This is a genomic window from Virgibacillus ainsalahensis, from assembly GCF_055380755.1.
On record NZ_AP043943.1, the window covers coordinates 1,153,426 to 1,268,768 of the forward strand.

A 115,343-nucleotide genomic window follows, 5' to 3' on the forward strand; every position below is an offset into this window, starting at 1 on the left:
CCTCAATTGCTCTTGTATTATTGTTTACAGGCGGGTTGGATGCGTTGCAAACCGCTTCATTAACAGCGGCCTTGCCATTTACGATTATTCTGCTTATTATGATTGTAGCAATCATGAAATCATTAAAAGTGGAGAAAAAGCAAAATAAATAATAATAAAAGCAGTTAAAAGTTCTTTCTTTTAGCTGCTTTTTTATGTAAACCGGTGGAGGATGGTTGAAGTCGTGAAACCAATTATTCCAACCATTATGCATGAATAAATGAACGTTACCTCTGGGATAAAGAACCAACCAGCTAACAGGATAATGGAATCAATCATAAAAATATAAATTCCAGCATTAATAGCCGTTCTTTTAGCTAATATTAATGCGAGAAGATCTGTCCCGCCTGTACTGGTTTCTGAAACAAGCATGATACCTATTCCTGTACCAATAAAAACACCTCCTGTTAAAGAGCTGAATAATAAAGACGAGGGATTCCATATGGTAAATGTGGAAAAAACATCAATGAAAAAAGAAGAGACTAGAAGTCCATGCACACCATTGTAAAAGTATCTTCTATTATAAAAAAACGCAATGCTATATAAAGGGATACTCAATAAGATAATCGTTAACCCCGGCTTTACGCCAAAAGCATAGTTTGCAATTAAACCAATGCCAATGATGCCCCCGTCCAGTAAATGGTGTGGTATCACAAAATAATTTACTCCTAAAGCTATAAACAAACTTCCTGTTAGTATGGCCAAACTCTTTTTCAGCAACAAAACCCCACCTTGTCCCAAGTCTCTTATTTACAACATATGAAATCACAGCAGGCTTCATGAATTTAATTAGACCATGGAGGTATGTTTACACCACAGGGATATCGGATAAACACTACTAAGCGGAAGATATAACTTACCCAAAGGAGTGTTGATATAACGATGGATTTGAATAGCGAAATTCAAAAAATGAAACGGATAAGAAAAGATGATGGAAATAAAATATTCACCATGTACTTAAACACCGATCCTTCCGACCCGGATCAGCAAGGTGGCGAATGGAAAATACATTATAAAAACGGCATGCGAAATTTTGAACAATATTTAAAAGAAGACAGGGACAAAGAAGAACTGAAAAATTTCCAGCTAGTTAAAGATAAAGTAAATAAATTCGTTAAAGGGAACGAACAGAATTACCTAAAAGGCATGGTTATTTTTGCTACGGCAGACGAAGAAGTATGGTTTGCTCAACGTGTCCAGATGCCAGTGAAAACGGAATTTTTCTGGCAGGAAACCGCAGAATTAGGACAAATTGAAAGATTGAGTGAGGAATTTCCAAAGTCAGGAATTGTTCTTGTTCAGCAAGATGAAATAAAGGTTATCGAAGCCTATTTAAATCAAATAGAAGAGACATTTTCTTACGAACTGGATTTAAACACAGAAGACTGGAAGGAAAAACTTGGTCCGCGTAAAGGACTTGGGACAACTGGAAAGGGTTCAACTAATTTGCAGACGGACAGTTTTGAGGCAAGGTATAATGCAAACAAACAGCGCTGGTATAAGAAAATCGCACCGAAACTGGACAAGCGTGCAAAAGATAGTCAATGGGAGAAAATTTATGTATTGGGGGAACCTGATTCTTCTAATGAGTTAAAATCTCAGATGAACAAACCTGTAGATGAAGTAATCCAGAAAAATTTGCTGGATCATGAGGAATCAAAAGTACTGCAGGAAGTATTTGGATAGAAAAAAGAGCCAGGGATGCAATCCCGGGCTCTTTTCACCTTTATTCATCATCTAAATATTTTTCATTGACATAACCGGTAAGCGCTTCTGTTGTTACTTGAACCCAACCATCCGGATCATTATAATCTTCTACTTCCACTTCCTGGTCGAGTGTAACTACCCCCATAATTTCATCATCGAGACTAGGGCCACTACGAACATTTAATGAATCTACATTAACATATTTTGTTGAATACGTAACCGTTTCTTCCTCTGATTCCTCATCGTTCTGTTCATCTTCTTCATCCGTTGAAGAATCGGCCGAATTTTGTTTGTTTTCTATTTCACCGGAAACATCTTCTTCTTTATTCGTTTCAATCTCCTGTGTTTCATCCGTTGACGAAACCGCTTGTGTTCCGGTTGCTGCAAACTCCGGATTCATGAAGTTATGTTGCATAATAGCAACAAATGCGATAAATGCTGCAGCAAAAATGGTCATGCAAAAAATGATAATCCCCTTATATCTGTTCATTTCTCAAATCTCCTATATTTTTATATCTAGAACGTATTATACATGAAACGTATGGAAAGTTGGAATGTTTCCTATAATTAAGTGAAAAATATTTGATAGACCTAAGCACTTTTACATAGTGGGCATAAACCATAAATTTCAAATTTATGTCCTTCAATCGCATAGTTGGCCAGCGTTTTTTGTACATCATCCATTGGACATACTTCGATTTCCTTTGTTTTCCCGCATTCATTACAGATAAAATGATGGTGGTGATGATGGGCACAACTCATACGGAAATGTTTTTCTCCATTTAATTCTGTTGTTTCCAAAATACCTACTTCATCATATAAATGCAGATTACGATAAACCGTATCAAAGCTAATGCCTTCATAGCTTTCTTCCATATGTTGGATTAGATCCTTGGCGGTGCGATAACCATCAACATCTTCAAAATAGGCTAATATATCCTTTCTTTTTCCTGTTGTCTTATAACCTTTATCTTTTAAAAGTTCGATTGCTTCATTAATATTCATTCCGCTTCCCTCACTTTTTTCGATGGTACTGCAAAACGTTTTACACCTATGGAAAGTAATAGAATGGCTATAGATATCATTACGATTGTTCCGCCAGGCGGTATGTTTAAATAGTAACCTGAGATTAATCCGATAATAACAGCTAATTCTCCAAATAGAATCGATAAGAACATCATCTGCTTAAAGCCTTTTGCCAATCTCATGGCTGCGGCAACTGGTAATGTCATTAATGCTGATACTAATAATACTCCTACAATACGAATGGAAGCTGCGATTACCAATGCAGTTAAAACGATAAAGAGCAAATGGATTCGCTTTGTATGAATTCCGGATACTGCTGCATGTTCTTCATCGAACGATAACGTGAATAGTTCCTTATAAAATAATGATACAATAAGTATAACGAAGATGGAAATACCTAATATGGAAAAGAAATCATTTTGACTGACAGCTGATACGGAGCCAAACAGATACGTAAATAAGTCTGTATTGAATCCATCAGCCACGGAGATAAAAATAACACTCAGCCCTACAGCTGCAGACATAATAATTGGAATGGCAAGCTCCTCATACGTTTTGTAAACGGACCGTAACTTTTCAATTAAAACAGAGCCAATAACAGAAAATGCCATTCCACTGTAAAAAGGAGTTATAAAGGTAATTGCAAATTTTTTCTCAATTAGCAACCCGAAAGCAATACCTGCCAATGTTACATGAGATAGGGCGTCCGCAATTAAAGAGAGTCGCCTTACCACAATAAATGTACCGAGTAATGGCGCGATAATTCCAATTAATAAACCTGTTAAAAATGTATTTCGTAAAAAGTCGTATTCAAAAAAATCTACTAGCATAACTGTGCCTCCAACATTAATGATCGTGGGTAACAATGTGTATGGGATGTCCATATAGTCGGGATAAATCCTTCTCGGTTAATGAACGGTATTCTGCAGGGTTCCCATGGAAATGCAATGTTTTATTTAAGCAGACAATATCTGTCGCATGTTCCGTTATGGTACCTGTATCATGGGTTACAAGTAATAAGGTGATATTACGTTGCTCATTTAAATCATGTAAAAGCTCATAAAAACGCTGAACATTTTCGAAATCAACACCTACTGTAGGCTCATCTAAGATAAGCAATTCAGGTTCATTGACAAGCGAACGTGCAATGAATATACGTTGTTGTTGCCCGCCTGAAAGATTTCCTATATTTTCATAAGCATATTCCAGCATCCCTACTTGATCAATCGCATGTAATATCATCTTTTTATGTTTACGATTAAAGAATTTAAGATATCCAACTTTGGCTGTAAGTCCCATCGAGACGACTTCAAATACAGTTGAAGGGAAACCTGTATTGAATGCATTGGCTTTTTGTGATACAAACCCCACTTTATTCCATTCTTTAAACTTTTCAATCGGTTGGTTCAGCACATGGATGTTTCCTTCACTAGGTTTTAGGAGACCAAGAATTAATTTAATTAACGTTGTTTTCCCCCCTCCGTTAGGGCCAAGTAAACCCATGAAAGAACCTCGGGGAATTTCAAAGTTTATATGATTAAGCACTTTTTTTTGTTCGTACATAAAGCTGATATTTTTCATGGATACAACCGGTTCGTTCATCATAATTCTCCTCTTTAAATTTTCGTATAAACAGGCGTAATTAATCGAGAGTTTATCGCCTATTTTGTAGCTTTATCCAACACATCCAAATTACGTTTCATCAAGGATATGTAATCTTCATCATTGCTAATATCTTCATCAGTCAATGTAGAAAGATTATGAATGACCAGCGTTTCTGCATCGATCTGATCTCTAATAATTTCCGAAATCTTTGTGGAAACATTTTGTTCAAAAATGATATATTCTAACTCATGTTTTTCTGCTTCATCTATTATTTCAATTAATTCCTTCTGGGAAGGCTCGTTTGTTGATGATACTCCATGAACAGAAATTTGTTCAATTCCATATCTTTCTTCCCAATATCCGAATGCCGCATGAGAGACTAATATTTTTTTGTTGGTTTTGGTGTCTAATGCATTGGAAAATGCATGATCCAATTCCAATAATTCTTCCTCTAATACTTCTAAGTTTTCATTAAATAGTTCTTGATTTTCTGGATTTAATTCCACTAGTTCATCTTTAATAATATGCGCCATTTCTATCATGCGAACCGGGTCCAGCCAAATATGAGGATTCAAATCGCCATGGTTGTGATCATCATTTGAATGGGCTTCTTCGTTATGTTCATGGGTATCTTCAGAATCACTGAAAAGTTGTTCATGCTTTCCAATCTCTATCAACTTGACAGACTGAGAATCCAATGCATCTGCAGCAGTTTCCGCGAATCCTTCCATTCCCGCTCCTAAATAAAAAAACGCGTCGCTTTCAGCTATGGTTGTTATGTCGCGTGAGGTAGGTTCATAGGTATGTGCGTCTACTCCTGGTGGGTAAACAGATTCGGTGGTTACACGATCTCCAGCAATTTGTTCCACAGCATACTGAATTGGGTAGACTGTCGTATAAATTGTAAGCGTTGAATTATCGTCTTTGCCAGCTTCTTGATTTGACGAGCTGCAGCCGATTGTAATAATAGCTAGTCCAGCCAAGAAGATTATAGTTTTAAAAAATTTCACGTTTATAAATGCCTCCCCGTTTCCTTTTTAAGCCGTTAAAAAATAAAACTTATCTTACTATATTAAAGGCAATAAAGACTTCTGCCGAAAAATATGGCAAGAAGTCACATTTTCTTTTCATATCATACCGTAATCGTTACGATTTGTAAATAGGAATGATTACGATTATCTTTGAAAATAGTATATTAGGCAAGTCATGGATAAAAATTTGGGGTAGAGTACACGTTTTATCTGTTGGAAAATCGGATACAGTGTAATAAAGCATGAATAAAAGAGATGAATTTGAAAGGAGCAATGAAAAATGCAAACAACTTTAGATGTACACGGTATGACATGCGCTCACTGTGAATCCGCGGTAAAAGGCGCCTTAGAAGAATTAAATGGGGTAACCGGGGTGGAAGTGCACTTAAATACTGGCAAGGTCGATGTAACCTATGATGATGTAGATGTGAGTATTGCTGCTATGCGAGAAGCAGTCGAAGATCAGGGGTATGATGTAGTAGTATAGGAAAAAGCTGGTTTCCCATGGGAAATCAGCTTTTTGGCAGTAAATAAACCAACATGGCGGCTAAGAGCATGCCGCGACCACTCTATAATGAAAACAACTAATTAAACCAGAAGGCTGTTTTCTAAAAGACTTGAAACTGGATTACTCGCCCACCGAAAAAATTATATCTTTTGATACAAAAGATATAAAAGACGACGTAACTTAACAGTGATTTCCTCTCATCCCTTACAAAATAGGTGCTAATACAGCGCTGCTTAAAAAATACTCGATTTCCACGGGGAACGCTTCAGCCTCGGGCCAACACGATGTTGGTCACATAGGCGTTGCCCCAGGACGGGGCGTTCTTAGCCTATGTTCTTTAATTCGCTCGCTGTGGGGTCTTCAGACTGTTCCTTTTCCCGTTGGAGTCTCGCATTTTTTAAGCAGCTTAGAATAGCTTTCTTTTTCAGGGAGAAAATGTCCATGAAACATAAATTCCATGTGCTTTATCCTTTCTATAATCAGAACACCATTCCAAGCGTAGGCAGAATGCGTAGACACCTGTGGGCATAGCACGAGTCTGAAGACCCCGGAAGAAGCGTTCTTTGCTTCTGAGGAGGCTGAAGCCGTGCCCACTAAAAAGCGAAGTATTCTGCCGAAGCGATTGTGATAGCACTCGGGTTCAAAGGAAATGAAAGAAGCAAAATCACGATAAAGTTACTTTGTCTTTTATATCAATTGCGACGTTAAAGGCAACGAAATTTACCAAATGAGCCAATCGGAAAAAGGTATAATCTTGGGATATACTGAATAATTTCCCCCGTTCTAATAACAGTTGTTTTCATAAAACATATAAAACTTTCTTACTGCATAAGTGCAGGCTTTGTCCTTTCTCTACAAGGAATACTAAATTTTTAGATTAAACTGATGATTTTTATTGCGAAATTACAGAATATAATTTATAGTAATAATTAGATGGCTAAGGACTATCTTTTATTTTTTTACAAAAATGAATGAGTATTCATTCAAAACATGATTGGGGGATAAACCATGAAACAATCAATCAAGCGAGCCGCGGTTTTGGGATCCGGTGTAATGGGATCTGGAATTGCTGCACACTTGGCTAATGTAGGGATACCAGTATTAATGCTTGATATTGTACCACGTGAATTAACAGGCGAAGAGAAAAATAGAGGTTTAACATTGGAAGATAAAGCAGTTCGAAACCGGATGGCCGAGCAGAGTAAAAAATCACTTTTAAAACAAAAGCCATCACCGATTACAAATAAAAACAGTCTTGATTTAATCGAACCGGGAAATATGGATGATGATATGGAGAGATTAAATGAAGTTGACTGGATTATTGAAGTTGTTACAGAAAACCTGGACATCAAGAAAAAGGTTTTTGCAAATGTGGATAGATACCGTAAAGAGGGTTCAATTGTCACTTCCAATACATCAGGAATCTCTGTGGAGGAGATGGCAGCAGATTGTTCGGGGGATTTCCGCAGACATTTTCTTGGCACACATTTTTTTAATCCGCCACGATATTTAAAATTGCTTGAAGTTATTCCAACAAAAGATACAGACAGGGAAATTCTCGCATTTATGAAAGAATTTGGTGAGGATGTTCTGGGGAAAGGCGTGGTCGAAGCAAAAGATACACCAAACTTTATCGCCAATCGAATCGGCACATACGGTCTGCTTGTTACGGTTAGAGAAATGCTAAAAGGCGGTTACAGTGTTGGAGAGGTGGATTCAGTAACAGGTCCGATGATCGGTCGTCCAAAAAGCGCGACTTTCCGCACACTTGATGTTGTTGGACTGGACACATTCATTCACGTAGCAAAAAATGTTTATGATCAAGTTGAGGGGGATGAGAAGGACGTATTTGATGTACCCTCGTTCATGCAGAAAATGTATGAGAAAAGGTGGCTGGGAGCAAAAAGTGGCCAGGGATTTTACCAGAAACAAAAAGGAAAAGGTGGAAGTGAGATTTATGAAATAAATCCAAATACACTGGAGTATGAGGGTAGAAAAAAATTAGAAACCGCTGCAACCGAAATGACAAAACAAGAGAAAGGTTCCCGTCGTAAATTGAAAGCGCTTGTATCGGCGAAGGGGGATAAAGCAGGCGAACTTGTATGGGCAGTATTGAAGCCGGTACTCATTTATTCTGCTGACCTTCTTGGGGAAATAGCTGATGACATTGTTTCCATCGACCAGGCAATGAAATGGGGCTTCGGCTGGGAAATTGGCCCATTTGAAACATGGGATGCTATAGGGCTTGTGAAATCTGTCGAGCGAATGCAGGAAGAAGGAGAAGTAGTACCTGAATGGGTGTTGAAAATGTTGGAGGATGGCGATGAATCCTTCTATAAAAAAGGGAACGGCAAAGTCTATTATTATGATAGTGGCGAATATAAACAACAGAAATTTAATAGAAAAGAGATTAACCTCAAAAGCTTAAAAGAAGTAAATGGTGTGATTAAAAAGAATACAGGTGCCAGTTTAATAGACTTAGGAGATGGTGTTGCTGGACTTGAGTTCCATTCCAAGAGCAATGCGATTGGCCTCGATATCATTCAAATGGTTAATTATGCAATAGAAGAGGTTGATAAGAACTACAAAGGACTCGTTATAGGAAACCAGGGCAAGAGCTTCTCCGTTGGTGCAAATCTGGCTATGATGCTGATGGAAGCACAGGATGACAATTTCTTTGAACTGGATATGGTGGTTCGCCAATTCCAAAACATGACGATGAATATTAAATATTCTCAAAAGCCGGTTGTTGCGGCTCCATTTAATATGACATTGGGTGGTGGAGCAGAGGTAACAGTGCCAGCTGCAGCAATTCAGGCATCCCAGGAAACCTATATAGGTTTTGTTGAAACAGGTGTCGGGTTAATACCTGGAGGAGGGGGGACCAAAGAGCTTTATTTAAAAGAATTGCGAAATCTTCCGAAGGGTGTTGACTTTGACCTTACAAAAGTAGCAAATGATGTATTTGAGAAAGTAGCCACTGCTAAAGTATCCACTTCTGCAGCTGAAGCATATGAGAATGGATTTTTGGATAATAATGACAGGGTTAGTGTGAATCCGGATCACCTTTTATATGATGCAAAAGAGAGAGTTCTAGAATTGGCAAAAGCAGGTTACAGGGCGCCTCAGCCTGAGAAAATCCCGGTAGTCGGGGATGCAGGCTATGCAGCGATGTTATTGGGAGCAAAGACATTACAATTTGGAGGTTATGCATCCGAACATGATGTAAAAATTGCAGAGAAATTGGCATATGTACTATCTGGTGGACGAATCAGAGAAGGAAGCATAATCGATGAGCAGACCATGCTCGACCTGGAGCGAGAAGCATTTTTGAGCCTGATGGGTGAACCATTAACACAAGCCAGAATGCAGCACATGCTTATGAAAGGAAAACCATTACGAAACTAACAGATAGGGGGAAGAAATGTGAAGGAAGCAGTAATTGTGGCAGGTGCAAGAACTCCTGTAGGCAGAGCAAATAAGGGATCACTTGCCAACAGCCGGCCAGATGATTTAGCGGCATTAACCATAGAAGAAACCTTAAAACGTGCTGATAACTATGACGGGAATATTGATGATGTGATTATCGGAAATGCGATGCCTGAAGCGGAACAGGGAATGAACATGGCAAGAAATATTGCAGGACTTGCAGGATTGAAAAAAGAAGTACCAGGGATAACAATCAATCGTTATTGCTCATCAGGCCTGCAAAGTATTTCTTTTGCTGCAGAGCGTATTATGATTGGAGCGAGTGACACAATCATTGCAGGTGGAGCGGAATCAATGAGCCTTATTCCAATGGGCGGGCATGTCATTAAGCCGAATCCAACACTTGTCCAGGATGCTCCAGGATATTATATGGGGATGGGACATACAGCAGAAGAAGTTGCCAATCGATTTCAAATATCAAGGGAAGATCAGGATGCTTTTGCTGTCCAAAGTCATGAAAGAGCAGCGAAAGCCATTCAGGAAGGTAAATTTAAGGATGAAATTGTTCCTGTTGAAATAACAGAGCGTGTGGTTGGTGAAAAGAATAAAATCGAAGAAAAGAAATTTATGTTTGAGATGGATGAAGGAGTTCGTCCAGGTACAACTACAGATATATTGGCAAAACTTCGTCCGGCTTTTCACATGCAAGGTTCCGTCACTGCAGGAAATTCATCGCAAATGAGTGATGGAGCTGCATCCGTATTAGTTATGGACCGTGACAAAGCAAAAGCAGAAGGGCTAGCCCCTCTTGTCAAATTTCGTTCGTTTGCTGTTGCGGGTGTTGAACCTGAAATTATGGGAGTCGGCCCGGTTGAAGCGGTGCCAAAAGCCTTAAAAATTGCTGGACTGGAACTGTCTGACATCGGTCTATTCGAATTAAACGAAGCGTTCGCATCACAGTCGGTTCGTGTTATTCAGGCATTGGAGCTGGATCCAGGTAAGGTCAATGTAAATGGAGGAGCAATTGCACTTGGCCATCCGCTTGGAATGACAGGTACGAAACTAACGCTGAGTCTTATTCATGAAATGAAGCGTAGAAATGAACAATTTGGTGTTGTCACCATGTGTATCGGCGGCGGTATGGGAGCAGCTGGTGTTTTTGAACTTTTGTAAACAGTGAAAATATAATACTTTAATGGAAAGGAAGATTAAGATGGATGAAACAAAAGAAAGAATTTTTAAAGGCGGATCTTTTCTAATTGAAGACTTGACTGGGGAGGATGTCATCACTCCAGAGGATTTTACAGAAGAACACAAAATGATTGCTAAAACCACTGAAGACTTTGTGGAAGGGGAAGTGGTTCCCAAAATTGATAATTTGGAAAACCAGGAATTTGAGCACTCTGTGGAATTATTGAAAAAAGCTGGGGAATTGGGGCTTTTAGGTGCGGATGTGCCGGAAGAATATGGCGGAATCGGCCTGGATAAAATCAGTTCTTCTCTTATTACAGAAAAGTTTTCTCGTGCTGGTGGTTTTTCGATAACACATGGTGGGCATGTCGGTATTGGTTCACTCCCGATTGTATTTTTCGGGAATGATGAACAGAAACAGAAATACTTGCCAAAACTGGCGACAGGTGAATTGATTGCGGCTTATGCCTTGACAGAACCAAGTTCAGGTTCAGATGCTTTGGGTGCAAAGACAACAGCGAAATTGAATGAAGCCGGAACGCACTATATATTAAATGGTGAAAAGCAGTGGATCACCAATTCAGCTTTCGCCGACGTATTCATTGTCTATGCTAAAATCGACGGTGAACATTTTTCTGCATTTATTGTAGAACGTGAATACCCTGGTGTTTCCACTGGACCGGAAGAAAAGAAAATGGGTATAAAAAGTTCATCCACACGAACTTTAGTTTTAGAAGATGCGGAAGTGCCCGTGGAAAATCTATTAGGCGAAAAAGGTCGCGGTCATGTGATTGCATTCAATATTTTGAATGTAGGACGCTATAAGCTGGCAATTGGTGGAGTTGGCGGATCAAAAAATGCATTGGCAGCTGCAACAAAATATGTGAATGAACGAAAACAATTTGATACACCAATCTCAAGTTTTTCATTGACACAGGAAAAACTTGGAACAATTGCTTCGGAAATATATGCAAATGAAAGTGCGGTGTATCGAACTGTAGGATTGTTTGAACAGCGAATGGGGGCATTGGATGAGGAGCAGTTGAAAGATGGCCGTGAAGTCGCCCGTGCAATTGCTGAATATCAAATTGAATGCTCCATGGGTAAATATATGGCTACTGAATTGCTGGACCATGCGGTGGATGAAGCTGTACAAATGCATGGCGGTTATGGATTCATGCAAGAGTATGAAGTGGAACGCATGTATCGTGATTCACGTATTAACCGTATTTTTGAGGGAACAAATGAAATTAACCGTCTGTTAGTCCCTGGTTCATTGCTGAAAAAAGCAATGAAAGGCGAATTGCCATTATTGCAAAAGGCTCAAACGCTTCAAGAGGAATTAGTAATGATGATGCCGGAAGAAGTTGGTACAGAAGCGTTGGAACAGGAGAAGCATTTATTGAAAAACGCGAAGAAAATCGTTCTGCTGGGTGCCGGTCTTGCTGCACAAAAATATGGACAGAAGCTCGAGAACGAACAAGAAATTCTTGTAAACCTCGCAGATATGGTTGCAGAAGTCTACAACATGGAATCTGCCATCCTTCGAACAGAAAAAGCGGTTAACAAATCAGGTGAAGAGAAAAATATACAGAAGCTTCTCTACACTCAAGTGTATGTACAAGAAGCATTTAATCGTATGGAAGCAGATGCGAAAGAAACATTGATTGCAGTAGAAGAAGGAGACAATTTACGCACGATGCTCTCATCTCTAAGGAAACTGACTCGTCACACACCAACAAACGTGGTTTCGAAAAAACGTGAGATAGCTGCTGAGATCATTAAAGAAGAAAAATATACCGTATAAAGGAAAGGAGCCTTCTGTCGTAGGATAACAGGAGGCTTTTGATTTGTATAAAACTTCAATACATGCAGGAAACATGATAGAATTAAATGTAAACAAATAGAAATGGGGGTTAAAGATATGTCACTTGCATTTTATTGGTATCCCAACTGTGGAACTTGTAAAAAAGCAAAGAAATGGCTGGATGATAATAATGTTGAATATAACAGTATACATATTGTTGAAAATACACCAACTAAAGAAGAACTCCTGGACTTTATCGCAAAAAGTAGCCTTCCTGCCAAGAAATTTTTCAATACGAGCGGGAAAAAGTATCGTGAAATGAATATCAAAGAAAAAATTAAAGAAGCAGATACACGGGAAATGGCAGAAATTCTGGCTACTGACGGAATGCTGATAAAGAGACCAATCGTAACAGACGGCGAAAAGGTAACGGTTGGATTTAAGGAAGAAATGTTTCAGGAGTATTGGCTGAATAAATACTAGAAAAATTCAAGCTTAACTTGTATAGTTGAAATGAAATGATTATATGGAGGGATGGTTATGAGTTTACCGGAAGATAATTTATACTCAAAAGAACATGAATGGGTTAAAAAGGAAGAAGGTCGGTTGCGCATCGGCATTACAGATTTTGCACAAGATGAACTGGGAGATATCGTATTCGTTGAACTTCCGGAAGTTGGCGATGAAATTGAATTGGATGAGCCATTTGGAAGTGTGGAATCGGTAAAAACCGTTTCAGAACTGTATGCTCCTGTCAGCGGGAAAATCATAGAAGTGAATGAGGAGCTGGAAGACAGCCCTGAATTTGTAAATGAATCGCCATATGAAAAAGCTTGGATGGTTGTTGTAGAACCTGCGGATGAGTCTGAACTGGATCAGTTATTATCAGCAGAGCAGTACAAAGAGATTACGGAAGAAGACTAAAATAACTAAAAATATCTCTGGCTGACTTATACTTTTTAAAAAGTGTATAGTCAGCTATTGTTTTATCATATACTTAAGTAAATAAGCTTCTTGCTTGATTTCATAAGGAGTGCTATGTGATGATAACTCATGAAACGGATAAGGTGATCATTGTTGAGGGAGTAACAGACAAAAGACAGATAGAGAAACTAATAACAGATGATGTTACGATTGTTTGTACAAACGGTACACTTGGTGTAGAACGTTTTGATGAACTTCTGGAGACGTATGATCTGGATCATAAGGATGTCATTATAATGGTTGATGAGGATGAGCCGGGTGTGAAGCTTCGGAGACAATTAGCCCGAGAGCTGCCGCATGCTGAGCATATTTTCGTTAGCAGTGAATATCGGGAAGTGGCAACGACCCCGGAAAACATACTCGCTACTGCTTTACTGAGCAAGCACATTGCCGTTAATCCGATTTTTGCATTGAAAGGTAACAAGTATTTATAAGTATAAGAAAAACCGGCCTGCAACCAACAGAGTGAGGCCTGGTTTTTCCATTTGATTTAGGGTGATAATTTGCAACAGATAACAAATGAAGTCTTGCAGGAAGATCGATATCTATTATATATCTACACGCCATTTTGCGGAACATGTAAGTTGGCGCGCACCATGCTTGACAAGATAGAATCCGTACATAAGGAAGATGTTTTTTATGAAATGAATGCTTCCATGTACCCGGAATTTATGCAGGAAAACAGAATAGAAAGTGTACCATGTCTCTTGATAATGGAACAAAGCGAAATAAAAGAAAAAGTATATACGTTTTATTCAATTGCAAATATATACCATTACTTAATGGAATATAAACCGGAGTTGTTTGTGAAAGGCTAGGTTGTTTGTGTTGACACAAAATAATGAGCGTGCTATTATTTAAAATATTAAATTCCAGTTGAATGCGATTATCTCTTATCATGAGCGGTGGAGGGACTGGCCCTATGAAACCGCGGCAACCTTCAAACGTGATGGTGTTTGAAAGGTGCCAACTCCTGCAAAGTAATTACTTTGGTGGATGAGAGAACGAAAAGGTAATGTACTGCGCTTTTCTGTTCTCTTACAGAAAGGCGTTTTTTATTTGCAGTTAAGGCGGTATAAAATGTGGCTCTAACTATGTAAATACGGAATATACTTTTATTGCCATTAAAACTGGCGAAAAGTTGAGTATACTAAGGCTATACTGGATGTTGCAGTTTTTACGAGGAGGATTATGTTTGATTACTATAGAAAGTTTAAGTAAATTTTACAAGTCGGATAAAAAGCATATTACTGCTGTGGATGATCTGACACTCGATATAGAAGAAGGAGAGATATTCGGAGTCATCGGCTATAGTGGCGCCGGAAAGAGTACTTTTGTCAGATTACTTAACAGACTGGAGGAACCATCGACTGGACGAATTGAGATTGATAATCAGGAAATAACAGCATTAAACACGAATCAGCTACGGCTTGCACGCCAGGAAATTGGTATGATTTTTCAGCATTTCAATTTACTATGGTCCAGAAAAGTAAAGGATAATATTGCCTTTCCGCTCGAAATCGCTGGAATTTCAAAGAAGGAAAGACAGTCGCGTGTGCAGGAATTAATTCATTTAGTGGGGCTGTCAGGAAGAGAGAATGCTTATCCGTCTCAACTGAGCGGCGGTCAGAAACAGAGGGTCGGTATTGCTCGCGCATTAGCAAATAACCCAAAGATATTACTTTGTGACGAAGCAACTTCTGCACTTGATCCTGAAACCACGAACGCAATCCTGGACCTTTTAGTCGATATCAATCAAAAGTTGGGTCTGACAATCATCCTCATTACACACGAAATGCATGTGATACGTAAAATCTGTAAACAGGTTGCGGTAATGGAAAATGGGAAAATTATAGAACAAGGTGATGTATTGGACTTATTTTCACATCCAGAACAACCTGTAACAAAGAAGTTTGTGGAACAGGTCATGGGAGGAAATGATGAAGAGGACAGCGTGACTCATTTAGTTAATACCTATGAAGATGGTAAAATCATACGGCTTCATTTTATCGGGGAGACAACTAATCAGGCACTCATCAGTCAATTGGCTAAAAAATTTGCAATTGATATCAATATACTCCAGGGGAAAATTACCCAGACACAGGCGGGTGCCTATGGAACATTATTTGTGCAAGTGAAAGGTGAGCCGGAAGAAGTAGAGAAGGCTGTCTCCTTTGTACATGAAAAAACCTCTGTAGAAATGGAGGTAATCCCAGGTGTTAACTAATTTATTTCCAAATATAGATATGCAGGATTTTTGGGTAGCAACGTATGAAACGTTTTATATGACAATTTTTGCATTAATAGGGACATGCATTTTTGGACTTGTATTAGGGCTTTTATTATTTCTCACGATGAAAGATGGAATTTGGCAGAATAAATACATTAATTTTATCGTGGCAGCATTGGTAAATATTTTTCGCGCTATCCCTTTCATTATATTGATTTTATTACTGTTTCCATTCACGGATTTTCTAATTGGTACAATTCGTGGGCCCAATGCAGCACTCCCGGCGCTGATTATTGGTTCTGCACCGTTTTATGGCCGGCTTGTAGAGATTGCATTGAAGGAAGTAGATAAAGGTGTAGTCGAAGCAGCAAAATCAATGGGTGCTAAGACGCGGACCATTATCTTCAAGGTATTGCTGCCAGAATCTATGCCAGCCCTTGTTTCCGGTTTAACCGTCACGGCTATCGCGCTTATAGGTTATACAGCAATGGCTGGTGTTATTGGTGCAGGTGGACTAGGAAATTATGCGTACTACTTTGGTTTCCAACGACGTGATTTTGATGTCGTCTTCCTCTGTACGATAGCTATTGTATTAATTGTATTTATTTTTCAATTTGTTGGAGACTACATTACAAATAAATTGGATAAAAGATAATAGAAACTTGGCAACTTGGAAAAAATGCCAATTCTAAAATAGAGTACGAAACAAAATTATAAGGAGAGAATAAAAAATGAAAAAAGTTTTTGTTTTTTTATCAGCTTTATTAATTTTAATATTAGCTGCGTGTGGAAATGGAGACGCTGAGGAAAATAGTTCAGGTGACAATGATGGTGAAACAACAGAAATTACTATCGGTGCATCAAGCACACCTCACTCAGAAATACTGGAAGAAGCAAAACCTCTGCTTGAAAAAGAAAATATTACTTTAAACATTGAAGAATACCAGGATTATGTTTTCCCAAATGATGACTTGGCAAACGGGGAATTAGACGCGAACTATTTTCAGCATAACCCGTTTCTGGAACAAACAATCAGTGACACAGGGTATGAATTGGAATCTCTCGGTGGGATTCATATCGAACCAATGGGTGTTTACTCACAGGAAATTTCAAGTGTAGATGAAATTCCAGAAGGTACGGAGGTTATTCTAAGTAATTCTGTGTCTGATCATGGTCGTATTTTATCTTTATTTGAAGAAGAAGGTTTAATTACCCTGGATGAAAATGTAAAAAAATCAGCTGCAACAATAGATGATATTGTGGAAAATCCTTTGAATTTAACGTTTTCACCAGACTATGAGCCTGCAATGCTGCCGGAATTATACCTTTCCGAGGAAGATGTACTTGCTGTAATTAATACTAACTACGCGATTGGCGCGGATTTAAACCCAACGGAAGATGCACTCTTTATTGAAGGTGAAGAGTCGGAATATGTGAATGTGATTGCAGTTCGGTCAGAGGATAAAGATAACGAAGCATTGAATACACTTGTTAATGTCCTTCAATCGGAGGAAATTCAGAATTTCATTACCGAAAATTACGACGGGGCCATTGTTCCGACGGGTGGCAGTAATTAGTTTTCTGAAAATCTGGAGCATTTTATAGTATATGTCAGTAATTAGCTAAATGTTTATGGAGTTGTATGGCATATATCTTTCATTCAAGTATATAAGATCAAATAAGGATACAGGCGTTTAAATCTACATTGTTAGGGGAATTATCCTTGTGTTAAAGTTATTATTGTCAAACAAATCGAAAGGATGATTCACTATTAATAGTGGCTTAAGTTTGAATTATACAAGTGAGATGGAGAAAGGAATGCAACAATCCAATCACGTATGCTACGCGGAATATGAGAGAAAGTTAGGCAAACGACTTGAAGTTGAAAAAAGAAGAGATAAAGAATATGAACAATCAAAAAAATTACTGGCTGAACTAAATAGTCACCTACAAAAATAAAGTGAAAAAATAATGGTGTGTCTCAATGAGACACACCATTATTTTTAGATAGCGATATACTTCATTGATTAAGGCATTATAAATGCTTATTACCCGTGAACGTACTATAATTGAATATAAATAAGATTTAAATAAAATCAGAGAAATGAAAAACCTATTCACTTTCTAATTTTAAAAGTTGATAATACATTCGAAATGATTTAAGATTGTAATGAGAATAGATTGAGAATGAATATAGCATTCATTTCAAGATAATAAATAGTTTTTTGGAGGTATCGATATGGCAGGATCAGTATTGGAAATAAAGAATCTACACGTTACAATTGAAGGAAAAAAGATATTAAATGGTGTAGATCTTACAATAAAAGGTGGAGAATTCCATGCGATTATGGGACCAAATGGAACAGGTAAATCAACTTTGGCTTCAGCTATCATGGGACATCCAAAATATGAAATCACCGAAGGATCTGTCCTTTTGGATGGGGAAGACGTATTAGAAATGGAAGTAGATGAACGTGCCCGTGCCGGCCTATTCTTGGGAATGCAGTATCCGAGTGAAATCAGTGGTGTAACAACTTCAGATTTTCTGCGTTCTTCCATTAATGCTCGTCGAGAAGAAGGCGATGAGATTCCTTTAATGAAGTTTATCAAAGAAATGGACCAGACACTGGATTATTTGGAAATCGATAAAAACATGGCACAACGTTATTTAAATGAAGGATTTTCAGGTGGAGAGAAAAAACGTAATGAAATCCTTCAATTAATGTTATTAAAACCTGAAATTGCAATCCTGGACGAAATTGACTCAGGTCTTGATATTGATGCATTAAAAGTCGTTTCCAAAGGGATCAACAAAATGCGTGATGACAAATTCGGTACGTTGATTATTACTCACTATCAACGTTTGTTAAACTATATTACCCCAGATTATGTTCACATCATGATGCAGGGACGTATTGTTAAATCAGGTGGCCCTGAACTGGCAAAACGCTTGGAAGAAGAAGGATATGAATGGGTAAAAGAAGAACTGGGCATTGAAGACGAAACAGTTGAGCAAAACGCGTAAGAGTTAGGAGGGGTAAAATGACTGTTGAAACAAAGCTGCCATTTGATAAAGAATATATAGAACAATTTTCAAAGGAAAGAAATGAACCAGAATGGATGCAAAACTTGCGTCTTCAAGCTTTAGAACAAGCTGAGACGTTAGAAATGCCCAAACCCGATAAAACAAATATCAGCAAATGGAATTTCGACAATTTCAAACACGCATATACAACAGGTGAAAAAGTTTCATCCATTAAAGAATTGCCTGAAGAAATGAAGGCATATTTTGATGAGAATAATGTACCGGCTAATTTGCTGATTCAGCGTAATCATTCAGTTGCCTATGCTACCGTAAGTGAAAAGTTACAACAAAAAGGTGTTATATTCACCGATATTTTCACAGCATTGCAAAAGCATGGGGAATTAGTGAAAAAATACTATATGAAAGATGCGGTGTCCATTGATCAGCATCGATTGACGGCTCTTCATGCTGCTTTAATGAACGGTGGAATTTTTGTGTATGTTCCTAAAAATGTTCAGATTGAAGAACCATTACAGACTATTTTCTGGCAGGAAGATCCGGAAGCAGCATTATTTAACCATGTCATCGTTGTCGCGGATGAAAGTAGTTCATTGACCTATGTGGAAAATTATATTTCCCAAAATGAGGAACAGGAAACAGTGGCCAACATTGTTACGGAGGTTATTGCACACGATAACGCAAAAGTTGCGTATGGTGCTGTTGATAACTTTGCAGCAGGTACAACTACTTATGTAAATCGCAGAGGAGTAGCATATCGTGACGCTTCAATTGACTGGGCTTTGGGGCAAATGAATGACGGAAATACTGCTTCTGAAAACATTACCCACTTGGAAGGAGACAATTCCTCATCCCAAGCGAAAGCAGTTTCTGTAGGGCGTGGAAAACAAACGCAAAACTTTACTTCAAGCATTGTTCAAGCAGGTAAAGAAACAGAAGGTTATATCCTGCAACGTGGTGTAATGAAAGGCAGGGCCTCAACCATCTTTAATGCCATCGGTAAAATAGAACATGGCGGGTCTGGATCTAATTCTGAGCAGGAATCACGTGTTCTTATGTTAAGTGAAAAAGCACGCGGGGACGCAAATCCGATTCTATTGATTGATGAGGATGATGTTACTGCAGGACACGCAGCTTCTGTAGGACGTGTAGATCCAATGCAAATGTATTATTTAATGAGCCGCGGAATTACACAAGAAGAAGCAGAGCGTCTGGTCATTCATGGATTTTTGGCACCAGTTGTAAGCCAATTGCCAATTGAATCAGTGAAGAACCAATTAACACAAGTGATTGAAAGGAAAGTGTACTGATGGATGTAAAAGCCATTCGTGGTCAGTTTCCCATTTTAAACCAGGAAGTTAATGGCCATCCTTTAGTTTATCTTGATTCTTCAGCAACTTCACAGAAACCGCAATCTGTGATAGATGCAGTTAATGATTATTATAGTCAGGATAATTCCAATGTGCATCGCGGCGTGCATACACTTGGTACAAGAGCAACTGAAAAATATGAAGGTTCAAGAGAGAAAGTCAGAGCTTTTATCAATGCTGCAAGTACTGCTGAAGTGATTTTTACTCGAGGAACCACCACAGCAATCAATACCGTTGCATATAGCTATGCACGTGCTAACCTGAAAGAAGGGGATGAGGTTGTGATTACTCCCATGGAGCACCACAGCAATATCATTCCCTGGCAGCAGGCAGTAAAGGCAACTGGAGCAACGCTAAAATATATTCCTCTCGAGGATGACGGTACAATTACATTGGATTCAGTTCGGGAGACGATTACAACAGACACAAAAATTGTTGCAATCACACATGTGTCCAATGTTCTGGGTACAGTAAACCCTGTTAAAGAAATTGCCAAAATCGTTCATGAAAATGAAGCAGTTCTTCTTGTGGACGGTGCACAAGGTGCTCCACACTTGAAAGTTGACGTAGAAGATCTGGATTGTGATTTCTATTGTTTCTCGGGTCATAAAATGTGTGCCCCTACAGGAATAGGTGTATTATATGGCAAACGAGAATTGTTAGAAAATATGGAACCAATGGAATTTGGCGGAGAAATGATTGATTTCGTAAACCTATATGATTCAACATGGAAAGAGCTCCCTTGGAAATTTGAAGGCGGAACACCAATTATTGCTGGTGCAATTGGCTTAGGGGCAGCAATTGATTTCCTTAATGAAATAGGGATGGATCAGATTACAGCACATGAACAGGAATTGGCAGAATACGCGATGAAACAAGTGCGCACGATAGATGGTATGGAAGTTTACGGTCCACAAGAGCGTGCAGCATTAGTAACATTTAATCTCGATGATGTTCACCCACATGACGCAGCGACAGTACTTGATGCTGAGGGTATTGCTGTAAGGGCAGGACATCATTGTGCACAGCCATTGATGAGATGGCTTGATGTATCAGCAACAGCACGAGCCAGTTTCTATTTATATAACACAAAAGAGGATGTTGACCGATTGGTAGACGGACTTTTGAAAACGAAGGAGTATTTTGGGGATGTCTTTTAATAACCTAGATACACTATACAGACAGGTAATAATGGATCATTATAAGAACCCTAGAAACCGGGGAGCGATTACAGGCGACGTACTGACAGTGGACATGAATAACCCGACATGCGGTGACCGTATTCAATTGCAATTACAGGTTGAAGACGGTAGAGTAAGAGATGCCAAATTCGAAGGCGAAGGCTGCTCGATTAGTATGTCATCTGCCTCTATGATGACCCAGGCAATAAAAGGGAAAACAGAGGAGGAAGCGCTCAGAATGTCCGGGGATTTCTCCAAAATGATGCTTGGTGAAGATATTGAAATAGAGGATGATGATTTCGGTGAAGTCGCTGCATTGCAGGGTGTTTCTCAGTTCCCAGCACGTATCAAATGTGCGACGCTTGCATGGAAAGCGATGGAGAAAGGTGTTAAGGAAGAGTAGGCAGCTTATAGGGCAAGAAGCTTTACAAACACCTAAAGGAGGTTTTATTGATGGCAAAGCAAATGCCGGAAATGGATGAATATAAATATGGGTTTTCTGATAAAGACGTGTCGGTTTTCCGTACGGAAAGAGGATTAACCCGCAAAGTGGTAGAGGAAATTTCAAAATTGAAGGAAGAACCGCAATGGATGCTTGATTATCGTCTGAAAGCATTGGAGCATTTCTATGAGCGCCCAATGCCTCAATGGGGCGGGGATCTTTCCGGTCTTGACTTCGATGAAATTGTATATTATGTAAAACCATCGGAGAGACAAGGAACAACATGGGATGAAGTGCCTGATGAAATCAAGCAGACGTTTGATAAACTGGGTATTCCGGAAGCAGAGCAAAAATATTTAGCTGGTGTATCTGCTCAGTATGAATCGGAGGTTGTGTACCACAGCTTGAAAGAAGATTTGGAAGAGTTGGGTATTATATTTAAAGATACAGATACTGCCCTGAAGGAAAATGAAGAACTATTTAGAGAATATTTTGGAAAAGTTATTCCATATTCTGATAATAAATTCTCTGCATTAAATTCAGCAGTATGGTCCGGTGGTTCTTTCATTTATGTGCCAAAAGGTGTTCAAACAACTACACCGCTTCAAGCATACTTTAGAATCAACTCAGAAAACATGGGACAGTTTGAGAGAACGCTTATCATTGCTGATGAAGGTTCTTCTGTTCATTATGTTGAAGGGTGTACAGCACCAACTTATACAACCAACTCACTACACAGTGCTGTTGTTGAAATCATCGTTAAGAAAGATGCCTATTGCCGTTATACTACTATTCAAAACTGGGCAAATAATGTATATAACCTAGTTACGAAACGTGCGACAGCAGATGAAAATGCAACAATGGAATGGATTGATGGCAATATTGGTTCTAAACTGACCATGAAATATCCGTCTATCCTTTTAAAAGGGGAAGGTGCACGTGGAAATACGCTTTCTATCGCACTTGCCGGTAAAGGTCAATTACAGGATGCGGGGGCTAAAATGCATCACTTGGCGCCAAATACGCATTCCTCCATTGTTTCGAAATCAATTTCAAAACAGGGTGGAAAAGTATCTTATCGCGGTCTTGTCCATTTTGGACGTAAAGCATCAGGAGCCCGTTCAAATATTGAATGTGATACGCTGATAATGGATAATGAATCAACATCTGATACGATCCCATATAATGAGATTTATAATGACAATATTTCACTGGAGCACGAAGCTAAGGTATCCAAAGTTTCAGAAGAACAACTGTTCTATCTGATGAGCAGAGGATTGAACGAAGAAGAAGCAACAGAAATGATTGTAATGGGCTTCATTGAACCATTTACAAAAGAACTTCCAATGGAATATGCTGTAGAGATGAACCGTCTAATCAAGTTTGAGATGGAAGGTTCAATCGGTTAATACTTTTAAATCCCTTGTCACAACAGTGTTTGTGGCAGGGGTTATTTATTTAGAATTGCAAGTGTGCCTAATTTGTGCCTACTCAGTGCCATTTTTATCGCTTTTTGCTTTCTTTTTCAATATCATTTTTACTGTTTAAGTAGCTGGTTATTTTCTCCAATTCCCGTGATTCATATAGAGGTGTGACGTCCAAATAAGTATCTGCTGTTGTTTTGATTGTTCCGTGACCTAAACGTCTAGATAAATACAATAAATCAGCCCCGACTTCAAGTGATAAAACAGCATGTGTGTGTCTAAAAGCATGGGAACCCTTATACTCAATCCCGGCATTATAACAATATTCTAGAAGTGTTTCTCTCACTGTTGAAGGCGTCATGTAGTTACCATTATAGGTCAGCCCTGGCCACCGCACCAAGTTTCCCTTTTGATAGAAAACGAGGGTTCCTCACTTTTATTCAATGCCTTTTGTGATGGGAATATTGTAAATGCTATGCAAAATGCTGACCGTTCTGAAATCATTAATGTTACGACATCATTTGGCTTTGAGAGTTATTTGTTATTTGGGCTAGGTTTATTATTTATAATGCTGACCATTTCGCAGCCATTAAGAAGAAATCCGTTTTAGTTTCGACGTTTTCTTCCTTACTAATGGTTCTAGCTGTATACATAGGAATAATGGTAGGGATTCAGTAAGTTCATTTTCCATTTAACGTGGACAGAGAGAACCCCAAGTTATACAAGGAAACATAAAAAAAGAGGTGTAATCTTATCCAACAATTAAGATTGCACCTCTTTATTTTTTACTGTTGGTTTTGCTCCTGTTTCTTGATGAAAAGCATAAACCGATAATTAAAATAAATGCGAAGAACGCTAAAAATGGAATTGTAACAAATCCAAACCAATTTATATACTCGGTATTACAGGGAACACCACTCGCGCATGGTTTAATTTTTGCAAAGCCCGGAACCTTTTGCTCTAAATAGTGGAACAATGATACAAACCAGCCGATAGCTGCCATTGGCAGTACAAACTTCTTAACGGATAAATCATTTTGAAATGTACCTATTCCAAGTATTAAAGTTAATGGATACATCAAAATGCGCTGATACCAACATAGTTCACACGGAACAAATCCTCTTATTTCACTGAAGTAAAGACTTCCAAGTGTTGCAGTAACTGAAACCAGCCAAGCCAGATAAAGAATTAACTGCCTTTTATCTATTTTATTCATATTTTAATTACCTTCTAATGCACTATCTATAGCGTTTTTTATTGCTTCATAATCAAATGGATCTTCAATCATTTTTCCATTAACCATGATGGTTGGTGTAAGTTCGACTCCGAATTCCCTTACTAAGTCACTATCCTTATTGACTTCGTTCATCTCGGAATTGTTTTCAATATCTGATTTTAATTTATCTGTATCAATCTCTGATACACCGCGCGCCACTTCTAGAATTATTTCTGTTGTGATCCAGCTGCTGTCATGATTCTCACTTGGTTGTTCCTTAAAGAGCGCTTTATGAAATTCCCAATATGCATCAGGGTTTTGTTTATACACTGATTCGGCTGCTAATGAACCTAACTTTGATTCTTCTCCATGAAATAGGACATTTATAAATGAGAATTTTACCTTGCCTGTATCAACATAATCACTTACGAGTTGTGGGAAGATGTCTGTTCCCCAAACTTTGCACGCTGGACACTTAAAGTCTCCAAACTCTACTACTGTTACAGGAGCATCGGAATCTCCTATAGTGGGTTGTCCATCAACTGGTGGTTGTTTTTCAAATGTTCCTTCGTTTGATTCAGAATTATTGTTGTTCATAACGACCAAAGCAATTATTAGTGCAACAATAACTAATGTAATAATCACAATAACTTTAAATGGTACATTTTTACTTCTCATCAAAACACCTCTCTATTTTTATAAAATACTTGATTCTCTTAAATTTAAAAACCATAAAAGCCAAACCATCCTGCTAAAAAGGCAGTCAGTTTAGTCATCCAATCAAAAAAGAGTGCAACTCCCATAAATATCATTACATAACTGCCAACTTTCACGAGACGGGTGCTGTGTTTTTTAATCCAGTTTAGTTTCCCAATAAAAAGAGATAATACAAGAAATGGGATGGAAAAACCTAGTATATAACTTATCATCATAATCATGCCAATATCCGGATTTGTTGCAGCCAAGGATAGTACGATAGCAAGTATTGGTCCTGTACAAGGGGTCCAACCTAAAGAAAAGGCCATCCCGATAATAAACGTACCAAGAAAACCGCTAGGACGATTCTTAAACGCAATCTTTCTGTCCTTCATCAAGAAATCAAAATTAAACACCCCTACGATGACGAAACCAAAGAAAATAATTACGATGGCTCCTATTTGCCTGATAAGATCTTGGTACGTTAATAGGAACTCAGATATATATGTTGTAGTAAAACCGATCATAATAAAAATACTCGAAAAACCTAATAAAAAGAAAATTGTGTGTAGTAGTGCTTTCTTATTTAGTTTCTTATTTTCTTCTTTTATATCACTCACACTCATGCCAGTTATATAGGATAAAAAGACTGGATAAAGCGGTAGTACACAGGGCGAAATAAATGACAAAAACCCTGCACCAAAAGCTATAAAGACATTGATTTCAGACAAAAACATACTCCTCTCTTAATATTTCTTAATTGAGTTTGGTCAAACAAATATAAGTTATATCTATCCTTCAGGCAGAATCTCCTGTAAGTATCCCTCAATACTATCTAACGTTAAACCGCCTTCAATTACTTCGGTGATTTCTCCCTCTGGGCTAATAAAAAAAGTGGTTGGTAGTGGCCCCACCTTATACAAATCCATCACTTCTCCTGTCGTATCATGAGGAACTGGAAATGTAAGGTCATAGTTGTCAATAAAACGGTTAATAACTAATTCTGTCGCATCTAAGCTGACTGCAACTATCTCTATTCCTTTATCTTTATATTCAGGGTAGAGATCCTGCATATAAGGCATTTCATCTTTACATGGTTCGCACCATGTGCCCCAGAAATTCAGCATAACACCTTTTCCTCTTAAATCACTCAACTGTACCGATTCTAATTCATTATTTGCATTAACCTGCTGAAGTTTAAAGTCTGGTGCCTGATCTCCGACCTGGTATACCGAATTGTCTGCCTGAAGATTTGATACCAGGGCAAAGGCTACCGCGGCCACTAGTACGGCAAGAATAGACGCTCTCAATATGAGGCGATTTCTTTTTTTATTCTTCTTTTTCTTTTTTATATGTTCTAAGCTCATATTAATTCCTCCCACTATAGAGTACCATCTACCAAAGGTGTAAACTTTGACATCTTTCTTACACATTAAATTCCGTAGATTTATATTAAATAATTATCAAACTTTGACACACATATTAGAAATTGCTAATATGATAATGACAAAAACATATTAGTAATGTCTAATATAATAGGAGGGGCATGAATGTTAAAAGTTGATATGGATACGAAGATGAAATTTTTGCACGGCTTTTCACATAAAACGAGAATTCAAATACTTGAAAGTATAAAAGAAGAGGAAAAAACAGTTTCCCAGATTGTTGAAGGTTTAAAAGGTAACCAATCGAACATATCCCAGCATTTAGCATGCCTAAAAGGGTGTGGGCTTATTATAGGGAGACAAGACGGAAAATATGTATATTACCGTGTACGTAATCAACTGGTACGTGATTTATTGACGACGTTTGATGTAGTGCTTGAAGATGTTCAAAACGATATTAATTGTTGTGAAAATCATATAGATTAAAGGGGGGGAGTGAATGGCAGACAAATGCTGCGGTCCAAAAGACAAACTTACAACGATTGAAGATAATAAAGGCTGTTGCGGTAGTCAGGCTGAAAAGCTTGCTACAACTGGAAAAGAAGAGGATAGTTGTTGCAGCAGTCAAAATTCATTTCAAGGAATAGCAGTTACTGCTACTAATGCATCTTGTTGTAATAGTCAATCTGAAAATATAAATGGTAAAGTTGCTAACGATTGTTGTAACAATAAAGTTGAGCAAATACCTAATATTAATACAACATCTGTTAAAGGGGAAAAAGTTGAATATCGGATAAACGGAATGGATTGCCCTTCTTGTGCATTAACCATAGAAAAAGGGTTGAATGGGTTAAATGGCATTCAAGAAGCAAAGGTGAATTACAATACTGCGAAATTGCAGGTCATGGGTAGCAACGCCCTGTCTATTGACAATGTAGAAAGTGAAGTTCAAAAACTCGGCTATACTGCTGAACCACTTATACAAAACAAAAATGTAAAAACTTACGATGTTGCAGGAATGGACTGTGGTAGTTGTGCTAAAAGTATTGAAAATCATTTGACAACGATTCCAACAGTAAATAGTGTTAATGTTAGTTTTTCAACTGGAAAAATGAAGGTGAAGCATGAAAATAGTGTAGACGATATTGTTTCAGAAGTATCTAAAATTGGTTATAAAGCTTCACTAATTACGAATAGCAATGAACCTTCAGAAACGTCAAAAAGCAAAAAGGGATATGGCTTAATTACCTTTTCTGTTATTTTAATTGCACTTGGTTTTATTGGTTCCTACAATGGAGTGTCTCCATTAATAACTACCATCTTATATGCTGTTGCTATCGCTATAAGTGGCTATAAACCAATAAAAAGTGCTTATTTCGCTATAAAAAGCCGTTCCTTAGATATGAATGTTCTCATGTCAGCAGCAGCAATTGGTGCTGCCATTATCGGAGAATGGTTTGAGGGTGCTTTAGTCGTATGGTTATTTGCATTGGGTACTACTCTGCAAAACAGATCAATGGAACAAACAAGAAAGTCTATCCGCAACTTGATGGATTTGGCACCATCAGAAGCGTGGATGAAAGTTGGCTCAGAATTAGTTAAAAAGCCAGTAGAAGAAGTAGCAGTTGGTCAGATTGTTGTTATTAAGCCCGGTGATCGAATCCCATTAGACGGTGAAATCATTCAGGGTGAAACCAGTGTAAATCAGGCATCTATAACTGGAGAGTCAATCCCAGTCGATAAATTAATCGGTGATACGGTATATGCGGGTACAATTAATGAAAGTGGGTCCTTAGAAGTAAGGGTCACTAAATTAGTCGAAGATACAACCATATCGCAAATCATTCATTTGGTTGAAGAAGCACAGGAACAAAAGGCTCCTGCGCAAGCATTTATTGATAAGTTTGCCAGTATTTATACGCCTATCGTATTTGTTTTAGCATTAGCTGTAATCGCTATACCACCACTTCTTGGTTTTGGAACTTGGGGAGAATGGGTTTATAAAGGACTCGCGTTATTAGTTGTTGCCTGTCCTTGTGCATTGGTTATATCTACGCCTGTTGCGATTGTCTCAGCTATTGGAAATGCCGCAAAGAACGGTGTCTTAATAAAAGGCGGTACTTTTCTAGAAAAAGCAGGAGCTATTAAGACAATTGCATTTGATAAAACAGGAACATTAACTGAAGGGAAGCCAAAAGTTACTGGAATTGAAGCGTTAACTAGCTCAGAAGAGGAATTAATATCATTAGCGTTCACATTAGAAGATTACTCCACACACCCAATAGCAAAAACAATTGTTGAATATGCAAAAGATATGGAAGTTCGGGCGAAGAGCGGAGAGTTATTTAAAAGTATAGTCGGTAAAGGTGTTCAAGCAAACATTGATGGTGAAGTTTATTATGCCGGTAATTTAAAACTGTTTGAAGAAGAACTGGGTATACCTTTGGGTAATGTAAAGACCAAAGTAGAGGACATACAAAGTCAAGGGAAAACAGTAGTGATTATCGGTACACAGCAAGAAATAATGGGGATTATCTCTGTCTCTGATACGATTCGTACAACTACTGAGAAAGCACTTAATGGATTGAAACAAGTTGGTGTGGATCAACTTGTCATGTTAACTGGTGATAATGAAGGTACGGCAAAGATGATTTCAAACGAAACGAATGTCAATCGCTATTTTTCAGAACTATTGCCGGAAGATAAAGTAGATGCAATCAAACAATTACAAAATGAAGGCCATAAAATAGCTATGGTTGGCGATGGAATTAACGATGCCCCGGCACTTGCGACATCTGATTTAGGTATAGCTATGGGTGGCGCAGGAACGGATACAGCAATGGAGACTGCCGATATTGTTTTAATGGCAGATAATCTGGAAAAATTGCCACATACTGTTAAGTTAAGTAGAAAAGCATTAGAGATTATTAAACAAAATATCTGGTTTTCCTTAATTGTGAAATTTGCAGCATTGGTTCTTATATTTCCTGGCTGGCTAACACTTTGGTTGGCTGTATTAAGTGATACAGGTGCTGCTTTGATTGTCATTCTAAATTCATTGCGCTTATTAAAAGTCAAGGGGTAATCAGGGAGAGTTCTTCAATAAATGCACACCTCTCTTATTTATAAGGCACAAGAATTGAACAAGGATGGGCTGTTTCACAACAGTCCATTTTCTTGGTCCTTAATCTGTTATAGGGAAGTAATGTTGAATAGATATTTAGATAGTGGGGTGAAAAATGGACAATCGCTGGAATGAAATAATATATAAATTTTGGTCTCCTGTGTACGATAAGTTTTTTAATTCAGGTAAATTCCTCGAAGCTCGAAAGAAGATATTTCAGGGGGAAAAGTTTGTTGAAAATCAAAATATACTATTCGTTGGTGTAGGAACAGGAGCAGATTTGGAACTAGTCAACCATGAGGATTTAAATATTACTGGAATAGACTTCTCTAACGAAATGCTTGATAAGGCAAAAGTTAAATTCAAAAATTCTTCCATACAGTTTTTAAAAATGGATGGTCAAGATACAAGTTTTAAAGATAATCAATTTGATATTGTGGTGGGGAGTCTTGTTTTATCAGTTGTTCCTGACGCAGATAAATGTGTCAAGGAGATGGTAAGAGTTATAAAACCAAATGGAAAGATTATAATTTTTGACAAATTTACATCTAAAAGAAAGAACCCGTCTCCTTTGAAGAAGGCAATTAGACCGTTAATCAAGTTATTAGGTACTGATATTGGTGTAAACTTTGAAATATTGTATGAGAGGAACAAAGAGGTTTTATCTGTTAAAGAGGATACATCAATAATGTTTAATGGTATGTACAGAAAGATAGTCATTAGCAAAATGAATACGTAGCCTTATTAAAGCCAAGGGGGGTTCTTTAATAAGGTCTTGAAACTTTCTTCCGATAGGGCGCTCTAATCGGTGCGAAACGTTCCTGACTCAAATGAAATGTGGTCACACAATTTTGGTAAAGGTCAGGCAGTTTAATTTTCTAATACTGAAGGGTTATGTCGAGGAGTCGAATGAAGAAGTAACGTTCTGAAAGGCTCTCCTTGCGTCGAGTAGCACGATGTTTAGTAAGAAATAGTGTGTTATAAGCTCGGCTAATAGGCGTGAGAATTTACCGTAACAGTTTGGCTGACGAAATCCTACCCGAGGGGGTGGTGTAAATCATGGCGCTTGGGTTGAACAAATACGGTGAGAATGCAATGTAAAATACAATAACATAATGTATTGCTGACAAACTTCTGAAGGTACGGGTCTAGACGCGCATTATATAGAAATGTATTTACTACTATATGTAGGGTTAGCTGTGGATGAGTAAGAATCGGTTATATGAAAATCCATCTTGTGTTACAGGCACATGCAATGCTAACAGGCTCATAGGAAGCACCTAAGTTTGTTCCATAATAGATATAACTCAACGTTGTAAGCTGATAACGTGGAGAGCTTACTCTCAGAGAAGCGTTGGAAAGGAAAATAGGCGTGAGAGTAGCGACTGTATAACTTTTCTTCATATCAGTGAAAGTGGTGGCACAGTACCGTCGAAGCGTGTAATGAACGTGGAGGGATAGCCACTAGGCTAATAAAAGATTCATTTAATCATGCAAGGCAAATCTTTAACGGGCAATAAGGTTCTTGTAAGACTAATAGAGGTTCACCTTCCACTGGACGGCACCGACTTATTGAAACGGAAGAATTGAGGCACACAAAGTGCCAATGATTAATTGAAATTGGGTTAGTTGGAACGCCGTATGCGATGAAAGTCGCACGTGCGGTGTGGGCAGAGGGAAAAGGGGACGATAACTTCAAACCCTTACCTATCTGCATAATTAGAGGTCATCCTTCTGAATAGGGACATTCTGCAGAATAAAAAGTAAAGGCCATCCTGACTATAGAATAACCTTCAGTTTTCACTCTTTTTTCTTGTGAAAAGAAGTATTTGAGAGACAATGGCAAGCACGGGTAATTCAATCAAGGGTCCAATAACCAAGGCTAGAGCAATGAGTGGCTGATCCGGAAATGCTGTGACAGCTATAGCCAAGGCGACCAGAGAGTTTCTGGCAATGATCGTTAAACTAAAGCTAACGGAATCTTCATAGGAAAATTTTAAGAACCTTCCAATTAGGCGTGCTATCACATAGTTAATAACAAAAAACATCAATATGGGTATGATTAAAATGTAAATAACGTCCAGGTTTTCAAGTAAGTAAGAGCCTTGGGAAGCAAACATTGCCATAATGGCCAATGCTAAAAAGAAAATCTGAGCATTGGCGAAAAAGGGGATAATCTTGTTGTTTAAAACAGATTCTCTTCTTCTTAATAAGAATCGCGTAAGGTGCGCTAGTGTAAAAGGAATGACCAATACAATAAATACACTCTCAATAAGCGTTGATATAGGAATCGTTTCAATGGTTCCAGCAAATAGTAGCAAATATACTGGCAAAAGTACGACTTGTAGTATTAAATTAATAGGTAAAACCGATGTTGAAAGAGATACATTTCCTTTTGCTATACCAGTAAACGCTAGATACCAATCTGTGCAAGGTGTCACCATAAGCATAATAAAACCAATCCATAAAGCTGGATAATCAGACAAGAAAATAGCTCCTAAACCCAAAGCTAATACTGGTGTCCATATGAAATTAATGATCGTGCTAGATCCAAGGAATTTAATATTTAAAAAAGCCTTCTTCAATTGTTGCAATGGTATCGTTAAAAACAACCCTTATAGCATCAAGAATAAAAACGGAATAATTAAAGTCTCCGCATATTGTTCAATTATGTCTGTTTGTCCTAATAAAAGACCTAAACCAACAGCAAATAGTATGATAAAAGTTTCTAGTTTGTCTAATGTTCCCATAAATAAATCTCTTCTCCCTTAAAAAGGTAGCTGTGTACGATTAACTTTCCTACATAACAATTATAATATAATGCATTAATTATTGCTTTTATTTCCAATTAAAATTATATCTGTAATACGAAAGCGCCTATCTGATACTTTATCTCCTCCAGAAAAAAAGTTGCTTCCATTCCTTTTATGCCCTAATGAAATGCCCACTCCGATGGGCTTTTCATATATGTATGAATCAATCCGAATTAATGCTAATATAATAGTAGAGTCTAGATAGATTGAAGGGGTAACAATTGGTTTTCATTATATGCTTGTTCATTGGTCTACTAACTGCTTTTACCGGCAGTCTGGTTGGTCTTGGAGGCGGTATTGTCCTGGTGCCCAGTCTTCTGATATTGAATCAATATGTAGAAGCTTTTGCATGGGCGACGCCTCAGGTTATTGTTGGTATATCGTTAACGGCAATGGTTTTTACAGCCTTGTCTTCTACAGTTGCTTATCATTCAAAAGGCCGGATTGATTACAAAATAGGCACATTATTTTTATCAGGAAGCATCCCTGGTGGTATTTTTGGTGCATGGCTGAACCAGTTTGTGGACACAGATAACTTTTTAGTTTACTTCGGCTGTGTCATGATATTGATATCATTGCTTTTTTTTATAAAACGAAAGACACCGGTAAAGCTTGATTCAGGCACTGATAAAACAATGTGGACATTTCATCTGGAAGGGAAAACGAATCATTATATTTTTTCCATTTGGCCGGCATTTTTCATTTCTTTGATTGTCGGTACACTCTCCGGGTTATTTGGAATTGGCGGTGGTTCAATTATGGTTCCTGCCATGATATTATTATTCGGTTTTCCGGTACACATTGCAACAGCGACATCGATGTTTATGATTTTAATTGTCAGCATTGTAGGGGCCAGTACCCATATTACACTTGGCCACATCCCATGGGAATATGTTTTCTATTTCATCCCGGGGGCTTGGGTTGGCGGTAAACTTGGAGCACTAGTAAATCAAAAATTAAATGGAAAAATACTTGAATGGATTTTACGTATATTATTAATATTCATTGGTATTCGAATGATTTTTCAAGGTCTGTCTTAAGGAGTATGTCAAATGCAGGAGAAACTTTATTTTTATTATACAAATGACTTACATAGTAATTTTGATCAATGGCCGAGGGTTGCAGGCTTTTTAAAAAATGCAAAAGCAAAGAAAGCAGAAGCGGGGGAATCCTGTTGGCTAATTGATATTGGTGATCATGTCGACCGTGTACATCCAATCGCTGAAGCATTTATGGGAAAAGCCAATGTGCAATTGATGAATGATGTTGGATATGACTTGGCAACAATCGGAAATAATGAAGGAATCACCTTAGCCCATCAGGATCTTTTCCAATTATATGATGATGCTGATTTTCAAGTAGTTTGTGCGAATCTTCACAGTAAAGATAATATAGAACCTCACTGGCTGCAGCCAACTGTTCGTATTGAATCGTTTAATGGAGTAAAGATTGGTGTGATTGGACTTACCGCTCCATTTAACGCTTTTTATGAACTGTTGGATTGGCACATATCTTCAGAGTTTGAGGCATTGGATAAATATATAAATGAACTAAGGACGTCAACAGATATTATTATCTTAATGTCACATTTAGGATTTACGGAAGACCAGGAAATTGCACGAAGATTTTCTGATATTGATGTGATTATTGGTGGACATACCCATCATCTGCTTAGAACAGGAGAATACGTAAATAATACGTTAATCACGGCTGCTGGAAAGCATTGTACGTTTGCAGGTGAAGTAATTTTAACATGGGATCATACAGATCGAAAGCTTGTAAAAAAGGAAGCATATGCCACTGACATCACACATCTGGCAAAAGATTTGCAAACGGAACAAAAACTGCATGAGTTGCACGACCAGGCTGAGGAAATATTAGGCCGGAAGATTGTTCATATAAGTAAACCGATAGAAGTGAAATGGTTTAAAGATACAAAAATTATGCAGGAGCTGACGAATGAGGTGAAAACATGGACAAATGCGGACTGTGCCATGTTGAATTCTGGTCTCTTGTTGGACCATTTTCAAGCAGGTGATATTACATACCAGGATATTCACCGTATTTGTCCACACCCGATTAACCCCGTAGTTGTTTCACTTAACGGTGATGAGCTGCTTGAAGTCATTCGTGCATCCTTTACAAAGGATTTTATGGAATTGAAGCTGAAAGGTTTTGGGTTTCGTGGAGAAGTGCTCGGCCGGATGATTTTTTCAGGGCTGGAAGTTGAAACAGCATTTCATGTGAAGGGCGGGGAGTATGTGAAACAGGTTACCATGAATGGTACACCATTGAAATCTGAACATACATATTCTGTGGCAACTGCAGATACATTTACATTCGGCCGTCTACTTCCGGAAGTAGCGAAATCGGAAACGAAGCGTTATTACCTGCCTGAGTTTTTGCGGGATTTATTAGCGGATACTTTACGGAATAAGTTTGGCGATGAATCGTGACACTATAGCCTATTTGTGCATACCATGTATTGTTATCACAAAGGAGGTCTTCTATTTCCATGATTACAGTCAATCCGTTAGAAGTAGACGGCATGTTTTTTACAGCAGTTCGCGTCGAGTTGCCTAAAACGAATCTATTAACGATTTCCAATGATGTGGGCTACATTATGTGTGCGGCATTGGACGTGGACATCTTTAATGAGATACCGAAATTAAAAGAACGAAATGTAATTGCTGCTCGTGCGATGGGTGTTAGAACCATTGATGAATTATTACATGCTCCATTAGAAAAAATTACAGATGCTTCCAAAGCATACGGATGGGAAGTTGGTATGACAGGCAAAGATGCGCTGATGAAAATATCTTAGTTGTACGAATACAGTAAGAAAATTTAACGGAAAAACTTTACATTCTAACCCCCTTAAAACAAGCATAAATTTGTTATAAGGGGGTTTTTATGTTGAAAAAGCGAATGCGATTTAGAAAAAAAATTGCGCCACCTCCAGGGAAAAATGTATTAATAATTACCTTCATATTATTTATGGTTTTTGTTTTCTTTAGTATCTGGATTATTAATAAAGGACTCACACCAACATTACTGGAAATAGCAGAATTAAAGACAGAAGAATTTGCTACAAGAGCGATTAACTCTGCAGTACGATTTGCTGAAGAATATGATTTTGAAGAGGTGAGGTCCATTACTAGGGATAATGAGGGAAATATAACTACATACGGCTGGAATTCTTCTGTGGTAAGTGAGATAAACCGTGTATCAACAGATCGCGTTGAAGAGTTTTTTACGAGTATGAACAGAGGAGAACCGCTTCAATTTGATCATCCGCTTGAGGAACCAGCGGAATATGAAGACGAAGAAAAAAGCTATACCGAGCTGGATCCTACAGTAGTTGATATACCCATCGGTCAAGCAACTGGAAATACACTGCTTGCCAATCTGGGGCCAAGTATCCCTGTTAATCTTGAATTAGCTGGAAGTGTGAGAACAGACGTTATCGAGGAAGTTGAAGACATAGGTATTAATGGAGCTTTAGTTACCGTTTATTTGATTGTAGAGGCTGATGTTCAAATTGTTATCCCTTTTACAACAGAAGTGAAAGAAGTGAGCACCAAAATATACATCGATTCAGGAGTGATTATGGGTGATGTTCCGGATTTCTATGGCGAAGGAGATGGTGGCCCCTCAATCGCTGTACCAAAAGATGACTTGCAGAATGACTGAAAATCTAGTATATTAATATCGGAATTAAATAATTAAACCTTATCAGATCGGTGAGGTAGAGGTGCAGATAATAAAAGTAATCAGCAGGAGAATGACATCGATGATTGTTGATGAAAGGATTGTCTGCCGAAGCATAATAGGGAGGTCAGCCTTATTATTGCTGGTATATCCTTGAATAAGGGATATACTGTCATGCTCAAAAATTGCATGGAGAACTACTGATCGAAATGGAGGATAACGTATATTGCGGGACAATGATAGGTTATTTTCTGTCATTGTTTTTTTTGTGCTTTCATACTACCTGAAAGAAATTTATGCTCGTTATTTCAAAGCTTTTTAGTTATCTTCGTGCATAGTTGATTAATAATATTTGGAGGTAACCGATAATGGAAGGAACATTTTATTCAATAATACCGGCTGTTCTTATGCTTTTACTTGTTTTACTAACGAGAAAAGTGTTGATTTCTTTAGGAGCCGGGATTATTGTCGGGGTATTATTCATTCATGATTTTAATATAGTGGACGCCTTAAAAGAAATATGGATTGTTTTTGCAGAAATCTTTATTTCCGATGGGGGATTAAATACAGGAAACCTCCTGTTGATTGGTTTTCTTTTATTACTGGGGGTTATGACAGCATTTCTGCAGGCATCTGGCGGAAGCCGGGCATTCGGGGATTGGATTATTAAGCGGGTGAAGACAAGAAGAGGGGCTTCATTGATGACACCTGTTTTGGGGCTAATTATTTTTATTGATGATTATTTCAATGCTTTGGCAGTTGGTCAAATAGCACGTCCTTTAACGGATCGTCACAATATCTCCAGAGCTAAACTTGCTTATTTCATTGATTCAACATCAGCCCCTATCACAGTAATTTCGCCAATTTCAAGTTGGGGTGCCTATATAATTGGTATTCTTGGCGGGTTATTTGCTGCAAATGAAATAACAGATATGCAGCCACTAAGCGCGTTTATTCAAATGATTCCACTCAATTTATATGCTTTGACATCAATAATACTTGTATTTCTGGTAGCCTGGTTCACAATGGATATTGGGCCAATGCGTACACATGAAAGACGAGCAATTGAAAAAGGGGAATTAATCAATCCGGATCAGGATAAGGTTCCAGGTGATTTAGGTGACACGTTTGAACCACATAAAGGTGGTAAAATAATTCATTTACTAGTACCCATTTTAGTGCTCATTATAGCAACTGTAACTTCTATGATTATTACAGGTGCCAATGCAAGTGAGGGTGATGTTACAATATTAACAACATTTGCCAATACAGATGTTAATTTCTCTTTATTCATTGGTGGACTGGCTGCGGTATTAACCAGTTTTGCTTTTCATCTTCAGCAAACTGTACCAAGAGCAAAGGCAGTGAAAGTCTTTTGGGAAGGAATCAAAACAATGCTCCCTGCCATTTATATTTTATTATTAGCATGGATGATTGGCTCTGTGATCGGGACATTGAAAACGGGTGAATATTTAGCGGAAATTGTAAATAATGCTTCCATTAGTGCATCGATGCTCCCGTTTATGTTCTTCTTAATTGCCGGATTAATGGCACTTGGTACAGGAACTTCATGGGGGACATTTGGCATTATGCTGCCAATTGCAGCAGAAGTAGCGGTTATAACAGATGTAGATATGCTGCTTCCATCATTAGCTGCAGTGCTAGCAGGGTCGGTGTTTGGCGATCATTGCACACCTATTTCAGATACAACAATTTTATCATCAACTGGAGCAGGTTCGAATCATATTGACCATGTACTGACACAATTGCCATATGCATTAATAGCAGCTGTGTTTACATGTACAGGTTATCTTGTTCTGGGACTAACAGGTCAGTTATTGCTAGCGTTAATCATTGTATTTGCTCTGCTGATTGTTGGTGGTTTAATTTTTCGATTCTATTCACAGTCCAATTTAAATAAAGTTCAATAAATTAAAAGCATTCTTTCACGTAACGATGAAAGAATGCTTTTTTTATGTAGCAAAATCCAAAAATAATATAAAGAAGAATAATAATATAGAAAATTACAAAATTATTTTGACATGATCAGAAAGCACCGCTATAATACAAGTGAAGTCAGAAAAAACCAAACATTTCAAACATTCCCTGTTATATTTGAACATACACTTATGATAGGGAGAAAAACAAAAAAAGGAGGTCTATACATGAATACTCGTTCACAATGGGGGACAAGAGCAGGGTTTATCCTGGCGGCAGTCGGCTCTGCTGTAGGGCTGGGTAATATTTGGAGATTTCCGGCGGAAGCATATGAAAATGGTGGGGGAGCATTTTTTATTCCCTATTTATTTGCCTTACTTACAGCTGGGATTCCTATTTTAATTATGGAATTCACAATAGGTCATAAGTATCGGGGATCAGCTCCGCTATCGTTCAAAAGGATGAACAAAAAGGCAGAGTGGATAGGCTGGTGGGGAGTGTTAGTTGCCTTTGTTATATCTACTTATTATTCTGTAATCATAGCTTGGGCAATGTCTTATTCTGTCTTTTCATTTAATTTGAATTGGGGATCGGATACGGAAGGATTTCTGTTTGGTGATTATTTAAACCTGGCTGATCCTGGTACGGTAGGTAGCTTTGTTCCAGGTGTTCTTATTCCATTAATTATTGTATGGCTTATTGTTTTAGGTGTTTTATCAGCAGGTGTTAAAAAGGGAATTGAAATCGCCAATCGAATATTTATTCCTGCATTAGTGGTTGTTTTTCTGATTATTGTTATTCGGGCGATAACACTTCCTGGAGCGATGCAAGGGTTAAATGCCTTTTTTGAACCTGATTTCAGCAGCATATTTTCCGCTGATGTATGGGTAGCGGCATACGGACAAATCTTCTTTAGTTTATCGATCGCATTTGCAATTATGATAACGTATTCCAGTTACCTTCCGAAAAAATCAGATATTACCAATAATGCTTTTATTGTTGGTTTTGGGAACTCCAGTTTTGAACTATTGGCAGGTATAGGTGTATTTGCTGTGTTAGGGTTTATGGCCACAGAAGCGAATGTTCTAGTAGATGAAGTAGTGACAGATGGTGTTGGCCTGGCATTTGTGGTCTTTCCTCAGATTATTAACCAGCTCCCGGCATTAAATGAGTTATTTGGATTTCTGTTTTTTATATCGTTAGTGCTGGCTGGTTTGAGTTCGTTGATTTCTATTACGGAAACATATGTCGCTGGTTTAGCTGATAAATTTAATATCTCCAGAACGAAAGCAGTATTATTCGGTGGCGGAGTGGCGGCAATTGTTTCCCTGCTTTATGCAACAGAAGGGGGATTAAACTTCCTGGACTCGGTTGATTATTTCATTAACCAGTTTGGTGTTGCAGCATTGGGTCTGGTGGAAATTGTAGTAATCGCATGGCTCTTACGTAAACTGAAAAATCTGCAGACACATGCAAATGAAGTTTCAGATATTCGTTTAGGGTCATGGTGGACAATATGTTTAGGTGTCATTACACCAATTGTTTTGGGTTACATGTTGTTTGAGTTACTGAGACAGAATATTTTTCAGTTGTTTGAGACGGAAACGGGTAACTATGGTGGATATTCGGATGCATTCATTATGTACAGTGGATGGGCAGTCGCTGCAGGTGCACTAATTGTAGGAATACTAATGTCACTGGCGAAATGGAAGTCCTCTACAAATCAGCAGGGAGATTCGGAATCAAAGGAGGTTAAATAATATGAGTGCTGGTGCAATTGCGGTTATGATTGTCGGTATGACAGTAATATGGGGCGGGTTAGCAGCCAGTATTACTTACGCAGTGAAAAAGGGAAAGGATAAGGCAAACAACTAAATTTCATGAGCCTTTACCACCTTGGTAAAGGCTCTAATCTTATTTAGCCATTTTTTCCCACTTTTTTAAATGAGGATAGGGATCAAATGACCATTCACTGTCTCCATTATCTTTGTACATTCCATAATGTAAGTGTGGTGGGAACTTGCCAGAGGTCCCCGGTGGACCATAGCCGGTGGAACCTACACTACCAAGAACGTCCCCGGGTTGAACAACCTTCCCAACCTGAATATCATCATTATAGCCATTCATATGCCCATAATAATGATAAATGTTGTAGATATCTCTAATGCCAATTCGCCAACCTCCATATAAATTCCAACCCATCATTTCAACTACTCCATAGGTTGTGGACTTGACCGGAGTTCCATAACCAGCAAAAATATCTGTACCTTCATGAATTCTCAGGCCCCCAAAACCTCTTCTGTCACCCCATGTGTTATTGTAGCTGTAGTTATAATCAGTGGATACAGGAAAATCTCTATCTGTTAAATTGATTTCCTGGAACTTTTTAAATACCTTTGATGTATTCATGATGGTTTGGACAGTGAGATCCCGTTTGTAATGATTCCATAAAGCAATTCGAATATCTTCTTCAGTTGGGCCGTATTCCAAAATTATATTTGCCATTGTATATAAAACATCTTCGGGATTCTCCGGGTCAGCTATATGATCCCCATTTCCATCCCTTCCTTTACCATCAAAGGTTTCAATTATCCCTTCATCTGTTATGTTCGTACTGTTACCTATTCCAAACCATATTTTAGGAGGAATCGCGATGGAGATGACTTGTTCGTCCTCATCATCTTCTTTTATATTCCGCTCAAAATTATCAATGGCAGCAAAATAGTACCATGGAATTTGCGTCAAAGCTTCTGTCTTTTGAAAAAGGGACATGCGTTTGTCGTAAACATTTTCTTCTGCAGTTACGTTGTAGGCACCGAAAAGAAAAGCGGTCAGCAAAATGGATAAAATAACAGATCTTCTGGTAAGCAACGGTTTTCACCTCCTGTAGAACCAATGATTTTAGTATGCTAATCATTGGAAGTATCATTCATTTCCTGAATGATTTGGTTAATTGTATTATCATAATTTCTATTTTCAGTACTTGAATTATGCAAACTTTGGATGTCGTCAATTAGTACCGCTTTGTCGGAAACATGTATGTCAAAATACCTTGGCATCACCGATTCCGCACTTTTACTCGCAATTCCGGCTGCTGCTTCCTTGTCCAGATCTCCGTTTTTTTCGTAGGCGATAAGAACTTCCTTGTCTGTGACGAGTGTCGCAACCTCTTCAAATCCTTTATTTTGTAAAATTGTCCGAGTGATCATATCTGCTATTTGCGGACGATCCATCGTCATTTGCTGATTTTCTTCATTATTATCTATTTCGTCTTGGGTATAGCGCACATATCCAAGCCTTTCATTTAATTCAGGATCTGCAGGCTGTCGCATTTCATTGTTTGGGTTCAGTTCGTCAGCGACCTCTTCTCTTTCATTAGCAGCATTATCTTCATTACCACACGCACCAAGAATGAGAATGATACTAAACACTAGTGCTGTAAAAATTTTGGATTTCATCATTTTCCTCCTAATTGTCCATTCATATTTTTTCTTTTTTAGTTTGGCGGAAAGAGGGAAAAACATGCATGATTTTCTGGTTTGAATTGGCAGTTATGAAACCAACATGGCGGCTAAGAGCATACGGCCACTATCTAGAATGAAAGCAGCTAATTTAACCAGAAGCTGTTCTCTAAAAGATTGGGGCTGCGATTACTCGCCCCATCAAAAAAACCTGTTGCTTTTGACACAAAAGATATAAAAGACGAAGTAACTGCTGGGTTGATTTCCGCTGCGGACCGTTGCGCACCTTAGGGCAACGCTTCAGCTTCCTCGGAAGCAAAACCACTTCCTGCGGGATCTTCAGCTGTTGCTTTTCCCGCAGGAGTCAACGGTCCTCCGCTCCAATCAACAATCATAAGTGCATGGCTATGCTTGTTATATAATTAAGCAGTATAAGTGTTTTGATGAAGTTTCAGGAGCATCTTACCAGCGAAGGAAATACACGAAGACTCCAGCGGGAGAAAAGGCATCGGTGAGACCCCGCAGTGCGATAGCACGAGGAGGCTCACCAGCCGCCCGCGGAAAGCGTAGTGTATTTCCGCAGCGGGTAATCGCACCAACCATAATTTCAAGTTACTTCGTCTTTTATATCAACTGCGACGTTAATGAGCGGTTATACTGAATAATTTTCCCGTTCTAATACCAGTTGTTTTCATACAAAAGTATAAAACTTTCTTACTGGATAAGTACGGGCTTTTGCGTTTAGCCGAGTTTTCTAAAAAGAAATATGATAAACTATAGACAGAATAAGTGGGGGGATAGCTTTGATTGAACTGCACGGAAAAAAATATGAAGTTATAGAGAATATTAAGAGCGGATTTGATGAGACAGCTTTGCAAGATCGTTATTCTGATATTCTGTCCAAGTATGACTATATTGTTGGCGATTGGGGCTATGAACAGCTTCGTCTCAAGGGATTTTACAGTGATCGAAATGTAAAAGCGGCACTGGATACCAAAATAAGTACATTGGATGACTATATTTATGAATATTGCAACTTTGGATGTGCCTATTTTGTTTTGAAAAAAGTAAAGAAGTAAGAATAGAGAAGCAGTAGTTCATATTGAACTACTGCTCTTCTTCTTTTGGATGCCCATCCTCATCATGTAATGGGTGTGGAACAGGACCCTGTCTGGGCAAATCGTCATGCAATTCTTTGTAAGGATAGACAAAGGCACTTTGCCGACGTTGTCCATCTTCCCATGGTGTGGATTTACCGGTAACTTCCTCCTCTTTATTAATTGCTGACCCAAAGGCACCTTCTGGAAACTCCTCAGGTATTAAATCATTTTTCATATTGTTCACATTCGAAAAATCAGTAAATTTCTTTTTGTTTTTTTTCGCCATTTTTAACACCTTCCTTTGCTTTATATCTTTAACCAAAAAAGGAATTATATAGATGAATATAAAAATCTAAATTCATTTATCTTTAATTTAAGGTATAAGTCGCACATTATTTTTCGTGAAAAGGATTCTTTTGAACTAATTTTTTTACTATAAAAATTGCCTCATGGGAATTACTGTAAAAAATATGATACTTTATTGTCATTTTTTCAGAATTTTGTTCATGGTATTTTTGGAATTTAATTGAATGAATAGGCATAATTGATTACACATTTTTGCTCAATATTCGACACTAATTTGACATATTATTCATTTATGTAATATTTATACTAATGGAAAGTTAGAATTTACCAGGAAATGAGGTCAGTGAATTGCTTGAATCAAAACGAAAAGCACTAATTTTTTTCTTAATAGCAGTGGCGCTTGCAGTTACATCAGGATTTATCGTATTACAGAAAGTTGAAGCACTGAATACGGACTTAGGTACAACGGTAAACATATATATGGCAAATGGGGATATTAGTTCACGTCAGATCATTACTCCGGACGATATAACTACAGATGAAATACCCAATAAATTTTTGCGTGATGAACATATTACAGATGTTGAAGAATTAATCAATAAAGTATCAGTTGTACCACTTTCACAAGGAGATGTTATCACTAAAAATATGTTAAAAGATGCTTCTTCGGTCACAGATGCTGAAAATCGTCTAATCACGCTTTTAAGATCGGATAAGGTATTTTTTGATGAGGAGCCGACTGCATTAGATCGTGTAGATATTCTGGTGTCTCAGAGTTTTGGTGACGAACCTGTTACAGAAGTTTTTATGGAAGATATAAAGGTTGCAAGGGTTGCGTCAAATGATGGAGATTTTGCAGGTGTGCAGGTAGAAGTCTCTAATGAAAAAGTTGCACAGTTAATACATATGCAAAATTACGCGGACAGTATACGGGTTGTAAAAGCGAATGTCGGACAATTGGCGCCGGAAGAAGAAAACAACAATGAACAGGAAAATAACGAAGACCAGCAAAATAATGAAAATCAAAGTAATAATAATGAAGAGTAAATATATCTTGCTTTAAAACAGTTGGGTGGAGGAAACGAATGAAGAAGGTAAACGATATTTATGTTATAGGAACGAATGAAGATCTAATAGATACGGTAAAAGAACAAATAAGAGATTCCTTTCAATTGCATGTTGTTTCAACATCAGATCTAAAAAAGCATAATGCTCAAATAATTCTTATTGTAAATTCGGACAATAATTCTGCAGTTGAAGATGCACAACTTGTATTGGCTGACTTTCCCAGCGCTTCAATTATCTGTTTAAACGATGAAGAGAACTTCGACGTGCTGCGTGGTTTAATACGATTAGGTATATCCGATTATTATGTTTTACCTGGTGAAGAAATATTGTTCATGGAGAAGCTGCAGACGGTTGCTAAGGCAACAGCTGATCTTATGGATAGACAATTGGATACAGGCTCTTTCAAACGTGGTGGAGGAAAGGTATTAACCTTCTACAGTGGGAGTGGCGGTGTAGGAAAATCGTTAATCAGCACGGTATTTGCACAGACATTAAAGCTCGAATCAACAGCAAATGTTCTATATATTGATATGAACTTGCAATATGGTGGTTCTGAAACCTATCTTGGTTTGGAAAGCAATCGTTCCATCGTGGATTTAATTCCCGTCATTGATGAATTAGGGGAACATCATATACGAAATGTTGCCGAAATAGAAAAGCATTCGAACTTACAAGTATTAGTAAGTCCTAGAGATGCGGAGATGGCTGAAAAAATTAGCGATGAATTTATTTTAAGACTTCTTCGTGCCAGTAAACGCAACTATGATTTTATTATTATTGATTTACCTGTATGGGTTGATGAAAGGGTTTATGCGGCACTGGAAGAAGCACATAAAATCTACTACGTTATGAATATTGATACAATTGCAATCCGAATTTTAAAAAATGTAGAAAGTTTGTTTCACCGTTTAGGTGTTGTGACAGAAGACCGTCTGGAACTGGTGATGAATTTCAAAGGAAAAGACAAAGAGTTGAACAAAAAAGATATGGAACGATTTGTCGCGTATACGATTGCAGCAGAGATAAGAAGAGACAAGGGACTTCAAAATTATATTAATCAAGGGGAGCCATTAAGAAAAGAACCAAAAGAGAAAAAACTGACAACAGTAGCAAAAGATGTACATAAATGGGTTCACTCGATGCTGAAATGATATTAATCGTAAAGGGGTGAGAAAATGGCTCTTTTTCAACGTAATCCAAAGGAAAATACAGCAAGGGATATTGATACAAGTTATGTGGCAAGTACAGGTTATATTGATGAGTTAGTTGATCACTATAAAACAAGACTATTAACAGAAGTCAACCTGGAACAGATTACTAGTTTAGGTGAGTCAGATAAACGATTAAGAATCGAAAAATATATTAATCAGTTTATGTCTGAAGAAAAGGTAGTTATTCCAAGACATGATAAAGAATCGCTTCTTTCTAAATTAATTGACGAAAGTGTTGGGTTTGGACCACTGGAACCTTTACTAAAGGATGATTCCATTACTGAAATTCTTGTAAACAGCCCGAAAGAAATCTTTGTAGAAAGAAAAGGGAAGCTTGAACGGGTGGATATTTCGTTTAAAGATGAGTCTCATGTCAGACACATCGTCGACCGGGTTGTTGCCCCACTTGGCAGACGGATTGATGAGAGTTCTCCCATGGTCGATGCTAGATTACCAGATGGGAGTCGTGTGAATGCAGTTATTTCACCAATCAGTCTTGGCGGAACTATTCTATCTATTCGGAAATTCCGAAAAACGCCTTTCGTCATGGATGATTTAGAAAAAAACGATACATTTACCAATGATATGTCTAATTTCCTGCAGGCACTCGTAAAAACAAAATTGAATGTATTAATTTCTGGTGGTACAGGGAGTGGGAAAACGACATTATTAAATGCCCTGGCAAAAGATATTCCAAATGGGGAGCGCTTAATAACCATTGAGGATTCAGCAGAGTTAAAGCTTGATCGTGAGAATGTTATTGGTATGGAAGCACGTCCTCCAAACGTAGAAGGAACAGGTGAAATTGCTATCAGACAGTTAGTGAAAAACTCATTGCGGATGCGTCCGGATAGAATTATTGTTGGTGAAGTTCGTGGTTCTGAGGCCTTTGATATGCTTCAGGCAATGAATACCGGGCATGAAGGCTCATTAACCACTGTCCACTCAAATACACCAGTCGATGCAATTAACCGGGTGGAAGGTATGGTGGTAATGGCTGGAATGGATTTACCAACACATATCATCCGAGACTATATTGTAGGGGCGCTGGATTACATTGTGCAGGTACAGCGGTTAACAGATGGTACACGGCGAATAACAAACATCTCAGAAGTAGAAAAAATAGAAGGGAATAAAATTCAGGTTCGTGATATTTTCCGTTTTCAACGGACAGGTGTTAATGCTGATGGAATGATACAGGGGTATTTCACACCAACAGGTATTATCCCAAAATGTATCCCGCATCTGCAAGTATACGGAATAGACCTAGATATGGATTTCTTTTCACCTAAGGAGGAAATGGACTATGAACATAGTGGTGTCTATACTTTATAGTTTAGCCGTACTTTCACTTTTGTTATTTGGCTATCATTACTTAGGTTATCGTTCTCAAAAAAAAGAATGGAATAAAAAAATAAAAGAATGGTTCCCGGAAGAACAACGCAAAAGCATGGTAAGTAAATGGGGAGATAAATTTGATGAAAGAAAGTCTTCCAAAGAACTGGCAGCCAAACTGCAAAGTGCGAATGTAAAGTTGCTACCTTCTGAATATGTCGGAGCATTGCTGGTTGGGGGCTTAACGTTGTTTATTTTATTCTACTCAATATTCAACATGCCTCTGATGATTGGTTTATTATTACCAATTTTGTTAATGACAGCAACGCATTTTCTATTATTTTACATAAGAAAAAATAATTATGAGAATCGATTTAATGAGCAGCTTGGTGAGGTTTGCAGATTGATGGGAAACGCTGCCCGTTCAGGCCTTACGATTAACCAGGGACTGGATATTGTAGCCAGAGAAGTTTCCGCGCCCGCAGGAAATGAATTTAAGCGGATTTCCAATGAATTGAAACTGGGGGTCCCGCTTGAACCCGCATTAAGGTCGATACAAAAAAGAAATAAATCACGGGATTTCAACCTGTTTATAGCAACACTGCTGATCCAGAAAAAAACGGGCGGAAACTTGGCCCGGACGTTGGATACAATGGCAGAAACCTTTGAGGATCGGAAAGTATTAAACCAGACGATAAAAACGATGACTTCAGAGGAGAAGTATATTTCATTTGTTGTTCCGGCATTACCGGTATTTTTGTTACTAGTAATGAACAACGTTATTGATGGGTTTATTGATCCGCTATGGTCAGGATTCGGGATAATTATGTTGATTTTATTTATTGGCGCGATCCTGCTTTCATTTCTTTTAATACGAAAAATAACGAATATAAAGGTGTAGCTCATGGACGCATTAATTATTTTAACAATCATCGCATTTTGGTTTTGTGTTTTATTGTGCTTGAAACATTTCTGGTCTTACTTAAGCGGAAAACGAAGTGTACTAACACATGTGTCAGATGTTACAGAAATAGATCCATTTGAGAAAAAGAAGAAAAAGAAAGACAAGCGGGCAAATCTATTTGGCAAAGTAACAACATATGCGGATGACTTCGGAGATTTGGGACAGCGGATTAATTTTTTTAGTGAAAATCATATGGTCGAAGAATGGCTTAGAAAATCAGGGAATCCACTGAAGTTATCGGTTACCCGGTTTCAAGGTCTCAAAATATTCCTGTTTGTGGCAGGTTTCTTTATTGGAATTCTCTCTATTCTCATCGGCCTGCCATTCTCTCAATATATGATTATAGTATTACCATTAATTGGTTATTTTTTACCAATTATATTAATAAAAAGAGAGGTGAAAAAAAGACAGAATTTAATTAGAAAAGATCTGCCGGATTTTTTGGATACTGTGAGTACCAGTTTGCAGGCAGGGGTCAGTTTAGACCAGGCACTTAGGGAGGTGATTCGACATTTCGATGGTCCGATTCATGAAGAGTTTTCCAGATTTAATCATGAAATTGATTTGGGAATTACAAGGGAGCGAGCATACCGTGAGTTACTGAGACGAAATGATAACCCAGAGTTTCAATCCCTGATAAAAGCACTTATCCAAGGAATGGATCTCGGAATTCCGATAGCTAAAACGTTTAAAATTCAAGCCGATGATTTAAGGCAAATTCGACAGGAACAGGTAAAGGAATTAGCAGCAAAAGCATCACCAAAAGTAACACTTGTTACTACATTTTTAATCGCTCCAGTTTCCATATTAATGATTGCAGGTTTGATGATCATGAATATGTTAATGGGCGAAAATAGTATTTTAAATATGTTTTAAAACGGGAGGAATTAACATGAAATTTATGAATGAACTTTATGCAAAAATGATGAACAAGGCAGTGGAGATGAAAAAGGATGAAACCGGGTCACAGACGTTAGAATGGATTGGAATTGCGGCGGTGATTGTGATTGTTGTAGGGCTTGTATCTACGGCATTTGATGGATCAGACTTTGGTGGCAGTGTAGTATCTGCATTTGAAGACTTTCTGACAAATATTACTGGAGGTTGATTGTAATCAGTATATTGAGCTAAGTAATTAATAATTATTAGGAGAATTCTTAATGCGATACAGCAAAATTTTCAGCATCATTTTCATCGTTACAGTTGTATTAATTGGCTGCACCAATGACGATTCAACTGAAGAGCAAAATGATGATCCATCCACAGAAACAACGCAGTCAAACGAAAGTGAAACAGATGACTCTGAAAACAATAATGAAGAAGAGAATGAGAAGGAAGAAGAGCAGGAAGATAATGAATTAGCATTTTTACAGGACATATCAAGCGCCCCTGAAAATACAGCAGATCTGATTAATCAAAAACAGGGACAATATGCTGGTATCGATGTAAGGGATGATACAGTAGAAGAAGACGTATTGGCAGACGTAAGGAAGCTTCCTCCATTAGCAGAAAATGCCAATCAGGATGAATTGGATAAATATTTTAATTACTTGTATTCTCTCGTTTCAGAAGATTTTCCAGATCCTCAGGATACGATAAATAAATGGGAGTTTGGTTCATTTGGCAATCCGGATTTACCAGATTCCCGATATCATTTTAAAGAAAATTATAATGTTGAAATTATATTGGATGCAAGTGGAAGTATGGCTAATTACGTAGGGGATCAAACCCGAATGCAACTTGCGAAGGAATCAATTAATAAATTCCTGGAAAATGTTCCGGAAGAAGCAAATGTCTCCCTTCGTATTTACGGACATGAGGGTTCCAGTGAAGACAGTGATAAAGCATTGTCATGTGGAACTATTGAGCAAATTTATGGGTTTGATACATATGATCAAGCCTCATTTGAAGAAGCATTAAATCAATTTGAACCTAGTGGCTGGACGCCTATTGCAGACGCCCTTGAGCAATCGAAAGAGGCACTGGATGAATTTGATTCTGAAAACAATACAAATCTGATTTATCTGGTAAGCGATGGTATAGAAACTTGCGATGGTGACCCTGTAGAAGTAGCTGATTCATTAGTTGAATCAAACTCTCAACCTATCATTAACATTATCGGCTTTCAAGCAGACGCTGAAGCACAGGAACAGCTTCAAAGTATGGCAGATGCAGCTGAAGGGATATACGCTACAGTTAATAACCAGGATGAGTTGGAAGCTGAATTTGAGCGGGCAGAAAAGGTTATGGAAGCATGGGAAGACTGGAAAGAAGATGCAATGGGTGATGTAGATAATTTAAGGGTAGATAGTCATTTTGACATCATGGCACTAACAAATGATTGGCACAAACTACGACTTAAGTTAACAAATAATATTTCCCGTTTAATACGTATATTCGAAGATGAAGGGATTATAAACAAGGACCAAGCAGATGAATTTAAATCAAAAAGAATTGAAATTAAGGATTTAATTGACAGTTCAAGACATGAGATTGATGAACAATTGCAGGATATCAGTACAGATACATTAGAAGATATGAAAAATACAATTAATGAAAGATATGAAGAACAAACGGAGGAATAACATTTGAGGAAACATAATAAACCATGGAGTAGCGGGGTGATAAAAATTGGTAAATGGATAAAAAGTATATTAATATTTCTTGCTATCGTATTTTTAACTTTCCAGCCTGTGTTGGTTCCTGTAGTTCATGCAGTAGATTCCTGGTCAGGTGATTCCTGGGAAGGAAATTCCTGGGAAGGCGACGCCTGGGATGGATCAAGTCTCCAATGGGAAGGGGATTCGTGGTCAGGTGATGCCTGGTCAGGCCAGGGTACTGAAAGCGGATCAACATGGGATGGTAATGACTGGAACTCAATTCCCTGGTATTTACAAGACTGGTCGCAAGATGGTTTTAATGGTAATGCCACAACAGGAAATCCAGCATGGAATCAATCCGGATTTCACGGCAATCCATATAGTTGGTCCCAGTCAGGCTATGGATCGCCATGGATGCAGCAGCCTGGAGGTCAAAGCAATCCATATACAGGATACGGATGGAATCAATCCGGTTATACAGGAGCACCGTGGATGCAGCAACCGGGAGCTCAGGGAAGTCCATATTCAGGGTACGGTTGGAACCAATCCGGTTATGCCGGAAGTCCATATAATGGATCTCCATGGAATAATTCGGGCATTGCAGGGAGTCCATATTTAGGTAATCCATACCTAGGAAGCCCATTATATGGTAACCCGTACTCCGGGAACACATCTGATTCTAACTTTACTGGTACAAATGATTATACAGCACCAGAACGGTTTTATGATACGGAAAATTATAAAGCAACGGACTTTGCTGTAAATACGATGACAAACGGAACAGTAAACTTATTGAATGATGGTATAGACAGTGGTTTCAAAACCGGTACGCATGCAACGGATTTAATTGTTGGTACTGCTAAGCTACATGTAGGGGATCATGCTGGATTTGATCTTTATGATATAGGAAAAAATACTGCCGATGGGTACGAGCAATATACTAAGTTGGAAGACTTACGTAATGCTACTAGTTTCGATGACACAGTAACCCAAAGTGCACAAGATAGTAACAAAATTTCAAAGACATCAAAAATAAAACAGTATGGATCACTAATAAATGATTCAGCATCTAAAGTTAACAATAAATTAAGTCCCTCGAATATAGCAGGTACATGGAACAGCATGGGGGCCTTATCTAAATTTAATGGAGTTACATCGGCTTTAAATGCCGGTGTCTCTGCATATAAGACTGGTGCAAGTATAGGCGACTTTGCCCAAACAATGCAAAGTGATGCATCTGGAGCAGAGAAGACAGTCGCCGGTGCTGAGATAGGAGTAAACTTGAGTGAAACAATCATGAGCGCTGGAGGGGTTGCAGCAGCAATTCCCGGAGGGCAGGCACTTGGCGCAGGACTTTTGATTGGCGGAGCTGGTTTATACGCCGTATCAAAAGGTACACAATTGATAGCCAAAAATGCAGATAAAATCGCATCAACAGCGAAGAAGGCATGGAACGGTACAAAAGATATCGCCAAAAAAGGCTGGGATGCTGTAACAGGCTTGTTTTCATAGATAGGCGCTTCTAATTAAATCTTTTAACAGAATAGAGTGGTTCCACGCTCTATTCTGTTTATCTCTTCTACGAGGGAGACTGGCTTGAAGAAGGTAAAGAATCGATCATTTGCTGGAGAATTACAATTAATAGAGCAAATTGTTAAAGGGGATTAAAATGAATAAGAAGGAAAAGGAACTTTTTAAATTAGGGAAAAAACACCAAAAATGGCCTGAAGATACGAACATAAATGCCAATGCATACTATATAAATGACCATGCTTATTATCTTGCTTTCTATGAAAGTAAATTCAGTACAAAAGTAAAAGCCAATGCTGTAATATCACCTGATTCCAAGGACAGGCATGAAGCACTACAATCCATAAAACCTCACATTTATTTCTCCATCAGCTGCAATAATCTTAAAGATAGTGGCTCAACACGTGGAGAACTGGATTATTCACCTTGGGAGAAAGTCCGGGATTATTTAAAACATATTCTGGAGGCTGGAGTTCTGAATGGTGTAAATAAAATTGTTTACAAGCGGTCATACCATATCATGCAAACGATGATAGATTTACAGCATGAAATGATTGATCTCTGGAAAAATGCAACAGCTCTCAAAAACAACGTGGATAATAAAGGATTTTTTACAGATGAAGAGGTTGAAAAAGTACTCCATTACGTAGCTATGGGTAATCTCATTCAATATAAACAATTTAAAGACCGGTATGATAATTGTAAAGACTTCGATTTGATTTATGAAAATCGGGACAATCCTGAAATCAAACCATTTCAACGTTTTGCAGATAATAATCTTTTAAAAGGGATGACCAGCGAAGCAGCTGAGCATCAGCTGAAAAATTCGCTTGATCAACTGACAAGAAATCAATATTTCGACCATATGAGTGAATCGGAAATCTATGATAGATTTATAACTTCCTACCGTGAAGGGCTAGATGTGCGGGTACAAAAAACAAAAGAGATGTTGCGCCATCCATAAAAAGAGGTGATTACAATGGATAATCCTTTACGTTACACCTGGAAATTATATACAGGGAAATTTGAAAAAATATTTGTGTTAATGCTGATAACAACGTTGCCATTGCTGATGCTTCACTCATTTGTCACAAATTATGTCTATACAATTACACCTTCTTTCGACCCTGTCTATTCTTTTGCAGATATATATTACGCATTATTAACAATTTTGTTCTATGTATTTGCACAAATCCCCTATATCCGATTTGTTTATAATGAATTTAAAGGGCATGACCATAGTTTAAGGAATGCCATTTATCAATTTTTAGTCAGTGGGTTTACGATATTTTTATTTTCTGCAATCATTTCTATCGTATCTGCCATCGGTTTTATGTTCTTAGTTATACCAGGTTTAGTATTGCTGGCGTTGTTTTTCCCAATACCTTACATAAGTATTTTTGATGAGAAATCAATATGGAAAGCATACAAAGAAGGAGTCCGGCTGGGGAAAAAATACTTCTTTAAAATCTTCCTGCTCCTTGTAATAACAGGAACAATTGAAGCTGTCATCGGTTTGTTTGTTGTAGCCCAAATTTATACGATTACCGATTCATTTGCTGCACAAATTCTTACTCAAATGACGTTAAATTTAATTATCTTTCCATTTGTTATTATGTACATTACATCCAGTGTTATTAAATGGAGGGAAGAGCAGGAAGTATTGGAGATTGGTGAAGAAAAAGCAACCTCATTATGATAGTTTGGATAGCAAAGTTGAATCTGAAAATGAAAAGGGAGTTTTTCACTTGAGAAACGTATTAATACTTACAATATTATTTTTTATGATGGTACTCGCTGCATGCAGTTCTCCGGAAGCAGATGAACTGGTTGAGTATCATAACACCTATGTAGAAACAGTAAATCCAAAGGCAGAAGAAATTGATGTACATTTGCAGCAGCTTGCGGCGATTGCAGATCCTGAAGAAGCTCTTGAATATCAAAATGACAACATTATGCCATTAGCAAATGAAATCATGGAATTTATTCAATCTATGGAACCTGAAACAGAAGTAGTGACAGAACTGCATGATCTGAGATTAAATCAGATGAGCGCATGGAATGAAGGGTTTGAACTTAGAAATCAGGCAATGGAAAAAGCTGCAGAAATGGCAGGGGATGAAGAAATAAACGAGCTTGTTCAACAATCAGATGAAAAGTTTATGGAAGCACAGGAAAAGGCTGTAACAGCTGATGAGAGGTTAATAGAGATGGCAAGTGAACACAACGTGGAGATAGAGGAAGAGGAATAATATCAATAAACAAGGGTGTGCGATGCAGTGATTAAATGGAGAAAAAAATTACGTAGTGAAGAAGGATCGGCCACCATTGAATTTTTAGGGGTTGTTCCTCTGGCATTACTGTTATTAATGATCTTGATACAGTTTATTGTTGGGATAAATGGTGTGCTGGTAACACAATCTGCAGCAAATGAATATGCCAATGTATACTCCATCACTAAAAATCATGGAGAAGCGCAGCAGGCAGCAAATAAAGTTCTGTCTTCTACCGGAAATTATCTTCAACTCCAGTCTATCTCTGCTCCGTCTGCAGGAGCAAAAGAGTTCGAAACGACGGTTAGTGTGAGACTTCAAATGGTATTTTTGCCTGATTTTGTTTCAGCACCATCGATTCCCTTTTCATCAACTGCTTATGGTAGGGTGATTGAATGATAGAGAATCTGAAAGCGCGATTTAATAATGAACAAGGGAATATTATCTTATTTGTTCTTGGCATGCTTAGTATTATTATGATTCTTTTTGTATTTGTTTTGAATATGGGAACGGCTCTAGGGGTAAAGGAGAAATCAGCGACAACTGCAAAGCAGGCGAGTATGGCGGCAAGCAGTGTCTTGTATGAAGAAGTCCGTGAGGTTGTTTATGATTATGAAGACGAAACGTTAGAAGGAGCTTTGCAGGCTTTTTTTGAAGATATTGAGGAAAAAGTAGAGGATAAGGCAAGTGAACTATCCGGGACTTATACATATAACGGGTGGTCCGCAAATGAAATCGATTTGGAAGCATTTGATATGGTTTTGAATGAGGAGCTTCAAACCCCGGTAATAAGAGAAAAATTGGAAGAATTACTAATGGATGAAGATATCGAAACCAAAGTAATCAATAAAGCGAGACAAACAATTACCCAAAATGGCGGTCAATTGGATGGTGCAGAGCTAAAGATTAAAGATAATAGAATTCATGTAAAAGCAGCTAATGAATTTGAATCTACCTCGTATGATGGCTTTATGGCTGGAATCCAGGAAAATATCTATCAGGAATCTGCCGGACCTGAAATTGATTTTCTGGAAGATGTATGGAATGAAAGCAACACTGTCCAACTAAATTAATGAGAGGGGAGAGGAGCTTTATGTCCAGGTCAGAGAAAAAGTGGAGAAAAATATATCTAGGTCTTATGATCTTTATTTATGGAGTTTTCACACCGATTACCGTATTTGAATGGTTGGCTGCTGATGGTGGTTTTCCCTTAACAGCATTGGTTGTCGGTATAGCACTTCCGGTTATGAGAAGGAATCATTTGAATCAGATAAGGGAAAAGGAAGGAAAGGAACCAGTGTAGAGATTATTCCACACTGGTTTATTCGTTGTTGGATACAAATACAATAAATTGCTTAGGGAGTTATCATGAATAAAAGAGAAAAAAGCTTTTCAAATTAGGTGAAAACGTCGAAAATGGTTTAAAAATACAGCAATCAATGCGGACGCTTACCAACTAAATAGCAATGCTTATTATCTTGTTTTTTACCAAAGTAAATTTGGTAATGAAGTGAAAGCAAATGCATTAATATCACCAGATTCAGGTGATCGAACACAAGAATCGATGCAAGCTTTTTCTGCTCTAGTCTATTACTTTATTACCTGGAATAATGTTAAAGAAAGTGTTGGAGAACGAGCAGAACTTAATATAAGTAAGGAGATAATATGACAAAAATTGATGAAAAAGAACTACTAAAACTAGGGAAAAAACATCAAAAATGGCTGGAGGATACAACGATTAACCTCGCTGCCTATACCATTCATAATCGCTCTTATTACCTGTCTCATTATGCCAGTAAATTCAGCACTAAAGTGAAGGCTTATGCAGTAATATCACCAGATTCACAATACAAGGATGAAGCATTGCAAGCTATTCAACCCCATATTTATTTCTCAATCAGTCAAAACAATCTTAGAGATAGTACAGAAGAAAGGGCAAAATATGATGTATCAATTTTGGAGGAAATCCGGGATTACATAGGAAGTATTCTCGATTCTAATGTACTGGATAGTGGAAATGAAATGATTTATCAACGTTCGTTTAATATCTTGCAATCGATGATCGATCTGCAATATGAGATGGTGCAACTTTGGGAAGATGTAAAATCTCTGGAAGCCACTGTGAACGAAAGAGGATTTTTTGGGGATGATGACGTTGAAAAAATCGTGCATTATGTGATTACTACTGATCTGATTCAGTATAAACAGTTTAAAAATCGACATTATTTCTGCAGGGATTTCGATGTTATTTATGAAAAACGGAATACCCCGAAAATTATAAAACATGGGAATTCTCTGGATGATTCGTTATTAAAAGGGATGACCAGGGAAGCTGCGGAGCAACAGCTTAAGAATTCGCTTGAGTTATTAACAAAAAATCGGGAAGTTGGTCATCGAAGTGAAGGAGATATCTATGATATGTGGATGAAATCCTATCGAGAAGGCCTGGATGAACGAGTTAAACAAACCAAAAATATGCTGCGCTATCCATAAAAGAGGAGTCAGTTATGAACAATCCTTTACGTTATAACTCGATCGAAATGAAATATAGATAAAGTATCGAAATGGGTTGGAAAGTATTTTAGGAGAGATTGAACAACAAATTGGTGATTAAATATGATAGCAATATATAGAGCAGTGATAGCCTATCATTGTTCTATATATTTTAATTATCGTTGACGTAGAGGAGAATAGAATATCAATATGTTAAAAAAACTTCAGTACCGATAATTTTAATCTCATTATTGGTAATCGTTGGATGTACATCAGATGAGAAATCTGAAAGTCAAAATTCTAGTAGTAATGATGTAGAGAATGGTAGTCAAAATACAGAATCACCTGAAGAAGGTAATAGTGATTCCGAGAATAATACAAGTAATTGGAAAGAAGAATTAGCTGCACCTGAACCGCCCAAAACAATTGATGAAGTATTTACGTACTCTGCAGGAGAATTTTCAGATTTTAATTATCAGGATAATGAGACGGATAGAGAGGAATTATTAAAGGGATTTAGTAATTTACCTCAACTAGAAGAAGGAGCTAGTAAAGAAAAAATAGATGCGTTTTGGAATAAAACTTTATCCTTGACGTATGCTGATTATCCAGATATAGACGCCATTGTAAATCAAATACAAGCCACTGGATACGGTAGTCCTGATATTGAAGATCCGAGATACCACTTGAAAGAAAATTTAAATGTGGAAATTATCCTTGATGCAAGTGGCAGTATGGCGGGAGTGGTAGATGGTGGTACCAAGATGAATATTGCCAAAGAAACTATAAATTCATTTGTTGGTTCACTGCCAGAAGAGGCGAAAATTGGACTTCGTGTATATGGACATGAAGGCAGCAGTTCTGAAAGTGATAAAGCATTATCGTGCAAGAGTTCCGAACTAGTGTATCAGCTTAATAACTATAGCGAAGATGAATTTAACAAGGCTTTAAATCGTTTTACACCTGCTGGCTGGACGCCAATTGCACTTGCTTTAGAAAATGCAAAACAGGATTTGGCAGAATACTCTAAAGAGAATAATACGAATATTATATACCTTGTAAGTGATGGGATAGGAACATGCGACGAAGATCCTGCAGTCGTAGCAGAAACTCTTCCAGATTCTGATATTATGCCAATTGTTAATGTAATCGGATTTGATATTGATCAAGATGGGGCGAATCAATTAAAGAAGATTGCTGATGCAGCAGAAGGAAGTTATTCAGCTGCAAATACAGAAAGTGAATTAAGAAATGAACTTGAAAAAGCAGAACATCTTGCGGCACAGTGGAAGTCATGGAAAGGCAAAGCACGTACAGAGGTTGTCTATCAACATAGCCAGAACCGAGGAGATGTTACATGGTTCTATAATGATTTTGTGCAAGATTACTTGAGACAAAGTGAAAATATAAAAGGTGTATTGAGAGATTTGGAAGAGAGTGGCCATATAAGTGAAGAAGCATATAGAGCCTTGGATGAGAAAAGATCAGAATGGTATGACATGATGGGGGATTTTATTGACCAGAAAAGGACAGAACTATATGAAATGGCTGATAACGTAGAAAAGTCCTTAAAGAAATCAATAGAAAATGAGGCTGAAGAAAATACAAATTAAGACTGTTGTTTAAGGGATAATAATGAATAAGAAGGAAAAAGAACTTTATAAACTGAAACAATTTACTAAAAAAGAACTATAGAAGTAGTAAAAAACAATTTTATAGATGACAACAAATATAATTTACACTACACACTAGATACAATAATAATGCAAAAAATTAAAGGAGCCTTTAAATGAATAAAAAAGAAAAAGAACTCTATAAACTGGGGAAGAAACACCAAAAGTGGTTGGAGGAAACGAAGATAAATGCCAATGCTTATCAATTAAATGGCCATTCCTATTATTTTACGATCTATGAAGGTAAATTCAATACGAAAGTAAAAGGCCATGCAATTATTTCACCGGATTCCAATAATAGAGAGGAAGCTCTGGAGTCTCTTAAGCCTCATATTTATTTTGTCATCAGTACCAATAATCTTAAAGATGCAGGTTCAAAAAGAGCACAGTTGGATCACTCGGTATGGATGGAGATTCGAGATTATCTCAAAAGGGTTTTAGAAGCAGGTGCAGTTCAGGGGACAAACAAGATTATTTATCAGCGGTCGTTAGATATATTAAATGCGATGATTGAATTGCAGGAGGAAATGGTCGAATTATGGAAGAATGCCGGTTCTCTAAAGACTGACGCTGATGAAAAAGGGTTTTTTTCTGATGAACAAGTTAAGAAAGCTCTTGATTATATTGTAAAGGGAGATTTAATCCAATATAAACAATTCAAGGAGCGGTATGATTATTGCGAGGATTTCGATTTGATATATAAAAACAGGAATGATGCAAAGGTTCAGCCTTATCAAGAAAATTTGGACAGCAGAATATTGCAGGGGATGACAAGTGAAGCTGCGGAGGAACAACTAAAGAACTCGCTGGACCGGGTAACCAAAAACCAGTATTTCGACAATATGAATGAAGATCAAATCTATGAAAAGCTAATGGCGACCTATTGCGAAGGTCTGGATGAAAGAGTAAGACAAGCGAAAGAGATACTGCGCTATCCATAGAAGAGAGGGATCTAAAAAGGGCTTTGATTTACACAGGGTGAGTTTTTTTCTTCAACTATCCTGAAATATGGTATGCTAATAGATGGATGATGATATTTGGAGGGTATATCGATGTACTTTGTTGATCGAAGCAAAATTGAGGAAATATTAAACTATATGGATGAAATTATCAAAGAATTGGGGAACTATAAGTTTGAAACAAGCGTAGAAAAATTAGCGTTGGAAAGAATGGTTCATGTGTTAATTGAGTCTACCCTGGATGTAGGAAATATGATGATTGATGGATTTATCATGCGTGATCCGGGAAGCTATGAAGATATCATCGATATTTTGATTGATGAAAAGGTTTTACCTGAGAATGAGGAAAATCTTTATAAGTCCATTATTCGATTACGTAAAATGGTGGTTAATAACTATATAGCCGTTGATCATCGCCAAATAACAGATACGATAATGGAAAACAAGGGGACACTGGAACAATACAGTGCACATATTAGAATTTATTTGGATAATGAATTAGGGGTTGCCAATGCATTTTCAAATGAATCTTAAGGAATTAAAAAAGATGATCAATAGGTTCATCTTCTTTTGCAGATAGCCAAAATAAAATTTTTACTACTGCCTACATGCAATTAGGGTTTGACAAAAGCCAAGTTTTCGAAAAGAAATGAGGATCTATATTGAAAAATTATAGTGGATATTTAATTGATTTAGATGGAACGATGTATCAGGGAATCAACCCAATTGACGGAGCAGCTGATTTCGTTGATGCATTACATAGGAAGAAAATCCCGTATTTATTTGTAACGAATAACTCTTCTGCAACTCAGGAGAAGGTTTCGTCAAAGCTTAATAAAATGGGAATCAAATCAACACCTAAAAACGTTGTAACTACTAGCCTTGCCACTGCAAAATTTATTAAAGAAAGAAAGTCGGATGCACGTTGCTATGTCATTGGAGAAGAGGGTATCCATGCTGCACTGGAGGGACAAGGCCTAACCATCACAGAAGAAGATTGTGATTTTGTCGTTGTCGGGATTGACCGTCAAGTAACCTATGAAAAATTCGCAAAAGCATGTATGAATGTACGTAATGGTGCGACATTTATATCAACAAACAGTGATGTTGCGATTCCGACAGAGCGCGGACTTCTCCCTGGTAACGGCTCTCTTACATCCGTTGTCACTGTCAGTACAGGTATCGAACCAATTTTTATCGGAAAGCCGGAAGCGATTATCATGGAGGAAGCATTGGATATGCTTGGTCTTTCAAAAGAGGAAACATTAATGGTAGGCGATAATTACCATACAGATATTGTTGCAGGAATAAATGCAGGAATAGACACACTAATGGTATTTACAGGTGTTACTCCGTTTGAGGAATTCTCAGGTCTCCCCGTTAAACCGACCTATCATGTTCAACATTTGAAAGAATGGATTGAAAAAATTTAGGAAGAGCTTGTCACAGCCCTTCCTTTTATTCTGCAGTAATTAATGAATTTTAAGTTAGATTAACTTTTGTGTGGTCAATCATCAGCTGTGTCTTCATCGCCTACTTCACTATGTGCCAGTCTGGAAGACGCCGCGGCTGCAATCGCTCCCACAATATCATCCAAGAAAGTATGAACTTCACCTGTTGATTTGTCATTTAATCTTTTCAAAATGCCGGGTTTTTGTTTATCGATATATCCATAGTTCGTAAAACCAATCGATCCGTAAACATTTACAATTGATAATGCAATGACTTCATCTACCCCATATAATCCTTCATCTGTATCAATCGTTTTCTGCAACGGCTGGTCCAGCATTTTTTTCTCGGCCATCTGGTCAAGCTGGATTCCTGTTAAGATGGCATTTTGCACTTCTCTTTTTGTTAACACACGGTCCACATTATGGCGGCATTCGTCCATGCCTAAATCCTCGTGGTATTTTGATTGCAGATAATAAACCAGTTCTGCAATATCGTCCAATTCGACACCACGTTCTGTCAATAATTCTCTTGCTTTGATTTCCAATTCACTCTTTTTTGTATTCTTTCCCATTTCATCACCTTATCCTATAAAATTATTTTGGTTAAGAATTGCTCTTTTCATTCATACACTAATTATAAAAGCATGTGGGGGAGATAAAATTGCCTTTGAGAGATTTATTAGCTACATATTATGCTATCCAGACAGAAGATAAATTAACAATAGATGGAAGAGAAGGCTATTTAATGGATGAATATGTTTATTTTACCATTTCATCGGACAACAAGGAAATTATTCACATGGAGCAAGCAGCACTGGCTTATTATCTTGCCGAAAATCAATATACACACATTGCTGTGCCAATTCCTAATATTCACGGAGAATGGTATACAGCCTACCAGAGTAAAAAATACCTCGTTGTACAGGTGCAACTGTTGCAGTTGGATGATAGCCATATATCTTCTGGAGCACTTCTTGCTGAATTTCACCAAACTGGAACAGCTTATGCCTATGAACCTCAAGCTATTTCAAGTTACGGGAGCTGGAGGCAATTGTGGATAGAGAAGTTAACTGCATTCGAAAATAAAATCGAAGAAGAAGCAAAGGAGCATCCATCCAGTTATTACCGATTATTGATGGACGTACTTCCATATATTATTGGTATCAGTGAAAACGCAATACAATACGTACAAGAAAGTGAAAGGGATAACCGATTTCATGAGTCCGATCAAGGAACAGTCGCATTCAGAAGGTACGCAAACAATCTTGTTCGCCCTGTGGTATGGATGGAAGACCTGGTATATGATCATCCGGCAAGGGATCTTGCTGAACATATTCGTTGGTTGATACAAAGTGATGTCAGTCAGGAAGAGGCTGTTGCTTTCCTCGAAGATTACAGATTCATTCGGCAATTATCTGTATTTAGCTGGCGTTTATTGTATGCCAGATTAGTATTCCCTGTTCATCTTTTTGATTTTATTGAACGCGCGTTTTCCAGAAAGGATTTCGAACAGATGCATATGGAGCTTATTGATTTGTTAGATAAGCAAGCAGATTATGAAGAAAAACTGCGGGTGTTCTTTCAAGTTTTGGATGTTGGTCGTGAATCCCAACAAATTCCTGTGTTACACTGGCTTTAATAATAGTTGAAGGAGTGTAGCTCAGGTGAGTAAACCAAACATCTATATTACAAGAAAAATCTCTGAAGAAATCATTGCCCCATACAGAAAACAGTGGGACATTCGAATGTGGGAGAGGGAAGAAGAGCCTGTGCCAAGAGATATTTTACTCCAGGAGGTAAAACAGGTGGATGGATTATTATCCATGCTTAGTGACAAAGTCGATGGGGAACTGTTGGATATGGCTCCCGATTTGAAAATCGTTTCAAACCTGGCAGTCGGTTATGATAATATCGATGTGGCTGAAGCACAAAAACGAAATGTTTTGGTAACAAATACACCGGATGTACTGACAGAAACCACTGCTGATCTAGCATTTGCTTTGCTGATGGCTACAGCAAGACGATTGGTAGAATCAAATGAATATATTAAAAATAATCAGTGGAAAAATTGGTCCCCTTATTTACTTGCAGGCTCTGATGTCCACCATAAAACAATAGGTATTGTAGGAATGGGAAGAATCGGTGAAGCTGTTGCAAGACGTGCGAGAGGATTCGGAATGAAGGTGCTTTATCATAATCGGACACGAAAATATGATGCCGAAAAAACATTACCGGCAGCGTATGTTGATTTTGATGTATTATTAAACGAAGCAGATTTTGTTGTTTCAGTTATACCATTAACACCGGAAACGAATAAGATGTTTAATGAAAGTGTATTTAATAAAATGAAAACAAGTGCTATTTTCATCAATGTTTCCAGAGGAGCAGTAGTGGATGAAGGTGCATTACTTGAAGCATTGAAAACCAAGCAAATCAAAGCGGCAGGACTTGATGTGTTTGATGGAGAACCTATTCAATCAGATCATCCATTTGTTCAGCTGGACAATGTAATTTGCCTTCCGCATATCGGTTCAGCAAGCAAGGAAACCCGTACGAATATGATGAAATTATGTTTGGAAAATATCACAGCTGTAATGAATGGGTACAATCCAAAGACACCTGTATCAAAAAACTAGGTCCCTAGCCATAGCCTCACGTCTTACCCTGATCTTAATGTTGTAAGTATGCTTTATACTTCTTAACTGCTAAAAAATAAAAGCAGACAATGCTTATTCACGGCTTTGTCTGCTACTCTATATATTTTAAAATACCTGCTCAATTTCTGTCACGCCTGGAACTTCGGCCATTAGGGCACGCTCAATACCAGCTTTTAAAGTGATTGTGGAACTTGGGCAGTTGCCACATGCACCCATTAGACGAAGAAGTACAATGCCTTCATCATCCACATCGACTAATTCCACATCTCCACCATCACGCAGTAAAAATGGACGTAATTTGTTTAACACTTCTTGTACTTGTTCTTGCATTATCCATCTTCTCCTTTCCATACTATCATTATAAAGGTTATGTGCAAAAATATCTATCTGAAAATTTTATTTCTATTTATTAATCAATTTTATTTTATCTTTTCCTGAGAGTTTTGTAAAATAAAAGTAACTAAGGAGGGAGGTTTTTTCTGGTGGGGATAAAAAAAATCCGGATTACCATATATGGGGCGGAACAGATCTGTGCAAGCTGTGTAGGAGCACCGGGGTCAAGAGATACGTATGAATGGCTTCAAGCCGCAATTGGCAGAAAATACGAGGTTGGGCCAATTGAATACGAGTATATTGATATCGATCAGCCTCCGGATGTGGAAAAACATCAGCAATTTGCGGAAAAAATATTTGAAGAGGACTTATTTTACCCAATTGTGTTTGTAAACGATGAAATGGTTGCAGAAGGAATTCCGCGTCTGAAAACAATATATAAAGAACTGGATAAGCATGGTGTTATGCTTCAATCTTAATAAATGAGATTATGATAAGAATAACATTTACTAAAAAAAAGTGGAATTATGACGATGAAATGGAGTAAAGAAGGATATGCCTGAATGGCTGGCGGAACTCAGGTTATTTCAAAAGTTGGCATATTTTTATTGAAAAGTAAATCAAATATTTGTATTATAGTGGGATAATTTGTATACTGAAGAGTAACATTTAAACCTTTCACAAAAAGAGGAGGTCTTTGAATTGGTTATTACACTTACAGATAATGCCTGTGATCAAATCAAAGAAATGATGAAGGATGAAACGGAAAATGCCCGACTGCGTTTTGGAATTAAAGGCGGCGGCTGCAGTGGATTGTCCTACTCACTAGGGTTTGAGTACGAGGTCAATGAAGAACTTGATACAGTTGAAGATATAAATGGAATTCCAGTGGTGTTTCATAACCAGGATATCCCTATCATAGAAGGAACAACTATTGATTTCAAACAGAATATGATGGGTGGCGGTTTCAGTATCGAAAATCCAAATGCCATCGTTTCCTGTGGCTGTGGTTCTTCTTTTAGAACGAAGGATAAGGTCGGGTCACCTGGAGATTGTTAACAAAGGATAAAGGAGCTAGGATGCTTGGAAGGCGTTCTAGCTTTTTTAATAGGTTATTGGCAGGGAGGGGGTACGAATATGGAGTCGGATCAGAAAATTGATAGTAAAGAATTATGTGTAGCAAAAGTTCCTTTCTTTAATCATCTGGATGATGAAGAAATGCGCGAAATTGCGTATAAAAGCATGCACAAAAATTTTCAAAAAGGGGAGACCATCTACCGTGATGGTGACCCACTCGAATATTTGTATATCGTCCATCAGGGACGGGTGAAAATTTACCAGCTGTTTGAATCCGGAAAAGAGCAGTTATTGCGTATTTTAGAACCTGGAGAATTCATGGGTGAGCTGGCACTATTCACCGAAAAAAGATTAGAAAGTTATGCAGTAGCGATGGAAAAAACCAATATATGTACCATTCACCGGAATGATATGCAGGATTTGATGAAGGAATATCCTTCTATTGCGGTTAAGATTTTGGAACAGTTCAGTAATCGTCTGGACAAAACTGAAAAGCTTGTGGGGCAGTTAAGTGCCAAAGACGTAGAAACGCGTACAGCGAGTTATTTACTGGAATTAGCAGAAGAAAAAAATACAAATGAAATTGTATTGCCGATGAGCAAAAAGGATCTTGCTTCCTATTTAGGAACAACACAGGAAACGATTAGCAGAAGGCTATCGAGTTTCCAGACCAATGGGTGGATTGAGCAGAAGGGGCACCGTAATATTAAAGTACTTGATGAAGATGCCCTGTCAGATATTGCGGCTGAAATATAAAAAGCTGAAGTTACGGAATTTCTCCATACTCCAGCTCTTCTATTGACTAACTTCGGCTCCTGGAAGTCCCGGCATAAGCAATGCACACTGCAAGAACCAGACCATGAACTTTTTGGTTCGTTGCTTATGCTTGCACTTCTGAACAGTCCTCCGCTATTCTCATTAAAACATTGCTGTTGAGTGTTTTGGTTGCAGACGGGCTTTTGGATCGATATATTTTTTGGCATTGTTGATGGCTGTTGGTCCTTCACCGAACCCTGTTGCAATTAATTTAACCTTACCATCATAAGTGCAAATATCGCCTGCTGCATAGATGCCCGGGATATTAGTTTCCATCTTTGTGTTGACTACAATACTGTTTTTCTCAATTTCCAGTCCCCAATCTTTAATTGGTCCCAGAGTTGAGACAAATCCATAATTACATAAAACGGAATCAATAGCTACCTCCATTTTATTGTCACCTTTTACTTCTGATAAAATGATGGTATCGATTTTGTCACTTGTTACAATTTCCGAAGGTACATATGGTGTTACGATTTCCACATTCGATGCCATAAGCTTTTCCACACTGTGTTCATGTGCGCGAAATGTATCGCGACGGTGGACGAGTGTCACCTTTTTAGCAATTGGTTCCAGCATAAGGGCCCAGTCAACTGCTGAGTCTCCACCACCTAAAAGGACAACATTTTGATCTTTATACTGTCCCATGTCTTTTACATGGTAGTGCAGATTAATTCCCTCAAAGTTTTCACTTTCTCCAATATTTAAGCGTCGTGGTTGAAATGCACCATTTCCTGCTGTAATTATGATTGTTTTAGTATAGTGAACCTCTGAATTGGTAGTAAGTTTTAACGTATTATCCTCTAGACGCTCCACTTTTTCCACAGCTTGTTCCAAAACAATAGTAGGATCGAACATATTTGCCTGTTCTTCCAAATTTTCAACTAAATCCTGTGCCCGTACTTTAGGGAATCCTGCTATATCATATATATATTTCTCTGGATAAAGGGCTGTTAATTGCCCGCCAGTGTGCGGTAGGCTTTCAATTATTTTTACGCTTGCCTGACGCATCCCGCCATAAAAAGCAGTGAATAGCCCAGCCGGTCCTGCGCCAATGATTGTGACGTCATAAACTTTATCTGTCATGGAAATAACCCCATTTCATTCTATATAATAGTGCGCCATTATCATACTATCATAAAATATATATATTGTATGTTCAATTGCATATGGATATTGGAAAAAATAAATATCAGAAAAATTGTGTTACTATAATAACTTTTTTAAGGGTTGAAATAACTACTAAAAAAAGCTAGTATAATGAATGTATATTACAATTATGTAACAAAAATATTATTATTAGGTTAATTAATGGATGAAACAATATGGAAATCCTTAGTAATACCCGTGTAATTCGCTTGAGAATTTGATACATAGAATTACACAGATGGAAGTGAGGAGAAAATGAATAAAAAAAATATAGTAATATTGGGTGCGGGATATGGTGGAATGATGACCACCGTAAAGTTACAGAAATCATTAGGTACCAATGAAGCAAATATAACGCTTGTAAATATAAATGATTATCATTATCAGGCAACATGGCTTCATGAGAATGCTGCAGGTACACTGCACCATGACCGTACAAGAATTCAAATTAAAGATGTTGTCAACCCAAATAAGGTCAATTTTGTCCTGGATAAAGTAGTTTGTATAAAACCAGAGAAAAAAAAGGTTATATTGGAAAAGGGCGCGCTCGAATATGATATTTTAGTAATCGGTCTTGGTTTTGAAGCGGCAACATTCGGTATTCCTGGATTAGATGAACATGCATTTACAATTGATAACATTAACAATGCCCGTATACTTCGGGAACATTTGGAATATAATTTTGCACTCTATCACAATGAAAATAAAAAAAATAATGCAAGATTGAATATCGTTGTTGGAGGAGGGGGGTTCACAGGAATTGAATTTGTTGGGGAATTAGCTAACCGCATACCTGGGTTGTGTGAAGAGTATGATATCGAAAAATCACAGGTTCGTATCATCAATGTGGAAGGAGCCCAATCTGTGTTACCTGGTTTCGACCCCCAGCTTGTTGACTATGCGATGAACTCGCTGGAAGCACGTGGAGTAGAATTTATAACCGGGGCGATGTTAAAGGAATGTAAACCAGATGGCATTGTCTATGAAAAAGATGGAAAAAACGTTAAAATTCCAACAATGACAACGGTTTGGACAGCAGGTGTTAAAGCGAATTCCATCGTGGAAGCTTCTGGATTTAAAACAAATCGGGGGAAAATTGAAGTACAGAAGGATATGCGTGCACCAGATTATGAGGATGTATTTGTAATAGGGGATTGCGCTCTGGTTAGGAATGAGGAAACCGGACAACCTTTTCCGCCGACAGCACAAATTGCCATCCAACAGTCCGGTGTGGTCGCTCATAATGTGAAAGCACTAGTGAACAATGAAGAAATGGAGCATTTTAAAGCGAATCTTCTCGGAACTATTGCATCTTTAGGGCATAATGATGCGGTAGCTACTATATTTAAAGATTATAAACTACGTGGCTGGAAGGCAACGGTTATGAAAAAAATATCTGACAACAGGTATTTATTGAAACTTGGTGGTTTAAGCTTATTAATGAAAAAAGGTAGATTCAATCTTTTCTATTAACATTTATCTTAGTTTTTCAGCAATTAAGTATAAAATATTTTGTAAAGATGAAAGCAAGGGCAAATCACTGTCTTTGCTTTTTTATTACGTATTCCGTTAAACAACCCGCTTGCTCTTTTCTTGAAATCTATTATAGAATGTAGTTTGTATCTAGCGATAAGCTTATGAGGGGGAAAATCATTGATCCAATTGGTCATGTCAATATTGTTGTACTTTGTAATATTTTTTGGTATTGCTTTTATATTAAACATGCTATTACGAACAAAGTGGCTGATGGCATTTCTTTATCCAATTATTGTAGTTATGATTGTTGATAATATTTCCACAGTACAATACTTTACAAATCCAGGAGACGCCTTTTCAACTGCAATTTCGAGATTTACGAGCATTACACCAGTTGATATAGCTATATTGTTATCCGGATTTGTCGGTACTATTGTGTCCGGTATTGTGATTAAAATCCTGCGTAAAAACGGATATCAGATGTTTTAATATAAAAAATATGAATAAAATTTAGTTACAATGGAAAGTATGACACCCAGAGAGGTGTTATTAGTGAAAAAACAGAATTTTATTCGTAGGGCTGGAATGGTAGTGCTATTTTTATCTGCATTATATGTCACAGCAACTTCTATTTCAAATGTTACTTTCGCAGACATGCAGGTATGGAAAGAAGCAAATTCAACGCATGTATCCGGGGAAGATCATACGACAGCTGCGGATAGACATGTAGGATTAAAAGAAAAAACGTTAAACCGATTAATGGAAAAGAACAAGTATATTTCGAATGATGGAAATGACGCCCCGGAAACGTTAGAGGAAGCGGTCGATTTTGAACAGTATCCAACGGCTGCCGTTGTAGCTACAGGATACACAGCAGGAATGGAGTCAACAGGTAAAACACCGGATCACCCTCGCTATGGTATAACCTATTCAGGTGTTCAGGTAAAACGAGACTTATATTCTACCATCGCTGCTGATTTGAATGTCTATCCACTAGGAACTGTCATGTATATTCCTGACTACGGTTATGGGGTAGTGGCTGATAAAGGAAGCGCTATTAATGGAAATGAAATTGACTTATACTACCCCACAGTAGAGGATGTTTATTCAGATTGGGGAAAAAAAGAGCTGGATGTATACATTGTTGAAATGGGGGAAGGAAAGTTAACTGAAGAAACCCTCGAGCAGTTAAATGAAAATGAAGCCCTCCAGGTATTCAGACAGGAAATAATAAAATAATAGCAGTAGAGAAAAATTAATACTTTCCTAACTGTAGAAGGAGACTCCCTCCATGAGGAGAGTCTCCTTTATTAATAGAACTGATATAGCAGGAAAGCAATTCCTATCCCAGTTAATCCACCGAAAAATACTTCAATTGGCTGATGACCGAGTAATTCTTTTAATTCCTGACGTTTTTCATATTCCTTTTTTTTATTCCAATCCTTTGCCCCATCGACAAAATATTGGAAGTCCTTAATTAGCTGATTTAATACAATTGCCTGTTCACCAGCCTGCCTGCGTACTCCTGAAGCATCATACATTGTGATAATACTAAATACGAAAGAAAGAGAAAACACGGTTGATGTTACACCTTCCATAATCCCAATTCCTGTGGTTAAAGCAGCTACTGCTGCAGAATGACTGCTAGGCATACCACCGGTGCTAAATGCCAAACTTAAATTAAATTCTCTCGCCAGTACTAATTTAATTGGAATTTTAATAACTTGTGCAAAAACAATCGCCGTTAAGGCTGCCAGTATGGGGAAATTTAAGAATAATTCCATTATCGTGTAACCATCCTTCCTGCTAAAACGATAAAGATAATTCCAAAACGTAGTTATTCCATATTTAACGGTTAATCAAGGATAAAACTTTCTTACTGCATAACTTCGGGCTAAGGAACATCCCTAAGTCTTGGCGATAAAAAAGTTTCCAAGATGGGGTTATTTTATCACAATGGATGGATAAAAGCCATACTGCCGAGAAGGGGAGGATGGTTATATTTTAGCGTTTACCCAGCGTGAAAGAACTCCTCGTCTGGACAGATTCATCATGAACATTGCAGCTAGACATGTGAACGCAGCATCTTTTATGAGAAACGGAATCATTCCTGTCCAGGCCAGTGTGTATGAAATGCTGAGTTCTAACCAAGTATTCATAGCCAAATACATGTAGGAAACGCCAATTCCATAATTAATAAACAATCCGACAAAAGCAACTGCTGTATATGTAATAACGTTTTTTCGATGAATGGTTTCTGTGATCCAGCCCACAACAAATGCAATAAAAATAAAGGATAGGATAAATCCTCCAGTTGGGGTGATGATTGCCATTGGACCACCTGTTAGCCCCGAAAACACTGGAACGCCGGCCATACCAATAAGTGTGTATGTAAGCATAGAAATAGCTCCAAGCTTTTTTCCAAGCATCAAACCAGCTAAAATAGCAAAAAATGTTTGCAATGATAAAGGTACAGTTGCACCCCCAATAGGGACTGCAAGAAAAGGAAACCACACGGTAATATTTGCGCCAATTGCCATAAGGCAGACAAATACGGAACCAAATGTCAAATCAATTGGACGTAAACTTCTCATTCAACTTCCCCCTTTTTCCTTGCAGTAGTGAAGTGTAAACTTTTCTACTGCATAATTGAAACCAAAGACTTGAAATCATCCGGTTTTTCTAAATAATAATAAGAAACCCATCTTTTGTCAACATTTTTTTGTTTGGGGTGACAATAAAGAGCAGCCCTTGAAAAGGACTGCTCTCATCTTTTTTTATTTAATTGCCGCTTCTAACGCAACTTCCATCATTTCATTAAAGGTAGTTTGTCTTTCTTCTGCGGAAGTTTCTTCTCCAGTTAAAATATGATCGGAAACTGTTAATACGGATAAAGCTTGACGACCATATTTAGCAGCCAGAGTATATAGTGCTGTAGTTTCCATCTCAATTGCCAAGACTTTATAATCAGCTAATAGTTCATTTACTTCTCTGGCATTGTCACGATAGAAGGTATCGCTAGTGAAAACATTTCCTACACGAAGCTCTAAACCTTTTTCAATGCCTGCATCATATGCGTTTTTCAATAAGTCAAAGTCAGCAAGTGGGGCAAAATCAATCCCATTGAATATCATGCGATTGACCTGTGAATCTGTAGTTGATCCCTGAGCGAGGATGACATCCCGAACATTTACATCTTTTTGGATAGCTCCGCACGTTCCAACGCGGATTAATTTTTTTACATCATAACTTTGAATTAATTCATTTACATAGATAGAGATAGATGGAACGCCCATTCCAGTTCCTTGAACAGATACGCGTTCCCCTTTGTATGTTCCGGTAAATCCTAACATTCCCCGAACATTATTATATTGTGTTACATCTTCCAGAAAGTTTTCGGCGATGAATTTTGCCCGGAGCGGATCGCCTGGCAATAAAATTTTGTCGGCAATTGCACCTTGTTCTGCACCAATATGTACACTCATTATAATTCCTCCTACAAAAGGTATTCTTTCAAAATAACGTTATCATAACGATTATTCAAAGACAAATATCTTAAGGATCTTTTCGCATAGTTAGCTGGTCTTTAACTTTTGCAGCAAACAATCTGTTAGAAAAACAGCCTATCTTAAAAATTTTATCCTTTTTGTTTCAAAAAATCGCGTTTTTGTATATACTATAGATAGTTCATTTTTTCACTAAGATAGTGGATAGAGTACTGATAAACAGTACAGATGAAGAAAATAGTTTTGGAGGATGATTTAAGATGAAAGAACAAACATTTACAATTACAGCAGAAACTGGTGTACATGCCCGCCCAGCTACGTTGTTGGTAAATAAAGCAGGACAATTCCAATCTGAAGTAGAAGTTTCATACAACGATAAAAAAGTTAACCTGAAATCAATTATGGGTGTAATGTCACTAGGCATTCCTAAGGGTGCAGAGGTTAAAGTTATAGTAACTGGAAGCGATGAAGAAGAAGCGCTTCAAGGCGTATCTGAAGTAATTAAAGAACATTTAGGAGAATAATGAAAAAAGGCCGGGTGAAAAACTTCCCGGCTTTTTTCAACACTTTAGGATAATATAAAGAGTAGTAATTGGTTTAATAAGTTTAAGGTGTGAAAATATAATAGCTCTTATCATTAGGTGTAGAGTGAGCAAAGCTTTTTAATAGTAACTCTTTTGATAATAGTTCTCTTCCAATCCCTTTAATGTAAGAAATGCTTGTTCATTGTATTTGGTATCCTCAGCAGTAAGTTTTTCTTTATAATCTCTTACGGCCTGTTTTAACGATTCGCTGTACGTTGGGATTTCTTCGGGGAAAGGTTGTACTGCAGCCTTCTTGACATTCATCTTTTCATGATGTGCGAGTGCTTTTCGTTCATGGAAGAATACATTTTCCACTTGATACGGGTTGTGTAGATCTCCCTGCATCGGATGTTTTTTCACAGCCAGGACTTCAATGAGATATTGTCTTCCTCTATCCTCTTTTACTTCCCCGATGTATGTACCTGAATTATAGTGGGCACGAACAATTTCCCCAATTTTCACATCTGCCATATTGATCCCCTCCTAATTTCTATTGTCCCAAAAATGTAACAGATTAGCGAACATTTTGCGGTGCAGGTTTAGTTGGAGTAGAAATTTTGATATACTATTAAAAGAAGGATGTGAATATTCATGATGCCATTTCTTTATTTTCCGGAAGATAAAACGGAATATTTACCAGCTCTGATAACTTTATCTGTCTTTATTATATTTGCGGTCGTTGCATTGTATTTGTTCTATAGATATTCAAAAAAAGAGGAACGCAAATTCAATGAAAAATATGAAGATGAAATTAAATATGCAGAAGGTGAAGATAACTTTACCGAAAATAGATAGGTTGTATTTAAACCCTCCCAGAATTTTTGGGGGGGATTTTTATTATTCAGCAGGTTTATCTTTTTAAATCTTGTAGATACTTATTAGAAAAGACATTAAAGGAGAACGTAATATGCGTTTGTTTGTTTTGATTTTAATTCTTTTATTGGCATCTTGTCAAACCGAGAGTGAGAAGACAAGGACAATAGACATGTATAATGCATCTAGTGATATGGTTGGAACTGCTACATTGAATGAGCAAGAGGATGGTGTGCAGATAGAAGTAAGCATTGAGGGGTTAGAGCCTGGATTTCATGGAATTCATGTGCATGAATTTCCTACTTGTGAAGGGCCGGATTTCACAAGTGCTGGAAATCATTTTAATCCAGAAGGAAATGAACATGGTTTAATGCATCCAGAAGGATCTCATTTAGGTGATTTGCCTAATGTCGAAGCGGATAGTGGTGGTTTGGTTGAAGCGGAGTTAATGATGGCAGGTGCAACACTTGCAGATGGAAAAAAATCGATATTGAAAGGGGAGGGAACTTCCCTAATAATAGATGAAGGACAGGATGATGGAGTAAGTCAGCCAGGTGGGGAATCCGGAACCCGCATTATTTGCGGAGAGATAAACACCGATCCCGAAGCCGGTTCATCTGAAACGCCAACTGATCCAACTGATCTAAATGAAGACCAGGAAGAATAAAAAGAAAACGGCCGATGCTTTTTGGCACAGGCCGTTTTTTACTTCATAAGTTAAGATTTTTAATTCGATGGTGAATAAGTCAACTGTTCAGAGCATTTAAACAACGTTAAAAGCATAAGAGTAGTGCAGAAAACATCTATCTATTATTCACTGCATTAATAATACGCTTGACTCCTTCTTCAACAGTAGCTTTCGGGCAGGCAATATTCATTCTCATAAAATACTCGCCTTCCTCTCCGTAATCGGCACCAGTGTTTAAACCTACTTTTGCTTTTTCAATCATAAATTTCTTCAGCGTTTTGTTGTCCATTTCTAGTGAGCTGCAGTCAATCCATAGTAAATACGTGCCTTCGGAGCGGATGACTTTCAGCTCTGTGTGTTTTTCCAGTTCTTCTGTAACATAAACCTTATTTTCTTTAAGAACTGTTTTTAATTCTTCAAGCCATTCTTCTCCATGGACATAAGATGCTTCCAATGCAGTGTTGCCCATGGTATTCAGCATGCCGTGCCCCTGTTTGCTGAGCATTTCATCAAGTGCTTTACGTTTCGTTTTATCTTTAGTAATGACATAAGATGCCTGTAAGCCTGCTAAATTGAAGGTCTTAGATGGTGACATGCAAGTGATTGTATGTTCAGCTATTTCTTCTGACAAGGAAGCTAACGGAATATGCTGCTCACCTGGATAGATGAGATCTGAATGGATTTCATCAGATAAAATCAGCACGTTATATTTCAAACATAATCTTGCCATTTCTTTTAATTCTTTTTCATTCCAAACACGACCGATCGGATTATGTGGAGAACATAGAATAAATACTTTCACACCTTGTTTTAGTTTTGCTTCGAAGTCTGCAAAATCAATTTTATAATAATTACCTTCTAATTTTAAGGGGCTTTTAATGAGTTCCCTGTCATGCTGGTTGATAACATTATAAAATGGCGTGTATACAGGTGTTTGAATCAATATCTTGTCCTGTGGTTCTGTAAATGCTTGCACAGCCATTTGTAAGCTTGTAACAACACCTGGGCTGAATGATAGCCACTCCTGACTAATTTCCCAATTATGACGGTTATCAATCCAGCGTACAATGGAACTCTTTATCTCATTATCTATGATTGTATACCCATAAATCCCATGCTCTGCACGTTTAATTAATGCATCGTTAATGCCTTCAGGCGCTTTAAAGTCCATATCAGCTACCCACATCGGCAGCACATCATCTGTTTGAAAAACGGGACGAAGCATGTCCCATTTCACGGAACGTGTATTTTTTCTATCATGTATTATATCAAATAACCCCATAATAAACCTCCTGACAATTTACTATACCCATTATAACAAACTAATTTGATAAAATCTTAACTTATGAATGAGTGGTAAGTATATTTTTTACTTTAAACGATCTAAGTTTTACTTTGATGGATACAAAAAAAAGCAAAGCGCTTAGCGCTTTGCTTACAGGGGGAATACGAGAAAGTCTTACATTTATATTATTACCCCGCATGAAAAAATATAAACATATCTTACAAATCTTTTTTTAAAACATGAAGTGTTTCCGTTAAAATATTTACAGACGCTTCTCCAGTGCTTCTTTCTCTTTTTCAAATCCTGGTTTACCGAGCAATGCAAACATATTTTTCTTATACGCTTCAACACCTGGCTGGTCAAACGGGTTCACTCCAAGAAGATAGCCGCTGATTGCGCAAGCTTTCTCAAAAAAGTAAACGAGGTATCCAAATGTATGGGCATCAAGTTCAGGCACTTCTACAATTAAATTTGGGACGTCTCCATCCGTATGTGCAAGCATCGTACCTTGGAATGCCTTATGATTAATTTCATTGATTGTTTTACCTGCTAAATAATTCAGGCCATCGGAATTGTTCGCTTCTTCTTCCAAAGTCATTTCTTTTTTCGCTTTATTCACATGAAGAACCGTTTCAAAAATATTTCGTCGACCTTCTTGTACATATTGTCCAAGTGAATGAAGGTCTGTTGTGAAATTGGCAGAGGAAGGGTAAATTCCTTTTTGATCCTTTCCTTCACTTTCTCCGAATAATTGCTTCCACCATTCTGAAAAATATTGTAGGCTTGGCTCATAATTGATGAGCATTTCCGTTACTTTTCCTTTGTTGTATAGAATATTTCTAACAGCAGCATATTGATACGCCGGATTTTTAGCAAGTATTGGCTCAGCCAGATCGTTCATTGCATTTTTAGCGCCTTGCATTATATCATCAATGGAAATACCGCTGACAGCAATTGGCAATAATCCTACTGCGGTTAATACGGAATAGCGTCCGCCGACATCATCCGGGATGACAAATGTTTCGTAACCCGCTTCATCCGCGGAAGTTTTCAACGCGCCTTTTTCTTTGTCTGTTGTAGCGTAAATACGGTTTTTCGCTTCCTCTGCTCCATACTTTTCTTCAAGGAATTTCTTGAAAATACGGAAAGCTACTGCAGGCTCAGTCGTTGTTCCACTTTTGGAAATAATATTAATTGATACATCCTTATCTTTCAGGACATCGAAGAGCTCACTCATATAGGTTGAGCTTAAGTGATGACCGACAAAAATAACTTGTGGTACTTTCCTTTCTCCTTTGGACAAAAGGTTCTGGAAGGAATGGTTCAGCATTTCAAGTGCAGCACGCGCTCCTAAATAAGAACCGCCAATGCCAATAACAAGCAGGACATCTGAATCGTTTCTGATTTTATCAGCACTGGTTTTAATGCGGGCATATTCTTCTTTATCATAGTTCTCCGGTAAATCAACCCATCCTAAAAAGTCACTTCCTGCTCCTGTTTTATTATGTAGGGCATTATGGGCTGTCTGAACATAGCTCTCGAGATTCTCTATTTCGTTCTCGTTAAAAAATGATAGAGCCTTATCGTAGGTAAATGAAACATGTGTCATAGTAAACCTCCTGGGAATCATAATTAATTTAATTCTATTATTACTTTAACCAAGTGAAGCAACGAAATCAAGAAAGAGAGTGTATATTAATTAGAAAATAGGAAATAATAGTCACGGATTACCATGAAGGATTTATATATCGTTTTGAAATCGGCTCCTGTTTCTTTGAAAAATTAGCTTTTGGTTAAGCTTCGACTTCAGAAAAAAAGAGAACTCGCATATTACGTGAGTCCTCCAATTACTTTTTACCATTACTTTTTAAAGTTTTCCGATTGGTCAATCCATTCCTGAAGTTTGTCTTTTAACGTGTTAAACCCGGCAGCATCATCTTCCTGTTGTTTTACCGGATTTGATTTTTGCGGTTTTGCAGGTTTTTTTGGCGCTTCTTCTGTTGCGCGAATGGATAAAGATACTTTATTTTTTTCTTCATCTACGTTGAGGACTTCGACTTTTACATCATCTCCAACGGTTAAATGATCATTAATATCTTTTACAAAACCATGCGTTATTTCTGAAATATGAACTAAACCCTGCACTTCTTCATTTAAAGCAACAAATGCTCCGTATGGTTGTATTCCAGTAACTTTACCTTCTAAGATTTGACCACTCTCTAATTTGTTCGTCATGCTGAACAACTCCTATACCTATATTCGATTCTTTTTACACAATATATGATTTTACCATAAATTTTCCGGTGTAGCAAAAATTATCATGAAATATATAATTATAAAAAATCATCTTCTGACAATAGATATAAGAATATCATTTCTTTTTAGTATGAAATCAGCACCGGGGTTAATTTTCCATTCCTTATCACGTATAACGCCCAGCAACAGATGCTGATCTTTGAGGTAAGTCATGGAACCCTGATAAAACGTCTTATTTTCAAGTTCTTCTGTGATTTTTCCGTGATGAAATTCCTGTGTTTTTAATAAATGTAAAACATCATCAAATGGCATTGCCGACTGGATACGGGAAAGTTCATGATAAAGTAATGTACTCATGAAATCATTCGATTTAATAATGGTGGTTGCACCGGCGCGTAAGGCATTATCGATTTGAATTTTTGATAATATCTCAGCAATAATCGGTATTTCTTTGTTGTTTCCTCTGACGGCCACCGTTGACAGTATAGTAAAGTTATCCGCTTGACGTTCGCTTTTTGATATATCTGCAGTTATAATTACACATTTCGCCTGTTCTATGTTTGCCCGATGCAGTGTCTCATCTTCTGTAGCATCCCCGTGAATAAAGTGTACAGGATAATGCTGGAAAGAAAGGTGGTTTAATGTACGGTCAATGAGAACAATACGAACATCCGAATCTTTAGCAATTGTTATATCAAGTAATTGTCTTGTACGCTCATTCCACCCTATTATGACGTAATGGTTGCTCCCTTTAAAAGCCACTTTACCCTTTACCAAATCCTGATCTCGTTTAATGGTAGCAGCAGAAAACCTGGAGATATAAAAAGCGATTAAACCACCACCCGTGAGAATTAATAGGATTGCAATAATCTTTCCTGGTATACTTAATGGGACGTAATCACCGTAGCCTACTGTAGCAGCAGTTACAAAAGCCCACCATATCCCATCAAAAATGGTAGGGAATTGCGCAGGCTCCACCAAATGGATGATGACACCATAAATAAACATCAATAGAAGAATGGTCAGTAATAACCTAATGATGACGGGCAGACGAAAATAGATATTTTTAATTAATCTTATGCTCATAGTGGTCACCTTACGTTTTGAATTCTGTTTCCTTAGTATAGCAATAACATTGTGAGCTTATACAAAAGGCTGATACATTATGTGTATCAGCCTTTTGCAGTCCATTATTCAGCTATTTCTAAGTGTCTGTTTTATACTCGAATAAGCATCATTCCAAAAATCCGTATTATCCCGGAATGATTTTGTCATAAAAAAGATCATTTCTTTAAATTTTTCATTGTAATCAGCTGCATCCTTATTGGGGAGAGCCTTTCCAGATTTGTCTACAAACTCCTGAACTTCTTTCGCACGTGGTCCCCATTTCGCAACTTCATTTCCGTCCTGGTCAATAAATATAAAAATGGGAATCGACCGGGACTTTCCATTTGTAAGATATTGATCCATTAATTCAAGGTTTTCGTCCCGGAGCAGCATCCGTACATCAATATCTGCTGCTTCTGATAATCGGAGTAATACCGGAATATTCATCATGGCATCCCCGCACCAATCCTCAGTTAGTACAATTGCACGTAGATTTCTTTCTTTGATATCTTTGAAAAAGTCGTCATCTTTCGGCAACGTGAAATTATCATACACATGCAGCAGGTTTTCTTTATGCTCATCCATTGATTCAATATATGTATCTGGTGACATAGCTTTTTCATACCATTGATTCAGTTGCATTGTTATTCGCTCCTTCAGCTAAAGTTATTCTAAATTTTACCCATTATTTCGTGTTCCGTAAACAAAAGTGCTCTTATTAAAAAATTTTGCTATGATGGAATGAATGATGAATAAAGGAGGAACAGTATTGAATAAAACAAATCACGATTTTTTATTGGATTTATTACATATGCCATCACCGTCAAGTAATGAAATGGCAATTCAGAAAAAATGGATCAATTATGTAAAAGATTTTACGGATGAAATCAGGACTGATCATGCAGGAAACGCAATCGGGGTATTGAATCCAGAAGCACCATTTAAAGTATTATTAGCTGGTCATATCGATGAAATCGGACTTGTTATAAACCGGATTGATGAAAAGGGGTTCCTCCATTTCGATAAGATGGGTGGTATTAATCCGAAGGCGGCGGTAGGAATGAAAGTAACTGTACTTGGTTCAGGCAAATCGGTTACCGGCGTAATCGGTGTTAATGCCCAGCATCATGGAGGTCTGAAAAATGACTTTGGTCTAGGGGATTTATTTATTGATTGCGGCTACAGGACGAAGGAGGAAGCACAAGATTATGTACAGATAGGAGATTTGGCAGTCTATAAGACAGATTCTGAGGTTTTGATGGATCGGTATGTGTCGGGACGCGGCCTGGATAATCGTACAGGGGCATTTATTATTGCTGAAATATTGAAAAGGTTAGCAGAGAAAAACCTTTCTGTCGGTGTTTATGCTGCCAGTACGGTCAATGAAGAGACAAATATGGGTGGGGCATATTTTGCTGCGGCAGGGATAGAGCCAACAATGGCAATTGCTTGTGATGTAACATTTGCAACAGACTATCCCGGTGTAGATAAAAACAAGCATGGAGATGTTCGCTTGGAAGATGGTCCGGTTTTGGCGAAAGGTGCTCCGATTAATATAAAAATAAATAAATTGCTGGAAAATACTGCGAAGGCGCTAAATATAAATGTTCAATATGAACTCACACCAAGAATGACAGGTACAGATGCTGATAAAATGCGATTAACCGGCAAGGGTGTACCCGTATCCTTGGTATCATTGCCATTGCGTTATATGCACTCACCTGTTGAAACAGCTAGTCTTAAGGATATTGATGAAGAAATTGAACTGCTTGTGACAATGATTGCCGGGTTGACTGGTAAAGAAAGTTTAAACCCATTAGAAGACTAAATTATGTTGAAAAATGATAAAAATAAGTCGACAATCTGTTGATATTCAGGTTGAAGGCTTATTTTTTTTAGTTTTATAAATGAAATAAGGTGCATGTCCCGATCTTGGTGAAATGACAAATTTTTTGACATTAAGATTTCATTATTTCAGTGTGCAGGTCTTATGTACGTTTTAATATGACGTGAAATATGTATTAATATCTAAAAAATGTAAATGAAAAAGGGTAATAAGACCTATTTTTCCGTTTTCAAGAAAGCAACACTGTAATAAAAATAAGTAGTATAGGAAAATACAATCAGTTTTTTTATAAAGCACTGAAAAATATTGTTTTTTATCGGAAAACATAGTGAATATCCACCAATATAGCTATTTTTATAAAACTCCTTTAACTAACTGGGACTATAACCTATGAAGTAAATGAAGAAAAAGTAATACTAATCTATCAATTTAGAAAATTCTACACAATTCTTCTTTAAAATCTATTATACTTGCTTTAACAACTTAGAGTCGTTTACATCACCACTGAACACCGAAGCTAACACAATTTTTAGTGAAGGAGGGAGGGTGGTTTTTTTGTTGGTAAGAAAGTAAGTTCCTACTGTCTCCTGTTATATAGAGACAATGTGTGTTGCCCGGTGTGCAGATGCATAAATGAAAAATGATGGGAGGAAACAAATTGAAGTTAAAGAGAAAACAAAAAGTTAAAGCTTTTAGTATTGCAGCATCCGTTCTAATGACTTTTTCTTTAATTGCACCAAGTGTTGCTCTTGCAGAATCAAATGGCAACATCCATCACTCTGTAAATGATTCCCATAAAGCGCAGAAGCTTGCACAATCAAAAATGGGTGAGCGTTTACAAGAAGAATTTAATGCGGATGAAAAGGTAACATTCTTAATTAAATTTGCCGACAAGGCAGATCCGGCAGAAGTAGCAGCAAATGCGAAAGAACGTACAACTCAAGCAAATCTTTCCGCACAAAAGGCTGAACATGTGCAACGATCTGCGGTGATTTCTGAATTGAAAGCAGTTTCATTAAATTCCCAGGCAGAGGCTAAAAAATATCTGGAGAAGGAAGTTGAGAATGGAAATGTGGAGAATTTCCACGCTTACCACATCGTAAACGGGATGGCTGTAACTGCTACAAAAGAAGTTGCAGAGAAAGTTGCATCCTTTACGGAAGTGGAAAAGCTCCTACCCAATGAAACGAGGGAATTATATACCAGTGTAACACCGGATGCAGAAACACCCGAATCCGACATTAAGAACGTTGAGTGGAACGTGGAACGTGTTGGTGCCCCTGCAGTTTGGGAGATGGGGTTTGATGGTACAGGTACGGTTGTTGCAAGTATTGATACCGGTGTACAGTGGGATCATCCTGCCTTACAGGAAAAATATCGAGGCTATGATTCTACTACAGGGGATGTTGACCATACGTACAGCTGGTTTGACGCGACAGCAGGCGAAGAAGAACCATATGACGATCAAGGGCATGGTACACACGTGACCGGAACGATGGTTGGCAGTGAAGCAGATGGTTCTAATCAGGTTGGCGTAGCTCCTGGTGCTGAATATATTTCCGTTCGGGCATTTACCGCAGCAGGTGGAACAGATGCGGATCTATTAGAAGCCGCTGAGTGGATATTAGCACCTGAGGGCGATGTTTCCAAGGCTCCAGATGTTGTAAACAATTCATGGGGCGGTGGTCCAGGTCTGGATGAATGGTATCGTGATGTTGTCATTGCATGGAGAGCGGCAGAAATATTTCCAGAGTTCTCAGCAGGTAATACAACATTTACAAATCCGGGTGGGCCGGAGTCGGTTGCAGTCCCAGCGAACTATCCGGAATCATTTGCGACTGGCGCAACCGATAATAACGATAGTTTAGCTAGTTTTTCCTTACAGGGACCTTCTCCATATGATGAAATAAAGCCTGATATTTCCGCACCTGGCGTGAATATTCGCTCGACAGTACCGGGTGGCGGGTATGAAGGTGGATGGAATGGTACATCCATGGCAGGTCCAGCTGTATCAGCAGTTGTAGCACTTATGATCCAAGCGGATGCCAGTTTGACCGTCGATGAATTGGAAGAAATAATGATGAATACAGCAACGCCATTAACAGATGAGGAATTTCCAGATTCTCCAAACAATGGATATGGATACGGGTTAGTGAATGCACACGATGCTGTATCGTCTTTGGTTACTGGTCTGGGAACATTGGAAGGACAGGTTGCAAAAGATGGTGACGATACGGAGGCACCTACTTTTGAACATGAAGCTCCAGCAGAAACCTATGAGGGAATGAATCTGGATTTAACCGTTGACGCTTCAGATAATATCAGTATTGCTTCAGTTGCTGTCAATTATGAAGATCCAAGTGGAGATGTACAAACGGTAGAAGCAGATCTTGTATCTGGTGACTTTGAATCAGGTGAATATCTTGCAACAATACCTGGAGATCATATTGACGGAGATTCATTCACGTATCATATTGTAGTTAATGATTTCGGAAACAATGAAGTAACCAGTGATGGATATGAAGTTAATGTTCAACCTGGTATCACCGTTGGGTACGCAACAGACTTCGAATCTGAGCCGGAAGGATGGACGGTGCTCGGAGAGAATAATAGTTGGGAACGTGGTGTACCAACGTCGGGACCAGAGGAAGCTGCTTCGGGTGAGAATGTGTATGCAACAAATCCGGATGGAGAATATGATAGTAATTCGAATACTACGCTTTTAATGCCACCCGTTGATCTGCCTGAAGATGAATCCTATCTGCAGTTTAATCAATGGTATAATATTGAAAACAACTGGGATTATGGTCATGTGTTTATTTCTACCGACCAGGAAGAGTGGACGCAAATCTTGCGGTTGACAGGTGAATCTGATGGCTGGGAAAGCACTGAAATCGATCTTTCCGAATACAGTGGCCAACGTGTGTACATCGGATTTAACTTAGAAACAGATGGAAGTGTAGTAAGAGATGGCTGGTATATTGATGATGTTACATTATCCGACACATCAGAAAGTCCTAGTGCATCACTTGGTGTTGTGCCTGGAAAAGGAAATGCACTGGGGATAGCCAAGGGCAATGGTAAGGCAAAAGGGTTAACAAATGGAAATAATGGAAAAGCACCAGGATTGAATAAAGACGACGGGGAAAAGGCATCTTTAAAAGAAAAAGTAGATCCTGCGAAGATTAAACCAGTATTACCAATAAAAGAAAAAGAACCGATCGAAGAAGAAGTAATCAATCCAACATTACTGCCATTGGGAGCGCAAGTTAGTGTACTTGAAAGTGGACGATCCGTTAACACAGATCCTGCTGACGGAAGTTACTCCTTGCTTCATGCTGCAGGTGACTTTACCGTTACTGCAGAAGCTTACGGGTTTCATTCAGATGAACAATCCGTAACAATTGAAGCAGATGGCAATACAGAAGCTGATTTCGTATTAGAAGAAATTGATCAATATACAGTAAATGGAACAATTACAGATGAGTCTACGGGTGAACCAATAGAAGGTGCAACGGTTCTGCTTGTAGAAGATGCAAATGTTGAGCCAGTAGTAACAGACGCTGACGGAACCTATTCTCTGACCGCTTATGAAGGCGATTACACAATAAATGTATTGGCAACAGGTTATCATAGCAAAGAAGTAGAAGCTAACCTGGAAGAAGATGTAGTTGTAGATGTTGCACTCGAACCATTTCATGCTGTTCCGGGCGGAGAAATCGGCTATGATGACGGTACTGCTGAAAACGCGCGTGCATTCTATGATGCGGGAAATGGATGGGCAGTAAAAATGTCTTTACCCGAGGAAGAAGAATCAGCCGTTGTAACGGATGGTGTGTTCCAATTCCATGGAACAGATTGGCCAACTCCTGGGGGTACAGAGTTTGCAGTTGAAGTATGGGATGCATCTGGACCTGATGGAACACCTGGTGAAAGAATTGCGGGGCCGATTGATGCGGAAGCAACAAGAAGTCTAGAGGAATGGACGGTAGTTGATTTGTCAGAGCACGCAATTACTGTCAATGATGATTTCTACATGGTCTATATTCAAACAGGAGCAAACCCAAATGTACCTGGTTTAGCAACAGATGAAAACGGGCCAAACGCGGAGCGCAGCTATCAATACGTTGGTGGAGCCTGGTCACCCTCTCCAGCAGTTGAAGGGAACTATATGATTCGTGCTCGTGTAAGCTATGAAGTGGAAGAACCAGTGATTACTTCCCCGGCTGAAGATCAAATTACCAGTGAACAGGAAATTACGGTAGAAGGGGAGGCCTCTCCAACAACAACTGTCCAATTATTAAACAATGGGGAAGAAGTTGGCAGAGCCGAAGTTGGTGAAGATGGCCAGTTCGCTATCCCGGCAGAGTTAACAGAAGGTGACAATGAATTAACGGTAGTGTCATTACTTGATGACACGCCTACAGGTGAATCAGAACCAGTTCTGGTAACGCTGGATACACAGGCACCAGAATTAACAATTGAAAGTCCAGAAGACGGGGATAAATTAAATAGCGAAACAGTAACGGTTGAAGGTACAGTATCAGATGCCAATCTTGATGTTGTAGAAGTAAATGGACAGGAGGCAGATGTTACGGATGGAACCTATTCCAAACGAATCCTGCTTGACAATGGAGAAAATGAGATTGAAGTTGTTACACAGGATCTGGCTGGAAACAGTACATCGGAGTCCATTACAATTGATGTGAAATATGCTGCAGCTGAAATTGAAAACCTTACACCTACAGAAGATGTATCTATCAATGCGGGTGAAAGTGTGAAAATCGAATTTGAAAGTGAACCTGGATTAGATGCTACATTTATGATTCATATGCCACTAACAAATACGACAGAAAATGCAACGGAACTTCCAATGAGGGAGACAGATGATGGAAGCTATGTAGGATATTGGACAGCTACAAACAGCGTAAATGCCGAAGGAGCAGTTATTGAGGTCAAAACAGTAGATGACTATGGCAATGAAACACGCAAACAGGCAGAAGGTAAATTATTTATCAACGCTGATTGATGGTATATCTGGGAAAGGTTCAGAACAACAATCGCTTCTGAACCTTTCTTACTGCATAAGTACAATTAGGGCTTTATAGCCATAAAAGCTTGAGTGTTTAGTTAAGTTTTCAATTCTCACTGGAAGATAATTTTAAAAAAATTGTAAAAGTCTTTTCAAAACAGATAAAGTATTGTATACTGAATACAAATTAAATTATCGATTCCAATCTTCGGGGCAGGGTGAAATTCCCGACCGACGGTAAGAAGCAAATTTGCTTTAAGTCCGTGACCCACAAAGCAAAAGGCGGAGTGGTTGACCTGGTGTAAATCCGGGACCGACAGTATAGTCTGGATGGGAGAAGATGTTGAGCCAAATTTAAGTGTGTTTCGCGCTTATATTTTCCTGTGAGAAATCTACCACCCTAAAGCCCCATTAGGCTTTAGGGTTTTTATGTATTTTTATTATTGGAAAAGGCTTTATCCTTCATCGAAACGAGATAGGAATCGGTTAAAGATGGAGGAGGAGAAAGATGATGCAATCTACCAGCAAGCAATCATCAAATCTATTAAAACTTATTATTCTGGCACTACTTGGTACTGTTTCACTCGTACTATTTTTCTTGAATTTTCCGTTACCACTTTTACCTGCCTATTTAAAAATTGATTTCAGTGAAGTACCAGCATTAATTGCTTCACTCATTTTTTCACCAATGGCAGGAGTAATTGTAGTAGCCGTGAAAAATATACTCTATTTAATCGTTTCAGGAGCGGGTGATCCTATCGGGGTTGCTGCAAACTTTCTGGCAGGTTTGATGTTTGTCGTCCCTGTATCAATGCTTTATCATAAATTTAAAGGTGTTAAAAGCATCGTATCCGGCTTAGTGACAGGAACGATCATCATGGCGCTTGGAATGAGTGTATTAAATTATTTTCTTATTTTACCGGCATATTCCTGGTTCATGGGCTGGGAGATGACAGAACAGGTGAAGTGGGTGTCCGTCGTTGCGGGTGTGCTACCTTTTAATATTATCAAAGGTATTGTAGTTGGTTTACTATTTGTTCCTTTATTTGTAAAAATGCGAACATGGATTGAACAGAAACAAGCTAATCATATATAGATTAAAAAAGCTAATCCGAAAGCGGGTTAGCTTTTTTTGCTGCTTCAATAAATATAAAATAATTGAAACCCTCATAAAAAGCTCTTCTCGTAAATTTTGTTACCCTTTAACGTCACAGTTGATATAAAAGACGACGTAACCTAGCAGTGACTTCCTCTCATCCTTTACAAAATGAGTGCTACTCCAGCGCTGCTTAAAAAACACTCGCTTTCCACGGGGAACGCTTCAGCCTCCTCACTCGCAAAGACCTCGCCTTAGGGGTCTTCAGACTGTTCCTTTTCCCGTAGGAGTCTCGCATTTTTTTAAGCAGCTTAGAATAGCTTTCTATTTGAGTGAGAAAGCCTCCATGAAACATAGATTCCATGAGCTTTATCCTTTCTATAATCAGAACACCACTCTTAGCGTAGGCAGAATACGTAGACTCCAGCGGGAACAGCACGAGTCTGAAGACCCCGCAGCGGCGATCTTCCGCGAGGAGGCTGAAGCCGTGCCCGCGGAAAGCGAAGTATTCTGCCGAAGCGATTGTGATAGCACTCGGGTTCATAGAAATGGAAGATAGCAAAACCATGATAAAGTTACTTCGTCTTTTATATCTATTGTGTCAAAAGCAACATATCTTTCGATGGGACGAGTAATCACAGTCCCAAGTCTTTTTGATGGGATGAGTAATCGCAATTCCAAATCATTTCGGTGGGGCGGGTAATCGCAGCCCCATACTAATTGAAAACAGCCTTATTAAAAGAAACAATAAAAAAGGACTGACCCCCAACACTCTAACTTAATTCGCGCAGCGGAGCACAGTCCTTAAAAAATCACTCTTCTTCTTCAACCAAATTTCGTGCGGTTGGCATTACTTCTAATCGTTCAACAGGTATCTGCTTTCCCGATTTTTCACTCAAACCATAGGTGCCTTCTTCCATACGCACCAATGCATCATCAATTTCACGCAGACGGTCTTCACGGACAAGGTTCAACCCAGCATCCCTTTGCTGTTCGAATTGCTCTGTCCCCATGTCTGCCTGGTGGTTATCATAATCTGCCAGCTCACCAGTCACATCATTTGGACTGTCGCCATAATTTGATTCTATTTTTTCTTCATTTTCTTTTTTTAATTTTAACAGTTGCTCTTTAAAATAATCTAATTGTTTTTTGTTAAGATGGTTACGCATAACTATCTCCTTTCATCTTTGTTTCTGACTGTAAATCAGAAAAGCAGACTAGATGAACGTACTGATTAATAGAGACAATCCTAATAAAAGTCCATATATAGTGTTCGTTTTTCCGGTAGCGACCATTGCTGGCATCATTTCAATTGGTTCTGTCTTTCCGTGGAAACCTTTAATGACATCGACGGCTTTTACGATACTAAGCAATGTAATAATCGACCATAGCGGCAGGATTCCCGTTATAATGTAAATGACAGTTAGCAGATAGACGATGAAAAATAAAACTGCAAGGAAGTTTACTGCTTTTTTGTGTCCTAAAAGAATTGCAATCGTCTTCCTGCCACTTTTTTTATCACCAATTAAATCTCTGATATTATTGGAGAGCATGATACATCCTATCAATATTGCCACAGGGACTGAAGCCCATAAACTCACTGCCGTTAATGCTCCTGTTTGGTTGAAATAACTGATTCCAATAATGACAGTTCCCATGAAAAAACCGGAAAACAGTTCACCTAATGGGGTATATGCAATTGGATATGGCCCTCCTGTATATAAATAGCCGAAAAGCATACATATTAAACCAATTACGGCAATCCACCAGCTGGACTGAATACAAATATATACACCAAGCAATATGGCAATACCAAAGAAACCGAGTGCTAAACTTAAGACTGTTTTTGGCGGGATACCATCCCGTACAATCGTTCCTCCGATACCAACAGAATCTTCTGTATCGAGTCCACGAGCATGATCGTAATACTCATTGAACATGTTTGTCGCAGATTGGATTAGCATGGAGGCGATTAGCATGGAAAGAAATAATGATATATGGAAAGAACCTTCTGTAAGTGCCAGCATGGAGCCGACAAAAACAGGTATAAAAGAAGCTGTTAATGTATGTGGACGCAATAGGCGCCACCAAATCTGAAAACCATCTCTCTCATTTAAAGCCTGTTTCACATTTACTTTATTTGAAGACTGCATTATACTACTCCCCCTGAAATCTATCTATATCATATTAATAGTAAGTAAATTGGGATGTGGTGTCAATTTATCTAAATTATTAAAAATAGCCCCTTTCCTTGAGAAACGATGAAAAAGAGAATAAAATAAATATGATAGTCTCTTACGGTATTTTAACGGAGGTTTATACCAATGATTGAAACAAAAGAAAAATCAATAGAAGAATTATTAAATAAAGCGATTCTCAAGCTGAAATCAAATCAGGATTTTCAGCTTGTCAGCTTAACAAAAAAAATAGACGATGCAGATCCGCTTCAATTTTTTGAAGCAGCAAAAACTACAGAGAAAGACCGTACCTTTTGGGCAAGCACGGATGACACGTTTAGTATCGTTGGAATTGGTAATGCATTTGAAATTATTGCAGAAGAGAACCGGTTTGAAATAACAGAAGATCAATGGAATAATCTTGTGAATGAAGCAATCATTCATAATCCGTATAAAAAAGCTGGTACGGGAATTGTTGCCATTGGGGGAATGGAGTTTGACCCTAAAAAAGAGAAAACCAAATTATGGAATAATTTTAAGGCCAGTCATTTTACCATACCGGAATTCATTTTAACGAAACATCATAACGACTGCTACTTCACGGTAAATATCTATGTGCAAAAAGAAGATCATCCCATTCAGCTGGCAAAAGAAATAATGGAAGCAGAAAAAAAACTTTTCACCTATACAAGGAAAGCTGATGATGACTTGGTTCTTAAGAATAAAGTGGAAATTTCGCCAGAAACATGGAAAGAGACAGTGCGGCAGGCAACGAAAGAGATTAGTCAAAATAAAGCAGAAAAAATTGTGCTTGCAAGGGAATTGCGCTTAAAGTTCAATAAACGGGCTGACATTGGCTTGATATTGGAAAAATTGTTAGACATGCAACCGAATAGTTATATTTTTGCATTTGAAAAAGGGGAAGACTGTTTTATTGGCGCTACCCCTGAAAGACTGGTGAAAATTGACAATGAACGTTTACTGTCAACTTGTTTGGCTGGAACAGCTCCGAGAGGGAAAACGAAAGAAGAGGATATAAAAATCAGTTATGAGCTGCTACATGATGAAAAAAATCGCGAAGAGCATGACTTTGTCGTTAAAATGATAAGAAATAAGATTAAAGATTATTGCTCGGGTATTGATATACCGGATGAACCTGTCGTCTATCCACTTAAAAACTTACAGCATTTATATACACCAGTAACTGCAAGTTTGAAAAAGGGCTACAGTATTTTTGATGTGATTAAACAATTACATCCGACACCAGCGCTTGGTGGGACGCCACGAGAAGAATCTCTATCTTTTATCCGTGATAATGAATTATTGGATCGTGGTTGGTATGGAGCACCAATCGGCTGGCTGGACAGTGGTAAAAATAGTGAATTTGTTGTGGCCATCCGCTCAGGTCTCATACAGGGAGATGAGGCGTCTTTATTTGCAGGTTGTGGAGTCGTTGCAGATTCTGATCCGGAAGCAGAATATGAAGAAACAAATGTTAAGTTTTTACCAATGCTATCAGTATTAGGAGAGTAATCATGAATCATACAGAGATTTTGACACGTTATACAGCTAATTTTACAGATGAACTTGTGATCAATGGGATAACAGATGTCGTCATTTCCCCAGGATCAAGATCTACACCACTATCCTTGATGATGACAGAACATAAGGGAATAAACGAGTGGATCGTTCTGGATGAGCGTTCCGCCGCTTTTTTTGCGCTGGGAATGGCGAAAGAAACAAAACGGTCTGTCGCGCTTGTTTGCACATCAGGAACCGCTGCAGCTAACTACTTTCCCGCCATTGTAGAAGCACATTACAGCAGAGTACCTCTGGTAATACTAACCGCAGATCGCCCTCATGAATTACGGGACGTCGGGGCGCCGCAGGCAATTGAACAAATTAAATTATACGGAGACTATGTGAAGTGGTTTCAGGAAATGGCCTTGCCTGAAGCTTCGTCAGCCATGTTAAATTATGTGAGAAGTAAGGCTGCACGTGCTGTTTACATGGCTAATGAGGGAAACCCGGGGCCAGTTCATTTAAATTTTCCATTCCGGGAACCATTGAATCCTGATTTTTCACTGGAAAATATATGGAAATCCCCATCTGAACGTGAACAATCTTTCAGCCCAGTTATCGGTGGAGATAAAAGGTTATCACAGCAACAGATACAGCAGCTTGTTGATAAACTCCAAGGTAAGAAAAAAGGTGTTATTGTCTGCGGACCCCAGGTGGACATGAATTTTGCTGAAGCAATCACGAAACTTGCCGATAAATGGGGCCTACCAATACTTGCCGATCCGCTTTCCCAAGTACGGGCAGGAGATCATCCAAAAGATAGGATCATCGAAACGTATGACGCATTTTTAAGAAATGAATCGGTTCGTAAACAGCTGAAGCCGGACTTTATCATTCGCTTTGGTGCCATGCCGGTTTCCAAACCATATCTTTTTTATGTAAAAGAACATCCAGAAGCAACACAGTTTATATTGGAAAAACATACAGGGTATCGTGAACCAACAGGAAACAGTACTGAATTTATCTTTACGGACCCGGTATTGTTTTGTGAAGACATGATGAAAACTGATATGAACTTTGATTCAGAGTGGTTCGAAGAATGGCTGGAAATGAATGAAATTGCCAAAAGGCATTTACTGACTGGAATGGAAACGGCAATAACAGAGGGTGAGGCTGTGAGGGGGATGCTGGAAGTTATCCCTGATTATAGCAGTTTATATGTAGGCAATAGTATGGCTGTGAGAGATGTGGACACTTTCTTCATGACAACAGAGAAACATATTTCGGTTCTTGCCAACCGCGGCGCAAATGGGATTGATGGGATGATTTCCAGTGGGCTTGGTGCAGCGGCTGCCGGTAAACCGGTAACCTTGCTTTTAGGAGATTTGTCCTTTTTCCATGATATGAACGGATTATTGGCTGCAAAGCATTATCGCCTTAATATTACCATTTTACTGATTAACAATAATGGAGGAGGTATTTTTTCTTTCCTTCCTCATTTAAATAACGAAAAACATTTTGAAGCATTATTCGGCACGCCGGCAGATATAGATTTCGAGCAGTCTACTCAAATGTATGGGGGACATCATGTGGTCGTTACACAGGAGCCTGAACTGAAGGAGGCACTTGCAAGAAGTTATAAGCAACAAGGTTTAACCGTCATTGAAGTGCAAACGGACAGAACTGCAAATGTTCAGTGGCATCGTAATAAATGGAAAGCCATTGAGCAGGAACTCCTGGCGAGAAAGGAGTGAATGGATTGTATTTTTCAATCAATGATGCATCCTACTGGTATGAAATTCATGGTGAAGGGAGACCAGTCGTATTGCTTCATGGTTTTACTGGCAGCTCTTCCACATGGACCGATTTTATTTCCATGTTACAAAATAACTTTAAAATTATTTCGATTGATCTTCCTGGACATGGGAAAACAAAAACACCAACCCCCAAATCAATGGAAGCATGTTGTCATGATCTAAAGGAATTGGTTCACTATATTCAGTTGGAAAAATTTCATCTGCTCGGGTATTCTTTGGGTGGCAGAACAGCCTTATCTTTTGCGATGCTGTACCCGGAAGCTATTCAATCATTAATACTTGAAAGTGCATCACCAGGGCTGGCAACAAAGAAAGAGCGCCAAGAGCGAATAGAGAAAGATGAACAAATTGCCAAACGAATAGAAAACGAGGATCTTGAGGAGTTTGTTAATTTTTGGGAAAAACTTCCACTTTTTGATACACAAAAAAAACTCCCCCGTCGTATTCAAAGAAACATTCGGCATCAACGACTCGCACAAACAAAAGAGGGTCTAGCCCAATCATTGCGTAATATGGGAACAGGAGTGCAGCCTTGCTGGTGGCACCAGCTTGAATCCATTTCAAATCCTGTTCTGCTGCTAGTGGGTGAACATGACCATAAATTTACCAATATCAACAAAAACATGGAGAAAGACTTAAAAAATGCCCGTTTTGAAATAGTCGAAAATGTTGGGCATGCAATTCATGTGGAAAAAACAGAAGTTTTTGGTAAACTAGTAATGGAGTTTATTTTATCCAGTGAATACTCCAAGGCTGCTTTATGAATATTACATAGTGGCAAAACATACCACAAGGAGGTTTTCGTATGACAGTAGAATGGGAAAAAGCAAGAGATTATAATGAGATTATTTATGAGAAATATGATGGTATTGCAAAAGTAACGATTAATCGCCCAGAAAAACGCAATGCTTTTACACCGCTTACCGTAAATGAAATGATTGATGCGTTTGCGGATGCTCGTGATGATTCATCCATCGGTGTTATTATTTTAGCGGGTGAGGGAGAAAAGGCATTTTGTTCCGGTGGAGATCAATCCGTACGGGGACATGGCGGGTACGTAGGTGATGATCAGGTACCACGTTTAAATGTTCTTGATCTGCAGCGCTTGATTCGTACCATTCCAAAACCGGTCATAGCAATGGTTTCAGGATATGCTATCGGGGGAGGACATGTACTGCATGTGGTCTGTGATTTAACAATAGCAGCAGATAATGCTATATTCGGTCAAACCGGGCCAAAAGTGGGAAGCTTTGATGCAGGTTATGGTGCAGGATACTTAGCTCGTATGGTAGGCCATAAGAGAGCTCGTGAAATTTGGTATTTGTGCCGTCAGTATAATGCAGAGGAAGCGTATGAAATGGGTATGGTAAATACAGTAGTTCCATTGGATAAACTGGAAGAAGAAACAATCCAATGGTGTGAAGAAATTTTGGAAAAATCGCCAACTGCACTGCGCTTCCTGAAAGCATCCTTTAATGCAGATACAGATGGATTAGCAGGCCTGCAGCAAATGGGCGGAGATGCAACACTTCTTTATTACACGACGGAAGAAGCGAAAGAAGGAAGAGATGCATTTAAAGAAAAAAGAAAGCCAGATTTTAAACAGTTCCCACGTTTTCCATGATTGAGCGGGCGATTTATATTTTTATTCAAACCTTTGCTTTCAAACAGGCAAGGGTTTTTTTAAAACGAATAAGACTTGGTAACTAGTTAGGGTATTCTGACTTGAGATTGAAAGAGGGTATAGGTATATGGCTGAAATCATTCCACATTGGTTAACAAAACAAGCATCTTTAGCACCAGAGCAAACAGCAATTGAAAATCTCTCCGGAGAAAAAATGACCTTCCTGGAGTTGAAGGAAAAAAGCCAGCATTTTGCAAAAAAATTAGCAGCAAATTCTGTGAAAGAAGGAACTCATGTAGGTATATTATCCTCAAATAGTTCATCCATGGTTATAGCAATTCATGCACTAAGCTACCTTGGAGCAGTTTCTGTCATGTTAAACACAAAATTAACGAAGGAAGAGCTTAACTATCAAATCAAAGATGCAGAGGTTTCATTGATATTAACGAGTGAAAATCTTTATGAGACGACAGAAGAAATGAATTTTTCAATTTCTGTCCATTCCTTTTCACAGATAGACAGGGAAGGGGAAAAGAATATTAAACTACGTCAAGAAATCAATTTGGATGACCCATTTACAATCATCTATACCTCTGGTACAACCGGCTTCCCAAAAGGTGTCATCCATACATATGGGAATCATTGGTGGAGCGCAATCGGATCTGCACTAAATCTGGGCTTAAACAAAGATGATAAATGGCTGTGCGCATTGCCAATTTTTCATGTCGGGGGCATTTCTATCTTTATAAAAAGTGCCATTTACGGCATGCCGGTTTATTTGCTTGAAAAGTTTGATGAATATATCGTGCATGAAGCAATCATTACTCGAGGGGTTACGATTGTATCGGTAGTTACGGTAATGGTCCAAAGACTTATGAATATTCTTGGTGATGATCGTTATCCTGTGACGTTTCGTTGTATGCTCCTTGGTGGGGGACCGGCACCAAGACCACTACTGGAAAAAGCGAAATCAAAAAACATTCCCGTCTTTCAGTCCTATGGTATGACAGAGACATCCTCCCAAATTGTTACACTTAGTCCTGCCGATGCTTTGGAAAAAATCGGGTCCGCTGGAAAACCACTAGTTCCAGCTCAATTGAAAATAAATAACACGAAAAAAGACGATTCAATAGGAGAAATTTTTGTGAAAGGACCGATGGTGACAAACGGTTACTATAAAAATAAAGATGCGACCGAAAAATCCTTGACAGACGGTTGGCTGGCCACGGGAGATTTGGGTTACCTTGATGAGGATGGCTTTTTGTATGTTGTGGACCGCAGAAAAGATTTAATTATCTCAGGTGGGGAAAATATCTATCCATCTGAAATTGAAAGTGTACTTTCCGGTATGGATCAAATTAAAGAAGTTGGTGTAGCAGGTAAAAGTGATGATACATGGGGGAAAGTACCTATTGCATTCATCGTCAAAAACCGACACATAACTGAAGAGGAAATTCTAAATTATGCTGCGCGATACCTGGCTAAATATAAGCTTCCCAAGCAAATTCATTTTATTGATCAACTGCCGAGAAATGCTTCCAATAAAATTGTAAGAGCAGCATTGTGGGATTCCCTGTAATAATTGTGGACTTTTTTCGACAGGATACGTTTGAAAAATTCCCTTTAAAGGTATATATACATATCTTTAGCAAAGGGGGAATTATTATATGAATAATTTCATGGATCAGTATTTCACATCCAGTTTCATGCAAGGCGTACAAAACTTTGTCATTGCACTTGTAATCTTATTAGTTGGGTGGCTGATCGCAAAATTAATCGGAAATGCTGTAGAAAAAGCACTTGGAAAAACGGATTTGGATGATAAGTTATTCAATAAGTTCCGGGAAGGTGATAAACCGGTTGAATCGAACAAGATTATTGGAAAAACGGTTTATTACATACTTCTGTTAGTAGTATTCATTCTATTCTTTAATGTATTGAACTTGAATATGATTGCAAATCCGCTTTCCGATTTAATATCAACATTCCTGAACTTTATCCCGGCAGTATTGGGTGCGGCATTAATCCTTCTGTTAGCATGGATAATAGCTACAGTTGCACAATGGTTAATTGTACAAGGAAGTAAAAAGATTAATCTGCAGCACTTGTTTTACAAGATGAAATTGGCAAGAACAGAGGAAGAAATTAATAAGTATACCGAGACAGTGGGTAAAATTGCTTTCTACCTGATTTTGTTGCTATTTATACCTGGCGTACTGGATGCACTCAATATCGGTGGAATTGCCGAACCATTCAGTGGACTATTATCTACGATGCTGGCATTCATTCCAAATCTGGTTGCCGCAGCGCTTATTTTTGCAATAGGCTGGTTTATCGCTAAAATTGTCAAAAATATAGTTACAAATTTATTGCAGGCAGTTGGTTCAGAAAAACTGGTAGACCGCCTGAAATTGACAAAAGTTTTTGAAGGAACAAGTCTGGCAGCATTTGTTGGAAATCTTGTATTTATTATCATTTTGATTCCAATTACAATTACTGCTTTGGAACAACTCGAGTTAACAGGTATTACTGAACCGGCAATAAGTATGCTCAACACAGTTGTAAATATGATACCAAATATTCTTATTGCGATTGCACTTATTCTGATAGGTGTATGGTTAGGTAAACTAATTGGTGAATTTATACAAAATTACTTGCATAAAATGGGATTTGACCGTATTGCCTCCCAAATGAACCTAGGTAAGGAAGAAACAACACAAAGTAAAATGACGCCATCTGGAATTGCTGGTTATGTCGTTCAAGTATTGATTGTGTTTTTCTTAACCGTACAGGCATTATATGTGATTCAACTGAATTTCCTTGTTGAAATTGCATCAGCGATTACGGCTTATTTACCAGATGTGATCGCAGCGGTGCTTATACTTGGTACGGCACTAATTTTGGCAAATATTGTGGCAAAAGTATTGAAAAATATACTTACTGGTCCCGCAGCGAGTGCGTTGGCAGGATTTGCTAAATATGCCATTATCGTACTTTCCGTTTTCATGGCATTGACACAGCTTGGAATTGCAACGACAATCGTCAGCTCAGCATTCATTCTAATACTGGGTGGGCTCGCATTAGCATTTGGCCTGGCATTTGGTCTTGGCGGAAAAGAATTTGCAAGCAAGTATTTAAGGAAATTTGATAACACGATTGACGAAACAAAAGTGAACGAAAACAGATCCAATCCAAATTCTTCAGGCAATATCACAGATGATACACTAAACAATAAGGATCTTTTCGGTAATGATGGAGACAAATAATAAAGGTTAAAGATCAGAAAAAGGATGTTCCAAAATTTATGGATCATCCTTTTTATTTGCAGTTAAGAAACCAACATGGCGGCTAAGAGCATGCCACCATCATCTATAATAAAATAGCTAATTTAGCTATTTAAATTTTCGAACATCTACATATTACATAATTTCCGGTACTACTAGCCAAATTAATAGCAGGAGGTGCGGTATGGAAAAGAAAAATTATTATGTAAGTGTAGGCACAGGCGAGATTTCTCAAATCAGATACGATAACAATGATGCTTTTGTTATCAATGCTACCGAAGAGGAAGTTAGTCTATTACGCCGGAAATTGGAAAACCTGAATGGCGCCAGTATCCAATCCTTCTGGCGGGCGCATGTACCAATAAAGCCGTATCATGAAGACAAGCCAAATGATGATTATGATAGCAATATGAAAGACACGTTTCAAATGCTCTACGACTGGGGCGATGAACAAACAAAAGCCCATATTACATCGATGGGGATTTTAACGGACAATCATATGTAGAATGGAAGGGGAATAGAATACACATTGATATTCTATTCCCCTATTTGTGGTTTATCCACCTGGGTATAAAGGAATAGCAAAAGTACAACATCAAACAGGGGGGAAAGTCATGAAGAATAGACATCATAAGAATTTAATAATATTTTTAAGTATTGGCATCATTTATACATTATTAATCACGTCAACATTAACCACAAGCGGGTTACAGCTAGCTGGGGCAAAGGGCCACCAGCAAATGGAAACCATGTCCAAAGATAAAATATTACAGACTGAACATAACGAAGAGACCAATGAAATTACGCATGATAAAATCATTTCTTTAACAGACCAATTTATGGAAATTTTGCTTCAGGATATTGATGAGAATTATAAAGTAGAAAATTATGATACAATGGATGAGTTACTTAACGCATTTGATCAAGTTGCTGCAAGGGAAACAGCAGAACCTTATGTTCACTTTTATTATACGGAAGAATCGGATGGCTTGTATATTCTTCCAACGGAAACACCGCCATGGTTCACAAAAGATAATCCGTATAACGTGATACAGCTGGATAACAACAAAGCTAAAGTCGTACAGGATAACCACTCTGTTTTCTATGATAATTATACGATAGAAATTGAATTTACATTTGATACGCAATGGAAAATAACAAATATTAACCTCTTATAAGGAATAAAGGCAGTTGACAATATGTACAGATTTAAAGATTATTATAACAATGAAGTTAAGCTATCATTTGAAGACCATCCATTCTCGAAACATCCCCTGCATGTATGGGCAATTTGCAGGCACCAGGAGCAATGGCTTTTGACAAAACATAAGGGCAGAGGGTATGAATTCCCGGGAGGAAAAGTTGAGAAAAATGAAACACCAGAACAGGCAGCAATTCGGGAAATAAAAGAAGAAACTGGAGGAAATGTTGAAACCATTGATTATATCGGACAGTATCGTGTTGATGGGAAAAGTGAAACGGTTATAAAAAATGTTTACTTTGCTTATGTAGACCAACTAGCCCCCCAAGAAACCTATTATGAAACTGCAGGCCCTGTTTTGATAAAAACACTTCCATTCAATGTAAAGCATAACGAATCATACAGTTTCATGATGAAAGATGGAGTCTTGGACCATTGTATGGAGTATATTAAAAATCGCCTATATTAAAGCATAGGCGATTTTTAATCTCTGTTTATGTTGTATGCTTTATGAGCCATTTTTCCAATTTCTCAACAATCTTATACATAATTGCTGCAAATATGGCGATAAGAACGAGACTGGACATAACTAGCGAAAAATCAAATACTTGGAACCCGTAAATGATTAAATAGCCCAATCCTTGTTTTGAGACAAGGAACTCCCCAACGATTACACCAACCCAGGAAAGCCCCACATTCACTTTTAATGTTGAAATCATTGCCGGCATTGTCGCTGGGAAAATTGCTCCTTTAAAGCATTGCCATCTAGTTGCACCAAAACTTTTTAAAACTTTTTCATAGTTTGGGTCGACTTCGTTAAATGCAGAGTAGATAACAAGTGTTGTAATGATAACAGATATAATTGCTCCCATTGCAATGATGGAAATGTATCCCGGTCCCAGCGCGACAATGATGATTGGTCCGAGAGCGACCTTTGGCATTGCATTCATTATAACGAGATAAGGATCCATTATATTGGAAAAGCGTTTGGAGGACCATAATAAAGATGCGATGATTATCCCTGCAACTGTTCCGATTATGAACCCTAATACTGTTTCAAATAACGTTACCTGAACATGTAGCAGCATCGACCCATCTGAGATTCGAGAAGCCAGCAATTGGATTACCCTGAATGGTGAACTAAACAATAATGGGTCAATCCAATAAAGTCTGCTGGCAATTTCCCATAGAGCAACAAAACAAACGAGAATACTGATTTGCCATACGAAAACAATTTTCTTTTCCTTTTTAATTTTCCTTTTATAGTTTTCAAAAAGGTGCTGGTCAGATTTCTTTTCCATTGCTTTGTGATCCCACCTTCTTCTCGTGAGGAACTATTTCTTTTTTGTCCAACTCTTCCCAAATTTTATCGAAAAGTAGTTGATACTTTGCGTGACGTCTTACCAGAAATGGACTTTCATCACGTAATTCAATTGGAACTTCAAAAACCTTTGCAAGAGACCCCGGATTGGCATCCATCATGAATATTCGATCACTCATAGCGATGGCTTCTCCAATATCATGGGTTACCAGGATTGTTGTTTTTTTATAGGATTTTAATAAGTGGGATACAAGATCTTCTAATTTTAGTTTTGTCTGATAGTCAAGTGCTGAAAAAGGTTCATCCAGCAATAATATTTTCGGGTCATTAACCAATGTGCGCACAAGTGCAACCCTTTGACGCATCCCACCGGACAGTGAGCTCGGATAGGATTCAGTCACGTCTGCTAAACCAACTTCACGTAGTAAATCCAATGCAATTTCTTTCGTTTCTGTTGTGTTCGTGTCAGAAATGGTAGGTCCTAATAAAACATTATCAATAATTGTTTTCCAAGGAAATAAATAATCCTGTTGCAACATATATCCAATCGCCAGTTCGGACTCTGAAATTGGCTTCTGCTCAAGGAGTACATCACCGGAGGTTTGTTCCATGATTCCTGCGATGATGGAAAGTATTGTAGATTTCCCACAGCCGCTGGGACCGAGAAGTGCAATGAACTCGCCTTCTTTTATGGAGAGTGATATATTATTTAATGCTTTGGTGTAGCCATTTTTTGAAAAATAATGATGGGAGACTTTATCTAATGTTAGAAATGACAAATGAATCCCTCCTTAGTTGCTGATAACTTCTTCAGCAAATTCCGTATTTACAAGTTCTTCATATGGAACATCTGCCGGAAGTTCTCCGGATTCTTCCATAATATTTTTAAGGTTTTGCCATTCTTCTTTATTCAAAATCGGATCTGTTGCAAATGATCCCTGACTTTTATAACGGTCAATGGAAGCGGCGAGCATATCTAAATCTGTATCATCGAAATATGGCTGTATCGCTTCTGCTATGTCCTCGGCGTTGTTTTCCTTTACCCATTGCTGCGCTTTATAAATAGCCCTGGTGAACTTGCTCACGGCCTCTTCATTTTCATCCATATAGCTTTGCTTCGTCATAAATACGGTATAAGGTACTGTACCGGATTCTTCACCAAAAGAGGCAACAATATGACCATTTCCTTCTTTTTCAAAAACGCTTGCTGTTGGTTCGAATAATTGAACATAGTCATAGTCGCCAGATGCAAAGGCTCCCGGAATATTAGCAAAATCAATGTTTTGACTTAATTCTAAATCACCATGTGGGTCAATATCATGCTTTTTCAATACAAATTCACCAACCATCTGTGGCATACCACCTACACGCTGCCCTAAAAAAGAGCTATCTCTAAGGTTTTCCCATGCGAAGTCAGGCTGAGGTTCTTTTGCTACAAGAAATGTACCATCTGTTTGAGTTAATTGTGCAAAATTAATCGCATAGTCTTTGGAATCCTGTGCATACACATAGATGGAAGTCTCTGACCCAACCAGCGCAATATCAGCACCGTCAGACAATAAAGCAGTCATTGTCGTGTCGCCGCCCCATGTTGTTTGCAAATCAACATCCAATCCTTCTTCTTCAAAGAATCCCTTTTCCAGTGCTACATACTGCGGGGCATAAAAAAGGGAGCGAGTCACTTCAGCTAGACTGATTGAGGTTTTACTATCGGTATTACATGCAGAAAGAAAAAGGAGTATCAGACAGGAAAATACAGTAAATACTTTTATTTTTTTCATATCATTCCACCCTTTCATTTAAATAGTGATATGTCATCCCAGTTTATGCTTATTTAAAAAAATGTGTGAATGCCCAGTGTGGGCTTTTGGTAACTTTTTATATTTGCTTAGCTGCAAAAAAAGCCGACCTCCACAATGGGAGGTCGGCTTCGTTCTTCGATATAAATTAATTCCTTTTGGGATGAGGAATATATAATTGGTTATGCTTTATAAACAGGTCCTGCCTGCTTTATTTCATTACTAGCTTTAGAGAACTTCTTAAAATTCTCATGAAACTTCATTGCCAATGATTTTGCTGCAGAGTCATAAGCATTTTTGTCTTTCCACGTGTTTTTTGGAACTAATACTTCATCAGGGACACCTGGGACATAGGTTGGTATTTCCAACCCAAAAATTTCATCTTGCGTTGTTTCAGCTGAATTTAGTTCTCCTTCTAATGCGGAATGAATCATTGCTCGTGTATACGATAGTTTCATACGCTTACCTACACCATATGAACCACCAGTCCAGCCGGTGTTTACCAAAAAGACATTGGAATTATGTTGATCAATCTTCTCTCCGAGCATTTCTGCATAAGCGGATGGTGCCAATGGCAGAAACGGTGATCCGAAGCAGGCTGAGAAAGTTGCCTGAGGCTCTGTGATACCACGTTCAGTACCAGCAAGTTTGCTCGTATATCCACTCAGAAAATGATACATTGCTTGTTCTTTTGTCAATTTGCTTATTGGTGGCAGTGTTCCTGACGCATCCGCTGTAAGAAAAATGATTGTGTTTGGGTGCCCAGCGACACTAGGTGAAAGAATATTATCGATATTTTCTAAGGGATATGCTGCTCGTGTATTTTCCGTTAAAGATGTGTTATCATAATCCGGCATCCTCGTTTGTTCATCAAGAACAACATTCTCCAAGACAGAGCCAAACCGGATGGCATTAAAAATCTGTGGTTCTTTTTCTTGGGAAAGGCTTATGCATTTCGCATAGCATCCACCCTCAATATTAAAGACACCATTTGGACTCCATCCATGTTCATCATCACCAATCAACCGGCGGTATGGATCAGCGGATAATGTTGTTTTACCTGTACCGGATAATCCGAAGAATAAAGCAACATCACCTTCTTGACCGACATTAGCAGAACAGTGCATGGATAAAATATCCTGCCGGGGAAGTAGATAGTTCATGATAGAAAAAATGGATTTCTTTATTTCTCCGGCGTATTCCGTTCCTCCGATTAACACAACCCTCTTTTTGAAGGAAATTATAATAAATGTTTCTGAATTTGTACCATCTTCAGCAGGATCCGCTTTAAAATTTGGCGCAGAGATGACAGTGAATTCAGATTGATGGGATTTGAGTTCCTCCTCTGTCGGTGTAATAAATAATTGACGGGAGAATAGATTATGCCATGCAAATTCATTGATGACTTGAATAGGCAGGCGGTATTTTTCATCTGCACCGGCGAATCCCTTAAATTGATACAACTCATCTTTAGTTTTTAAATAGGTAATCATTTTTTCATACAGCTTGTTAAATGAATCTTCATCAATTTCCTGGTTAACAGTACCCCAATCAATATATTCATTACAAACATCATCTCTCACAATGAATTTATCCTTTGGTGAACGCCCTGTATAGGCTCCTGTTGTGGAAACAACTGCACCCGTTGCCGTCAGTACCCCTTCATCATGGGAAAGAATCTTCTCAACTAATTGAGGCACGGATAAATTAGCTTGCAGATTATGGTGGGAATAAATATCCTTTAAACATGGTCTTTCTACCATTTTCATATGAATACCTGCCTTTTTAATAAATTTTAATTTAATTATACTCATTTATGATAGACATGAAATTGTTGAATCTGATTATTAGTATAACACATTAAAATGAATAGTCCATACTAATAAAAAGATTTATTGATAAAATTTTATGTATTCACTAATATAATGTTAAATTAGTTGACACAGAGCGCGTGTTTCGGTAAGCTGAATTTCGAACGGATACTCTCTTATTCAGAGTTGGTGGAGGGACAGCCCCGATGAAGCCCAGCAACCATCACATCATGTGAAAAGGTGCTTACCTGTTGCAAGGATATCTCCTTGAACAATAAGAGTGAAAGGCCATGAACTCCTTTCCTCATGACTGCAGGAAGGGCTTTTTTACTTTAATAAGGATTTTAAGTATAAGAAACCCTAGGCTGTCGCCAATGATTGACGACAAGTCAAGTATTACTTTGGATAATATCGAAATAAAAATGGAAATAGAGTACCGTAATTAACTATCAGGGGAGGATTTAGCCATATGGCTGCCAATCGTCGTTTATTTACATCAGAATCAGTAACAGAAGGACATCCGGATAAAATCTCTGACCAAATATCAGATGCTATTTTGGATGAACTTTTAAAAAAGGATCCATTTGCACGTGTAGCTTGTGAAACAACTGTAACTACAGGGCTAGTATTGGTTTCTGGAGAAATTTCTACAAATACATATGTGGATATCCCGGCAATTGTCCGTCAAACCATTAAAGAAATTGGGTACACTCGTGCGAAATTCGGCTTTGACGCACAAACATGTGCTGTATTAACAGCAATCGATGAACAATCTGCTGATATCGCCGGCGGAGTGGATACAGCATTGGAAGCGCGCCAAGGAAAAATGACAGATGAGGAAATTGATGCTATCGGAGCAGGGGATCAGGGATTAATGTTCGGTTTCGCCTGTGATGAAACGGAAGAATTAATGCCGCTTCCTATTTCCTTAGCACATAAATTAGCGAAACGGCTATCTGAGGTACGTAAGGAAAAGATTCTCGACTATCTGCGTCCAGATGGGAAGACCCAAGTCACTGTGGAATATGATGAGAATGATCAACCGGTCAAAGTGGATACTATTGTTATTTCCACCCAGCATCATCAGGATGTGACAACAGAACAAATTGAAAAAGACATTATTGAACATGTGATTAGACCAGTTGTTCCTGATGAGCTGTTGGATGGTACTACAAAATACTTCATTAACCCGACAGGCCGTTTTGTGATTGGAGGTCCTCAAGGCGATGCAGGATTAACCGGACGTAAAATTATTGTTGATACTTATGGTGGTTATGCTCGTCACGGTGGGGGTGCATTCAGTGGGAAAGATTCTACGAAAGTGGATCGTTCTGCTGCGTATGCTGCACGCTATGTGGCTAAAAATATTGTCGCGGCAGGACTGGCAAAAACATGTGAAGTGCAGCTTGCCTATGCAATCGGGGTTGCAGAACCGGTGTCCATTGCGGTCAATACATTTGGTACAGGAATTGTAAGCGAGGAAGAATTAGTAGGAGCAATTCGTAAATTATTTGATTTGCGTCCTGCAGGAATTATCCGCATGCTTGATCTCCAAAAACCAATTTTTAGAAAAACGGCTGCGTATGGTCATTTTGGAAGAACGGATGTTTCACTCCCATGGGAGAAGACGGACAAGGTGGATGAATTAAAAGCCCTTATTGAAAATAAATAAAATAAAAACGGACAATGCAGCACTCCGCATGTATTGTCCGTTTTGTATTATAAATCCGTGTTTTTTTTATAATACTCTCCTTTTTCCACATAAGAACTTCTTACCCGTTCCATTTCTGCAAAATCTTCTTCCGTCAATTCACGGACGACCTTTGCCGGCCTGCCCATGACCATTGTATTTGCTGGGATTTTTTTACCTGGTGGCACAAGGCTTCCTGCCCCCACAAAGGCATTCTCCCCGATTTCAGCGCCATCCAGTATAAGGGATCCCATCCCTATGAGCGCATTTTTTCGTATAACCGCAGAGTGTAAGGTCACCTGATGACCGATTGTCACATCATCTTCAATTAATAATGTACGATCAGGACTTTGGTGAAGCATGGAAAGATCCTGAATATTCACCCGTTTGCCGATGCGGGTTGGTGCTACATCCCCTCGGATGATTGTTTTAAACCACACGCTTGATTTTTCACCAATGGATACGTCACCGATTACCAGGGCATCTTTTGCGATAAATACTGATTCATGGATAGAAGGTTCTGTATTTTTATAAGCATGCATATTTGATTCCTCCTGCAAAGTATGATGATATAGGTATAGTATAACAAAAAAGATGAAAACTTTCGTAATATAGATGGAGGTGTTGAATTGACAAGCAGTATACCAACTTCGGCATTCACCTTAATGCTAACAGTATATCGGAAAGTTTTTCCTGAGGTCGAGAAAGAATTATCCTACTGGAAAAGCCGTGCTGAACAAATACCAAATGAGGAATTACGGTCGCAAGCACTTGCAAGTATCGAGGCAAAACGGTTTCATTGTCAGGGTGGTGGTGTTTATGCATTACTTGCAGGAGATAAGTGGAGGGAAGCAATCCAGTTTATAACAGCTTATCAGACAATCAGTGACTACCTGGATAACTTGTGTGATCGCAGTACATCGATGGACCCAAAAGATTTTAAGCTTCTGCATCAAGCGATGAGAGATGCATTGACACCAGATAATAACCTGAAAAATTATTATGAGTTACGAGAAGATCAGAATGATGGAAGATATTTAACCGAGCTTGTCCAGACTTGCCACAAGACAATAAGAAATCTGGATTGCTATAATGTCTTGAAAGCATACTTACGAAATCTGGAAGGGCTGTATAGTGATTTACAAATACATAAACATGTCACTGTTGATCAGCGAATCCCACGATTAACGATGTGGCATGAACAGCACAAAGAACAAGCACCTAACCTAAGCTGGTATGAATTTTCTGCTGCTTGCGGGTCGACACTTGGTATTTATTGTCTCGTATCTTATGCGTTAGGTGGAAAGATGACGGAAAAACTGGCCGAAAAATTTTATAAAGGCTATTTTCCATTTATGCAGGGGTTACATATATTATTGGATTACTATATTGATCAGTATGAAGATCTGGAGGAGACGGATTTAAACTTCTGCAACTATTACGCAGATCAGAAAGAGTTAAAAGAACGTTTCATCTATTTTATAGAACAAACGAAGAAGTGTGTACAGGCATTACCTGACCAGAGGTTTCATCAAATGGTTCAGATGGGACTTGTTGGTTTATATCTGGGTGATCCAAAAGTGAAAGAACTGGCAGGTGCAACCGATATGAAAAAAGCGCTGTTAAAAGCGAGCGGACCAACTTCGATTTTTTTTCATTGGAACTCGAAAACATATTATAAGTTGATTGAAATCCGGAAACAAAAGGCTTAAAAAAACCTCGTTCCATAAATTTCAATCATTATTTCTTTTGGATTGCTAATATAAACGGCGGGTCATTTCTTTGGTTAATAAACCCATACTGTAATACATTATATTTCTTCTGTTCGAGATGCAGTACATGTTTTAACAGGGCATCTTTCTCCTGTTTACCGCCCTCATGCCCATAATATACGACGAGTACAATCAAACCTTCTTTTTTAAGGTGACTCAAGATTGTGTCGATGGCGATGATTGTTGATTCGCCCTTAGTGACAACAGACTTATCACTCCTCGGTAAATATCCGAGATTGAATATTGCGCCCCCGATTGTGTTAATTTTATCTTTTGGTAAATATTCTGCAAGATTCTCGTGACTATCATGAGTTAGCGACACATTCGTACGATTATGATCGATTAATATCTGTTTCGTGGTTGTAATGGCCTGTCGCTGAATATCAAAAGCGAATACATGCCCATTGTTACCGACAAGGTCGCTTAAGAATAAAGTGTCGTTTCCATTTCCACAGGTCGCATCAATTACAGTTTCTCCTTTTTGAATCGTTTCTTCTAATAGGTAATGCGCATAGTTTAGGATTCCTTTAAGCATCGTGCATCCACATTCTTTCATTTAGTATTTTTTATACATACTTATTTTATCACAACATTCATTAATCAAAAAAGGTTGGATATTTTTATAAAGCTGTACCTTATTGCAACCTCCCTTGTTCTAGTGTACTATATAACTATCACACTAGAACAAGGGAGGTTATTGTTATGAATCCTGCTTTTAAATCGTTATACAGGAAAGAATGGAAAATAATGAGAGGCATTTTTATCGGTCCATTTGTTGTCACAATTCTTATCATATCTATCAGTAATTTAACGAATGTCCAAGACATCATAAATTTACTTTTAAGCATTATGGCTTTTGGATTTGTTATTTTACCATTAGCGGTATTATTCAGTCTGAATACAGAGGCAATTCAATTGGAATTATTTCTCCATAACCCTCAATCTATCCATCAACTACTTTTCGTGAAATTTTTGAATGGGGTCATTTTTGCTTTCAGTTATTTATTTATCTTATCGTTCTTTGTTATAGGCATAAATATGGTCTGGGAAGTTTATTCGATCAATTGGTTTCTGCTTTTCATTCTACTGTTGTTTACAAGTACGCAGATGATAATGATTTCTATCTTTCCAACAATTGTAATTCTTTTATTCTGGACATTACATCAACTGTGGCGCACCCATCTGCGAGGATTAAGTATTATTGCAGTATTTGTTTTATTAATTCTCAGTTTCCAGCTAATGAGTTTATTTTGGAATTCGGCACTCTATGATCTATTAACAAAATGGGGATCGTTTTCACTACCGTTTGATTCTTATCAAGTAAGTGAATTAACGGTTACCTCCGGCTTATTTCATTTTAGCGGCTTAGAAGGTACGGTGTTTCTGGGTACGTATGTATTTTATGGAATCTTCACAGCCGTATTATATCTGGTATCTGCTTACATGCTTGATCGTAAAGTGGAGGTATAATAATGGGAATTGATTTTGATGCAAATAAACCGATATACCAACAGTTGATTAACCGAATTTCCAGTGAGATTATTCGCGGCGACAGAAAGCCCGAGGAAAAACTAACTTCAGTTCGGGAATATGCACTGGAGGCGGGGGTGAATGCAAATACGGTCAGCCGGGTTTACCGAGAACTGGAAAATATGGAGATTGTTGAAACGAGGCGGGGACAAGGGACGTTTGTAACAAAAGACCGGGAAAGGTTGCGTACTCTGCGAGAGGATATGAAGGCAGCATTTATTGAGCAATTTATCCGTGATATGCAGGATATGGGCTATAGTCTGGATGAAATGATCCGTGGTATTGAAATGGAAGGAGGAGACGATAAGTGATTCAACTGGAAAATGTAACGAAGAAATACCTCAACCATAAAGCGATTGATCAATGCTCGACCAAACTTAAATCAGGCAAAATAATTGGTGTGATTGGGGAAAACGGAAGTGGGAAGACAACATTTTTAAAATTACTTGCTGGACTTCTCAGACCTACCACTGGAAAAGTGCTGATTGATTCCAAGCAGGTGAACAGACAGATCAGTAATAAATTAGCTTACCTGACAGATTCTGATTATTTTTATCCGTATTTTACGATTGAAGAACTCATACATTTTTATCAAAATCAATTTGCTGATTTTGATAAAGACAAAGCCCATGAAATTGCCTCTTTCATGAAAATAGATCTAAAAAGGAAAATGAAGTATTTATCAAAAGGGAATAGGAGTCGGGTGAAGCTTATCGTAACACTTGCACGAAAAGCACCATATGTTGTATTGGATGAACCGTTTTCCGGGCTTGACCCACTGGTTCGAAAAGCATTGATTAATGGGATTATTAAATTTGCGGATATGGAACAGCAAACCCTTATTCTAACAACACATGAAATAAGAGAAGTGGAAACGATTCTAGATGAAGTGTTGTTACTCAAGAGGGGCAGGATTCTTGCACATCAGGAAGTTGAGCAAATTCGGGAAGAATACGGTATAAATGTAATTGATTGGATGGAGAAGGTTATATGAGGCAGTCACTTCAATATGCAACAATCTTGACAATGGGAATTGTATTCATTATAATTCGGTTAAATAATCTAACGACTTGGAAGAGGATTAGTAATAAATTATTTCAGGCATAGAGAGACAGTGGCTGGTGAAAGCTGTCATTGAAAAGTTTATGAACTCACCTCGGATGTTGCAGAAGTGAAAAGTAGTTTCTGCCGTGAATCCGCGTTACGGATACAAGTGGACACAGGTTGCTGTGTTAATTTGGGTGGTACCGCGGGTCCGTTTAGGCTACTCGTCCCTTAACCGGGGATGAGTAGCTTTTTCATATCATAAATAATTTAATAGGAGGAAAATGACAATGAGTTTCAATCATCAGCAGATCGAGCAGAAATGGCAAAAGCATTGGCTTGATAACAAAACATTTAAAACAGATACATATTCTAAGAAGGAAAAATTTTATGCGTTGGATATGTTTCCTTATCCCTCAGGTGCCGGTTTGCATGTAGGACATCCGGAGGGTTACACAGCAACGGATATCATTTCCCGGATGAAACGCATGCAGGGTTATGAAGTAATGCACCCGATGGGATGGGATGCGTTCGGATTACCTGCGGAGCAATATGCCATCGATACAGGAAATAGCCCGGCCGAATTCACGGTTGAAAATATTGCAACTTTTAAGCGCCAAATCCAAGAGTTGGGTTTCTCTTATGATTGGGACAGAGAAATAAATACAACCGACCCCCATTACTATAAATGGACACAATGGATTTTTACAAAGCTATATGAAAAAGGACTTGCCTATATGGATGAGGTAGCAGTGAACTGGTGCCCTGCACTTGGGACCGTGCTTGCCAATGAAGAAGTAATAGATGGGAAAAGTGAACGCGGTGGCCATCCTGTCGTTCGTAAACCGATGAAACAATGGATGCTGAAAATTACGGCATATGCAGACCGTCTGCTTGAGGATTTGGAAAAAGTGGATTGGCCTGAAAGCATTAAAGACATGCAGAGAAATTGGATCGGTCGTTCAGAAGGAGCAGAAGTAACATTCACAATAGCTAATCATGAAGAGAAATTCACCGTATTCACAACAAGACCAGATACATTATTCGGAGCAACCTATGCTGTTCTTGCACCAGAGCATCCTTTTGTTGAATCAATTGTTACACAAGAACAAAAAGAAGCAGTTGATGCATATTTGGATAAGGTTCAAACAAAATCGGACCTCGAACGTACGGATCTTGCAAAAGAAAAATCCGGTGTTTTCACGGGAGCCTATGCTATTAATCCGGTCAATAATGAAAAAATGCCGATATGGGTAGCTGATTATGTACTGATGGGTTATGGAACCGGGGCAATTATGGCGGTACCTGCCCACGATGAACGAGATTATGAATTTGCGACGAAATTCGAACTGCCGATTGTTGAAGTAGTAGCTGGTGGGAATATTTCCAAAGAAGCCTATATTGGTGATGGAGAGCATGTTAATTCAGGATTCTTGGATGGTCTTGGTAAAGACGAGGCAATTTCGAAAATTATTGAATGGCTGGTGTCAGAGGGAAAAGGTGAAAGGAAGGTTACGTATCGTCTGCGCGACTGGCTGTTTGCGAGACAGCGTTACTGGGGAGAACCTATTCCTGTTATTCATTGGGAAGATGGAACAACGACAACCGTACCTGAAGAAGAACTTCCATTGGAATTACCTGTTATGTCAGAGATTAAGCCATCCGGTACCGGAGAATCTCCGCTTGCGAATAATACGGATTGGGTCAATGTGGTTGATCCTGAAACCGGGATGAAAGGCCGCAGGGAAACAAGTACAATGCCGCAATGGGCAGGAAGTTGCTGGTATTTCCTTCGTTTTATTGACCCGGATAACCCAGAAAGGCTGGCAGACTCAGAAGCATTAAAAGAATGGTTGCCGATTGATATTTACATTGGTGGAGCAGAACATGCTGTCCTTCATTTGTTATATGCACGCTTCTGGCATAAATTTCTATATGACATCGACGTTGTTCCGACAGAAGAGCCATTTATGAAATTGTATAACCAGGGAATGATTCTGGGGGAAGGCAATGAAAAAATGAGCAAATCAAAGGGGAATGTTGTGAACCCTGATGATATTATAACTTCCCACGGCGCGGATACACTGCGTCTGTATGAAATGTTTATGGGTCCACTCGATGCAGCAGTTTCCTGGTCAACAAATGGGTTGGATGGAGCAAGGCGTTTTCTGGATCGCGTATGGAGGCTGTTTATGGAGGACGATGGATCACTTTCAGAAAAAATCACAGCTGATGACGGAAATGCTACCATAGACAGGGTATATAATGAAACCGTAAAAAAGGTTACCGAAGACTTTGAGAATCTTCATTTCAATACGGGTATCTCACAATTGATGGTGTTTATTAATGAAGGCTATAAAGCTGAAACACTTCCTAAGAAATATGTCGAAGGATTTATTAAAATGCTTTCGCCGGTTGCGCCCCATGTTTCGGAGGAATTATGGGAAAGGCTTGGTAATAAGGGAACAATCAGCCATGAGCAATGGCCGGAATATGATGAATCAAAATTGGTTGAAGATGAAGTTGAAATTGTAATACAAATCATGGGAAAAATTAAGACGAAGATTAATGTAGCAAAAGATATTACAAAAGAAGAACTGGAGAAAGAAGCTCTTGCAAATGATAAAATTCAAGAGATAATTGAAGGAAAAACCATCCGTAAAGTAATTGTTGTGCCGGGGAAACTTGTAAATATTGTAGCAAATTAAAAAGGTGGTTCTATCGCACAAGCGATAGAACCACCTTTTACCTATTAATTACTGGGAACCCACTCTGTTTGTAGGATGATCCATTCCTCGTTTTCGTAATACCAGAGTGTTTCAATTGTACCTAATTGGTCTGCATGGTAAGCGCCACTTATTTGCTGATAGCTTTTTAGACCGTATCCTTTCGTTTTACTAATCAATACAGGGTCAAAAAAAGCAATTGGATCAATCATTGCATCCGTCGGCTCAATTAATTCACCTGCTTCATTATACATTCCAAGACGAATGTAATCATTCTTTCGATCACTGACATCAACAGTAATAGGCTTATCGTTAGGGGTTAGCTGAATATCGACATTAAAGTTTTCTGCAAACTCTGCTTTAATATTTGGTTGTTGAGGTAAAGGAATTTCCGTTAATTCATCATTTTTAAGCGTGTGTAAATGGTAACTATATAGACCCCCGCTCCCTCCGGTGGCACTCTGATAAAAAATATCTTTCACATTATCATGGTTGAGATCAATAAATTGAAGTGCAGGTTCATAGCCACCACCATAAGAAATTTTCCATTCATTTTCATACGATGGGCTAGTTATATCGGCCCAGATATCACGAAAGTAATTAGTATCCTGTGAAAATAAAACACCTTTTAATTCAATAACTTCATTTTGTCCATCCCCGGTAATATCCGCTTCGTATGTTTCGATCAGCATCGGTTCTATATTACTTTCGGCCCCCGACACGAGTTCAGGAATGAATAAACCTGTCAGTACAACAACTGAAATAAGAAAATTTTTTATGGTAAACCCCTCCTGTCTTAAATCTGCAGTTAAGAAACCAACATAGCGGCTAAGAGCATGCCGCCACCATCCATAATGAAAACACAGCTAATTTAACCAGAAGACTGTTCTTTAAACAGTGGGACTGCGATTACTCGTCCCATCAAAAAGATATGTTGTTTTCATACAAAAGTATAAAGCTTTTATACTGCATAAGTTAGGCAAGACCTTCGTCATAAAAACATTGTGAGAAGCTAACTTTTTAATAATGTTATTTTGTGTCAGATATTTGCAAGCTATACTTGAAAAAAGTATCATTAAATTAAGAAATAATCGAAAAGGGTGAGGTAAATGAATCATATAAAGGAAATAACACCGGCTGAATTAGAAGAACAGATGAAAAAGGATGATAATCTCGTTGTTGTTGATGTTAGAGAAGATGAAGAAGTTGCACAGGGAATAATTGAAAATGCAAAGCACATTCCATTAGGTGAAATCCCTCATGCAAAAGATGAGTTAGATAAGGATAAAGAGTATGTTTTTGTATGCAGATCAGGTGGTCGAAGCATGAAAGCTGCTTCATATTTGGACGAACATGGGTTTAAAGTTACTAATATGGCAGGTGGTATGCTGAAGTGGGAAGGCGATGTTATCGACTAACTTGCAAATAACAAGTATATGAAAAAGTTGAATAAAACTGCAGTATAAAAAAGAGAGAAAAACCTATTGACTTTTTATACTGCAGTTGGTAATATATTTTTCGTGTCAAAAAACTTCACTCGCATATGTTTAGAAAAGTGCTGTGAATGTGTTTAAAAAAATGCACACAATTGTATTGACACTTCCACATCAACGTGCTATAATTGCTATCCACAATTAAAGATTGTCGAAAAAGCTAATGAATTGTTTTTTGGGATTACTTATTGACAATAATTGAGTTATTGTGGTATGTTAGTTCGGCCGCCAACTTGGAGGTTGACTAAATGAATTGCTTTTTAAAAAAAGATTGATAAAATTCATTGACTTTAAAAAGCAAAAATGATATATTTAAAAAGTTGCTTTTTTAAAGCGACTTGCGATTTTCGCTCTTTGAAAACTGAACAAAACAACCAGTATGTCAAGAAGAACATAACCTGTTTTTCTTTAAACAAATCAGAAGTTAACGCTTCTGAGAAAAGCTAAGCATATAAGATTGATTGGTGTTAATCTTATTTCAAACTTTTTTGGAGAGTTTGATCTTGGCTCAGGACGAACGCTGGCGGCGTGCCTAATACATGCAAGTCGAGCGCGGGAAGCAAGCAATCACCCTTCGGGGTGTGCGCTTGTGGAACGAGCGGCGGACGGGTGAGTAACACGTGGGCAACCTACCTGTAAGACTGGGATAACTCGCGGAAACGCGAGCTAATACCGGATAACACTTTTGCTCTCATGAGTGGAAGTTGAAAGGCGGCATTTATGCTGTCATTTACAGATGGGCCCGCGGCGCATTAGCTAGTTGGTGAGATAATGGCTCACCAAGGCGACGATGCGTAGCCGACCTGAGAGGGTGATCGGCCACACTGGGACTGAGACACGGCCCAGACTCCTACGGGAGGCAGCAGTAGGGAATCATCCGCAATGGACGAAAGTCTGACGGTGCAACGCCGCGTGAGTGATGAAGGTTTTCGGATCGTAAAACTCTGTTATTAGGGAAGAACAAGTGCCGTTCAAATAGGGCGGCACCTTGACGGTACCTAACCAGAAAGCCCCGGCTAACTACGTGCCAGCAGCCGCGGTAATACGTAGGGGGCAAGCGTTGTCCGGAATTATTGGGCGTAAAGCGCGCGCAGGCGGTCTTTTAAGTCTGATGTGAAAGCCCACGGCTTAACCGTGGAGGGTCATTGGAAACTGGAGGACTTGAGTACAGAAGAGGAGAGTGGAATTCCACGTGTAGCGGTGAAATGCGTAGAGATGTGGAGGAACACCAGTGGCGAAGGCGACTCTCTGGTCTGTAACTGACGCTGAGGTGCGAAAGCGTGGGGAGCGAACAGGATTAGATACCCTGGTAGTCCACGCCGTAAACGATGAGTGCTAGGTGTTAGGGGGTTTCCGCCCCTTAGTGCTGAAGTTAACGCATTAAGCACTCCGCCTGGGGAGTACGGCCGCAAGGCTGAAACTCAAAAGAATTGACGGGGGCCCGCACAAGCGGTGGAGCATGTGGTTTAATTCGAAGCAACGCGAAGAACCTTACCAGGTCTTGACATCCTCTGCTATCGGTAGAGATACCGAGTTCCCTTCGGGGACAGAGTGACAGGTGGTGCATGGTTGTCGTCAGCTCGTGTCGTGAGATGTTGGGTTAAGTCCCGCAACGAGCGCAACCCTTGAGATTAGTTGCCAGCATTTAGTTGGGCACTCTAATCTGACTGCCGGTGACAAACCGGAGGAAGGTGGGGATGACGTCAAATCATCATGCCCCTTATGACCTGGGCTACACACGTGCTACAATGGATGGAACAAAGGGCAGCGAAACCGCAAGGTCAAGCAAATCCCATAAAACCATTCTCAGTTCGGATTGCAGGCTGCAACTCGCCTGCATGAAGCCGGAATCGCTAGTAATCGCGGATCAGCATGCCGCGGTGAATACGTTCCCGGGCCTTGTACACACCGCCCGTCACACCACGAGAGTTGGTAACACCCGAAGTCGGTGAGGTAACCTTTTGGAGCCAGCCGCCGAAGGTGGGACCAATGATTGGGGTGAAGTCGTAACAAGGTAGCCGTATCGGAAGGTGCGGCTGGATCACCTCCTTTCTAAGGATATATTACGGAAACATACTCGGTTGTTTGGTTCAGTTTTGAGAGAGTGAATCTCTCCAAGGACCTTCTGTTAAAGACCGTCACGTCCTGTGACGAACACAGAAGTCACCACGTCATGTGGAAGCTTGTACCTTGAAAACTAAATAAGAGTAACAACGACATCAATTTTTTTGAAATAAAGCGAAGGCGAATTTAAATTCGTACGCTTATTCACAGTAACGCTAGTTAAGTGAATAAGGGCGCACGGTGGATGCCTTGGCACTAGGAGCCGATGAAGGACGGGACTAACACCGATATGTCTCGGGGAGTTGTAAGTAAACTACGATCCGAGAATTTCCGAATGGGGAAACCCACTGTTCGTAATGGAACAGGACTTGTGTCTGAATACATAGGGCACAGGAGGCAGACCCGGGGAACTGAAACATCTCAG

Annotated in this window: 114 protein-coding genes, 2 rRNA genes, 1 pseudogene, 4 riboswitches and 1 other annotated feature (2 of these 122 only partly in view); of the genes and pseudogenes, 81 read left to right on the forward strand and 36 right to left on the reverse strand. The window is 38.4% G+C overall.

Annotation, left to right across the window (positions count from 1 at the left end):
- Positions 1–152, forward strand: partial view of a BCCT family transporter gene (locus ACZ427_RS05380; RefSeq protein WP_461178474.1) — the final stretch only. It extends 1,342 nt beyond the left edge of the window; the window shows 152 of its 1,494 coding nt (coding positions 1,343–1,494); the start codon falls outside the window, past its left edge; its stop codon occupies positions 150–152.
- Positions 153–192: 40 nt separating this feature from the next.
- Here ACZ427_RS05380 and ACZ427_RS05385 read toward each other — a convergent pair whose 3' ends face one another.
- A complete protein-coding gene (locus ACZ427_RS05385; protein ID WP_461178475.1) occupies positions 193–759 on the reverse strand; it encodes a YitT family protein in 567 nt (188 codons plus the stop codon).
- A gap of 162 nt (positions 760–921) precedes the next feature.
- Between ACZ427_RS05385 and ACZ427_RS05390 the strand changes: the two genes are divergently transcribed.
- Entirely contained in the window at positions 922–1,725 is an 804-nt protein-coding gene (locus ACZ427_RS05390) for a VLRF1 family aeRF1-type release factor (protein WP_461178476.1), read from the forward strand.
- 40 nt (positions 1,726–1,765) lie between these two features.
- Here the strand turns inward: ACZ427_RS05390 and ACZ427_RS05395 are convergent, their stop codons facing one another.
- The 5 genes from ACZ427_RS05395 to ACZ427_RS05415 all read right to left on the reverse strand — a co-directional run bounded on the left by ACZ427_RS05395 (position 1,766) and on the right by ACZ427_RS05415 (position 5,387).
- Positions 1,766–2,236 carry an SH3 domain-containing protein gene (locus ACZ427_RS05395; protein WP_461178477.1) on the reverse strand — a complete coding sequence of 157 codons (471 nt, stop codon included), beginning with the start codon at positions 2,234–2,236 and terminating at the stop codon, positions 1,766–1,768.
- A 101-nt stretch (positions 2,237–2,337) separates the two neighbouring features.
- Positions 2,338–2,751, reverse strand: a complete 414-nt coding sequence (locus ACZ427_RS05400) for a Fur family transcriptional regulator (RefSeq protein WP_461178478.1) — start codon at positions 2,749–2,751, stop codon at positions 2,338–2,340.
- Positions 2,748–3,602, reverse strand: coding sequence for a metal ABC transporter permease (locus tag ACZ427_RS05405; RefSeq protein WP_461178479.1), 855 nt, complete (start codon positions 3,600–3,602; stop codon positions 2,748–2,750). The genes ACZ427_RS05400 and ACZ427_RS05405 overlap by 4 nt, the downstream gene beginning before the upstream one ends.
- Positions 3,603–3,618: 16 nt before the next feature.
- Positions 3,619–4,374, reverse strand: a complete 756-nt coding sequence (locus ACZ427_RS05410; protein ID WP_461178480.1) for a metal ABC transporter ATP-binding protein — start codon at positions 4,372–4,374, stop codon at positions 3,619–3,621.
- Between the two features lie 59 nt (positions 4,375–4,433).
- Positions 4,434–5,387, reverse strand: a complete 954-nt coding sequence (locus tag ACZ427_RS05415) for a metal ABC transporter solute-binding protein, Zn/Mn family (protein WP_461178481.1) — start codon at positions 5,385–5,387, stop codon at positions 4,434–4,436.
- A 301-nt stretch (positions 5,388–5,688) separates the two neighbouring features.
- On the opposite strand from ACZ427_RS05415, the gene copZ reads away from it, so the two are divergent.
- The 17 genes from copZ (at position 5,689) to sufB (ending at position 23,002) form a co-directional block, all read left to right on the forward strand.
- Positions 5,689–5,895: a copper chaperone CopZ gene (copZ, locus tag ACZ427_RS05420; protein WP_461178482.1), complete on the forward strand. Its 207-nt coding sequence runs from the start codon at positions 5,689–5,691 to the stop codon at positions 5,893–5,895.
- Positions 5,896–6,924: 1,029 nt separating this feature from the next.
- On the forward strand, positions 6,925–9,324 hold the full coding sequence (locus tag ACZ427_RS05425; protein ID WP_461178483.1) for a 3-hydroxyacyl-CoA dehydrogenase/enoyl-CoA hydratase family protein: 2,400 nt from the start codon (positions 6,925–6,927) through the stop codon (positions 9,322–9,324).
- Between the two features lie 18 nt (positions 9,325–9,342).
- Positions 9,343–10,518, forward strand: a complete 1,176-nt coding sequence (locus ACZ427_RS05430; RefSeq protein ID WP_461178484.1) for an acetyl-CoA C-acetyltransferase — start codon at positions 9,343–9,345, stop codon at positions 10,516–10,518.
- A 40-nt stretch (positions 10,519–10,558) separates the two neighbouring features.
- Positions 10,559–12,343 (forward strand): acyl-CoA dehydrogenase family protein, encoded by a 1,785-nt coding sequence (locus tag ACZ427_RS05435; RefSeq protein WP_461178485.1) that lies wholly within the window; start codon positions 10,559–10,561, stop codon positions 12,341–12,343.
- Between the two features lie 117 nt (positions 12,344–12,460).
- Positions 12,461–12,826, forward strand: a complete 366-nt coding sequence (locus ACZ427_RS05440) for an arsenate reductase family protein (RefSeq protein WP_461178486.1) — start codon at positions 12,461–12,463, stop codon at positions 12,824–12,826.
- Positions 12,827–12,883: 57 nt separating this feature from the next.
- Positions 12,884–13,267, forward strand: a complete 384-nt coding sequence (gene gcvH, locus ACZ427_RS05445; RefSeq protein WP_461178487.1) for a glycine cleavage system protein GcvH — start codon at positions 12,884–12,886, stop codon at positions 13,265–13,267.
- A gap of 119 nt (positions 13,268–13,386) precedes the next feature.
- On the forward strand, positions 13,387–13,761 hold the full coding sequence (locus tag ACZ427_RS05450; RefSeq protein WP_461178488.1) for a toprim domain-containing protein: 375 nt from the start codon (positions 13,387–13,389) through the stop codon (positions 13,759–13,761).
- A 69-nt stretch (positions 13,762–13,830) separates the two neighbouring features.
- Complete coding sequence (locus ACZ427_RS05455) at positions 13,831–14,145, forward strand: thioredoxin family protein (protein ID WP_461178489.1); 315 nt, start codon at positions 13,831–13,833, stop codon at positions 14,143–14,145.
- A gap of 72 nt (positions 14,146–14,217) precedes the next feature.
- Positions 14,218–14,330, forward strand: a riboswitch (SAM riboswitch).
- Between the two features lie 192 nt (positions 14,331–14,522).
- The gene (locus ACZ427_RS05460; protein ID WP_461178490.1) at positions 14,523–15,554 is read left to right on the forward strand and encodes a methionine ABC transporter ATP-binding protein; all 1,032 of its coding nucleotides are present in this window, start codon (positions 14,523–14,525) and stop codon (positions 15,552–15,554) included.
- On the forward strand, positions 15,544–16,212 hold the full coding sequence (locus ACZ427_RS05465; RefSeq protein ID WP_461178491.1) for a methionine ABC transporter permease: 669 nt from the start codon (positions 15,544–15,546) through the stop codon (positions 16,210–16,212). The genes ACZ427_RS05460 and ACZ427_RS05465 overlap by 11 nt, the downstream gene beginning before the upstream one ends.
- A 76-nt stretch (positions 16,213–16,288) precedes the next feature.
- Positions 16,289–17,134 (forward strand): MetQ/NlpA family ABC transporter substrate-binding protein, encoded by an 846-nt coding sequence (locus ACZ427_RS05470; protein WP_461178492.1) that lies wholly within the window; start codon positions 16,289–16,291, stop codon positions 17,132–17,134.
- 211 nt (positions 17,135–17,345) lie between these two features.
- On the forward strand, positions 17,346–17,516 hold the full coding sequence (locus tag ACZ427_RS05475) for a hypothetical protein (protein ID WP_464883537.1): 171 nt from the start codon (positions 17,346–17,348) through the stop codon (positions 17,514–17,516).
- A 280-nt stretch (positions 17,517–17,796) separates the two neighbouring features.
- The gene (gene sufC / locus ACZ427_RS05480; RefSeq protein WP_461178493.1) at positions 17,797–18,582 is read left to right on the forward strand and encodes a Fe-S cluster assembly ATPase SufC; all 786 of its coding nucleotides are present in this window, start codon (positions 17,797–17,799) and stop codon (positions 18,580–18,582) included.
- 17 nt (positions 18,583–18,599) lie between these two features.
- Positions 18,600–19,910 carry a Fe-S cluster assembly protein SufD gene (gene sufD, locus ACZ427_RS05485; protein ID WP_461178494.1) on the forward strand — a complete coding sequence of 437 codons (1,311 nt, stop codon included), beginning with the start codon at positions 18,600–18,602 and terminating at the stop codon, positions 19,908–19,910.
- On the forward strand, positions 19,910–21,130 hold the full coding sequence (locus ACZ427_RS05490; protein WP_461178495.1) for a cysteine desulfurase: 1,221 nt from the start codon (positions 19,910–19,912) through the stop codon (positions 21,128–21,130). The genes sufD and ACZ427_RS05490 overlap by 1 nt, the downstream gene beginning before the upstream one ends.
- Positions 21,120–21,554: a Fe-S cluster assembly sulfur transfer protein SufU gene (sufU, locus tag ACZ427_RS05495; RefSeq protein WP_461178496.1), complete on the forward strand. Its 435-nt coding sequence runs from the start codon at positions 21,120–21,122 to the stop codon at positions 21,552–21,554. The genes ACZ427_RS05490 and sufU overlap by 11 nt, the downstream gene beginning before the upstream one ends.
- Positions 21,555–21,604: 50 nt before the next feature.
- Positions 21,605–23,002: a Fe-S cluster assembly protein SufB gene (sufB, locus tag ACZ427_RS05500; RefSeq protein ID WP_461178497.1), complete on the forward strand. Its 1,398-nt coding sequence runs from the start codon at positions 21,605–21,607 to the stop codon at positions 23,000–23,002.
- 94 nt (positions 23,003–23,096) lie between these two features.
- Here the strand turns inward: sufB and ACZ427_RS05505 are convergent, their stop codons facing one another.
- The 5 genes from ACZ427_RS05505 to resA form a co-directional block, all read right to left on the reverse strand.
- Entirely contained in the window at positions 23,097–23,414 is a 318-nt protein-coding gene (locus tag ACZ427_RS05505) for a tyrosine-type recombinase/integrase (protein WP_464883576.1), read from the reverse strand.
- A gap of 381 nt (positions 23,415–23,795) precedes the next feature.
- Positions 23,796–24,224 (reverse strand): disulfide oxidoreductase, encoded by a 429-nt coding sequence (locus ACZ427_RS05510; protein WP_461178507.1) that lies wholly within the window; start codon positions 24,222–24,224, stop codon positions 23,796–23,798.
- 12 nt (positions 24,225–24,236) lie between these two features.
- On the reverse strand, positions 24,237–24,911 hold the full coding sequence (locus ACZ427_RS05515; RefSeq protein WP_461178498.1) for a DsbA family protein: 675 nt from the start codon (positions 24,909–24,911) through the stop codon (positions 24,237–24,239).
- Positions 24,912–24,955: 44 nt separating this feature from the next.
- Positions 24,956–25,660, reverse strand: coding sequence for a cytochrome c biogenesis CcdA family protein (locus ACZ427_RS05520; protein ID WP_461178499.1), 705 nt, complete (start codon positions 25,658–25,660; stop codon positions 24,956–24,958).
- A 60-nt stretch (positions 25,661–25,720) separates the two neighbouring features.
- Positions 25,721–26,296 carry a thiol-disulfide oxidoreductase ResA gene (gene resA / locus ACZ427_RS05525; RefSeq protein WP_461178500.1) on the reverse strand — a complete coding sequence of 192 codons (576 nt, stop codon included), beginning with the start codon at positions 26,294–26,296 and terminating at the stop codon, positions 25,721–25,723.
- A 183-nt stretch (positions 26,297–26,479) separates the two neighbouring features.
- Between resA and ACZ427_RS05530 the strand changes: the two genes are divergently transcribed.
- The 3 genes from ACZ427_RS05530 (at position 26,480) to ACZ427_RS05540 (ending at position 30,177) form a co-directional block, all read left to right on the forward strand.
- Positions 26,480–26,800 (forward strand): ArsR/SmtB family transcription factor, encoded by a 321-nt coding sequence (locus ACZ427_RS05530; RefSeq protein ID WP_461178501.1) that lies wholly within the window; start codon positions 26,480–26,482, stop codon positions 26,798–26,800.
- 13 nt (positions 26,801–26,813) lie between these two features.
- Positions 26,814–29,399 (forward strand): heavy metal translocating P-type ATPase, encoded by a 2,586-nt coding sequence (locus ACZ427_RS05535; RefSeq protein ID WP_461178502.1) that lies wholly within the window; start codon positions 26,814–26,816, stop codon positions 29,397–29,399.
- Positions 29,400–29,553: 154 nt separating this feature from the next.
- A complete protein-coding gene (locus ACZ427_RS05540; RefSeq protein WP_461178503.1) occupies positions 29,554–30,177 on the forward strand; it encodes a class I SAM-dependent methyltransferase in 624 nt (207 codons plus the stop codon).
- Between the two features lie 1,054 nt (positions 30,178–31,231).
- On the opposite strand, the gene ACZ427_RS05545 is transcribed toward ACZ427_RS05540, so the two are convergent.
- The gene (locus ACZ427_RS05545) at positions 31,232–32,050 is read right to left on the reverse strand and encodes an arsenic resistance protein (RefSeq protein ID WP_461177178.1); all 819 of its coding nucleotides are present in this window, start codon (positions 32,048–32,050) and stop codon (positions 31,232–31,234) included.
- 422 nt (positions 32,051–32,472) lie between these two features.
- On the opposite strand from ACZ427_RS05545, the gene ACZ427_RS05550 reads away from it, so the two are divergent.
- From ACZ427_RS05550 to ACZ427_RS05580, 7 genes are all read left to right on the forward strand, one after another.
- A complete protein-coding gene (locus ACZ427_RS05550) occupies positions 32,473–33,291 on the forward strand; it encodes a sulfite exporter TauE/SafE family protein (protein ID WP_464883538.1) in 819 nt (272 codons plus the stop codon).
- Positions 33,292–33,303: 12 nt separating this feature from the next.
- Complete coding sequence (locus ACZ427_RS05555; RefSeq protein ID WP_461177176.1) at positions 33,304–34,707, forward strand: bifunctional metallophosphatase/5'-nucleotidase; 1,404 nt, start codon at positions 33,304–33,306, stop codon at positions 34,705–34,707.
- 59 nt (positions 34,708–34,766) lie between these two features.
- The gene (locus ACZ427_RS05560) at positions 34,767–35,075 is read left to right on the forward strand and encodes a YunC family protein (RefSeq protein WP_461177175.1); all 309 of its coding nucleotides are present in this window, start codon (positions 34,767–34,769) and stop codon (positions 35,073–35,075) included.
- Positions 35,076–35,179: 104 nt separating this feature from the next.
- On the forward strand, positions 35,180–35,944 hold the full coding sequence (gene yunB, locus ACZ427_RS05565; protein ID WP_464883539.1) for a sporulation protein YunB: 765 nt from the start codon (positions 35,180–35,182) through the stop codon (positions 35,942–35,944).
- 48 nt (positions 35,945–35,992) lie between these two features.
- Positions 35,993–36,170: riboswitch (Lysine riboswitch) on the forward strand.
- Between the two features lie 160 nt (positions 36,171–36,330).
- Complete coding sequence (locus ACZ427_RS05570; RefSeq protein ID WP_461177173.1) at positions 36,331–37,893, forward strand: Na+/H+ antiporter NhaC family protein; 1,563 nt, start codon at positions 36,331–36,333, stop codon at positions 37,891–37,893.
- Positions 37,894–38,127: 234 nt separating this feature from the next.
- Complete coding sequence (locus tag ACZ427_RS05575; protein ID WP_461177172.1) at positions 38,128–39,660, forward strand: sodium-dependent transporter; 1,533 nt, start codon at positions 38,128–38,130, stop codon at positions 39,658–39,660.
- Between the two features lies 1 nt (position 39,661).
- Positions 39,662–39,775, forward strand: a complete 114-nt coding sequence (locus ACZ427_RS05580) for a methionine/alanine import family NSS transporter small subunit (RefSeq protein WP_461177171.1) — start codon at positions 39,662–39,664, stop codon at positions 39,773–39,775.
- 39 nt (positions 39,776–39,814) lie between these two features.
- Here the strand turns inward: ACZ427_RS05580 and ACZ427_RS05585 are convergent, their stop codons facing one another.
- Together ACZ427_RS05585 and ACZ427_RS05590 are read right to left on the reverse strand one after the other, a co-directional pair.
- A complete protein-coding gene (locus ACZ427_RS05585; protein WP_461177182.1) occupies positions 39,815–40,741 on the reverse strand; it encodes a M23 family metallopeptidase in 927 nt (308 codons plus the stop codon).
- Between the two features lie 68 nt (positions 40,742–40,809).
- Positions 40,810–41,361 (reverse strand): YhcN/YlaJ family sporulation lipoprotein, encoded by a 552-nt coding sequence (locus tag ACZ427_RS05590; protein WP_464883540.1) that lies wholly within the window; start codon positions 41,359–41,361, stop codon positions 40,810–40,812.
- 803 nt (positions 41,362–42,164) lie between these two features.
- Here ACZ427_RS05590 and ACZ427_RS05595 point away from each other — a divergent pair.
- Positions 42,165–42,440, forward strand: coding sequence for a YutD family protein (locus tag ACZ427_RS05595; RefSeq protein WP_461177169.1), 276 nt, complete (start codon positions 42,165–42,167; stop codon positions 42,438–42,440).
- A 28-nt stretch (positions 42,441–42,468) separates the two neighbouring features.
- Here ACZ427_RS05595 and ACZ427_RS05600 read toward each other — a convergent pair whose 3' ends face one another.
- The gene (locus tag ACZ427_RS05600; RefSeq protein WP_461177168.1) at positions 42,469–42,747 is read right to left on the reverse strand and encodes a hypothetical protein; all 279 of its coding nucleotides are present in this window, start codon (positions 42,745–42,747) and stop codon (positions 42,469–42,471) included.
- A gap of 368 nt (positions 42,748–43,115) precedes the next feature.
- Here ACZ427_RS05600 and ACZ427_RS05605 point away from each other — a divergent pair, with 368 nt between their 5' ends.
- From ACZ427_RS05605 to ACZ427_RS05695, 19 genes are all read left to right on the forward strand, one after another.
- Positions 43,116–43,814 carry an SAF domain-containing protein gene (locus tag ACZ427_RS05605; RefSeq protein WP_461177167.1) on the forward strand — a complete coding sequence of 233 codons (699 nt, stop codon included), beginning with the start codon at positions 43,116–43,118 and terminating at the stop codon, positions 43,812–43,814.
- Positions 43,815–43,852: 38 nt separating this feature from the next.
- Complete coding sequence (locus tag ACZ427_RS05610) at positions 43,853–44,986, forward strand: AAA family ATPase (RefSeq protein WP_461177166.1); 1,134 nt, start codon at positions 43,853–43,855, stop codon at positions 44,984–44,986.
- 24 nt (positions 44,987–45,010) lie between these two features.
- Complete coding sequence (locus ACZ427_RS05615; RefSeq protein WP_461177165.1) at positions 45,011–46,381, forward strand: CpaF family protein; 1,371 nt, start codon at positions 45,011–45,013, stop codon at positions 46,379–46,381.
- Positions 46,353–47,282: a type II secretion system F family protein gene (locus tag ACZ427_RS05620; RefSeq protein ID WP_461177164.1), complete on the forward strand. Its 930-nt coding sequence runs from the start codon at positions 46,353–46,355 to the stop codon at positions 47,280–47,282. Before ACZ427_RS05615 ends, ACZ427_RS05620 begins: the two co-directional genes overlap by 29 nt.
- Positions 47,283–47,285: 3 nt before the next feature.
- Positions 47,286–48,221: a type II secretion system F family protein gene (locus tag ACZ427_RS05625; RefSeq protein WP_461177163.1), complete on the forward strand. Its 936-nt coding sequence runs from the start codon at positions 47,286–47,288 to the stop codon at positions 48,219–48,221.
- A gap of 16 nt (positions 48,222–48,237) precedes the next feature.
- Positions 48,238–48,453, forward strand: a complete 216-nt coding sequence (locus ACZ427_RS05630) for a hypothetical protein (RefSeq protein WP_461177162.1) — start codon at positions 48,238–48,240, stop codon at positions 48,451–48,453.
- A 52-nt stretch (positions 48,454–48,505) separates the two neighbouring features.
- Positions 48,506–49,930 carry a VWA domain-containing protein gene (locus tag ACZ427_RS05635; protein WP_461177161.1) on the forward strand — a complete coding sequence of 475 codons (1,425 nt, stop codon included), beginning with the start codon at positions 48,506–48,508 and terminating at the stop codon, positions 49,928–49,930.
- A gap of 3 nt (positions 49,931–49,933) precedes the next feature.
- Positions 49,934–51,457, forward strand: coding sequence for a hypothetical protein (locus tag ACZ427_RS05640; RefSeq protein WP_461177160.1), 1,524 nt, complete (start codon positions 49,934–49,936; stop codon positions 51,455–51,457).
- Between the two features lie 157 nt (positions 51,458–51,614).
- Positions 51,615–52,439 carry a hypothetical protein gene (locus ACZ427_RS05645; RefSeq protein ID WP_461177159.1) on the forward strand — a complete coding sequence of 275 codons (825 nt, stop codon included), beginning with the start codon at positions 51,615–51,617 and terminating at the stop codon, positions 52,437–52,439.
- Between the two features lie 15 nt (positions 52,440–52,454).
- Positions 52,455–53,174: a YciC family protein gene (locus ACZ427_RS05650; RefSeq protein ID WP_461177158.1), complete on the forward strand. Its 720-nt coding sequence runs from the start codon at positions 52,455–52,457 to the stop codon at positions 53,172–53,174.
- 49 nt (positions 53,175–53,223) lie between these two features.
- Complete coding sequence (locus ACZ427_RS05655; RefSeq protein ID WP_461177157.1) at positions 53,224–53,727, forward strand: hypothetical protein; 504 nt, start codon at positions 53,224–53,226, stop codon at positions 53,725–53,727.
- A 27-nt stretch (positions 53,728–53,754) separates the two neighbouring features.
- Complete coding sequence (locus ACZ427_RS05660; RefSeq protein ID WP_461177156.1) at positions 53,755–54,147, forward strand: TadE/TadG family type IV pilus assembly protein; 393 nt, start codon at positions 53,755–53,757, stop codon at positions 54,145–54,147.
- A complete protein-coding gene (locus tag ACZ427_RS05665; RefSeq protein WP_461177155.1) occupies positions 54,144–54,821 on the forward strand; it encodes a hypothetical protein in 678 nt (225 codons plus the stop codon). Before ACZ427_RS05660 ends, ACZ427_RS05665 begins: the two co-directional genes overlap by 4 nt.
- A gap of 20 nt (positions 54,822–54,841) precedes the next feature.
- Positions 54,842–55,051 (forward strand): hypothetical protein, encoded by a 210-nt coding sequence (locus ACZ427_RS05670; protein WP_461177154.1) that lies wholly within the window; start codon positions 54,842–54,844, stop codon positions 55,049–55,051.
- Positions 55,052–55,413: 362 nt separating this feature from the next.
- A complete protein-coding gene (locus tag ACZ427_RS05675; protein WP_461177153.1) occupies positions 55,414–56,241 on the forward strand; it encodes a hypothetical protein in 828 nt (275 codons plus the stop codon).
- A 251-nt stretch (positions 56,242–56,492) separates the two neighbouring features.
- Positions 56,493–57,854 carry a vWA domain-containing protein gene (locus ACZ427_RS05680; RefSeq protein ID WP_461177152.1) on the forward strand — a complete coding sequence of 454 codons (1,362 nt, stop codon included), beginning with the start codon at positions 56,493–56,495 and terminating at the stop codon, positions 57,852–57,854.
- Positions 57,855–58,030: 176 nt separating this feature from the next.
- Positions 58,031–58,855 (forward strand): hypothetical protein, encoded by an 825-nt coding sequence (locus tag ACZ427_RS05685; RefSeq protein WP_461177151.1) that lies wholly within the window; start codon positions 58,031–58,033, stop codon positions 58,853–58,855.
- Positions 58,856–58,966: 111 nt separating this feature from the next.
- The gene (locus ACZ427_RS05690) at positions 58,967–59,407 is read left to right on the forward strand and encodes a DUF86 domain-containing protein (protein WP_461177150.1); all 441 of its coding nucleotides are present in this window, start codon (positions 58,967–58,969) and stop codon (positions 59,405–59,407) included.
- A 170-nt stretch (positions 59,408–59,577) separates the two neighbouring features.
- Positions 59,578–60,306 carry a TIGR01457 family HAD-type hydrolase gene (locus ACZ427_RS05695; RefSeq protein ID WP_464883577.1) on the forward strand — a complete coding sequence of 243 codons (729 nt, stop codon included), beginning with the start codon at positions 59,578–59,580 and terminating at the stop codon, positions 60,304–60,306.
- Between the two features lie 74 nt (positions 60,307–60,380).
- Here ACZ427_RS05695 and ACZ427_RS05700 read toward each other — a convergent pair whose 3' ends face one another.
- A complete protein-coding gene (locus tag ACZ427_RS05700; protein WP_461177148.1) occupies positions 60,381–60,896 on the reverse strand; it encodes a phosphatidylglycerophosphatase A family protein in 516 nt (171 codons plus the stop codon).
- Positions 60,897–60,985: 89 nt separating this feature from the next.
- Between ACZ427_RS05700 and ACZ427_RS05705 the strand changes: the two genes are divergently transcribed.
- Complete coding sequence (locus ACZ427_RS05705; protein ID WP_461177147.1) at positions 60,986–61,963, forward strand: protein kinase family protein; 978 nt, start codon at positions 60,986–60,988, stop codon at positions 61,961–61,963.
- A 25-nt stretch (positions 61,964–61,988) separates the two neighbouring features.
- Positions 61,989–62,960 (forward strand): 2-hydroxyacid dehydrogenase, encoded by a 972-nt coding sequence (locus ACZ427_RS05710; protein WP_461177146.1) that lies wholly within the window; start codon positions 61,989–61,991, stop codon positions 62,958–62,960.
- A 126-nt stretch (positions 62,961–63,086) separates the two neighbouring features.
- Here the strand turns inward: ACZ427_RS05710 and ACZ427_RS05715 are convergent.
- Positions 63,087–63,311 (reverse strand): annotated as a pseudogene (locus ACZ427_RS05715) (NifU family protein); the annotation flags it as partial.
- A 152-nt stretch (positions 63,312–63,463) separates the two neighbouring features.
- Between ACZ427_RS05715 and ACZ427_RS05720 the strand changes: the two are divergent.
- The 3 genes from ACZ427_RS05720 (at position 63,464) to ACZ427_RS05730 (ending at position 65,147) form a co-directional block, all read left to right on the forward strand.
- Complete coding sequence (locus ACZ427_RS05720; RefSeq protein WP_461177145.1) at positions 63,464–63,793, forward strand: YuzD family protein; 330 nt, start codon at positions 63,464–63,466, stop codon at positions 63,791–63,793.
- Positions 63,794–64,016: 223 nt separating this feature from the next.
- Positions 64,017–64,373: a HesB/IscA family protein gene (locus tag ACZ427_RS05725; protein WP_461177144.1), complete on the forward strand. Its 357-nt coding sequence runs from the start codon at positions 64,017–64,019 to the stop codon at positions 64,371–64,373.
- Positions 64,374–64,451: 78 nt separating this feature from the next.
- Positions 64,452–65,147 (forward strand): Crp/Fnr family transcriptional regulator, encoded by a 696-nt coding sequence (locus ACZ427_RS05730; protein WP_461177143.1) that lies wholly within the window; start codon positions 64,452–64,454, stop codon positions 65,145–65,147.
- 162 nt (positions 65,148–65,309) lie between these two features.
- On the opposite strand, the gene ACZ427_RS05735 is transcribed toward ACZ427_RS05730, so the two are convergent.
- Positions 65,310–66,293, reverse strand: a complete 984-nt coding sequence (locus ACZ427_RS05735) for an NAD(P)/FAD-dependent oxidoreductase (protein ID WP_461177142.1) — start codon at positions 66,291–66,293, stop codon at positions 65,310–65,312.
- A 318-nt stretch (positions 66,294–66,611) separates the two neighbouring features.
- Between ACZ427_RS05735 and ACZ427_RS05740 the strand changes: the two genes are divergently transcribed.
- From ACZ427_RS05740 to ACZ427_RS05750, 3 genes are all read left to right on the forward strand, one after another.
- Entirely contained in the window at positions 66,612–67,829 is a 1,218-nt protein-coding gene (locus tag ACZ427_RS05740; RefSeq protein WP_461177141.1) for an NAD(P)/FAD-dependent oxidoreductase, read from the forward strand.
- Positions 67,830–68,009: 180 nt separating this feature from the next.
- Positions 68,010–68,321 carry a YuiB family protein gene (locus tag ACZ427_RS05745; protein ID WP_464883541.1) on the forward strand — a complete coding sequence of 104 codons (312 nt, stop codon included), beginning with the start codon at positions 68,010–68,012 and terminating at the stop codon, positions 68,319–68,321.
- Positions 68,322–68,384: 63 nt separating this feature from the next.
- Positions 68,385–69,071 carry a 3D domain-containing protein gene (locus ACZ427_RS05750; protein ID WP_461177139.1) on the forward strand — a complete coding sequence of 229 codons (687 nt, stop codon included), beginning with the start codon at positions 68,385–68,387 and terminating at the stop codon, positions 69,069–69,071.
- Between the two features lie 71 nt (positions 69,072–69,142).
- Here the strand turns inward: ACZ427_RS05750 and ACZ427_RS05755 are convergent, their stop codons facing one another.
- From ACZ427_RS05755 to deoD, 3 genes are all read right to left on the reverse strand, one after another.
- A complete protein-coding gene (locus tag ACZ427_RS05755) occupies positions 69,143–69,616 on the reverse strand; it encodes a divergent PAP2 family protein (protein WP_461177138.1) in 474 nt (157 codons plus the stop codon).
- Positions 69,617–69,829: 213 nt separating this feature from the next.
- Positions 69,830–70,426, reverse strand: coding sequence for a biotin transporter BioY (locus ACZ427_RS05760; protein ID WP_461177137.1), 597 nt, complete (start codon positions 70,424–70,426; stop codon positions 69,830–69,832).
- Between the two features lie 183 nt (positions 70,427–70,609).
- The gene (gene deoD / locus ACZ427_RS05765) at positions 70,610–71,317 is read right to left on the reverse strand and encodes a purine-nucleoside phosphorylase (protein ID WP_461177136.1); all 708 of its coding nucleotides are present in this window, start codon (positions 71,315–71,317) and stop codon (positions 70,610–70,612) included.
- A gap of 281 nt (positions 71,318–71,598) precedes the next feature.
- Between deoD and ACZ427_RS05770 the strand changes: the two genes are divergently transcribed.
- On the forward strand, positions 71,599–71,862 hold the full coding sequence (locus ACZ427_RS05770; RefSeq protein ID WP_461177135.1) for a phosphocarrier protein HPr: 264 nt from the start codon (positions 71,599–71,601) through the stop codon (positions 71,860–71,862).
- A gap of 138 nt (positions 71,863–72,000) precedes the next feature.
- Here ACZ427_RS05770 and kapB read toward each other — a convergent pair whose 3' ends face one another.
- Positions 72,001–72,393, reverse strand: a complete 393-nt coding sequence (gene kapB / locus ACZ427_RS05775) for a kinase-associated lipoprotein KapB (RefSeq protein ID WP_461177134.1) — start codon at positions 72,391–72,393, stop codon at positions 72,001–72,003.
- Positions 72,394–72,513: 120 nt separating this feature from the next.
- Here kapB and ACZ427_RS05780 point away from each other — a divergent pair, with 120 nt between their 5' ends.
- Both ACZ427_RS05780 and ACZ427_RS05785 read left to right on the forward strand, forming a co-directional pair.
- Positions 72,514–72,717, forward strand: coding sequence for a hypothetical protein (locus ACZ427_RS05780; RefSeq protein WP_461177133.1), 204 nt, complete (start codon positions 72,514–72,516; stop codon positions 72,715–72,717).
- 112 nt (positions 72,718–72,829) lie between these two features.
- Entirely contained in the window at positions 72,830–73,402 is a 573-nt protein-coding gene (locus ACZ427_RS05785; RefSeq protein WP_461177132.1) for a superoxide dismutase family protein, read from the forward strand.
- Between the two features lie 136 nt (positions 73,403–73,538).
- On the opposite strand, the gene ACZ427_RS05790 is transcribed toward ACZ427_RS05785, so the two are convergent.
- From ACZ427_RS05790 to ACZ427_RS05810, 5 genes are all read right to left on the reverse strand, one after another.
- Positions 73,539–74,705 carry a MalY/PatB family protein gene (locus ACZ427_RS05790; protein WP_461177131.1) on the reverse strand — a complete coding sequence of 389 codons (1,167 nt, stop codon included), beginning with the start codon at positions 74,703–74,705 and terminating at the stop codon, positions 73,539–73,541.
- Positions 74,706–74,970: 265 nt separating this feature from the next.
- Positions 74,971–76,317: a glucose-6-phosphate isomerase gene (locus ACZ427_RS05795; RefSeq protein WP_461177130.1), complete on the reverse strand. Its 1,347-nt coding sequence runs from the start codon at positions 76,315–76,317 to the stop codon at positions 74,971–74,973.
- Positions 76,318–76,568: 251 nt separating this feature from the next.
- Complete coding sequence (gene yugI, locus ACZ427_RS05800; RefSeq protein ID WP_461177129.1) at positions 76,569–76,943, reverse strand: S1 domain-containing post-transcriptional regulator GSP13; 375 nt, start codon at positions 76,941–76,943, stop codon at positions 76,569–76,571.
- A gap of 108 nt (positions 76,944–77,051) precedes the next feature.
- Positions 77,052–78,050 (reverse strand): potassium channel family protein, encoded by a 999-nt coding sequence (locus ACZ427_RS05805; protein WP_461177128.1) that lies wholly within the window; start codon positions 78,048–78,050, stop codon positions 77,052–77,054.
- A 108-nt stretch (positions 78,051–78,158) separates the two neighbouring features.
- Positions 78,159–78,713 carry a thioredoxin family protein gene (locus ACZ427_RS05810; protein ID WP_461177127.1) on the reverse strand — a complete coding sequence of 185 codons (555 nt, stop codon included), beginning with the start codon at positions 78,711–78,713 and terminating at the stop codon, positions 78,159–78,161.
- Between the two features lie 106 nt (positions 78,714–78,819).
- On the opposite strand from ACZ427_RS05810, the gene ACZ427_RS05815 reads away from it, so the two are divergent.
- The 3 genes from ACZ427_RS05815 (at position 78,820) to ACZ427_RS05825 (ending at position 86,045) form a co-directional block, all read left to right on the forward strand.
- Positions 78,820–79,899, forward strand: a complete 1,080-nt coding sequence (locus ACZ427_RS05815) for a M20/M25/M40 family metallo-hydrolase (protein WP_464883578.1) — start codon at positions 78,820–78,822, stop codon at positions 79,897–79,899.
- 661 nt (positions 79,900–80,560) lie between these two features.
- Entirely contained in the window at positions 80,561–84,946 is a 4,386-nt protein-coding gene (locus ACZ427_RS05820; RefSeq protein WP_461177126.1) for a S8 family serine peptidase, read from the forward strand.
- A gap of 203 nt (positions 84,947–85,149) precedes the next feature.
- A riboswitch (FMN riboswitch) is annotated at positions 85,150–85,295 on the forward strand.
- Between the two features lie 165 nt (positions 85,296–85,460).
- Positions 85,461–86,045: an ECF transporter S component gene (locus ACZ427_RS05825; protein WP_461177180.1), complete on the forward strand. Its 585-nt coding sequence runs from the start codon at positions 85,461–85,463 to the stop codon at positions 86,043–86,045.
- Positions 86,046–86,857: 812 nt separating this feature from the next.
- Here the strand turns inward: ACZ427_RS05825 and ACZ427_RS05830 are convergent.
- Positions 86,858–87,214: a TraR/DksA C4-type zinc finger protein gene (locus tag ACZ427_RS05830; RefSeq protein ID WP_461177125.1), complete on the reverse strand. Its 357-nt coding sequence runs from the start codon at positions 87,212–87,214 to the stop codon at positions 86,858–86,860.
- A gap of 48 nt (positions 87,215–87,262) precedes the next feature.
- Positions 87,263–88,198 (reverse strand): 1,4-dihydroxy-2-naphthoate polyprenyltransferase, encoded by a 936-nt coding sequence (locus ACZ427_RS05835; protein ID WP_461177124.1) that lies wholly within the window; start codon positions 88,196–88,198, stop codon positions 87,263–87,265.
- A 171-nt stretch (positions 88,199–88,369) separates the two neighbouring features.
- Here ACZ427_RS05835 and ACZ427_RS05840 point away from each other — a divergent pair, with 171 nt between their 5' ends.
- The 9 genes from ACZ427_RS05840 to ytkD all read left to right on the forward strand — a co-directional run bounded on the left by ACZ427_RS05840 (position 88,370) and on the right by ytkD (position 98,138).
- The gene (locus ACZ427_RS05840) at positions 88,370–89,755 is read left to right on the forward strand and encodes an isochorismate synthase (protein ID WP_461177123.1); all 1,386 of its coding nucleotides are present in this window, start codon (positions 88,370–88,372) and stop codon (positions 89,753–89,755) included.
- A gap of 2 nt (positions 89,756–89,757) precedes the next feature.
- Positions 89,758–91,497: a 2-succinyl-5-enolpyruvyl-6-hydroxy-3-cyclohexene-1-carboxylic-acid synthase gene (gene menD, locus ACZ427_RS05845; RefSeq protein WP_461177122.1), complete on the forward strand. Its 1,740-nt coding sequence runs from the start codon at positions 89,758–89,760 to the stop codon at positions 91,495–91,497.
- A gap of 5 nt (positions 91,498–91,502) precedes the next feature.
- On the forward strand, positions 91,503–92,324 hold the full coding sequence (menH, locus tag ACZ427_RS05850) for a 2-succinyl-6-hydroxy-2,4-cyclohexadiene-1-carboxylate synthase (RefSeq protein WP_461177121.1): 822 nt from the start codon (positions 91,503–91,505) through the stop codon (positions 92,322–92,324).
- A 41-nt stretch (positions 92,325–92,365) separates the two neighbouring features.
- A complete protein-coding gene (gene menB / locus ACZ427_RS05855) occupies positions 92,366–93,184 on the forward strand; it encodes a 1,4-dihydroxy-2-naphthoyl-CoA synthase (RefSeq protein ID WP_461177120.1) in 819 nt (272 codons plus the stop codon).
- Between the two features lie 127 nt (positions 93,185–93,311).
- The gene (locus ACZ427_RS05860; protein WP_461177119.1) at positions 93,312–94,763 is read left to right on the forward strand and encodes an o-succinylbenzoate--CoA ligase; all 1,452 of its coding nucleotides are present in this window, start codon (positions 93,312–93,314) and stop codon (positions 94,761–94,763) included.
- Between the two features lie 88 nt (positions 94,764–94,851).
- The gene (locus ACZ427_RS05865) at positions 94,852–96,450 is read left to right on the forward strand and encodes a mechanosensitive ion channel (protein WP_461177118.1); all 1,599 of its coding nucleotides are present in this window, start codon (positions 94,852–94,854) and stop codon (positions 96,448–96,450) included.
- Between the two features lie 202 nt (positions 96,451–96,652).
- Positions 96,653–96,973 (forward strand): hydrolase, encoded by a 321-nt coding sequence (locus tag ACZ427_RS05870; RefSeq protein ID WP_461177117.1) that lies wholly within the window; start codon positions 96,653–96,655, stop codon positions 96,971–96,973.
- Positions 96,974–97,082: 109 nt separating this feature from the next.
- Complete coding sequence (locus ACZ427_RS05875; RefSeq protein WP_461177116.1) at positions 97,083–97,646, forward strand: hypothetical protein; 564 nt, start codon at positions 97,083–97,085, stop codon at positions 97,644–97,646.
- A gap of 21 nt (positions 97,647–97,667) precedes the next feature.
- A complete protein-coding gene (gene ytkD / locus ACZ427_RS05880) occupies positions 97,668–98,138 on the forward strand; it encodes an RNA deprotection pyrophosphohydrolase (protein ID WP_461177115.1) in 471 nt (156 codons plus the stop codon).
- Between the two features lie 25 nt (positions 98,139–98,163).
- Here the strand turns inward: ytkD and ACZ427_RS05885 are convergent, their stop codons facing one another.
- From ACZ427_RS05885 to pckA, 4 genes are all read right to left on the reverse strand, one after another.
- Positions 98,164–98,970, reverse strand: a complete 807-nt coding sequence (locus tag ACZ427_RS05885) for an ABC transporter permease (protein WP_461177114.1) — start codon at positions 98,968–98,970, stop codon at positions 98,164–98,166.
- Positions 98,954–99,769 carry an ABC transporter ATP-binding protein gene (locus ACZ427_RS05890; RefSeq protein ID WP_461177113.1) on the reverse strand — a complete coding sequence of 272 codons (816 nt, stop codon included), beginning with the start codon at positions 99,767–99,769 and terminating at the stop codon, positions 98,954–98,956. The genes ACZ427_RS05885 and ACZ427_RS05890 overlap by 17 nt, the downstream gene beginning before the upstream one ends.
- A 12-nt stretch (positions 99,770–99,781) precedes the next feature.
- Positions 99,782–100,771: an ABC transporter substrate-binding protein gene (locus tag ACZ427_RS05895; RefSeq protein ID WP_461177112.1), complete on the reverse strand. Its 990-nt coding sequence runs from the start codon at positions 100,769–100,771 to the stop codon at positions 99,782–99,784.
- Positions 100,772–100,971: 200 nt separating this feature from the next.
- Positions 100,972–102,558 (reverse strand): phosphoenolpyruvate carboxykinase (ATP), encoded by a 1,587-nt coding sequence (gene pckA, locus ACZ427_RS05900; protein ID WP_461177111.1) that lies wholly within the window; start codon positions 102,556–102,558, stop codon positions 100,972–100,974.
- Between the two features lie 215 nt (positions 102,559–102,773).
- Positions 102,774–102,881, forward strand: a riboswitch (SAM riboswitch).
- A 188-nt stretch (positions 102,882–103,069) separates the two neighbouring features.
- Between pckA and metK the strand changes: the two genes are divergently transcribed.
- The gene (metK, locus tag ACZ427_RS05905) at positions 103,070–104,272 is read left to right on the forward strand and encodes a methionine adenosyltransferase (RefSeq protein WP_461177110.1); all 1,203 of its coding nucleotides are present in this window, start codon (positions 103,070–103,072) and stop codon (positions 104,270–104,272) included.
- Between the two features lie 47 nt (positions 104,273–104,319).
- Here metK and ACZ427_RS05910 read toward each other — a convergent pair whose 3' ends face one another.
- Positions 104,320–104,832 (reverse strand): gamma carbonic anhydrase, encoded by a 513-nt coding sequence (locus ACZ427_RS05910; RefSeq protein ID WP_461177109.1) that lies wholly within the window; start codon positions 104,830–104,832, stop codon positions 104,320–104,322.
- Positions 104,833–104,919: 87 nt separating this feature from the next.
- On the opposite strand from ACZ427_RS05910, the gene ACZ427_RS05915 reads away from it, so the two are divergent.
- The gene (locus ACZ427_RS05915; RefSeq protein WP_461177108.1) at positions 104,920–106,002 is read left to right on the forward strand and encodes a tetraprenyl-beta-curcumene synthase family protein; all 1,083 of its coding nucleotides are present in this window, start codon (positions 104,920–104,922) and stop codon (positions 106,000–106,002) included.
- Positions 106,003–106,030: 28 nt separating this feature from the next.
- On the opposite strand, the gene mnmM is transcribed toward ACZ427_RS05915, so the two are convergent.
- Positions 106,031–106,597 (reverse strand): tRNA 5-(aminomethyl)-2-thiouridylate-methyltransferase MnmM, encoded by a 567-nt coding sequence (mnmM, locus tag ACZ427_RS05920; protein ID WP_461177179.1) that lies wholly within the window; start codon positions 106,595–106,597, stop codon positions 106,031–106,033.
- Between the two features lie 167 nt (positions 106,598–106,764).
- Here mnmM and ACZ427_RS05925 point away from each other — a divergent pair, with 167 nt between their 5' ends.
- From ACZ427_RS05925 to leuS, 4 genes are all read left to right on the forward strand, one after another.
- The gene (locus tag ACZ427_RS05925) at positions 106,765–107,532 is read left to right on the forward strand and encodes a hypothetical protein (protein ID WP_461177107.1); all 768 of its coding nucleotides are present in this window, start codon (positions 106,765–106,767) and stop codon (positions 107,530–107,532) included.
- A gap of 2 nt (positions 107,533–107,534) precedes the next feature.
- Positions 107,535–107,903, forward strand: coding sequence for a GntR family transcriptional regulator (locus ACZ427_RS05930; protein WP_461177106.1), 369 nt, complete (start codon positions 107,535–107,537; stop codon positions 107,901–107,903).
- A complete protein-coding gene (locus ACZ427_RS05935) occupies positions 107,900–108,586 on the forward strand; it encodes an ABC transporter ATP-binding protein (RefSeq protein ID WP_461177105.1) in 687 nt (228 codons plus the stop codon). Before ACZ427_RS05930 ends, ACZ427_RS05935 begins: the two co-directional genes overlap by 4 nt.
- Before the next feature lie 68 nt (positions 108,587–108,654).
- Positions 108,655–108,871: a binding site (T-box leader), on the forward strand.
- A gap of 55 nt (positions 108,872–108,926) precedes the next feature.
- The gene (gene leuS / locus ACZ427_RS05940) at positions 108,927–111,344 is read left to right on the forward strand and encodes a leucine--tRNA ligase (RefSeq protein ID WP_461177104.1); all 2,418 of its coding nucleotides are present in this window, start codon (positions 108,927–108,929) and stop codon (positions 111,342–111,344) included.
- 44 nt (positions 111,345–111,388) lie between these two features.
- Here leuS and ACZ427_RS05945 read toward each other — a convergent pair whose 3' ends face one another.
- Positions 111,389–112,054 carry a hypothetical protein gene (locus tag ACZ427_RS05945; RefSeq protein WP_461177103.1) on the reverse strand — a complete coding sequence of 222 codons (666 nt, stop codon included), beginning with the start codon at positions 112,052–112,054 and terminating at the stop codon, positions 111,389–111,391.
- Positions 112,055–112,471: 417 nt separating this feature from the next.
- Between ACZ427_RS05945 and ACZ427_RS05950 the strand changes: the two genes are divergently transcribed.
- From ACZ427_RS05950 to ACZ427_RS05960, 3 genes are all read left to right on the forward strand, one after another.
- On the forward strand, positions 112,472–112,780 hold the full coding sequence (locus tag ACZ427_RS05950) for a rhodanese-like domain-containing protein (RefSeq protein ID WP_461177102.1): 309 nt from the start codon (positions 112,472–112,474) through the stop codon (positions 112,778–112,780).
- 560 nt (positions 112,781–113,340) lie between these two features.
- Positions 113,341–114,907, forward strand: a 16S ribosomal RNA gene (locus ACZ427_RS05955).
- 229 nt (positions 114,908–115,136) lie between these two features.
- A 23S ribosomal RNA gene (locus tag ACZ427_RS05960) occupies positions 115,137–115,343 on the forward strand (it continues 2,714 nt past the right edge of the window).
- Together the 16S and 23S rRNA genes form the textbook arrangement of a ribosomal RNA operon.

What these genes read in the sequence shown, in the direction of transcription:
- ACZ427_RS05685 (WP_461177151.1), top strand. Translation starts at nt 58,031, where the DNA reads ATGAATAAAAAAGAAAAAGAACTCTATAAACTGGGGAAGAAACACCAA.
- ACZ427_RS05860 (WP_461177119.1), top strand. Translation starts at nt 93,312, where the DNA reads ATGGCTGAAATCATTCCACATTGGTTAACAAAACAAGCATCTTTAGCA.
- copZ (WP_461178482.1), top strand. Translation starts at nt 5,689, where the DNA reads ATGCAAACAACTTTAGATGTACACGGTATGACATGCGCTCACTGTGAA.
- ACZ427_RS05930 (WP_461177106.1), top strand. Translation starts at nt 107,535, where the DNA reads ATGGGAATTGATTTTGATGCAAATAAACCGATATACCAACAGTTGATT.
- ACZ427_RS05830 (WP_461177125.1), bottom strand. Translation starts at nt 87,214, where the DNA reads ATGCGTAACCATCTTAACAAAAAACAATTAGATTATTTTAAAGAGCAA.
- ACZ427_RS05470 (WP_461178492.1), top strand. Translation starts at nt 16,289, where the DNA reads ATGAAAAAAGTTTTTGTTTTTTTATCAGCTTTATTAATTTTAATATTA.
- ACZ427_RS05540 (WP_461178503.1), top strand. Translation starts at nt 29,554, where the DNA reads ATGGACAATCGCTGGAATGAAATAATATATAAATTTTGGTCTCCTGTG.
- ACZ427_RS05805 (WP_461177128.1), bottom strand. Translation starts at nt 78,050, where the DNA reads ATGAGCATAAGATTAATTAAAAATATCTATTTTCGTCTGCCCGTCATC.
- ACZ427_RS05735 (WP_461177142.1), bottom strand. Translation starts at nt 66,293, where the DNA reads ATGACAGATAAAGTTTATGACGTCACAATCATTGGCGCAGGACCGGCT.
- yunB (WP_464883539.1), top strand. Translation starts at nt 35,180, where the DNA reads ATGCGATTTAGAAAAAAAATTGCGCCACCTCCAGGGAAAAATGTATTA.
- ACZ427_RS05630 (WP_461177162.1), top strand. Translation starts at nt 48,238, where the DNA reads ATGAAATTTATGAATGAACTTTATGCAAAAATGATGAACAAGGCAGTG.
- ACZ427_RS05425 (WP_461178483.1), top strand. Translation starts at nt 6,925, where the DNA reads ATGAAACAATCAATCAAGCGAGCCGCGGTTTTGGGATCCGGTGTAATG.
- ACZ427_RS05390 (WP_461178476.1), top strand. Translation starts at nt 922, where the DNA reads ATGGATTTGAATAGCGAAATTCAAAAAATGAAACGGATAAGAAAAGAT.
- ACZ427_RS05865 (WP_461177118.1), top strand. Translation starts at nt 94,852, where the DNA reads ATGAATAATTTCATGGATCAGTATTTCACATCCAGTTTCATGCAAGGC.
- ACZ427_RS05490 (WP_461178495.1), top strand. Translation starts at nt 19,910, where the DNA reads ATGGATGTAAAAGCCATTCGTGGTCAGTTTCCCATTTTAAACCAGGAA.
- yugI (WP_461177129.1), bottom strand. Translation starts at nt 76,943, where the DNA reads ATGACGAACAAATTAGAGAGTGGTCAAATCTTAGAAGGTAAAGTTACT.
- ACZ427_RS05615 (WP_461177165.1), top strand. Translation starts at nt 45,011, where the DNA reads ATGGCTCTTTTTCAACGTAATCCAAAGGAAAATACAGCAAGGGATATT.
- ACZ427_RS05810 (WP_461177127.1), bottom strand. Translation starts at nt 78,713, where the DNA reads ATGCAACTGAATCAATGGTATGAAAAAGCTATGTCACCAGATACATAT.
- menB (WP_461177120.1), top strand. Translation starts at nt 92,366, where the DNA reads ATGACAGTAGAATGGGAAAAAGCAAGAGATTATAATGAGATTATTTAT.
- ACZ427_RS05530 (WP_461178501.1), top strand. Translation starts at nt 26,480, where the DNA reads ATGTTAAAAGTTGATATGGATACGAAGATGAAATTTTTGCACGGCTTT.
- ACZ427_RS05675 (WP_461177153.1), top strand. Translation starts at nt 55,414, where the DNA reads ATGACAAAAATTGATGAAAAAGAACTACTAAAACTAGGGAAAAAACAT.
- ACZ427_RS05645 (WP_461177159.1), top strand. Translation starts at nt 51,615, where the DNA reads ATGAATAAGAAGGAAAAGGAACTTTTTAAATTAGGGAAAAAACACCAA.
- sufD (WP_461178494.1), top strand. Translation starts at nt 18,600, where the DNA reads ATGACTGTTGAAACAAAGCTGCCATTTGATAAAGAATATATAGAACAA.
- leuS (WP_461177104.1), top strand. Translation starts at nt 108,927, where the DNA reads ATGAGTTTCAATCATCAGCAGATCGAGCAGAAATGGCAAAAGCATTGG.
- ACZ427_RS05700 (WP_461177148.1), bottom strand. Translation starts at nt 60,896, where the DNA reads ATGGGAAAGAATACAAAAAAGAGTGAATTGGAAATCAAAGCAAGAGAA.
- ACZ427_RS05885 (WP_461177114.1), bottom strand. Translation starts at nt 98,970, where the DNA reads ATGGAAAAGAAATCTGACCAGCACCTTTTTGAAAACTATAAAAGGAAA.
- ACZ427_RS05730 (WP_461177143.1), top strand. Translation starts at nt 64,452, where the DNA reads ATGGAGTCGGATCAGAAAATTGATAGTAAAGAATTATGTGTAGCAAAA.
- ACZ427_RS05395 (WP_461178477.1), bottom strand. Translation starts at nt 2,236, where the DNA reads ATGAACAGATATAAGGGGATTATCATTTTTTGCATGACCATTTTTGCT.
- ACZ427_RS05670 (WP_461177154.1), top strand. Translation starts at nt 54,842, where the DNA reads ATGTCCAGGTCAGAGAAAAAGTGGAGAAAAATATATCTAGGTCTTATG.
- ACZ427_RS05575 (WP_461177172.1), top strand. Translation starts at nt 38,128, where the DNA reads ATGAATACTCGTTCACAATGGGGGACAAGAGCAGGGTTTATCCTGGCG.
- ACZ427_RS05625 (WP_461177163.1), top strand. Translation starts at nt 47,286, where the DNA reads ATGGACGCATTAATTATTTTAACAATCATCGCATTTTGGTTTTGTGTT.
- ACZ427_RS05610 (WP_461177166.1), top strand. Translation starts at nt 43,853, where the DNA reads ATGAAGAAGGTAAACGATATTTATGTTATAGGAACGAATGAAGATCTA.
- ACZ427_RS05435 (WP_461178485.1), top strand. Translation starts at nt 10,559, where the DNA reads ATGGATGAAACAAAAGAAAGAATTTTTAAAGGCGGATCTTTTCTAATT.
- ACZ427_RS05650 (WP_461177158.1), top strand. Translation starts at nt 52,455, where the DNA reads ATGGATAATCCTTTACGTTACACCTGGAAATTATATACAGGGAAATTT.
- ACZ427_RS05875 (WP_461177116.1), top strand. Translation starts at nt 97,083, where the DNA reads ATGAAGAATAGACATCATAAGAATTTAATAATATTTTTAAGTATTGGC.
- ACZ427_RS05755 (WP_461177138.1), bottom strand. Translation starts at nt 69,616, where the DNA reads ATGGAATTATTCTTAAATTTCCCCATACTGGCAGCCTTAACGGCGATT.
- ACZ427_RS05620 (WP_461177164.1), top strand. Translation starts at nt 46,353, where the DNA reads ATGAACATAGTGGTGTCTATACTTTATAGTTTAGCCGTACTTTCACTT.
- ACZ427_RS05535 (WP_461178502.1), top strand. Translation starts at nt 26,814, where the DNA reads ATGGCAGACAAATGCTGCGGTCCAAAAGACAAACTTACAACGATTGAA.
- ACZ427_RS05820 (WP_461177126.1), top strand. Translation starts at nt 80,561, where the DNA reads ATGGGAGGAAACAAATTGAAGTTAAAGAGAAAACAAAAAGTTAAAGCT.
- ACZ427_RS05790 (WP_461177131.1), bottom strand. Translation starts at nt 74,705, where the DNA reads ATGGGGTTATTTGATATAATACATGATAGAAAAAATACACGTTCCGTG.
- ACZ427_RS05760 (WP_461177137.1), bottom strand. Translation starts at nt 70,426, where the DNA reads ATGAGAAGTTTACGTCCAATTGATTTGACATTTGGTTCCGTATTTGTC.
- ACZ427_RS05815 (WP_464883578.1), top strand. Translation starts at nt 78,820, where the DNA reads ATGAATAAAGGAGGAACAGTATTGAATAAAACAAATCACGATTTTTTA.
- ACZ427_RS05665 (WP_461177155.1), top strand. Translation starts at nt 54,144, where the DNA reads ATGATAGAGAATCTGAAAGCGCGATTTAATAATGAACAAGGGAATATT.
- ACZ427_RS05695 (WP_464883577.1), top strand. Translation starts at nt 59,578, where the DNA reads ATGTATCAGGGAATCAACCCAATTGACGGAGCAGCTGATTTCGTTGAT.
- ACZ427_RS05515 (WP_461178498.1), bottom strand. Translation starts at nt 24,911, where the DNA reads ATGAGAAGTAAAAATGTACCATTTAAAGTTATTGTGATTATTACATTA.
- ACZ427_RS05785 (WP_461177132.1), top strand. Translation starts at nt 72,830, where the DNA reads ATGCGTTTGTTTGTTTTGATTTTAATTCTTTTATTGGCATCTTGTCAA.
- ACZ427_RS05440 (WP_461178486.1), top strand. Translation starts at nt 12,461, where the DNA reads ATGTCACTTGCATTTTATTGGTATCCCAACTGTGGAACTTGTAAAAAA.
- ACZ427_RS05795 (WP_461177130.1), bottom strand. Translation starts at nt 76,317, where the DNA reads ATGACACATGTTTCATTTACCTACGATAAGGCTCTATCATTTTTTAAC.
- ACZ427_RS05560 (WP_461177175.1), top strand. Translation starts at nt 34,767, where the DNA reads ATGATTACAGTCAATCCGTTAGAAGTAGACGGCATGTTTTTTACAGCA.
- ACZ427_RS05590 (WP_464883540.1), bottom strand. Translation starts at nt 41,361, where the DNA reads ATGATGAAATCCAAAATTTTTACAGCACTAGTGTTTAGTATCATTCTC.
- ACZ427_RS05835 (WP_461177124.1), bottom strand. Translation starts at nt 88,198, where the DNA reads ATGCAGTCTTCAAATAAAGTAAATGTGAAACAGGCTTTAAATGAGAGA.
- gcvH (WP_461178487.1), top strand. Translation starts at nt 12,884, where the DNA reads ATGAGTTTACCGGAAGATAATTTATACTCAAAAGAACATGAATGGGTT.
- sufB (WP_461178497.1), top strand. Translation starts at nt 21,605, where the DNA reads ATGGCAAAGCAAATGCCGGAAATGGATGAATATAAATATGGGTTTTCT.
- ACZ427_RS05405 (WP_461178479.1), bottom strand. Translation starts at nt 3,602, where the DNA reads ATGCTAGTAGATTTTTTTGAATACGACTTTTTACGAAATACATTTTTA.
- ACZ427_RS05600 (WP_461177168.1), bottom strand. Translation starts at nt 42,747, where the DNA reads ATGGCGAAAAAAAACAAAAAGAAATTTACTGATTTTTCGAATGTGAAC.
- pckA (WP_461177111.1), bottom strand. Translation starts at nt 102,558, where the DNA reads ATGAAAATGGTAGAAAGACCATGTTTAAAGGATATTTATTCCCACCAT.
- ACZ427_RS05410 (WP_461178480.1), bottom strand. Translation starts at nt 4,374, where the DNA reads ATGAACGAACCGGTTGTATCCATGAAAAATATCAGCTTTATGTACGAA.
- metK (WP_461177110.1), top strand. Translation starts at nt 103,070, where the DNA reads ATGGCTGCCAATCGTCGTTTATTTACATCAGAATCAGTAACAGAAGGA.
- ACZ427_RS05925 (WP_461177107.1), top strand. Translation starts at nt 106,765, where the DNA reads ATGAATCCTGCTTTTAAATCGTTATACAGGAAAGAATGGAAAATAATG.
- ytkD (WP_461177115.1), top strand. Translation starts at nt 97,668, where the DNA reads ATGTACAGATTTAAAGATTATTATAACAATGAAGTTAAGCTATCATTT.
- ACZ427_RS05910 (WP_461177109.1), bottom strand. Translation starts at nt 104,832, where the DNA reads ATGCATGCTTATAAAAATACAGAACCTTCTATCCATGAATCAGTATTT.
- deoD (WP_461177136.1), bottom strand. Translation starts at nt 71,317, where the DNA reads ATGAGTGTACATATTGGTGCAGAACAAGGTGCAATTGCCGACAAAATT.
- mnmM (WP_461177179.1), bottom strand. Translation starts at nt 106,597, where the DNA reads ATGCTTAAAGGAATCCTAAACTATGCGCATTACCTATTAGAAGAAACG.
- resA (WP_461178500.1), bottom strand. Translation starts at nt 26,296, where the DNA reads ATGAGCTTAGAACATATAAAAAAGAAAAAGAAGAATAAAAAAAGAAAT.
- kapB (WP_461177134.1), bottom strand. Translation starts at nt 72,393, where the DNA reads ATGGCAGATGTGAAAATTGGGGAAATTGTTCGTGCCCACTATAATTCA.
- menD (WP_461177122.1), top strand. Translation starts at nt 89,758, where the DNA reads ATGAATCATACAGAGATTTTGACACGTTATACAGCTAATTTTACAGAT.
- ACZ427_RS05580 (WP_461177171.1), top strand. Translation starts at nt 39,662, where the DNA reads ATGAGTGCTGGTGCAATTGCGGTTATGATTGTCGGTATGACAGTAATA.
- ACZ427_RS05840 (WP_461177123.1), top strand. Translation starts at nt 88,370, where the DNA reads ATGATTGAAACAAAAGAAAAATCAATAGAAGAATTATTAAATAAAGCG.
- ACZ427_RS05555 (WP_461177176.1), top strand. Translation starts at nt 33,304, where the DNA reads ATGCAGGAGAAACTTTATTTTTATTATACAAATGACTTACATAGTAAT.
- ACZ427_RS05895 (WP_461177112.1), bottom strand. Translation starts at nt 100,771, where the DNA reads ATGAAAAAAATAAAAGTATTTACTGTATTTTCCTGTCTGATACTCCTT.
- ACZ427_RS05635 (WP_461177161.1), top strand. Translation starts at nt 48,506, where the DNA reads ATGCGATACAGCAAAATTTTCAGCATCATTTTCATCGTTACAGTTGTA.
- ACZ427_RS05740 (WP_461177141.1), top strand. Translation starts at nt 66,612, where the DNA reads ATGAATAAAAAAAATATAGTAATATTGGGTGCGGGATATGGTGGAATG.
- ACZ427_RS05400 (WP_461178478.1), bottom strand. Translation starts at nt 2,751, where the DNA reads ATGAATATTAATGAAGCAATCGAACTTTTAAAAGATAAAGGTTATAAG.
- ACZ427_RS05770 (WP_461177135.1), top strand. Translation starts at nt 71,599, where the DNA reads ATGAAAGAACAAACATTTACAATTACAGCAGAAACTGGTGTACATGCC.
- sufU (WP_461178496.1), top strand. Translation starts at nt 21,120, where the DNA reads ATGTCTTTTAATAACCTAGATACACTATACAGACAGGTAATAATGGAT.
- ACZ427_RS05690 (WP_461177150.1), top strand. Translation starts at nt 58,967, where the DNA reads ATGTACTTTGTTGATCGAAGCAAAATTGAGGAAATATTAAACTATATG.
- ACZ427_RS05780 (WP_461177133.1), top strand. Translation starts at nt 72,514, where the DNA reads ATGATGCCATTTCTTTATTTTCCGGAAGATAAAACGGAATATTTACCA.
- ACZ427_RS05950 (WP_461177102.1), top strand. Translation starts at nt 112,472, where the DNA reads ATGAATCATATAAAGGAAATAACACCGGCTGAATTAGAAGAACAGATG.
- ACZ427_RS05450 (WP_461178488.1), top strand. Translation starts at nt 13,387, where the DNA reads ATGATAACTCATGAAACGGATAAGGTGATCATTGTTGAGGGAGTAACA.
- ACZ427_RS05945 (WP_461177103.1), bottom strand. Translation starts at nt 112,054, where the DNA reads ATGCTGATCGAAACATACGAAGCGGATATTACCGGGGATGGACAAAAT.
- sufC (WP_461178493.1), top strand. Translation starts at nt 17,797, where the DNA reads ATGGCAGGATCAGTATTGGAAATAAAGAATCTACACGTTACAATTGAA.
- ACZ427_RS05870 (WP_461177117.1), top strand. Translation starts at nt 96,653, where the DNA reads ATGGAAAAGAAAAATTATTATGTAAGTGTAGGCACAGGCGAGATTTCT.
- ACZ427_RS05570 (WP_461177173.1), top strand. Translation starts at nt 36,331, where the DNA reads ATGGAAGGAACATTTTATTCAATAATACCGGCTGTTCTTATGCTTTTA.
- ACZ427_RS05825 (WP_461177180.1), top strand. Translation starts at nt 85,461, where the DNA reads ATGCAATCTACCAGCAAGCAATCATCAAATCTATTAAAACTTATTATT.